This window comes from Franzmannia pantelleriensis (assembly GCF_900102875.1).
GTDB classification, from domain to species: Bacteria; Pseudomonadota; Gammaproteobacteria; order Pseudomonadales; family Halomonadaceae; genus Franzmannia; species Franzmannia pantelleriensis.
The window spans coordinates 210,459-325,801 of record NZ_FNGH01000001.1; the positions used below are offsets into that span (position 1 = coordinate 210,459).

The window sequence follows — 115,343 nt, forward strand, 5'->3', positions numbered from 1 at the left end:
GGTGAGCTGGATACCTGGAAGCTGATCGAGCGAGAATCATCGCCCTATACCATGACCTACTATTTGTCGGCCCTGGACCGACATCTGACCCCGGACGGCGAGATCACCATGGCGCCGGACAACCAGCAGATTCACGTCAGCCTGTTCTGGCGGACCTTCTGGATGAGTGGGTTGATCACCCTGATGACGCTGCTGCTCGGCTATCCAATCGCCTTCCTGCTGGCCAACCTGCCGCTGCGCCACTCCAACCTGTTGATGATACTGGTGCTGCTGCCGTTCTGGACCTCGCTGCTGGTGCGCACCACCACCTGGATCGCGATCCTGCAGTCCCAGGGGGTGCTCAACGATATGATGGTGTTCCTCGGCGTCATTGCCGATGAGGCGCGCTGGCAGATGATCCATAACAAGATCGGCACGGTCGTGGCGATGACGCACATCCTGCTGCCGTTCATGATCCTGCCACTCTATTCGGTGATGAAGACCATACCGCCTAGCTACATGCGTGCGGCGCGCTCGTTGGGTGGGCGACCCTTCCTGTGTTTCCGGCGGGTCTATTTCCCGCTGACGATACCCGGTATCGCGGCAGGCGGGATTCTGGTGTTCATTCTGTCGATCGGCTACTACATCACGCCGGCGCTGGTGGGTGGCCAATCCGGACGCTTCATCACCAACTATATCGCCTACCACATGCAGACCTCGCTGAACTGGGGGCTGGCGGCGGCGATCGCCTCGATCCTGCTGTTTGTGGTGGTGGTCTTCTATCTGGTCTTCAATCGCCTGGTCGGTGTCGACAAGGTCAAACTGGGGTAACTCATGGCGATTCCTTCCTACGCTACCCGCGGCGAGCGCATCTGGCACTACGTGTTTTTGGGCCTGTGTGCGCTGATCTTCCTGTTTCTGGTGGGACCGCTGCTGGTGATTATTCCGCTGTCGTTCAATGCGCAGCCCTACTTCACTTTTACCCAGGAGATGTTGACCTTCGATCCGCAGGGCTATTCGCTGCGCTGGTATCAGGACTTCTTTACCTCCAGCCGCTGGCTCAACGCGATCAAGAACAGCTTCATCATCGGTATCGCCTCGACGATCCTGGCCACGGTGCTCGGTACCATTGCGGCGCTGGGGCTGTCGAGCCGGCATATGCCGGCGCGCGGGGTGATCATGGCACTGCTGATCTCGCCGATGATCGTGCCGCTGATCATCTCGGCGGCGGCGATGTTCTTCTTCTTCTCGCGGATCAACTTGGCGCAGACGTACCTGGGCGTGATCCTGGCGCACACCGCGCTGGGCATCCCGTTCGTGGTGATCACCGTGACTGCGACGCTGTCGAGTTTCGATACCACCTTGATACGCGCCGCCCATAGCCTGGGTGCCAACCCCACCCGCACCTTCTTCAAGGTGGTGCTGCCGCTGGTCACCCCGGGCGTGGTGTCGGGGGCGCTGTTCGCCTTCATCACCTCGTTCGACGAGGTGGTGGTAGTGCTGTTCATTGCCGGGCCGGAGCAGCGCACCATGCCGATCCAGATGTGGTCGGGGATTCGCGAGCAGATCAGCCCCACCATTCTGGCGGTAGCCACGCTGCTGGTGCTGTTGTCGATGCTGCTGTTGACCACTCTGGAGCTCTTGCGTCGCCGCGGGGAGCGATTGCGCGGTTTGACGCCGGGCTGATTCATACTCACTTTCCGCCCTCTGCATAGTCGCCCGGCCAACGCCGGGCGATCTCGTTTTCAAATCGCTAAAGGTTGCCGATTCGGAGCCGATAGTAAGAAATAACCGCCAACGCCCAGCCTATTCCCGTGAACGCTGGTCAGCGAGGCTGGTAAAAAGGTAGCGATCGAAAAAGAGGAATCGAGACATGAGTGCGATGCGCGGAGCGGCCGCCTATGGCCGTGGTGCCAGTGCCTACGCCAAGGTCGGGGTCGAGAGCGGCGTAATGTCGGCTAGCCCACACCAATTGATCGTGATGTTGTTCGATGGCGCTCAGGCGTCGATTCGGGCGGCGCGAATTCATATGCAGAACGGTAATACGGCGGAGAAGGGCAAGTCGATCTCCAAGGCGCTGGATATTGTCAATAACGGCCTGATGGCCGCGTTGGACGCCGAGCGCGGGGGGGAGGTCGCACAGCGTCTGGCGTCGCTGTATGACTACATCGCGCGGCTGCTGCTGGCGGCCAACCTGCGTAACGACGAGCAGAGCCTCGATGAGGCGGCCAAGCTGCTCGAGGATATCGGTACTGCCTGGCGCGATATCGGCGGCCAGCCCGGCGCCCAAGCGAGCGGCCAGTGAGCAGCTCGGATCCCCGTGAATTGTCGGCGGCCGATAAGCAGACGCTGGTGCTCAAGCGCTATGAGGCGCTGCGGGTGCTGGCGGATGAGATGCTCGAGCTGGCGCGTGCTGAAACCTGGAACGAATTGATCCAGCAGCAGGCGCGCTATGTGGTCGAGGTCGAACGGCTATCGCGCATGGAGCAGGACCTGACGTTCGATGCCATGGGGCGTGAGCGCAAGGCAACGCTATTGGAAGCGATCCTGGAAAGTGAGCGGGAGATGCGCGAGCGGCTGGTGGCGCGCCGCGATGAACTCGGCGAGCTGATCGGCAGTAGCCAGCGTAAGCGCGACCTGAGTCGTGCCTACCGCACCGGCAGCGGCCATAACGTGGTGGATGCCGAGCATGCGTTTGCCGTAGACCCTTCGCGTAAGTCGCCGGGTACGCCGTGAGTGGCATCACGCCGCTGCTCGACACCCTGCTGCATCAGGTGCTGGGCAAGCGTGTCGATGTGCCGGTACAGCGTGACCTGAATGAGCCGGTACGCCCCACCGATCCAAGCCGTGCTACGCGCGCGGTGCACAGCGACTCGCGCCTCGACTCCCGTCAGCCCGGCCTCCAGGGGTTGGGAGGTGCCGCGGTGCGGGAAGGGGGGCGACCTCCAGGGGTGGCCTTGCCGGGCGGCGATGCGCCGTCTTCCACCCATACCCACTTCAGTCAGGCGGCGCGCACCATTGCCGATATCCTGGTCAAGTTTCCTGCACCGCCGTCGACGCTGCGACCCGCTGCGCCGCTGCTGGTCGCGACAACGGGCGCGGACGTCTCTGCCGGGCAGCTGGCAGGCCAGTTGCAGTCGTCGATCAATCACAGTGGGCTATTCTACGAGTCGCATTTGGGGCGCTGGTTCCGTGGTGAGCTGCCGCGCCAGACCCTCGAGGCTCAACCACAGATGCAGCTTAGCCAGGCGCCTCGGACATCCGCGGTGCCTACCATGGTTGCCGCTGATAGGGTTGCTACTGGTAGCGTGCTGCAATGGCCCTCCGCACCGGTATCGCCGCGCGGTCCACTGGTATTCAGTGGTCCCTTCTTGGCAGTCAGTGCGTCATCTTCACCGGGCACTGCGCAGGAGGTTCACCAGGGCCTCGCCAGATCGGCTGGTGCGACTGCCCCTGGCGGGTATATACCGTTATCTCCTTCGCCGTCACCTAGTCCTCATACGCCTGCGGGGTCATCATTGGCTGGCCCGGCTAACCAGATGCCTCCTTCTCAGGCTGCCGCGGCCTTTGCTGCCCAGGCAGCCGAGGGGGCCGAGATGTCTGCCACACGTGGCCCGGGAGCGCTGACGGAGTCTGCCAACGAGCTGCTACAGGGCTTGATTCGTCATCAGTTGGAAGTGCTGGTGACGCCGGTGCTGCGTTGGGAGGGCGATGTGTGGTCGGGGATCTTCATGGCGTTGATGATCCAACTACCCGACGATCGACCCCGTTCCTCGCAGGGGGGGGAGGAAGGATCTGAGCACGACGAGGATCCCGCCTGGCACTCCACGCTATCGCTGACGCTGCCTGCACTAGGGGAGATTCACGTTGATCTGCGGCTCAAGGGGGAGCGGGTGGCGCTGACGTTGGAGAGCGCGTCGCATGAGGTGGTCGAGCGGCTCGAGGCAGGCAAGGAAACGCTGCGTGATCGCCTGACGGCGCGTGGCTTCAGCCAGGTGGCCCTGCTGGCGCGGCTGCGCCTCGAGGAGGGTGATCGCCATGAGTGAGCGTACGACGCCGCCCGGGCGTCGCCAGGCGGTGGCACTGGCCTATCAGGAGAGTGATGGCGCGCCGCGGGTGCTGGCACGGGGCTATGGCGACCTGGCCGAGCAGATTATTGCCGAGGCGCAACGTCAGGGTGTATTCGTTCACGATGCGCCTGAGCTGGTCAGTCTGCTGATGCAGATCGATATCGACGAGCGCATCCCGCCGACCCTGTATGAAGTCATCGCCGAGCTGCTGATCTGGGCGCGTGAGCTATCGCTGGAGACGGAAAAGCGTCAGTAATGAGAGACAAAATGTAATATTTTGTCTCTGCATGCAGGCCAGGTTGTCGCACATCGGATACGTCAATATGTTGCACTTACGCTTAACTCTCTGTTTTGGCTTTATTATGTAGTGCTTGATTCAGATCAGGGTCTGCGACGTTTTCATCAGGTCGTTGATGGTGGGTGTTGAAAGGCGTCATATAAAAGTCTCACACTATGACCATCCTAGGCGGTGCCCATTGAATGGCATCTTGGCCAGGCGCCCAGAAGGGCGGACAAAAAATAAGGGCACAACAACGCATTTTGCATTGCCCAGAGCCTCAAGAGCTCGGCCTGATAACGAAATCACGCAGGGAACATCCAACATGACTACCGATACGATTCTGGACGAGATCCAGGACCTCAATCTGTCCTACCTATTGCTGGTGCAGCGTTTGCTGGGCGAAGATCGTGCCTCGGCAATGTTTCGCCTCAAGCTCACAGAAGAGATGGCCGAACTGTTGTCGACGCTCTCTGCCAAGCAGCTGAGCAAGCTGTCGCGCACCAATCAACTGCTGTGCCGTCTGTGTTACGACGATGCCGACCAGTTGCGCAAGCTGACCCACAATCAGCGTGAGCAGGGGCTCTCCCAGACCCATGCGGCACTGCTGATGGCGGCGACGTCGGTGAGTGATGCTGCGCTGCAGGAGGGCTAGGCATGGCGGACAAGAGCCTGGTAACTGAAATGCGACAGGTGCAGATGGCCATCGAGCTGATCGAGCTCGGGGCGCGTTTGCAGGTGCTGGAGACCGAGACCGATCTGAGTCGTGCACGCCTGATTCGTCTCTACAAGGAAGTGCGCGGTATGTCGCCGCCCAAGGGCATGCTGCCGTTCTCCACCGACTGGTTCATCACCTGGATGCCCAACGTCCACTCCTCGCTGTTCTATAACATCTATCTGCGCCTCAGGCAGGATCACGGCTGCGAGCGAATGACGGCCTTCGTCAAGGCGTTTCGACTGTATCTCGAGCAGGTTGAGCTGGACGATGCCGAGCCGGTGCTGGGGCTGACCCGCGCCTGGACGCTGATCCGCTTCTTCGAAAGCGAGATGCTTGAGCTCAATCCCTGTACCAGCTGTGGTGGGTACTTCGTCGCGCACGCCCACACCCCGAGCCACGATTTCGTGTGCGGTATCTGTCAGCCGCCGTCACGTGCCGGCAAGACGCGCAAGCGCCTGGCCGCTGCCAAGGCAGTGACGTCCTCCGAGCAGAGCAGCGCGATCGCCGCCTCGCCCTGAATTTCTGCTGCTTTTCACTCGCCCCGCGCCTATCCGGTGCGGGGCTTCGTGTATCTGAAAGACACTGCCGCAACACAAGTTTTTGTCGATTCGCCCTCAAGCCAGCGCGGTGAGTGCCGATAACAGTGTTGAAGCCACCCATGCCGTAGCAAAGGATACCGGTCGTGCTGATACCTATTGGATTCTTGATCGTTGCATTTTCCGTATTCGGCGGCTTTGCGCTCGCCGGCGGCCATCTCGGGCCTCTGTACCAGCCCACCGAGATCCTGATGATCTGTGGCGCCGCCGTTGGCGCCTTCGTTGCTGCCAATAATGGTAAGGCGATGATTGCCACCCTGCGCACGACCTCCAAGCTCAAGCGCACGGTGAAATACAACAAGGAAACCTACATGGAGTTGATGGCCTTGCAGTACAAGCTGCTGGCCAAGGCGCGTCGCGATGGCATGCTGGCCATCGAGCGCGATATCGACAATCCCCAGGAGAGCCCGCTGTTCTCAGAGTATCCGAGAATCCAGGCCGACCCGATGATCATGGGGTTTCTGACGGATTACCTGCGGTTGATGATCAGCGGCAACATGGATCCACACCAGATCGACGAGCTCATGGAGCATGAGATCGAGGCCTTCGAGCATGAGGCGCACATTCCTGCTGATGCCCTGGCCAAAGTCGGTGATGCGCTGCCGGCGTTCGGTATCGTGGCCGCGGTACTCGGGGTCATCAAGGCGTTGAGCTCCGCCGATGCTGGGCCCGATGAAATGGGCTATATGATCGCCCACGCGCTGGTGGGGACCTTCCTGGGGATCCTGCTCGCCTATGGCTTCGTCAATCCGGTGGCCAGCCGCATCGACCGCCAGGTCAACGAGGCGGTCAAGATGCTGCAGTGCATTCGCGTGACGCTGTTGGCCAGCCTGAACGGTTATGCACCGCAGCTGGCAGTCGAGTTCGGGCGCAAGGCGCTGCACACCGCCGAGCGTCCGACCTTCAATGAGCTCGAGGATCACGTTCGCGCCGCCAAGAGTACCGGTACGGGGGGCGCATGAGCGAGGATCGCCGCCCGATCATCATCAAGCGCAAGAAGGTCGTTCACGCGCATCACGGGGGTAGTTGGAAGATTGCCCTGGCCGACTTCATGACCGCGATGATGGCGCTGTTTCTGGTGCTGTGGATACTCGCCACGGCTAGCGAAGAGCAGCTGCAGGGGGTTGCCGAGTATTTCAGCACACCGCTGGCGGTGGCGATTGCCGGGGGCGACCGAACGTCGTCGAGCGACAGCGCCATCCCCGGTGGTGGCCCTGATCCGATACACGAAGAGGGCGAGCGGATGCGCATCGACATGCGCACTCAGAGCCGCAGCAGCGATGAGATACGGCGCTTCCGTAATCTTCAGCAGCGCATGGAAACATTGATCGAAGGCGATCCCCAGCTTCGCGAGCTGCGCCGCCAGATTCGCTTCGACATGACGCCTGAGGGGCTGCGCGTACAGCTTGTGGATACCGAGCAGCGTCCGATGTTCGAGCTTGGCAGCGATACGGTGGCGCCCTATATGCGCAACCTGCTGCGCGCCATTGCGCCACTGCTCAACGACATGGACAACCCGCTGAGTCTCAGTGGACATACCGACAGCATTCCCTATTCGGGAGGCTACCGGGGTTACAGCAACTGGGAGCTGTCCAGCGACCGCGCCAATGCCTCGCGGCGTGAGCTGGTAGCCGGCGGGCTCGATCCCGACAAGTTGCTGCGGGTGGCGGGCATGGGCGATCGCGTCCCGCTGTCCGATACGGCCCCCGATGACCCGGTCAATCGGCGTATCGCCATCGTGGTGCTCGATGAGCGCTCGGCACAGGCGATTCGCTCCCAGGGCCTTCCGGGCGGGGGCAGTGTGCCGTCGCCTTCCACCTCGAGGCTCGCGGAAGAGATCGATACCTCGCCGGTCGAGGCCTTCCGTCAGGGGCTCGACGATACGCTGAGCGACGACTAGCGGCTCAATCATTCAGGGAACGCGCATGGATATCACCGACTTTTACGACACGTTTTTCGAAGAGGCCGAAGAGCTTCTCGGCGATATGGAGCGGCACCTGCTGGAGCTGGATCTCGATGATCCCGACGCCGAGCAGCTCAATGCCATCTTCCGAGCTGCCCACTCGATCAAGGGCGGCGCCGGTACCTTCGGTTTCGATGTGCTGCAGCACACCACCCACCTGTTCGAGAACATCCTCGATTACACCCGTCGTGGCGAGCTCGCGCTGCGCCGCGACATCGTCGACACCTTTCTGGAAACCAAGGATATGCTTCACGACCAGCTTGATGCCTACCGCAACGGCGATCAGCCTGACGCCGAGGCCTATGCGCGGATTTGCCAGACCCTGCAGCAGATGGCCCGTGAGGAGATAGGCGTCGAGGTCGATGAGGGCGCCCCGGCGCCGGCTGCTCAGCCAGAACCCACCCCGGCGCCCGCCGCTGAGTCGACGCCAGAGCCTGTTGGGGAAAGCGGTGACCACCTCGAGGTGGCGCTGATCAAGGTCGACCACAAGAACCGCGAGCTGCTGGTCGAGGAGCTGGGCCAACTGGGCGAGGTGTTGTCACAGCGCAGCGACGGCGAACGCTACCTGGTGACGCTGGATACCAGTGCCAGCGCCGACGATATCGAGGCGGTGATGTGCTTCATCATCGATGCCGATCAGGTCGAGGTGCGTTCGTTGCCCGCGCAGCAGCAGGCGGCGCCAGAAACCTTGCCCGCCGCCGCTGAGTCGACTGAGCCGGCCGCGTCGCCCGCTGCCGACGAGCCGTCGGTACCGGCCGCTGCGGCGCCCAAGGATGCACCTGCCAAGGCGCCGAGTAGCAAGCCCAAGGCCAAGGCGGCCGCCGGTGAGTCGACGTCGATTCGCGTACCTGTCGACAAGGTCGACCAGATCATCAACCTGGTGGGTGAGCTGATCATCACCCAGTCGATGCTCGACCAGACCGCTAGTGAGCTCGACGGCGTGGCGCACGGGGCGATGGTCAATGGCATGAATTTGCTGCAGCGCAATGCGCGGGATCTTCAGGAAGCCGTGATGTCGATCCGTATGGTGCCCATGGACTATGTGTTCAGCCGTTTTCCAAGACTGGTACGTGATCTGACCGCCAAGCTCGACAAGGACGTGGAGTTGGTTACCGAGGGCAAGTCCACCGAACTCGACAAGAGTCTTACCGAGCGCATCATCGACCCGCTGACGCACCTGGTGCGCAATAGCCTAGACCACGGCATCGAGACCCCCGACAAGCGCGAGGCCGCCGGCAAGCCACGCACCGGCCGGTTGACCCTTTCGGCACAGCATCAGGGCGGCAACATCCTGATCGAGGTGATCGATGACGGTGCCGGCCTCAACCGTGAAAAGCTACTGACCAAGGCCCGTGACAACGGCCTCAGCGTGTCGGATAGCATGAGCGACGATGAGGTGTGGCAGCTGATCTTCGCGCCCGGCTTTTCCACCGCCCAGGAGGTCAGTGATGTCTCCGGGCGCGGTGTGGGCATGGACGTGGTAAAGCGCAATATCCAGGGCATGGGGGGGCACGTCGAGATTCTGTCGCGCCCCGGCGAGGGGACTACCACGCGTATCGTCTTGCCGCTGACGCTGGCGATACTCGACGGCATGTCGATCAAGGTCGGTAATGAGATATTCATCCTGCCGCTGGGGGCGGTGCTGGAGTCGCTGCAGCCCACCGAGGAGGAGCTGTATGCCATGGCCGGCGATGACGTCCTGCTCAAGGTGCGCGATGAGTACCTGCCGGTGATCGCCGTGCACGAAGTGTTCGACGTCGAGAATGCATGCACCAAGTACACCGATTCGATTGCGGTGATCGTGCAGGGAGAAGGACGCCGATATGCGCTGCTGGTGGATGACCTGATTGGTCAGCAGCAGGTGGTGGTCAAGAATCTCGAAACCAACTATCGCAAGGTCTCCGGCGTATCGGCCGCGACCATTCTCGGTGATGGCAGTGTCGCGCTGATCCTCGACATCGCCGACATGCACCGCCTGAGCCGAATCAAGAAAGAGGCACGTCACGCCTCGCGTCTTCCCTCGGGCGTCAACGCGCCCGTGCCTTTCAAGGAGGTAGAACCGTCATGACCAGCAAACTCAATGCCGCCAACGCCGCTGCGGTCGACGCGCATAGCCGTGAATTCCTGGTGTTCTCGCTGGGCGAGGAGGAGTACGCGGTGGATATCCTCAAGGTGCAGGAGATCCGCGGCTACGAAAACGTCACGCGTATCGCCAACGCGCCGGACTTCATCAAGGGGGTCACCAACCTGCGTGGTGTGATCGTGCCGATCGTCGACCTGCGGATCAAGTTCCACCTCGACAAGGTCGAGTATGGCGGCCAGACCGTGGTGATCGTGGTCAATGTCGGCGAGCGCATCGTGGGCATCGTGGTCGACGGGGTGTCCGATGTGATGAGCCTGACCCCGGAGCAGATCAAACCGGCCCCCGAGTTCGGCGTCACCCTGTCATCGGATTATCTGAGTGGCTTGGGCAGCCTAGAGGATCGCATGCTGGTGCTGGTCGATATCGAGAAACTGCTGACGAGCGAGGAGATGGCGCTGGTCGATCACGTCGCCGAATAAGGGGCGAGAATCGGCCATCGCCATGCCGTCATAACGATAATAATTGTCAGCCCTACGACCTTGGGGTACCGCACAGCCCTTCGTGATGCTGTAGCGGACAATTTCTTGGCGAAGCGGTGTTTTCGCCACCTTGAGAGAGACAACTTGTGAAGCTTCTGGACAACATGACGGTGCGGGTGAGCTGGGGACTGGTGCTGGCCGTGTTCGCGGTGTTGATCGGTGTGCTCAGCGCACTGGGACTGTATGCCGTGAACCATGGGCAAGGCGCGATGGCGACCTTCAATCAGGTCAACGTCGATCAGCAGTCGACACTCAATCGTGCCAACTCTCAGCTACTCTCGACACGCCTGGCGCTGGCCAATGTAGGCGATGCATTGGAATTCGCCTCCGGCCGTCGGGAGACCGACACGGCTCTCGAACGAGCACAAGGGATGGCGGTCGAGCTCGACCGTGTCGATGCCGTGTTCGAGGAGTTTCTGGCACTGCCAGCGCGTGAGCAACATGTGCCGTTGATCGAAAATGTCGCGTCCAGCTATCGGACTCTGATGGAGGACGCTCTGCGTCCCCAGCAAGCGGCATTAGCCGCCAATGATGTCTCGAGCTATCTCGATCTACAGGCGGACGCCAACCGTCTGACCGAGGGCTTCTATAGCGATTCGGTAGCGTTTTTCCATACCGCGGAAGCGGAGGGAGCGTCGCTCTACGAAGGTTTCTATCGGGTCGCCGACCTGGTCCAGTACGCGATCATCGCCGCGCTGCTTGTCTCGGCAGTGACCATCGGGATCGTGCTGTGGGGCGTGACCGTCAATGTGATTCGTCCGCTCAAGCGGGTGGTAGAGCACTTCGAGCAAATGGCCAAGGGCGACCTGTCGGCGGCCATCGAGCAACGTGGCAACAACGAGATAGGTCAGCTGTTCGCCTCGCTCAAACACATGCAGGAAGGGCTTTCGAGCACGGTCAGCAGCGTGCGCAGCAGCAGCCAGTCTATCTTCAGCGGCGCCCAGGAGATTGCGCAGGGCAATAGCGATCTTTCCGCGCGCACCGAACAGCAGGCTGCCTCCATCGAGGAGACCGCCTCGAGCATGGAGCAGCTCACTTCAACGGTGGGGCAGAACGCCGATAACGCCCGCCAGGCCAGCCAGTTGGCCACTACCGCATCGCAGACCGCCAGCCGCGGCGGCGAGGTGGTGGGCGATGTGGTCAGCACCATGCGTGAGATCAGTGAGAGCTCGCACAAGGTCACCGAGATCATCAAGGTGATCGACTCGATCGCCTTCCAGACCAATATTCTGGCGCTCAACGCCTCGGTAGAGGCGGCGCGTGCCGGTGAGCAGGGTCGCGGCTTCGCCGTGGTCGCCGGCGAGGTGCGCAACCTGGCCGGGCGCAGCGGCGAGGCGGCGAGTGAGATACGCACGCTGATCGAGGCCTCGGTGAGCAAGGTCGATGCCGGTACCACTCTGGTGGATCAGGCTGGCAAGACCATGGCTGAGATCGTCGATTCGGTGCAGAAGGTGACCGACATCATGGATGAGATCGCCTCGGCTTCCCAGGAGCAGAGTAACGGCATCGGCCAGGTTAACCAGGCCATCACCCAACTCGATCAGGTAACCCAGCAGAACGCCACGCTGGTGCAACAGGCGGCCAGCGCTGCCAGCGACCTCGAGCTCGAGTCGAGCCGGTTGCGTGAGGCCGTGTCGGCCTTCCGACTGGCTCAGGCGGCGGAACAGGCCAATGTCGCGCGCTTGGAGGGGGCGCGTGTGGCGCCCGAAGGACGTTCGCTACCGCCACGGGCTGCCAGTCGCCACGCAGAAGCCGAGTGGGAAACCTTTTAAGCAACGCCATCCAACATCGTCGTGGCAATTCCGGGGGAATAGAATGAAAAATAATCAGCCAATTACGCAGCGTGAGTATGTGCTCGACGATGAGCACTTCCTGATTTCGCGCACTGACCTCAAGGGCCGAATCACCTACGCCAACCCGGCCTTTATCGAGGTCAGCGGTTTCACTCATGAAGAGCTGATCGGTGCCCCGCACAACCTGGTGCGTCATCCGGACATGCCGCCCGAGGCCTTCGCCAACCTGTGGCAGACCCTGCAAAGCGGTGAAACCTGGCGCGGGCTGGTCAAGAACCGGCGCAAGGATGGCGATCACTACTGGGTCGATGCCAACGTCACGCCGATTGTCGAGAACGGCCAGGTGGCCGGCTATACCTCTGTGCGCATCAAGGCCGATCGAGAGGCCATCGACAGCGCCGAGGCGGCCTACCGGCAGATGCGTGAGGGCCAGGGCAAGCACTTGACCCTGGAGCGCGGCAAGCTGAGGCGGCGCGGTCTCGCAGGCGTCGCATCGCGGGTCAACTTGCGCACCTTGCGTGCGCGCATGACCAGCATGGTCGTGGCAGCGGTGGCGCTGCTGGTGGTCAGTGGCGGCCTGGGTCTATACGGGCTGCAGGCCTCCGGTGAACGCTTGCAGACATTGAATCGTGACGGCCTCGAGGATGTCGCGCGTCTGCAGCAGGTCGATCAGCTGCTGACCCAGGGGCGACAGGGCATGGATCGGCCGATCAGTAATGCCATGAGTGCCGACGTAGAGGCCGCACGCCGTGACACCGAGGCGGTGGTCGATCGTATCCGCGAGATCTGGGGGGAGTTTACCGCGCGTGAGATCAACCAGACCCCGGAGGTCGCCGAGTTCGGCGAACAGCTCGAGCACGTCATGCAGGACGGTCTGATCATGTCGGTGCACTACCTGGAAGAGCGCGACTACTATCAGGCCTACACCGCCCATAACGACATCAGCAGCGACATTGGCCAGGAACTGGCCAAGGACATCAATGCGCTGATCGCCGACAAGCAAGCCGACGCTCAGGCGCTGGCTGCCGATGCCGAGGCCGGTCAGCAGATGATGTTGATGGCCCAGGCTGGGGTGCTGCTGGCAGGCCTGCTGCTGCTGATCGGCATGGGCGTGATGACTATTCGTGCGGTGGTCAGGCCGCTGCGTGAAGCAATGAACTTCACGCTGCAGATCGCTGGCGGCAACCTCGCCGCCGAGGTGCCTGCGCGGCGCAATGATGAGGTGGGTCGCTTGATAGGCTCGCTCGATACCATGCGCAAGAGTCTCGGGAGCATCGTCGGTGACGTCAATCAGGGCGTAACGGTAGTGACGCCGGCGGCGCGCGATATTGCCAGCGGCAACGAGGATCTGTCGTCACGCACCGAGCAGCAAGCCGCGTCGCTCCAGCAGACCGCGTCGAGCATGGAAGAGATGACCGCCACGGTTCGCCAGAATGCCGACAATGCCCGTCAGGCCAGCGGCCTGGCGGTGGAGAACGCCAACAGCGTGCGCAGCACCGGCGAGGTGATGAACGATGTGGTCGAGACCATGCAGCGCATCACCGAGAGTTCGCGCAAGATGAGCGAGATCATCGGCGTGATCGACTCGATCGCCTTCCAGACCAATATTCTGGCCCTCAACGCCTCGGTGGAGGCGGCGCGTGCCGGTGAGCAGGGCCGCGGCTTCGCGGTGGTGGCCGGCGAAGTGCGCAGCCTGGCCGGGCGCAGCGCCGACGCCGCAAAGGAAATTCGTCAGCTAATCGACGGCTCCAATGCCGAGATCGACAGCGGTGCCAAGCTGGTCAAGCGCGCCGAGACGTCGATCGGCGAGGTGGTGTCTTCGGCCACCCGGGTCAACGACATCATGGGGGAGATCACTGCAGCGTCGGAAGAGCAGAGCGGTGGGATCACCCAGATCAACCAGGCCATCGCCCAGATGGACGAAGTGACTCAGCAGAACGCCGCGCGGGTGCAGGCCTCGGCACGCGCTGCCTCTGAGCTCGAGAGCCAGGCACTGATGCTGTCCAACGCAGTGGCCGCCTTCCGTCTGCGTGGCGCGGGCATGGAAGAGGTCAAACGCGCCGAAGCCGCGATCGCCTCGCTACAGCATCAGGAGCAGCGCGTCGAGGCGCGTGAGGAGCGCGTCCAGCGTCGTGTGGAACGCATCGATGATGGTCAAGCGGACCAGCGTCAGGCGGCCACCAAATCTTCGCAGCCAGTGACCGCCGATGAGTGGGAGGAGTTTTGAGCAGACTGCCGCCGGGACAGGAGGCCAGCGGATCCGGCTGGTCCTCTAGTAGTAGCCTGCTGGAGCGCGATCTCGAGTTGACCGATGGTGACTTCACGCGCATCCGGCAGCTGATCTACGAGCGTGCCGGCATCGTGCTGGCCGAGCACAAGCGCGAGATGGTCTATAGCCGCCTCGCCAAGCGTCTGCGCCACCACGGCCTGACCCGCTTCAGCGACTATCTGGCGCGGCTCGAACGTCAGCCGGCGGCCAAGGAGTGGGAGGCTTTCACCAATGCCTTGACCACTAACCTGACCGCCTTCTTTCGCGAGGCCCATCACTTTCCGCTGCTGGCCGAGCACGTGGCGCGGCAGAGCGGTCCGGTGCGGGTGTGGAGTGCGGCCGCGTCGACCGGCGAGGAGCCCTATTCGCTGGCCATGTGCCTGACCGAGGCCCTTGGGCCTCGGGCCAAGGAGGCGCGAGTGGTAGCGACCGACATCGACACCGACGCACTGGCCCACGCTCGCGCCGGCATCTACCCCATGGAGCAGGTACGCAAGCTCGATGAGGCGCGGGTCAAGCGCTTTTTCCTCAAGGGCGGCGGCGAGCGCATCGGGCTGGCCAAGGTGCGTCCCGAGCTGACCGAGATGGTCGAGTTCGAGTCGCTCAACCTGCTGGCACCGAACTGGGCGATTAAGGGACCTTTCGATGCGATCTTCTGCCGCAATGTGATGATCTATTTCGACAAGGCGACCCAGGCCAAGATTCTGGCGCGCTTTGCGCCGTTGCTGAAGCCCGACGGGCTGCTGTTCGCCGGTCACTCCGAGAACTTCTCCTATATCAGCGAGGCGTTTCGGCTGCGTGGCCAGACCGTTTATGTCCTCAGCCCAAAACGTTGAGCGTACCGCTAAAGTCTCCCCGGCTTGCGCCGATATCTCTTAGCATGACGCCTCGCCAGGCGAGACTGCGGCTTGTTGTTGAAAAGGAGGTCTGCCTTGAGTGCAGCCAAGATCAAGGTGCTGTGTGTTGATGACTCGGCGCTGATTCGTGATCTGCTGAGCGAGATCATCAACGGCCACGATGACATGGAGGTGGTCGCGGTAGCCCCTGATCCGATCGCCGCGCGAGACCTGATCAAGCAGCACAATCCCGATGTGCTGACCCTGGACGTCGAGATGCCGCGCATGGACGGTCTCGACTTTCTCGAGCGCCTGATGCGGCTGCGGCCAATGCCGGTACTGATGGTGTCGTCGCTGACCCAGGCTGGCTCGGAGGTCACGCTGCGTGCGCTGGAGCTGGGCGCGGTGGACTTCCTGGCCAAGCCGGCACTGGGCATCCGCAGTGGCATGCTCGACTACGCCGAGCTGATTGCCGACAAGATCCGCGCCGCGGCGCGCTCGCGGCCGCGTCAGGCTCGGCGCAGCGATGCTCCGGCGCCCAAGGCGCTCGAGGCACCACTGATCACCAGCGAAAAGCTGCTGATCATTGGCGCCTCGACCGGAGGCACCGAGGCGATCCGCCAGGTACTCGAGCCGCTGCCGGCCAACAGTCCGGCGATTCTGATTACCCAGCACATGCCCGGGGGCTTTACCCGGTCATTTGCCGAGCGCCTGGACAAGCTGTGCCGGATCACCGTCAAGGAGGCTCAGGATGGCGAACGGGTGCTGCCGGGACACGCCTATATCGCCCCGGGCGATCGGCATCTCGAGCTGGCTCGCAGCGGCGCCAACTATGTGGCACGCCTCAATGACGGGCCGCCGGTCAATCGTCATCGTCCGTCGGTGGACGTGCTGTTCGACTCAGCGGCCAAGCATGCCGGACGCAACGCAATCGGCGTGTTGCTGACCGGCATGGGCAAGGACGGCGCCAGGGGGCTCTTGACCATGCGTCAGGCGGGGGCGGTCACCCTGGCCCAGGACGAGGCGAGCTGCGTGGTATTTGGCATGCCGCGCGAGGCGATTGGACTGGGCGGTGCCAGCGAGGTGGTGAGTCTCGATGAGATCGCCCCGCGGCTGATGGCGCTGGTCGCGGCATCTGGCCGTGCCCAGCGTGTGTAAGTAGAGGATGCGTTAGCGCATGACAGCTACACCAGCCCACCGCGTAGCGCTCGGGTTGGAACTAAAAATACCATTAAGGATACGCCGGGATGATGGGATTATTGCGCAACCTCAAGATAAGTCTGCTGGTCAACGCGGTATTGGCTGTCTTCGTGGTGATGTTCGTCGTGACGGTCGGCTTGGCGATGATGTCCTCTCACAGCGCCAACCAGACGATTGAAATGCAGGCGCACGTCAGTGATCGACAGCTCAACGAGTTCAACCGTGCCGAAGCGTTGCTTAATCAGGGCCGGGTCAACCTGGAAGCCGGTCTCGGGCATATGATGGTCGGCCGCATGGGTGAGGCACGGGAAGCTGGCGACGTTGCAGAAGCGTTTCTGGCGCGTGCTCAGGTGCGGATTCAGAATTTTATCGACGCACCCAAGAGCCCTCAGGGCGAGGCGCTGGCAGAGCCGGTCATTGCGCATTTCGAGACGCTGATGACATTGGCCACGGAGCAGGCGGAAACCCTGGACCAGATGGACACCAGTGGCTTTGCCCGGGTGCGTGCCGAGATGGAAGAGCCGGGTGCCCAACTGGCTGAGTCTTCTGCTGCATTCGTCAGTCATGCGGGGAGCCGCGTTGCGGAACAGCGCGCTGCGCATGAGCGACAGTCGCAGCTGTTTTACTGGCTTGAGATCGGCATGGTGGTGCTGGTGGCACTGCTGATCATCGGTTTGTTCGTGGTGTTGCGGGCACTGTTGGTCAAGCCGCTGGGCAAGGCGGTGGATAGCCTGGAGCGGATTGCCGAGGCGGATCTCTCGGAGGAGATCGAGGTCAAGGGCCGCAATGAGATCGGCCAGCTGTTCGATGCCATGCGCCATATGCAGCAGAGCCTGATGACCATCGTCGGTGACGTGCGCCAGAGCAGCAATTCGATTCACGTGGGCACCCGCGAGATCGCCAGCGGCAACGCCGACCTCTCCTCGCGTACCGAACAGCAGGCCGCCTCCCTGGAGGAGACGGCCAGCAGCATGGAGGAACTGACCGCGACAGTGAAGCAGAATGCCGACAATGCCCGGCAGGCCAGCGGTCTGGCCCTGGATGCCTCAACTACCGCCGGTCGCGGCGGGGAGGTGGTCGACCAGGTAATCACCACCATGCACGGCATCTCCGGAAGCTCTAAAAAGATTGCCGACATCACCGGCGTGATCGACTCGATCGCCTTCCAGACCAATATTCTGGCGCTCAACGCGTCGGTGGAGGCAGCCCGGGCCGGAGAGCAGGGTCGCGGTTTTGCCGTGGTAGCCGGTGAAGTGCGCAACCTGGCGGGACGCAGTGCCGATGCCGCCAAGGAGATCAAGACGCTGATCGAGAGTTCGGTGTCCCAGGTGCAGGAGGGGTCTACGCTGGTCGAGCAGGCCGGTGAGACCATGCAGGAGGTGGTGGCCGCGGTTAGACGTGTCACCGACATCATGGATGAGATCTCTGCGGCCTCCCAGGAGCAGAGCGACGGTATCGAGCAGGTCAGCCAGGCCGTCAGCCAGATGGACGAGGTCACCCAGCAGAACGCCGCGCTGGTACAGCAGGCGGCAGCAGCGGCGGTCTCGCTCGAGGATCAGGCCAACCGGCTCGAACAGGCGGTTGCAGTGTTCCGCATGCAGGGCGGTGCCCAGCAGCAGACGTTGCCCGCGACTGAGCACTCCGTGGAGCGAGAGGCGCCTGCGCAATTGGCACGACCCACGGCGACAAGGTCGCAGTCGCCTGCTGCGCGCACGCGACGCGAAGCCGTGACCGAAGACGATTGGGAAGAATTTTGAGCACGTCGCTCGCGACGTAACGCCCCTAGCGGGCCGGCGCTGCCGGCCCTGATTGACCGCCATGACGCAATGAGGAAGACCGATGGCTGACAAGAACATGAGTATTCTGGTGGTGGATGACTTTCCGACCATGCGGCGGATCGTACGAAGCCTGCTCAAGGAGCTGGGGTTCACCAATGTGGAAGAGGCCGAAGACGGCCAGGACGGGCTGGCCAAGCTGCGCAGCGGCCAATTCGAGTTCGTGGTCTCCGACTGGAACATGCCTAACCTCGATGGCCTGGAGATGCTCAAGGAGATCCGCGCCGACGATGCCCTCAAGGACCTGCCGGTACTGATGGTGACCGCCGAGGCCAAGAAGGAGAACATCATCGCTGCTGCCCAGGCCGGTGCCAATGGCTATGTGGTCAAGCCGTTCACTGCCGCGACCCTCGAAGAGAAGCTCAACAAGATCTTCGAGAAGCTGGGGATGTGAGCAGGGTGGTTTCATTCATCGAGGGCCAATAGCCGGCCTCAAGGAGATGACGATTATGAGCGATGCACAGCGTGCGTCTGCCCAGGGGGCGGCCGGCGGCGACGATCTGGTTCAGCGTATCGGCCACCTGACCCGAATGCTGCGCGAAAGCATGCGCGAGCTGGGCCTGGACAAGGAGATCGAGCGCGCCGCCGAGGCGATCCCCGATGCCCGGGACCGCCTGAGCTATGTGGCGACGATGACCGAACAGGCCGCGGATCGCGCCCTGAATGCCATCGACCGTGCCCAGCCGATTCAGGATGCACTGGGCGAACAGGCCGAAGCGCTCGACAAGCAGTGGCAGGCATGGTTCGAGAATCCCATGGAGCTCGATGAGGCCAAGCTACTGGTCAAGGAAACCCGCAGCTATCTGGGCAAGGTGCCGGCCCAGACCCAGGCCACCAACGCCGAGCTGATGGAAATCATGATGGCGCAGGATTTCCAGGATCTCACCGGCCAGGTCATCAAGAAGATGATGGAGATGATCCGTGAGATCGAACATCAGCTGGTACAGGTGCTGCTCGATAGCGTACCCGCAGGCGAAGAGCGCGAGAAGCTGCAGCGCCGAGCCGATGGACAGTGGGAAGCGGATGCCAAGAAACGCGAGGAGACGCTGCTCAACGGCCCGCAGATCAAGCCGGAAGGGACCGACGTGGTCAGTTCCCAGGATCAGGTCGACGATCTTCTGGACGACCTCGGTTTTTAGACTGACACTAGATATTCCCCTTCAGATAGCGCCCACAGCGCGGTAGTCGTGAATAAAGCCACGATTCGCCGCGCTTTTTGGCGTATCACCCTTGCCTACCTTTCTCGACAATGGCCAGCGTCCACCCCTCAGCTTCGTGAAGACGCCCACGCGCCATGGCCGACCAGAGCAGCGATCAGGAAAAGACCGAAGAAGCCACGCCGCGACGCCTGCAGAAGGCTCGCGACGATGGCCAGGTCGCGCGTTCCCGTGAGTTGACCACCTTCATGCTGCTGCTGGGTGGGGTGATCGGCCTGTATACCATGGGGGCGATGCTCTATGACCAGCTGGGCCTGGCCATGGAGCAGGCGTTCCTGTTCGAGCGTCGACACGCCTTCGAGGTGATGCCGATGCTGACGCACATCTTCAACATCGGCCAGCACACCCTGTTGACCATGCTGCCGCTGTTCCTGCTGCTGATGCTGGTGGCACTGGTGGCCCCGGCGATGCTGGGGGGCTGGCTGATTTCCGCCAAGTCACTGCAGCCGAAGCTGTCGAAGCTCAATCCGCTAAAAGGGTTGAAGCGGATGTTTGGCGTCCAGGCGGTGATCGAGCTGCTCAAGGCGATCGCCAAGTCGGTCTTGGTGGGCGGTGTGGCATTGACCTTCCTGTATACCAACCGCGGTCGCTATCTGAGTCTTATGGATCAGCCGATTCAGCAGGCCCTGGCCAGTGCCATGCAGTTGGCGGCGTTGGCTTGTGGGTTGGCCATCTTGGCGTTGATGGTGGTGATCCTGATCGATGTGCCGTACCAGCTGTGGAGCCATGCCAAGAAGCTGCGCATGAGCAAGGATGAGGTCAAGCGCGAGCACAAGGAGTCGGAAGGCGACCCTCACCTCAAGGCGCGGATTCGCTCGCAGCAGCAGTCGATGGCGCGCAACCGCATGATGAGCAAGGTGCCCGAGGCCGACGTGATTGTCACAAACCCGACGCATTATGCCGTGGCACTGAGCTACGACGATGGACTGATGTCGGCGCCGCGGGTGGTGGCCAAGGGCGCCGATGCGGTGGCCGGCCGGATCCGCGAGCTTGGCCAGGAGCACGGTGTGCCGCTGCTGGAGGCGCCGCCGCTGGCGCGGGCGCTGTATCACCATGTCGACCTGGACCGTGAGATTCCGGCTGAGCTGTATACCGCCGTGGCGGAAGTCCTGGCTTGGGCCTTCCGCCTCAAGCGTGCCCATGACGGGGTGGAAGAGATGCCCGATACGCCCAGTGACCTGCCGGTCCCGGCCGAACTCGACGCCAAGGCACCCGGTGGTGCGGCGTCTGGAGAGAATGATGCTACCGAGGAGCCTCGATGAGAGCGCTGACTGATCTGCTGGGCCGTCGCGACTGGATGGGCGACGTGCGCATGAAACTGCTGGCCGGCCCGATCCTGATCCTCATGATCCTGTCGATGATGATCCTGCCGCTGCCGCCGTTCGCGCTGGATATGTTCTTCACCTTCAATATCGCGTTGGCGGTGATGGTGCTGCTGGTCAGCATGTTTACCCAGAAGCCGCTGGATTTCGCCGCTTTCCCGGCGATTCTGCTGTTCACGACGCTGCTGCGGCTGTCGCTGAACGTGGCCTCGACCCGGATCATCCTGATGGAGGGCCATGGCGGAGGCGATTCGGCGGGCAAGGTGATCGAGGCCTTCGGGCAGTTCCTGGTTGGCGGCAATTTCGCGGTTGGCCTGGTGGTGTTCCTGATCCTGGTGATCATCAATTTCATGGTCATTACCAAGGGTGCCGGGCGGATTGCCGAGGTCGGCGCACGCTTCATGCTCGACGCCATGCCCGGCAAGCAGATGGCGATCGATGCCGACCTCAATGCTGGCCTGATCGGCGAAGACGATGCGCGCAAACGACGCGCCGAAGTGGCTCAGGAGGCGGATTTCTACGGCTCCATGGACGGTGCCAGCAAGTTCGTACGTGGCGATGCCATGGCGGGTCTGGTGATCATGGTGGTCAATATCATCGGTGGCCTGCTGATCGGCATGTTGCAGCACGGCATGGGCTTCGGCGATGCCGCCCGCACCTATACCCTGATGACCATCGGCGATGGTCTGGTGGCGCAGATCCCGGCACTGGTGATCTCGACGGCGGCAGGGGTGACGGTATCGCGGGTCACGACCGATGAAGATGTCGGGCAGCAGATGATCAGCCAGCTGTTCGTCAATCCCCAGGTGCTGATTCTGGCGGCCTGTGTGATGGGCATGCTGGGCATGGTGCCGGGGATGCCCAACTTCGTGTTCCTGTTCTTCACCGCGCTGCTTGGCGGCCTGGCCTGGTGGCTGATGCGCCGTGAGGAGAGCGCCATGGCCGAACAGGAGATCAGCGCCGAACCGCCACCGCCGCCCGAGGCACCGGAAGCCAGCTGGGACGATGTACAGCTGGTCGATACGCTGGGGCTGGAGGTTGGCCATCGGCTGATTCCGCTGGTCGACCACCGCCAGCAGGGCGAACTGTTGGGCCGCATCAAGAGCGTGCGCAAGAAGTTTGCCCAGGATGTTGGCTTCCTGCCGGCGGTGGTGCACATCCGCGACAATCTGGAGCTCGGTCCCAACACCTACGTGATCTCGCTCAAGGGCGTGGAAGTGGGGCGTGGCGACGCCTACCCGGGCAAGTGGCTGGCCATTGACCCCGGCCAGGTGTCGGGACACGTCGAGGGCACGGCGACCACCGACCCGGCTTTCGGCCTGCCGGCGGTGTGGATCGATACGGCGCAGCGCGAACATGCTCAGGTATATGGCTATACCGTGGTCGATGCCGGCACCGTGGTGGCTACCCACCTCAACCACCTGCTGCATCGCCACGCCAGCGAAATGTTGGGTCGCGGCGAGGTGCAGCAGCTGCTGGACAAGCTCGGGGAAGACAACAAGGCGCTGGTCGAAGACGTGGTACCCAAGGCGATTACGCTCACCACCCTGCAGCGACTGCTGCAGAATCTGCTCGACGAAGAGGTGTCGATTCGCGATATGCGCACCATCCTCGACACCCTGGCCGAGCATGCCGGTCAGCAGAGCGATGCGGCTAGCCTCACCGAAGTGGTACGCGTGGCGCTGGGTCGCTCGATCACCCAGCAGTGGTTCCCCGGCAGCGAGGAACTGCACGTGATCGGTCTGGATGCCAATCTGGAGCAGGTGCTGATGCAGGCCATGAACAACGGCGGGGCCCTCGAGCCGGGGCTTGCCGACACCCTGATGAGCGAGGCCGAGCAGGCGTTGAGTCGGCAGGAAATGGCCGGTGAACCGCCGGTACTGGTCGTGCAGCACAGCTTGCGTGCAGTGCTGTCGCGCTTTCTGCGACGCCGCTTGCGCCACCTGGCAGTGCTGTCTCAAGCGGAAATTCCCGATGACCGCACCCTACGGGTGACCAGCACGGTGGGGGCGCGTGGATGAACCAGGCGATCGCCCCTGTCAGTGAATTCAAGCGAGTGAGGGACATGCAATGAGTGTTCAACGCTTTCTCGGCGCCAACAGCCGCGAGGCGATGCGCCAAGTGCGCGCTGCGCTGGGTGACGACGCCCTGATACTCTCCAATCGTAACGTCGAGGGTGGGGTCGAGATCCTGGCGCTAGCCGACGATGCTCATGGCAGGATGACCACCACCGAGCAGACGAGGTCGGCTCCCGCCGAGACGCCGTCCGGCGAGTCAGCGACGGGACTGCGCTCCGCCGCCGATGCGTCGCGACAGGCTAGGGCCTACGCCAGCCAGGCGGTGGCGCGGACGCCTCCGCCGCGTCAACCCGAGCCGCCCGCTCGTCCTGCCGAGCAGCCTGCAGCGCCCGCTCAGCCAGATTTTGCGGCCCTCAGCGAGCGCCTGCTCGGGGAAATGCAGGAAATGCGTGACATGCTGGGGCGCCAACAGCGCGAACGACACGGCGATCACGATCCCCTGGCGCGGCTGCATCAGCGCCTGTGGTCGGCCGGAGTTGGCCCACGCCTGTCAGCCGAACTGCTGGCCGAGCTGCCGGCCGAGCTTGACGCGGCTACCGATAGCGACGCCCAGGACGCCTGGCTGGCTCGCCAGCTGGCGGCACGCCTCAGCGTGCCCCGCGACGAGGCGGCGCTGTTCGATGAGGGGGGAGTCATTGCCCTGGTCGGGCCGACCGGGGTGGGCAAGACCACGACGACCGCCAAGCTGGCGGCCCGCTATGTGATGCGTCACGGCAGCGACGGCGTGGCCCTGGTGACCACCGACAGCTACCGGATCGGCGCCCATGAACAGCTGCGCATCTATGCCCGGCTGCTGGGTGTCGACGTGTACGCCCAGGACGCCGAGGCGGCCCTCGACGAGACCCTGGCACGGCTCGCCGACAAGCGGCTGGTGATCATCGACACCGTAGGCATGAGCCAGCGCGACCAGCGCTTGGTACGCCAGATCGAGCAGCTCTCCGCCAGCGGCCGACGCGTACGGCTGCTGCTGCTGCTCAATGCTGCCAGCCACGGCGACACCCTGGAAGACGTCATCCTCAGCTACCGTCAGGCGGCGCGGGCGGCCAATAACCGCCTCGATGACTGCATTCTGACCAAGCGCGATGAGTCGGCGCGTCTCGGGCCGCTGCTGGATAGCGTGATTCGTCACGGGCTGCGCCTGCACTATGTGTCGCATGGGCAGCAGGTGCCGGAGGATCTGAGCCTGGCCGATGCCACCTCACTGGTGAGCGAGGCGCTGCGGGTCGAGGACGATTCCCCGTTCACGCCTGAGTTCAGCGCCCTGCGTGAGCCGGTGCCGAGCGGCCAGAAGCGTCTCACGGCGCTGTCGCGGGGCTTGCTCGGCCAGGGGCGTGCCTTGCGTGCGGCGCTCGACACGCTGCGTGCCAACCAGCCCGGCTTCGCGCTGGTGGAAGGGGCCTGGCAGTTGGCTGGCCAGCCGCTGGCACGGCAACGTGCCGCCCTGGATGGCATGCACGGCGCCCAGCTGGCTGCGGCTCGCGAGACCGGCGACCGAGGTGGCTTGACGCTGCTGTGGGGGGGGCAGCGGGTCAATGGCTGCGATTGGCGGTTACCCTGCGGCGCGGTCAGCGGTGAGGGACGGCTGTTGGCCAGCGGCTGGCAGGTGCAGCGGCTGCCCTCCGGGGACGTCGAGCGCCTTGAGTGGAGCGCCCAGCAGCTGGGGCCCGAGGCTCATGTGCTGGCCGCGATGCCGTCGTCGCCAGCGCTGGCTTGGCTCAGCGCCTGGCAGCTGCCGTGGCTGGCGGCGGCCAAGCCCAACCAGCGCGTCGAGCTGGACGGCCAGCGGTTGCCGTTGGCCGAGCTGGCGACGCTGGCGACACATGACAGTGACATTGGCTGTCGTTACCAGGGGCGTCGGCTCACGCTGGCGCTGCATCGCCTGTCAGTTAGGCATGCCGCGGCTCGCGGCAATAACGACGCGCCGCCGCTTTCGTTGCTGACCGCCGTGCCGGTCGACCTTGATAGCGGCAGGCGCTTGACACGGCGCTACTGGCTGGCGCCTGAGGCGGGGGACGATGAATCCCGGCGGTTGATCGCCCGGCAGCTGCTGCTGGCCGAGTTGCCGGCGCTGACGCGTCGCGCCTGGCAGGGACTGGCCGATGCCGGCTTCGATGGCGGCGATGCCGAGCTGCGTCTGCAGCTCGCCCATGGCCTGGCTAATGTCGCGCTAAGCCTGGCGCATGACGATGACGAATGGGCCATGGACGTGCGTGCCCAACTGCTGGCGCTGTTGGGTAGCCAGCGCAGCCGCCAGGCGTCGACGCTGTTGGATGCGCTGATCCACCTGTTCACGGCGCGGGATGTCTTCCGCGAGGTGGCCGCCTGAGATGTCGAGCATGCCGTTCAAGGATCAGGCCGCGGGGCTGCGAGAGTGGGCCGACGAGCATGTCGTGGCAGCGTCTGGGACGGATGAACACCGTGGCGAAGCGCCACGGCCGCCCGAGGCGCGAGCCTCTGCAGCGGGTTCCTCCGAGGCCAGCCGCGCGTTGATGGTACTGGGGCTACCCGGTGACGACACCGCCCGGGTCTATCGTCTGCTTCAGGCCTGGTGCGACAGTGGCCAGGTCTGGGTCGGGGATCCTGGTGCCTGGCGGGTGGTGCCGCTCAGGGTGGAAAGCCCCCACCTGAGCACTCTGGCGGCTCAGCAGACACGCTGGGCGCTTTGGGTGGATAGTGACCCCGAGGCCTTTCGGCGCAGCTATCGTCTGCTCAGGCAGCTCGCCGAGCGCGGCGGCCCGAGTTGCCTGCTGGTGCTGCATCCACGCCTGGGCGTGTCGCGAGGCTTGCTCAATAACCTGCGCCAGGCCGCCGCCGAGTTTCTCGGTATTCGTCTGCTGATGGTGCGTCAGCAGGGCGCGGAGGGGCAGCGATGATGCCGCGGTACGTATTGATGACATGGCTATTGCTGCTCGCCACTGGCTCCCCAGCGCTGGCCGAGCCGCCTGGCGTATCCGGCAGCTGGATCGCTCAGGCGGAAAGTGTGCGCGTGGCGGTACCCGGCCGCGACCGTTACAGTCAGGCGCTCGGTGCAGCGGCCCCGGCCGGGGCGCAGGTTGCCAGTGTGAGTTGGCAGTACACGACGCCACCGGGCGCGCAGGTGACGGCGTGGCTATGCCATCCTCAGCGCTGCCAGCAGCTCGCTGGCCACCGCGGGCGCAGCGAGGCGCTGGCGGGACTGTCAGCGACCGAGCCGCTGCACTTTCGCTTTCGGCTAGGGCAGGGCGCTCGGCCGGTGCAGGTCAGCGGCCTGCAGGTGATCGTCGACCATCGCCAGGTAGCCGACCCAAAGGCGCAAAAAACCGTCGGCCAGTGAGGCTATTCGCAGCATGGCAGTCGTTGCCCGCGCGTGATAATGCCAGGGTGATGAGAATGCCTCCGAGGCAGGATCCGATTTCCAGGTGACTGAGGTCGCAACGACAGCGATGTATACGGCAAAGGGCAAGATCGACCAAGGCGCACTGCTGGAGCAGTATCTGCCGCTGGTGCGCCGTCAGGCACTGGCGCTGCAGGTCAAGCTGCCGGCCAGCGTCGAACTCGACGACCTGATTCAGGCCGGCATGGTCGGTCTGCTCGACTGCTTGAACCGTTTCGATGCGGGGCAGGGGGCGAGCTTTGCCACCTATGCCAGCCAGCGCATTCGCGGTGCGATGATCGATGAGCTGCGCAGCCGTGACTGGGTGCCGCGCAGCGTGCGACGCAACGCGCGGGCGCTGGACGAGGCGGTGCGGCGTGCCGAGCAGCGCCTGGGGCGTGCCGCCGACGAGCAGGAGATCGCCGATGAGCTGGGCATCGAGCTGGCCGACTACCATCAGCAGTTGGGAGACGCCAACGGCGGCCAGCTGCTGCCCTATGAGGAACTGGTAGCGGAGGGTGTCGAGCCGGGCAACGGTGAGGGTGCCCCGCCGTCGCCGTTTGCCGCCCTGGTCGACGGCGAGCAGCGCCAGCGCCTGGTGGATGCCATCGAGCAGTTACCCGAACGTGAGAAACTGCTGCTGGGGCTCTACTATCAGGAGGAGCTCAATCTCAAGGAGATCGGCGCGGTACTCGGGGTCAGCGAATCGCGGGTATGCCAGTTGCATAGCCAGGCGGTGACCCGGCTACGCGCGCGTCTCACCTAGACGCGACAGGCTTCTGTCGCTACCCATCCTCCTGCAGGCTGCTCATCAGCGCCTGTGTCTCTTGCACTGCCCCCAGGTAGGCGGCGCGCAGTTGGGCATTGGGGGGTATCGCCTGACGCGCCTGCTCGACGTCATCAAGGGCGACGAATGCCTGGTAGTCGCGCGCGATGGTCAGAATCGCGCCGAGTTGGCCACTGCCAGCGCTGATGGCGGTGCTGATCGTCGCGTTGAGCTCTACCTCGGCGAGCAGGTCGGCCATGTCGACCCCCAGCATGTTGTCCATCAGCGAGAACAAGCCGGTAGTGAAGGCGTCTTCCGGATCGAGCCGGGAGAAAGGCTCGGCCAGCCGCTTGCACATGGTCGCGCGGGTCAGTGCATGCTTGAGCGTGAGTCGCGAGACCGGGCCGTTCTGGGCCAGCATCACCGTGGCTACCAGTGTGCGCAGCTCATTGATGCCGAGTACGTGCAGGCTGCGGCGCAGGCTGCTGCCGCCGGTCTGGGCGTAGTAGCTGGAGTTGGCGCGCTTGATGACGATCAGATAGAGATGCGGATCTTGAGCGATCATGTCGGCCAGCCGATCGATATTGACCATCTCGCGGTACAGTTCCCGAATCAGCTTGATCTGGATGCTCGGGTTGCTGCGGCGGTTCGCTGTGGGGGGAGCGACATTGCTCGGCTGGGCGAAGAAGAACCCTTGCAGCAGCGCACAGCCGGCTTTACCGGCTGCCTCGACGTCGTCGCGGGTTTCGAGCCGCTGAGCCAGCAGTTGGCAGCCGGCGTCGCGAAAGATCTCGAGCTGGGCCGAGTCGATACCCTCGTCGACGCGCAGCTTGATGATGTCAGCCATGCGACTCAGTGTCTCGACGTCGCCTTGCAACACGGCACTGGCATCCAGGGCCAGGCGATAGCCGCGCTGCTTGATCAATGCCAGCGCGCCGGCCAGGTCGTCGAGCGGCGTGCCGTCGTCGAGCACTTCGATGACCACGTTATTGGCGGGAAACGGCAGCAGTTCCGGGCGTTCGAGCCACTCCCTGGATACCTTGAGAAACAGCAGCCGATCGCCAATCAGCTTATCTAGCCCGATCTCGTAGATGGCCATGCTGCTGGCCCGGGCGGTGGCCAGGAGCGGATCGCTGACGGCGGCTTGTGCGTCGCTTGCGCTGGCGCGATAGAGCAATTCATCGCCGACGTGCTGGAAGTCGGCGTCGCAGATCGGCTGCAGTGCAATGCTATAGCCGTCGTCTGCGCGGGCGTCGGCGCTTGCCTGAGAGGTATCGCTGGTTAATGGCACTGGAGTTCCCTGCGTTCTTTCCTGTCATGGCCCCGGGGCGGGCTGGTATGCCTTTTTCTCATCCGGGGGGATGAGATGGATAGTACTCGCCGCCGCTGAAGCTGACAATTTGGCTAGGTGTTCTGAAATATCACGGCCTGATTGCGACCGGCCTCCTTGGCCGCATAAAGTGCGTCGTCAGCACGCTCGAACAAGGCCTCACCATTGATGCCGGGTTCATACTGGCAGGCGCCCAGGCTCAGAGTGAGCGGTAGCTGAATGCCGTTATCGAGGGTCAACGGCTCACTGGCCACGGCATGGCGGATGCGCTCGGCAATCTCGCCCAGCTTGTTGCCACCACATACCACCAGTATGCAGAACTCCTCACCGCCATAGCGGGCCACCAGATCATCGTCACGCAGTTGATCGCGGATGCGCTGGGCAACCTTCTGCAGCGCTTCATCGCCAACCTGGTGTCCATGGCGGTCGTTGATTTGCTTGAAATGGTCGATGTCGCCGATCAACAGCGCGAACTCGCGGCCGTTGGCACCGGCATCGATGAATTCCTCCATTGCGCTGTCGAAGCCATAGCGGTTGTGCAGTCCAGTGAGGCTATCGCGGCCGATCAACGACTGTGCCTTGGCCAGCTTGTGTTCCACGGCGCGCAGCTTGCCGAGATAGTGCGAGCGATCACGCAGCATTGCCATCAGCGTCAGTCGGCCCTGGGCCTGGTGTTCGTCGAGCCGAATCAGGGTGACTTCGACGGGCACGGCATTGCGCAGTAGCAGCTCGCGTCGCAGTGCACCGCGGCGAGACAGCAGATCCTGACGGAGAAATTTCTGCAGCCGTTCGGCGTCACTGGCAGAGAAGATCTGCGGCAGCTGCTCGTGGGTCAGTCGATGATTATCGTCTTCCAGCAAGTCGCGCGCCGCGCGGTTGGCGTCGCTGATTGCCAGGTCTTCGGCATCACAGAACAGCACGGCGTCTGGCCAGGCTTCGACTAGCCCCCGTAGCCGGGCCAGGGCTTGTTCGGCGCTGATGCGTGAGCCCTGATCGCGCAGCAGGTAGACGCGCAGCCCCAACATGGCGGGCAGTTCAGTGATATCCAGATGCACGCCGGTGTGGATGGCGATCTGCGTGCCGGGCTGATCATCGATCAGCTGGTTGGCGAGGCCATTGCCGATAACATCATTGCCCAACAGTCGCTGCGCGACATGATTGGCATAGAGCACGGTATCGTTGAGGTCGCAGAGCGCAAGGCCATCGCTGAGATGATCGAGCAGAGGCTTGAGCATTTCGCAGGTCAGCGGCGTATCGGGCTGGGGCGGGTTGACGGTTGTCACAGACGAACCTCGCTGACGGCAAGGGCAGCCAACATGTAAGCGAAAGACGAGTATTGATCAATGCCGCGGGTTGTTCCCGCGGCCTGCAAGGCCACCCCGATGGGGTGGCCTTGCCAGCGATGAGGCGAGCCCATTCAGGCTTGCTGCGACCGTCCGCCGCGGCGCCGACGGCGCGGCGCACGGTTGTCGTCACTGCTGCGTCGAGGCTGTTCGCTGCGGTTGCCGCTGGCGCGCTGGCCTCCGCCGTTACCGCGGCCATTGCCACTGCCACCACGCTTCTGCTGGCCGCGGCGGCCGTTCTCGATCGGCTCGGGCTTGGCATTGGGGTCGGGTTCGAAGCCGGGCTCGATGTGCTTCTCGAGATCGCGCTTGATCAACCGCTCGATGCCCTTGAGCAGGCCGTGTTCATCGACGCAGACCAGTGATACCGCCTTGCCTTCGCTGCCGGCGCGGCCGGTACGGCCGATGCGGTGCACGTAGTCTTCGGCGACGTTGGGCAGCTCGAAGTTGACCACATGGGGCAGCTCGCTGATATCCAGGCCGCGAGCGGCGATATCGGTGGCGACCAGGACCTGCAGGTCACCCGACTTGAAGGAGGTCAGTGCCTTGGTGCGGGCCGACTGGCTCTTGTTGCCGTGAATCGCCATGGCCGGAATGTTCTGCTTGGAGAGCTGCTCGGCCAGGCGGTTGGCACCGTGCTTGGTACGCGTAAAGACCAGCACCTGATACCACTGTTGCGTGCTGATCAGGTGGGCCAGCAGCTCGCGCTTCTTGTCGCGGTCGACCTTGTAGACGGCCTGGTCGACCAGCTCGGCAGTCGTGTTGCGGCGAGCCACTTCGATCATCGCGGGGTTGTTAAGCAGGCCGCCGGCCAGGCGCTGGATCTCGTCGGAGAAAGTCGCCGAGAACAGCAGGTTCTGGCGCTGCTGGGGGAGCACACGCAGGATCTTCTTGATGTCGTGGATAAAGCCCATGTCGAGCATGCGATCGGCTTCGTCGAGCACCAGGGTTTCGACCTGGGAAAGATCGACATGCTTCTGCTGGTGCAGGTCGAGCAGCCGCCCGGGGGTCGCCACCAGGATGTCCAGGCCGCCGCGGATGGCGTCGACTTGGGGTTGCTGGCCGACACCGCCGAAGATCACGTGGGAGCGCAGCTTGAGGTAGCGGCCGTAACCGGTGACGTTCTCGCCGATCTGCGCGGCCAGCTCTCGGGTCGGGGTCAGTACCAAAGCGCGGATCTGGCGCGGCTTGGGACGCGGTCCGTCGGCGAGGCGCTGCAGCAGTGGCAGGGTGAAGCCAGCGGTCTTGCCGGTGCCGGTCTGGGCGCTGGCGAGCAGGTCGCCGCCTTGCAGGACCGCAGGGATCGCCTTGAGCTGAATCGGGGTGGGGGTGGTATAGCCCTGTTCGTCGACAGCGCGCAGCAGTTCGGCCCGTAAGCCGAGATCGGAAAAGCTCATGCAAACTCCGGATAGCACGACATGACCGCTCGCCTCTGTTGAGTGAAAGAGGCGTGAGTCCCGGATCACGACGTGAGAAAAAACGATGACAGGCGCGGCAAGAGGGGACCGTGAAGTGCCGCAGCGCAGTATGATGACAGACATCGCCCCCTCTTGCACTAAAGGATTGGTTTGCCACTACAGGTGGACGGTACCGCTCGGGCTGATCCGTCGACAGGCCTGCGAGGAGGCGCTGTAAACCCGTCCCTGGGCGCTACCTTGCGCCCTGCTACGCTCCCGCATCCTGCTCCGCTTGCAGGACCGGGGCTGGCCATCCATGGCCAGCCCGTTCGGAGGCATGCTCCTCACCCATGGCGCAAACCTCTTCTCCGGCCTGTCCCCGGCGCCCTTCGCTTAGGGGCAGTGCATCCTTTACTGACTAAGACCGGCTTGCAGGCGCGCCAGAGTGGCGTTGGTAATGCCGGGTATGGCGTCGAGTTGCTCGCGTGACAGGGCGCGCAGCGTTTCCACGCTGGTTACCCCGGCCAGCAGCAGGCGACGGGCGGTCACCGTGCCCACGCCGTCCACCTCGGTGAGCGGTGCGGCGTGGGCGTCGAGGAAGGCGTGCTGCTGATCCTCGCTCAAGCCGTCGCAGGCGCCCTGTCGATAGAGCATCAGCGCCAGGCTGGCCATGCCTTGGCGGATCCGCGTCAGCGGCGGCAGCTGAATCTCGGGGTGCGCCTCGGTCAGGGCTTCGAGGGCGACGAGATCTTCGAGTGCCTGGCCCAACAGGGCGCGCTTCTCGGTGGCATCCTGGCCGTCGATCACCTGGGTAAGGGCATGTTCGACACGCTCGGCGTGGGCCTTGAGGTCAAGGGCCAGAGCATGCTGCTGTTGGCGCTGATCGTCCATGTCATGAGTCCTTAGGCGGGGTGAACACCTCAACAGCCTAGCGCAATTCCTGCAGACGGTCGGCGAGTTGATCAGCCACTGCGTCCCAACTGAGGCCCAGCGCGCGTACCAACGCCGGGTATCCGTCGGCGTCGAGGGTGGTGGCGGCGGCAAATGGCTCCAGGGCGATGATCTCACCGCTGGCATCGCGCAGTTGCCACTCGCCGCGGGCGATGGCCTGGCCGTCGTAACGGCCCTGGAAGTGGGTGACATCGAGCCGCAGTTCATGGGCGCCGTCGCGGCGGCTGTCGTCGCCGACGACCTGGGTATCGGGGAGACGCTCGGCGAGTCGCTGGCGCAACCCTCGCTGTAGCTGGCGCGACAGATCCTCGGCCCACAGGTGCTGGCGGGCGCGATTGAGGGTGATGTCGTCGAGCTGCATGACGATGCCCTCGGCATCGAGGTAGTCGGTGACTCGTATCCTTGATACCACCAGCCGCTGGCTGGGAGCGTCGCTGCGGCTGACCTGGTTGGGCTGGACGCCCTCCGGGAGGCTGTAGCGCTGAGCGCTGACACCACCACCGCTGGCGCAGCCGGCCAGCAGGGTGAGGGCCAACAGCAGCACACCGACGCCAGGCCAACGTGGGCCGAACGAGGGCGAGCGATCGCATGAGCGAAAGTGCAGCACGTCGTAATCTCCGTGTCGGGCGGCACGGCCGGGGCCGTGCCGATGAGCGCCATGATGGTCTATCCGGCGCGATTTTTCACCTAGTCGCGGGGCGCTCGTGGCTCTGGATCATCGCCGCCGCGACGGTCGAAGATCAGCGCACTGGGTTGCTCGCTGATGGTGCGCGCCGCCGGCTGCAGGTCGCGCATCAAGCGCTCGAGCCGCTGCATGGCGCCGGTCAGCTCGCGGTAGGCGTCCGACTCGGGTGACAGCCCAGAGAGCGTCTCGCGTAGCTCGATCAAGCTGCGGTTGAGGTTGTCCGGCATCTCGCGGGTGGCCGGGTCGTCGACAATGGCCTGGAAGGTGCCGGTCAACTCGCGTACCTCTTCGAGCATTGCCTCAGACTGTGCCAGGTTGCGATCCAGGCCGCTGAGAATGGGCTCGATCTCGAGGTTATTCAGCTTGTCGAGCAGGTTGGTGACCTGGGCCTCGATCTGGGCGAATCCGCCTGAGGTGGTGGGGAAGACGCGGCGTTCTTCGAACACCTCGGCCACATACTCGCCTTCCAGATCGCGCTGGAAATTGAGGTCAACGAACATCGCCCCGGTGAGCAGGTTACCGGTCTTGAGCGAGGCGCGCAGTCCAATGCCGAACAGCCGCTCGAAGCGTTCTTCCCACTCGGTCAGGTCGAAGCTGCCGTTGTCATCATCATTGGCGAGGCGCTGCGGCTCGATGCGCACCAGCACCGGAATCGCGAACCCTTCGCGGCCCTCCGGCTGGGTGGCGCTGAAGTTCCACGGCACGCTGGCTACGGTGCCGATGCGTACCCCGCGGAATTCCACGGGGGCGCCGCGCGACAGGCCGCGTACGGTGCCGTCGATCAGCAGCACGTACTCCAGATAGCGGTTGAAGCTGCCCTGCTGGGCGCTGTCCTCGTCGGCATAGAGGTTGAAGGTAGTATCCGGTGCGACCATCGGGCCGAGTGGTACGTCTTCGGGCACGCCGAAGGTCACGCCGCCACCGAGCAGCGCCTCGAAGGATTCGACGTTGACGCGTACACCCTCCGAGTCGAGCCGCAGGTCGATACCGCTGGCCGACCAGAAGCGCGTGCTCTCGGTGACCAGCACATCGTAGGGGCTCTCGATGAACAGTCGCTGCCGCATCTGGCGGTTGGTGGCGTCGAACTCGGTCGTTTCCACACGGCCGACGGTATAGCCCTGATAGGTGACCGGATCGCCGACCCTCAGCGAGTTGCCCAATTGACTGACCAGATTGATGCGGATGCCTTCGGCATCCTGGGACGCTACTGGCGGCTGATCGAGCACCTCGAATTCGCGGCGCGGCGACTCGCTGCTGCCCGGTTGAAGCTGTATATAGGCGCCGGACAATACGGTGCCGAGGCCGCTTATGCCCTCGCGGCCGATTCGCGGCTTGACCACCCAGAATTGCGTGTCGTCGACCAGCATGCGCTCGGCGTCGGGGCTGATGCGCGCGATGATCTCGGTGCTGCGCAGATCGTCCGAGAGGCCGACGCGCTCGACTCGGCCGATCTCGACGTTGCGGGTCTTGATCAGGGTGCTGCCGGCCTCGATGCCCTCGGCGTTGTCCATCACCAGGGTGATCTGGGTGCCGCGCTGCAGGTAGTTGTCATACGCCAGCCACAGGCCGATCAGTACGGCCACGATGGGCACGATCCAGATCGGCGACAGGCGCGCCTGGCGGCGTCGCTTGGCCTTGTGGACAGGGGCAGCAGGGCGGTCTTCGGGCATCAGGCGGTTCCTCGAGCATCGGGCTCGGTGGTGGCATCAGCGTGCCCGGCCGGGTCGTCCCAGATGAGGCGCGGATCGAAGGTCATGGCGGCGAGCATGGTGAGTACCACCACGGCACCGAAGGCCAGGGCAGCAGGGCCGGGCGTGATCGACATCAAGGCACCGGCGCGGATCAGGGCCACCAGCATGGCAACCACGAACACGTCAATCATCGACCAGCGGCCGATGAATTCCGTGATGCGGTACAGCACGGTGCGGGTGGCGTTGCTCAGTTCATCACTGCGATTGATCATCAGGCACAGCCAGGCCAGGGCCAGTATCTTGCCGACCGGCACGATCACGCTGGCCACGAAGATCACCGTGGCGACCGGCCAGTCGCCCATCTGCCACAGCTCTACCACGCCGCCGATGATCGTCGACTGCGATGTGTTGCCCATGGTGGTGGTGGTCATGATCGGGTAGACGTTGGCAGGGATGTACATCACCACCGAGGCAGCCAGCAGCGCCCAGGTGCGCTGCAGGCTGTGCGGGAGCCGGGCGTGAAGGCGCTCACCGCAGCGCCGGCACTGGCCATGACCGTCGGCGGTCAGGCGATTGATCAGACCGCAAGTCGGACAGCCGGTAACCTTCTGTGGTGCAGCGGTCTCACCGGTTCGTACGCCGCGTGGTGCCAGCGGTTCACCGGCCAACGAGAACCACATCCAGTCGGCGTCCACCGACTGGGTCGTGTAGAGCAGCAGGATGGCGAAGGCGCAGAACGCCCAGAACGCCATGCCGAATTCAATCTGCGCCATGCCGGCAACCTTGATCAGGCTGACCAGGGCACCAATGATGAAGACATCGGCCATCATCCACGGATGCAGGTGCGATAGGGAACGGGCGATGCCGCGGCTGAAGGGTAGCGGCTGGCGGCGTAACAGGCCGTATTGCAGCCAGACCATGCCGCACAGATAGACCGCCGGCAGCACGATGATGGTCAGCGCCACGGCAATGGCCACGACGGGTTGGTGAAAGCCGAGCATGGTCGAGGCTGTCTCGGAGAGCTCGATACGGTTGCCGATGCCGCCCACCTGAAAGCTGATGAACGGAAAACTCACCGCCATCATTAGCGCGACCAGCGCACTGCAGGCCAGCGCCATGCTGCGCTGGGCCGGGCGATAGTGGCGTTTGCTGAGGGTGTGACCGCAGCGTGGACAGTCGGCGCGCTCGCGGGCACGCAACGGCGGTAGCGCCACCACCAGATCGCACTCGTGGCAGGCACGCAGCCGCCGCCGCGAGCGGGGCGGTGAGCGAGTTTCCTGAGCGGTGTCGAGGGTGGTGTCGGTCATGGGCAGCGGTACCAGCCAGGCGTATCGAGCGTGGATCGAGTATTGCACGGTGAGTCACTAAATAAGTGCTATCTCGTTCTCCCACCATGGCATTATGCCGTCTGTTACACCACAGTTAAACATTCAATATTGAATGTTCCGTGCAATACCGCGCGAGTCGAGTGCAAGGAGCGGGATATGGCGATATGGCTGCCGGTCGTGGCGATAGTGGTTGGACTGGTGATTCTGGTGTGGAGCGCCGAACGCTTCGTCGACGGCGCCGTGGCGACCTCGCGCCACCTGGGGCTGTCACCGTTGCTGATCGGCATGCTAGTGATTGGCTTTGGCACTTCGGCCCCGGAGCTGATGGTCTCGGCGCTGGCGTCGCTGGAAGGCAGCCCGGGGCTGGCGCTGGGCAATGCCTATGGCTCCAATATCACCAATATTGGCCTGATCCTCGGGCTGGTGGCGTTGATCTCGCCGCTGGCGGTTCATTCACAAGTGCTGCGGCAAGAGCTGCCGCTGTTGGGCGGGGTGACGCTGCTGGCGGCCTGGCAGCTGCGTGACGGCGTGATCAGCGGCGGTGAGTCGATCGTTCTGCTGGTGGTGCTGGCCCTATTCATCGGTTTCAGTATCTGGCGCAGCCGCCAGCGAGGTGGCAACGAGGATGCCCTGGCCAGCGATACCGCCGAGAGTCTCGAGCAGCAGTCGATGTCGCTACTGCGTGGGGTGCTTTGGACCCTGCTGGGACTGACGCTGCTGATCGTCAGTTCGCGCATCCTGGTCTGGGGGGCGGTGGAGATAGCGGCGGCCTACGGCGTCAGTGACTTGATCATTGGTCTGACGGTGGTGGCGGTGGGCACCTCGCTGCCCGAACTGGCGTCATCGATCAGTGCGCTGCGGCGCCGCGAGCACGACCTGGTGCTGGGCAACGTGGTGGGCTCCAACCTGTTCAATACACTGGCCGTGGTAGGCCTCGCCGGGGTGATCACGCCGATCGAGGCGGGCCCTGAGGTACTGGCGCGGGACTGGCTGGTCATGGCGCTGATGACCGGTCTACTGGCGCTCTTCGCGCTGGGCTGGCGTGGACGGCCGGGACGCCTCAACCGCTACGAGGGAGCGACGCTGCTGGCGCTGTTCGTGGCCTATACCGGCTATCTGGTGAGTAGCGTCATGGCCGTGTGATCGTCATCGGGCTGTCGCCAAATTGCCATAGAACAGTTGCTTGGCTGTCATCTTGGCCGCCTAGGGTGGTGCCTCGTAGATCCCATGACGACGAGGCACTCCCATGACATTTCCCCATGCAATGTATCGCACTCTCCTTGGCACTGGCGCCGCTGGTCTGGTGCTGTGCTCCAGCCTGGCCAGCGCCGATCTGGCACCGCGCTTCAGCGATGCCGACGGTGACATGGTCGCCGATGCGCCCAGCGATGAGTCGCAGTGGGTGGATCCGGATACGCTGGTATTTGCCTATACACCGGTAGAAGATCCGGCGGTGTATGCCGAAGTCTGGGCGGGCTTTCTTGAGCATATGGAGGAGGTCACCGGCAAGCGGGTGCAGTTCTTCCCGGTGCAGTCCAACTCCGCCCAGCTTGAAGCGATGCGCGCCGGTCGTCTGCACGTAGCGGGCTTCAACACCGGCGGCGTACCGGTAGCCGTCAACTGCTCGGGCTTTGTGCCTTTCACCATGATGGCGTCCGACGATGGCTCCTTCGGCTACGAGATGGAGATCATTACCTACCCGGGCAGCGGCATCGAGCGTGTCGAAGACCTCGAGGGTCGCAACCTGGCCTTTACCTCGCCGACCTCCAATTCAGGCTTCCGTGCACCGTCGGCGCTGCTGCGCTCGGAGTATGGCCTCGAAGCCGATGAAGACTTCGAAGCGGCTTTCTCCGGCAGCCACGACAACTCCATTCTAGGCGTGGTCAATGCCGACTACGACGCAGCGGCCATCGCCAACTCGGTGAGCAACCGAATGATCGCCCGCGGCGTGGTCGAGGAGGGTGACTATGACGTCATCTACACCTCCGAGACGTTCCCTACCACCGCCTATGGCCATGTCTACAACCTGCACCCCGAGCTGGTTGAGCGGGTCGCTGAGGCGTTCGAGACCTTCGACTGGGAGGGCAGTGCGCTGGAGGAGGAGTTCGCCAACTCCGGTGAGTCGCAGTTCATTCCGATTACGTACCAAGAGCACTGGGCGGTGATTCGTACCATTGCCGACGCCAACGGTGTGACCTACGACTGCGACTGATCGCTGCCAACGACGTGACGGCCGTGCCGCCGGGGGATGCACATCTCCCGGCGGCACGTCGCGACGGGAGATACTCAGATGCTTACCTTACGCGCGGTGACCAAGCGCTATCCCACCGGCGATCTGGCCTTGAACGACATCCACCTGTCGCTGCCCCGCGGCCAGGTGATGGCGCTGATCGGCCCCTCGGGGGCCGGCAAGAGCACCCTGATTCGCTGCGTCAATCGGCTGGTCGAGCCCAGCGGTGGCAGCATTCACCTCGAGGATACCGAACTCACCGGGCTCTCGAGCGGGCGCCTGCGCCAGGCACGTCGGGCCATGGCGATGATCTTCCAGGAGTACGCGCTGGTGGATCGCCTCACGGTGATGGAGAACGTGCTGTCCGGGCGGCTCGGCTACGTCGGTTTCTGGCGCAGCTTTCTGCGCCGTTACCCGAAGACCGATGTGATCGAGGCGTTTCGGTTGCTCGAGCGGGTCGGCCTGGGGCATGCACTGGATAAGCGCGCCGATGCGCTGTCAGGCGGCCAGCGCCAGCGGGTGGGTATCGCCCGCGCCTTGCTGCAGGACCCGCGCCTGTTGCTGGTCGATGAGCCTACCGCAAGCCTCGACCCCAAGACCTCGCGCCAGATCATGCGCTTGATCCGCGAGCTGTGTGCGGAGCGTGACCTGGCAGCGATCATCAACATCCACGATGTCAACCTGGCGCGGCAGTTTGCCGACCGCATCGTCGGGCTGCGTGGCGGCGAGATCGTCTTCGACGGCAAGCCTGGCGAACTCAACGCGGAGATCCTCACTACCATCTACGGCGAAGAGGATTGGGGCAACGAAGAGGGCGAAGAAGAAGACGCTGACAGTGCCGTGCAGGTAACGCCGGCACCGGCGCTGGCCATGGGAGGCGGGCGATGAACGCTGCGCGTGAACGGCTGGCCGAGCAGGGCGAATGGCGGCGGCTGCCGCTGATCGGCGATGCGCGGCTGCGCTGGCTGATGGTGATTGGTGCGGTGCTGTACCTGGTGCTGGCACTCAGCACGATCAGCGTCAACTGGGACCGAGTCGCCGAGGGCATGAGCCGCGGGCTCAATTTCCTCGCCGCCTTCACCCAGCCGGATTTCATCAGCCGACGCGGCGATATCGTCAACGGCCTGCTGGAAAGCCTGACCATGACCCTGACATCGACGGTGATCGGCGTGGCGCTGGCGATCCCGGTAGGGCTTGGCGCGGCGCGTAATATCTCGCCGCTGCCGGTGTATCTGCTGTGTCGCGGCATCATCACCGTGTCGCGCACGTTCCAGGAGGTCATCATTGCCATCCTGTTCGTGGTGATGTTCGGGTTCGGCCCGCTGGCGGGGATGATTACCCTGGCGTTTGCCACCATCGGCTTCATGGCCAAGCTGCTCGCCGAAGACATCGAAGACCTCGACTGGCGTCAGGTCGAGGCGGTGCGAGCGACTGGGGCCAGTTGGTTGCAGACCATGAACCACGCGGTACAGCCTCAGGTGATGCCGCGCCTGATCGGCCTCTCCATGTACCGGCTCGACATCAACTTCCGCGAGTCGGCGGTGATTGGCATCGTCGGTGCCGGTGGCATCGGCGCGACCCTGAATACCTCGATAAGCCGCTACGAGTACGACACCTCGGCGGCGATCCTGCTGATCATCATCGGCATCGTGCTACTGAGCGAGTACAGCTCAAGCCACGTTCGCCGCTGGACTCAATAACCGAGGATACCCAATGCCTGTTTCGACCAATGAGCAGGGCGAACCGATCTGGCGCCTGCGCACTAGCCGCGCTCAGTGGCTGGGCTATCTCGCCTGGCTGGCAGGGATCTCGTTGTTCCTGCTGTGCTGGAAGCTGATTTCCGACAATACCATGTGGGTGTTCGTCGAGGACGCCGGCCGCCAGGGTAGCGACCTGATCAGCCGCATGCTGCCGCCGCAGTGGAGCTACGCCCACCGGCTGTGGCAGCCGATGTGGGATACCCTCAACATCGCCACCCTGGGCACGCTTCTGGGCATCGCCATGGCCTTTCCAGTGGCCTTTCTGGCAGCGCGCAATACCAGCCCGCATCCGCTGGTGCGTAGTGCCGCACTGGTCGTCATCGTCTCCTCGCGCTCGATCAACTCGCTGATCTGGGCGATGCTGCTGGTCACCATCCTCGGGCCAGGCGTGCTCGCCGGGATCATCGCCATTGCACTACGCTCCATCGGCTTCGTCGGCAAGCTGTTGTATGAAGCCATCGAAGAGATCCACCCCACCCCAGTGGAGGCGATCAATGCCACCGGCGCCAGTCGCATGCAGGTGATGAGCTACGCCGTGCTGCCCCAGGTGATGCCGGCTTTCGCTGGGATCAGCGTGTATCGCTGGGACATCAATATCCGTGAGTCGACGGTGCTGGGGCTGGTTGGGGCAGGTGGCATCGGCCTGCAGCTCAATGCGGCAATCAACAGCCTGGCATGGAACCAGGTCAGCGTAATCTTCCTGATGATCTTCGTTACGGTACTGGCCTCGGAGTGGGTATCGGCTAGGGTGCGACGCGCCATCATCTAGGCTGCGGCAACGCGACACACCGTTAGCAGGGAATCATTCTTTAGTTGTACTGCTCCTATACGTAACATGACGGTTCCGGTGAAACGATATGCCGGCGATGGGTGTTAGCAGCATACTTAGCGACTAGGCTAAGGTCTGCAACGCCCCGTCAGTCGCATTGGAATGCGCAACGGCCTGCCTGGCCCGAGTGACAAGACAGGGTGGCGTAACGTCCCCCATTCGCATCGATTGCGGCGATCCGAGTCAGTGTCTTCGTAGGGAGTTTGATGATGGAGCTTGATCCGCTCGTCCTGTCACGTATCCAGTTTGCCTTTGTTGTCTCGTTTCACGCTATCTTTCCGGTCTTCACTATCGGCCTGGCGTCGTATATCGCACTGCTGCACGGCCTGTTCTACAAGACCGAAAACCCCGCCTGGGAGCGCCTGGCGGTGTTCTGGACCAAGGTCTTTGCGGTGGTGTTCGGCATGGGGGTGGTGTCGGGTATCGTGATGTCGTTCCAGTTCGGGACCAACTGGAGCAACTTTTCCCAGGCCGCCGCCAATTTCCTCGGACCGGTGCTCAGCTACGAGGTGGTAACCGCCTTCTTCCTCGAGGCTGCCTTCCTCGGTGTGCTGCTGTTCGGTCGTGGCAAGGTGCCCCAGGGGGTCCATCTGTTTGCCGCGATCATGGTCGCCATCGGCACCTTTATCTCGACCTTCTGGATCCTCTCCGCCAACAGCTGGATGCATACGCCTGCGGGAGTCGAGTTTACCGACAACTCCTTCTATGTCGTGTCGTGGATGGAGGCGATCTTCAATCCGTCGTTCCCGTACCGCTTCGGGCACATGGCGCTGGCGTCGTTCATCACCGGGGGCTTCGTGGTCGCCGGGGTGAGTGCCTGGTATCTGCTGCAAGGTCGCGACGTGGACGCCAACAAGCGCGCGCTGTCGATGTGCCTGTGGCTGCTACTGATCCTGACGCCGGCCCAGGCGCTGATGGGCGATTTCCATGGCCTCAATACCCTGGAATACCAGCCCACCAAGGTGGCGGCGATGGAGGGTAACTGGGAAACCCGTGAAGGAGTCCCGCTGCTGCTGTTCGCGCTGCCCGACCAGGAGGCCCAGGAAAACCGTTTCGAGGTCGGTATTCCCAAGCTGGCAAGCCTTATCCTGACCCATGATCTGGACGGTGAAGTACCAGGCCTCAACGAGGTGGCGGTGGAGGAGCAGCCGCCGGTTAGCATCGTCTTCTGGGCCTTCCGCGTCATGGTCGGCCTCGGCTTCCTGATGATCGCGGTGTCGCTGGCCGGGTTGGTGCTGCGTCGCGGCGGCCGGGTCTATGAGCATCGCGGCTTCCTGCAGCTGCTCAGGGTCATGAGCGTGACCCCGTTCATTGCGGTGCTGGCTGGCTGGATCGTCACCGAGGCCGGGCGAGCGCCCTGGCTGGTCTACGGCATCATGACCCACGCCGAGGGCCTGACGCCCTCGCTGACTGGCGGCATGGCATTGTTCACGCTGCTTGGCTATATCGCGGTCTACGGCGTGGTGTTCTATGCCGGTGTCTACTACCTGACCCGGGTGGTGCGTAACGGCATGGTGCCCAAGGAGGAAGAGCGGCTGATCGATGAAGTCGAACGACCTATGCGGCCTTGGTCAGCCACGCATATTCCCTTCGATGACGACCCGGCACCGGCAGAGAGGAGCTGAGCAATGGACATGTTCGACCTGTCACTTATCTGGGCGCTGATCATTGGCTTCGGCATCATGATGTACGTGCTCATGGACGGCTTCGATCTGGGCCTGGGGATTCTGTTTCCCTTTGCCCCGGACGAGGATGCCCGGGACGTGATGATGAACTCGGTGGCGCCGGTGTGGGATGGCAACGAAACCTGGCTGGTGCTGGGCGGCGCCGGCCTGCTGGGGGCCTTCCCGCTGGTCTATTCGGTGTTCCTGCCGGCACTCTATATTGGCGTGTTCCTGATGCTGGCCGGGCTGGTGTTTCGCGGCGTGGCCTTCGAACTGCGTTTCAAGTCGCGCAAGAATCGCCACTGGTGGAACCGCGCCTTCTGCTGGGGCTCGTCGGTGGCCGCCTTCGCCCAGGGGGCGGTGGTCGGCACCTATATCCAGGGGTTCGAAACCGAGAACTTCGCCTATGTGGGCGGTGCTTTCGACTGGCTGACGCCGTTCACCGTACTCACCGGCATCGGCATGATGATCGGCTACGCGCTGTTGGGCACCACCTGGCTGATCCTCAAGTCGGAGGGCTACATCCAGGAGTGGGCCTATCGGCTGACCCCCAAGCTGTTGGTCGGGGTGGTGATGATCTTCTTCGCCATCAGCCTGTGGACGCCCTTCGTCAACCCGGTCGTCTGGCAGCGTTGGTTCGGCAACATCGAGATCATCTGGATACTGCCGGGGCTCGCTACGGCGTGCATGGCGCTGCTGGTGATGTCGATCAGGCAGCGCCGCGAACTGCTGCCGTTCCTGTCGACGCTGGGCATCTTCCTGTTCACCTATTTGGGGCTGGTGGTCAGCAAGTGGCCGGTGATCGTGCCGCCAAACTACACCATCTGGGACGCCGCCTCGGCGCCGGAGTCGCAGCTGTTCCTGCTGATCGGCGTGCTGTTCGTGATCCCGATCATCCTGACCTATACCGCCTGGACCTACTGGGTGTTCCGCGGCAAGGTCAAGGTGGGTGAGGGCTATCACTGAGGCGGCGTCGATGCAGCAAGGCGACGCGCCGCTGACACCGCGCCAGTGGCTGCAGCGATTGGCGAAACCGCAGCGTCGACTCACCAGCCTCGCCGTCGCCGCCGGGCTGGTGGTTGGGCTAGCGACCATCGGCCAGATGGTGCTGTTGGCGTGGTGGATCAGTGGCGTGCTGGTAGACGGAGCAAGCGTGGCGGAGTTGGCCTGGGTGGCGGGGGCGCTGATCGGCGTGCTGCTATTGCGTGCAGTCGCCCAGTGGTTGCAGGAGGTGGCCGGTCAGGAGGCCAGCCTGCGCATTCGGCAGGCGGCGCGTCACGAGTTGCTGGCGCATATCGAGGCGCTCGGGCCCATGCGTCTGTCCGGTCGTCACAGTGCCGCGCTAGGTAGCCAACTGGTCGAGCAGGTCGAGGCCCTGGATGGCTACTTCGCCCGCTTTCTCCCCCAGCTGCGGCTGGCAGTGGCGATACCGGCGCTTATCGCCGTGCTGGTGATGTGGCTCGACTGGCTGGCGGCGATCTTCCTGCTATTGGCGGCGCCGATGATCCCGCTATTCATGGCGCTGGTGGGAATCGGCGCCGAGCGCCTCAATCGCCGCCAGTTTGCCGCCGTCAGCCGACTTTCCGGCCACTTTCTCGACCGCGTACGCGGTATCGCCACGCTGCAGCTGTTCAACCGCGCCGAGCAGGCCACCGAAGACGTGCATGCCGCCGCCGATGAATACCGGCGCTTGAGCATGCGCACCCTGCGGCTGGCGTTTCTCTCCTCGGCGGTACTCGAGTTCTTCGCGGCGGTTGCCATCGCGGTGCTGGCGATCTACATCGGCTTTGGTCTGCTGGGCTATATCGACTACGACCCCTCGCCCCAACTGACGCTATTCAGTGGCCTGCTGATCCTGCTGCTGGCGCCGGAGTTCTTTCAGCCGCTGCGCACGCTGTCGCAGCACTATCACGACCGGGCAGCGGCGCTGGGAGCGGCGGATGCGCTGGTGGCGCTGCTCAATACGCCACTGCCGAAGGCGGACGCTGGGCGTCAAGTCGCTGGCCGCGATGCAGGCGTCTCTCTGAACCATGTCAGTGTCAGCTTTCCCGGACGTGGTCGAGTGCTGGGGCCGCTGGATCTCGCGGTTGAGCCAGGCGAGTGCGTCGTGCTGGTGGGGCCGTCCGGTGCGGGTAAGTCGACGCTGCTGCAGCTGATCGCCGGGTTCGTCGACAGTGATACGGGGCGAGTGGCAGTGCCGGCCGGCGAGGTCGCCTGGATGGATCAGCGCCCACTGCTGATCCACGGCAGCCTGGCTGACAATCTGCGCCTCGTCGCCCCCGAAGCCAGCAATACAGCCATTCAGGGCGCCCTCGAGGGGGCCGGGCTTGGCGAGCTGATCGCTGCGCTCCCGGCGGGAATCGATACCTCACTGGGCGAGCGCGGTGCCGGGCTCTCCGGCGGTCAGGCGCAGCGACTGGCGCTGGCCCGGGTGTTTCTGTCGCCGGCCTCGCTGGTGCTGCTCGACGAGCCCACGGCTAGCGTCGACGATGAGACCGAGGCCGTGGTCATTTCGGCCCTGCAGGCACTGAGCGAGGAGGGGCGTACGCTGATCCTGGCCACTCACCATCCGGCGCTGATGGCGATGGCTGACCGCAAGGTACGCCTGGTGAACGGTACCCACGTAGACGAGGTGGGCCCATGAGTCACTTGGCGACGCTCTACCGTGAACTGCGCCCCTGGCTGAGGCTGCTGGGTCGCCGCCGCGGACGCCTGGCACTGGGCGCGCTGCTGATGGCGATTACCGCCTTCGCCGGCATCGGCCTGCTGGCACTGTCGGGGTGGTTTATCACCGCCACCGCCTTAACCGGCATGCTACTGGCCGCCGGGATTGCGGCGAGTCTCGATGTCTATGTGCCCGGCGGTGGGATTCGCTTCTTTGCCGTGACCCGCACCGTGGCGCGCTACCTCGAGCGGCTCTATAACCACGATACGGTGCTGCGCCTTCTCGCCGACTTGCGTGGCGGCATGTTTCGGGTGCTGGTGCGTCTCGACGGCCAGGCGCTGGCACAGCGTCGCGCCAGCGAGTGGTTGAACCGTCTGACCGCTGATATCGATACCCTCGACAGCCTGTATCTGCGATTGCTGGCGCCGCCGCTGGTGGCGCTGCTGGCGATCCTGGGCCTGACGCTGCTGATTGGGGTGTTTCTGCCACTGGCCGGCCTGGTGGCGGGGGGCATGCTGCTGCTGCTGTGGGCGCTGTTGACGCTGGGACAGGCACGCCTGGGTATGCTTGCCAGTCAACGTCGGGTCATCGAGCTGGACCGCCTGCGCAGCCGAAGTATCGAGCATGTTCAGGGCCTGGCGGAGCTAAGCGCCTATGGCAGCCTGGCGACGCATCGGGATGCGGTAGCGCAGTATGAGCAGCGGCTGTATGCCGATCAGCGTCGTCTGGGGCGCCTTGCTGCCCTGGGCAATGCGCTGGTGGGGCTGGGTATTGGCATAACGCTGCTGGCGGTGCTGTGGCTGGCCAGCCTGGCTTATGCCAGCGGCACCTTGAACGGGCCGCTGATGGTGATGATGCCATTGGCGGTGCTGGCGCTGGCCGAGACCCTGGCGCTGCTGCCCAATGCCTTTACCCAATTGGGTGCAACCCGTGCCGCGGCGCGCCGGCTCAACGCGCTGGGCGCGGCGCAGGGGGCAATACGTGAGGCGGAGCGGCCTGCGACGTTGGCGCCGTCAACACCCACGCTGGCGTTCGATGCCGTGTCGCTACATTACCCGGGGGCGCTGACGCCGGCGCTGGACAGGGTGTCGCTGAGCCTGGCCGCCGGCCAGCGGATGGCGCTGCTGGGAGCCTCGGGTGCCGGGAAGTCGAGCCTGGCCCAGCTGGCGACGCGTCTGGTAGACCCCCAGGCGGGACAGGTGACGCTCGACGCTAATACGCTGCCGACGCTGTCGGTTCGGACAGTGCGGAACTGCGTCGGCCTGCTCTCTCAGCAGAGCGAGCTGTTCGACGATAGCCTGGCCGCTAACCTGCGGCTGGGTGCCCCGGCTGCAGGCGATGGTCAGCTATGGAAGGTGCTGGCCATGGTCGAGCTCGATGCTTGGGCGCAGCAGGCGCAAGGTCTGGCGACGCGGGTTGGTGAAGGCGGGCGACAACTCTCCGGTGGCCAGGCGCGACGTCTATGCCTGGCACGGCTGCTGCTGGCCGAACCGCGTATCGTGATGCTCGATGAGCCCTTCGCGGGCCTTGATGCGGCCCTGGCCGAACGCATCGCCACGCGCCTCAACGACTGGCTGGCCGGGCGCAGCCTGCTGCTGCTATGCCATCAACGAGAGGGGCAGCCACTGGCGGCGCTGGGCGTGGGCGACTGGACGCAATTGGCGGAAGGGCGGGTGGTCGCCGCCGGCAGCGCGTAGCGTTAGCCAGCGTCCTCGCTTGGGTTTTGCGCAAACGGTCAAAGTGTCGCAGGATGGCGTAAATCCGCTCGGTTGCCTGATCAGGAACTCATCATGCAAGATTTCATCACTCGCCTACCCAAAGCCGAACTGCACCTGCACATCGAAGGCTCGCTGGAACCTGAACTGATGTTCTCTCTCGCCGAGCGCAACGGGATAGCTTTGCCCTATGCCAGCGTCGAGGAGGTGCGTGCGGCTTATCAGTTCGACGATCTTCAGTCATTTCTCGACCTCTACTACCAGGGCATGGGCGTGCTGCGCACGAGCGAGGACTTCTTCGACCTGGCGATGGATTATTTTCGCCGCGCCAGCGCCGAAGGCGTGCTCCACGTCGAGCTGCACTTCGACCCCCAGCCCCATCTGGCACGGGGTATCGAGCTCGAGGCGGTGATCGAAGGGCTCGCCAGGGCCTGCCGGCTGGCGCAGCGTGAGTTGGATCTGAGCACGGCCTTGATCATGGCCTTCGTGCGTGACCGTCCCGCCGAAGACGCCATGCAGGTGCTGGAGCGCGCTGCGCCCTACTGGGAGATGCTCGATGCCATCGGCCTGGACAGTGCCGAGCATGGCCATCCGCCGGAGAAGTTCGTCGAGGTGTTCGAGCGCGCGCGTGCGCTGGGTATCGCCCGGGTGGCGCATGCCGGGGAGGAGGGGCCGCCAGCGTATATCGAGCAGGCGCTGGATCTACTCGATGTATGTCGTATCGATCACGGCGTGCGCTGTCTGGAAGATTCGGCACTCGTCGAGCGACTTCGTGAGGAAAAGATGCCGCTCACGGTCTGCCCGCTCTCCAATGTCAAGCTCAAGGTCGTCGAGCGCATCGAGGATCATCCGCTGCCGCAGCTACTCGACGCGGGCCTGCTGTTGACCATCAACTCGGATGATCCGGCCTATTTTGGCGGCGGCATGCGCGCCAACTTCCTGGCTTGCCAGCGGGCTTTCGGCTGGACGGAAACCACTCTTCTGAGGTTGGCACGGAATGCCATCGAGGTGGCATTCATGGACGAGGCGCGGCGCCACGAGCTGCTGGCGCGCCTGGATTCAATGGCCTAGTGCCAGGACCGCTACTCCAGATTGCGCATCCACTGCTTGACCAGGCGCCGGTTGCGGCGACTCGCCAGGCGTTGGGTGTCGATCTGGGCTGGCGTGATCGAGCAGGCGTCGCCGTCATCGTTCAGTAGAAAGCGGCGTCGCGCGCCCACTGGCCGATCCTCTGAGCCATAGATGGCGATCACCCGCAGCTCGATGGCCTTGAAGCTGAGCTCAGCGCTAGGACGATGGCCGTCAAGCTTGATCCCATGTGCCTCGGCAACCCGTTCTATCAGCGCCTTGAAGGTACCAATATGCAGGTAACCGCCGGATGAGAGTGGCCCCTGATGGCTGCGATACTCGGTCTGTCCGTCGTCGTTGGACTGCTGGTAGTCACTGACGTCAAGCAGTAGGGGCTCCTGTGAGGTCTCGATGCGCACCACGATGTGCTGGATGAAGATGGCCTCGGCGCTCATGTTGCTGACTAGGCACAACGACTCGATATTCTTGCCTTGGCCGCGGTTGATGATGACCCGTGCACGGCGCTGGCGTATGTAACCGTTGTAGAGCAGCTGCGCGTAGAACAGCCAGACCAGAAGGGTAAGTACCGCGGCGATGGCATTGATCGCCTGGGCATTGTCGCTGATCCATTGCATGACTGAACGTCCTGTTCATGATGGTTATCGCCTCCAGAGGCTATGGGCTCGGGCACGAGCGTTCAACACCACGCTCGTGTACAAGCTCAAGACTATTGAGCGTCGAGCTGGTATGTCTGCCAGTCGGTGCGTGTGGCATGGCGGTCATAGACGGCGCGAGCGCGGTAGTTCTGTTCACGAGTGATCCAGCGCACGAACGGCCAGCCGTGGCCACGGGCTTCTTCGCGCAAGGCGTCAAGCATCGCATCGACCGTGCCGCTGCCGCGGTGCTCGGGGTCGACATACAGGTCGTCGAGAAATCCGATGTGCGCCCCGCGCAGCGGTGACGGCATGGCACGGTAGTGCATCAGGCCGATTGCCTGGCCGTTCTCAGCCTTGGCCAGCCGGCAGTAGAAGTCCATGTCCGCTTGATGGATCCATCCCCACACCGTTTCCAGCGTCTCTTCGTCCATCGGCATGCCGTAGTAGTCTGCATAGCCGCGGTAGAGGCGCGTCCAGTCTGGACGGTCGGCGGCCTGCGGGGCTGACAATATTAGGGGCATTGCGTGAACCTCGTTAGTAGGACTGTTTGCATGAAATAGCATACTGGAAGGGCGACCAACTTTCGCGATTTACGGCCACGTAAATCAGAATAAGTTAAATTAACAAAAATTATATAAAGAGTGTCGAAAATAACCGATTCAAAGAACATTACCCATGCAGCAAAGGCTTAACACTATGTGCCTTGGCTCAAGAGGGTCACTAGATGTCATCGCTAATCGACAGGTGATGAGAAAGCTCATTAATCAACTAATGAGTTGTTATGGATATGGCGAGCGAATTCATGGTGAAAATAAGTTCATAAATTTACAAACACCAATAGCAATCCAGATGAGATCGTTCATGGATCATGACTTAAGCCTTCCATTACTACGCATGCCGTTGTGGATGATAGTACTTCATCTAGCCGCAACGACAAAAATGAGCAGATGAATTGTGACACAATGTGTAAGCTTTCGTGGAGTGAGGTGTTTTTTTGTAACATGTGTGATTTTGTTGTCTGTAGAAACAGACGCCAAAAGACAAAAAAGAATAAATACACGGCCCGGAGAAAGCCAAGTTGAAACTCCCGGGCGGTAGCGTGGGGAAACGATGGATACTCAAACGACCATAACATTTCTCCGGAAATGGTCTCTGCTAATAGGCTTGGTTGCTAGCTTGGCTGGCTGTGCCATAGCGCCTGGCGGTCATATTAGCTATGACGCCGATCCTCCCGATATTGATCACTTAGTAGACATCGAGGCAATTACCCCAGAGCTAGTAAATCGCTATCGCAGTGACCTCAGCGGGGATGTGGCAAGCCTTGCAACTCCTCAGTTCATGGCTGATATAGAAAACTACGATTATTTGGTCGGCCGTGGGGATGTACTGAGTGTTATCATCTATGACCATCCTGAGTTAACAATACCTGCTGGCGCTGAAAGAAGCGCTGAAGAGGCAGGTAATGTCGTCCAGCGGGATGGCACCATCTTCTATCCTTACATTGGTCGTGTCTCGGTTGAGGGGCGCACGGTGGAAGAAATTCGCCGCATCCTAACCAATCGACTCTCCCGTTTCATTACTGACCCACAGATACAAGTGAGCGTGGCGGGTTACCGCTCGCAAAAAGTATATGTGAGCGGTGCAGTAGGCACTCCTGGCACCATACCCATCACTAATGAACCACTGACACTATTGGATGCCATCAGTGCGGTTGGGGGGGCTAGTGAGTCTGCCAATTGGCACCAGCTGACCCTCAACCGTGATGGACAACGCGAGCAGCTTTCACTCTATGCGTTGCTGCATCAAGGCGATCAAACACAGAACAGACTATTACGCCATGGTGATGTGTTACACGTGCCTACCCTGGAAACCCAGAACGTTGCAGTGATGGGGCAAGTGAGATCGCCCGGTAACCTTACACTAAGTAATGAGCGCATCACCCTAACAGATGCGTTAGCTAGAGCCGGTGGCGTGATAGAAACGTCTGCTAAACCATCAGGTATCTTCGTAATAAGAACGCAACCAGTCAATAGCGAAAAAATTGCCACTGTCTATCAGCTCGATATCAGCAACGCGACAGCATTGACAATGGGCACACACTTCCCGTTAGAACCAAAAGATGTTGTTTATGTTACCGCGGCGCCACTTTCAAGGTGGAACACTGTGATCAGCTTGCTTCTCCCATCGGCTGTCTTACCTGGCACGATAGTTGACACAAGTTCAGATATAGGTGACTTGTGATATGTTGTATTTAAGAGCCATGAGGCACGCTTGATATGACTAAAATGTCCTCGATTCCAATATCGCCGCCTAGCAATAATGATATAAATTTACGGCGCTTTTTCGGTAATTTGTTACAATACAAGTGGTGGATTATTGGGATAACGTTAATCTTCATGACTTGGGGGTGGATCTACGGGCAACTGTCGGTTCCCATCTATCAGGGGGATGCATTAATCCAGATAGAGCGGCGAGGAACGGTAAATCCACTTGCAGATGCTATGGGCGGTGAAGCTGAAGATAGTGCCCTGGCGGAAGTGCGGATACTCAGGTCCCGGATGGTATTAGGGCAAGTCGTCGATCAAACGGATATTGACACCTTGGTACAGCCCAGGCGTTTGCCGATAGTGGGTGAGTACGTACAGCGTAACGGCATAGCCCGCCCGGAGCTCGATAATATGTCGCCAGTAGGTTGGCTGCTGGAAAGACTGCCATTTAATCTGCTTGACGCTATAGGCTTCGATCAATCGGTGTGGGGTGGGGAGAGTATTCAAGTATCGGAGCTGGCTGTCGATGACGAGTACCGCAACGTAAGCTTCACGCTTCGTGTGAGTGACACGAACGCATATCAGCTGTACAGAGGAGATGAGCCATTAGGTGATGGCGTGGTGGGGCAAGATGAAAGGTTTCTGGATGGTGCCGTGACACTGCGAGTGGCTGAAATAAATGCACCACAATTAAGCGAATTTAACCTAACAAAACTTTCTCGCACTGCTGCAATTGGCTATCTAGCTTCCCGGCTCGATGTTATACCTGACGCGGCACGCGGTAGCGGTGGTACCGGCATCATCACTCTGTTACTGAGGGGAGAGAATCGTGCTGAGATCAATGAGTCACTCAATGCTATTGCTCGCACATTCCTGTTGCAGAATATTCAGCGCCGATCAGAAGAAGCTGACAAGCGGTTGGCTTTTCTAGAAGAACAAGCGCCGGTGATACGTGAAAATTTGAATGCCGCAGAGAACCGATTGAATGATTATCGGGTTGAAGAGGGTAGTGTTGATCTAACGTCTGAATCTGCATCGTTAGTAACGCGGTTTATTGAGCTGGAAGAACGAATCAATGAACTTGAGGTGTCAGAAGAAGAAATGTCTCAGCGCTATACACGCAATCATCCTGCTTATCAGTCGCTGATTCGCCAGCGCTCAAGGTTGCTTGAAGAACGTGAACGCCTGAATGCCAGGATCGATGAAATGCCAGGTTCTCAGCAGGAAATCATTCGGATGACGCGGGATGTTGAAGTTGCTCAGAGCATCTATGTCAGCATGCTTAACCGAGCACAAGAACTACAAGTATCTCGGGCAGGTATCGTCGGTAACATACGTATTATCGATCAGGCACATGTCGGAGGCTGGCCAATATCACCAAACAAAAATCTAATGCTACTGTTGTACAGTTTTTTGGGACTAATGCTAGGCACTACATTTGCTGTGGTACTGGGCTTGATGAAGCGAGGGGTTGAAACACCGCAACAACTGGAAGAGCTTGGGCTGCCAGTGTATGCCACCATTCCGCAGTCCGAGAGCCAACAGAAGTTAGTTCGTAAAGTCAGAAACCGCCGCGATAAATATAGCAAGAGCGTGATATATGGTGCTTTGGCAAGTTCTGATCCTACTGACGGAGCAATAGAGGCACTGCGCGGGCTAAGAACAAGCCTTCATTTCGCGATGCTAGAGTCCAAGAATCACTGTGTGATGATTACAGGTCCTACGGCTGAGTTGGGAAAAAGCTTTACTTGTATCAACCTCGCGGCAGCTTGTGCACAAGGTGGACAAAGAGTACTGCTTATTGATGGAGATATGCGCAAAGGACATCTCCATGATGCCTTTGGTGGTAGCGCAGAGCATGGCTTTTCTGAACTGCTGGCAGGAAAAATTGAGTGGCATGAAGCGATACGATCTACTGAAATAGAGGGGCTACAATATATATCCCGAGGGAAGAAGCCCCCTAATCCTGCAGAACTTTTGATGCAGAAAAGGTTCTCGATTTTCGTTGATGGGTTTAGCCCTGAATATGACTTGGTTATTATCGATACTCCGCCTATCTTAGCGGTAACAGATGCTGCTATTGTGGGAAAATTGGCTGGCACGAGCTTACTACTGGCTCGCTTTCAAGTGACGACAAGTAAAGAGATCGAGGCAGCACTGCGTCGATTGGAGGCGGCGGGTGTGAATCCACGTGGTTGTATTCTTAATGGTATCGAGAGTCGTTTGGCTCGGCAGTATGGGTATCAATATTACAGCTATAGTTACAGTTAAAGGATAGCTCTAAGCATAATAACTATACATTCTGCGCAGGGGGACTAGTGTGAATACGCTTTCCAATGCTATGGAGCATCAACGCAGGCGTTCACATGTTTATGAGCGCTTGATATTGAGCCGCCGAGTGCAATTCGCTACAAGCTTGTGTTTGGTCGTACTGACACCGGCTGTTTTGCTATGGGGCTGGAGTTTCTGGTCGATCAGCGAGCCAAGCCAGGGACGCAGCATGGCGATAGTGAGCCTTGCCTATGCCGTGCCCGTCATATTGGCATTACAGCTGGCACGTTATCCGGGAATGAAGCCGCTGATATTAATCATGCCGGGGTTGGCGTTGAGTTTCGGTATAACTCTGAGCGTAGCCGTCGTGCTTGAGTTTACGGTCGATCTGTATTATCTCTATGTTGCATTTATTGTCGCTTTATCATGGTCGTTATTACACTATCTATTGATCGCACACTACCACACTATGAAACTGGCCGTAGTGCCATACGGTAGAGTGGAAAGCCTGTATAGCAATATCGGGGTGGAGTGGTACCAATTGACGTCGCCCAGCCTGGTGGGTCAGCGTGTAGATGGCGTGGTAGTCGACCTAAAAGAGCAACTTCCCGCCGAGTGGCGCCGTTTTCTGTCTGACTGTACCATCAATGGCATTCCTGTCTATCATGCTTCCGCCGCCCAGGAGATGCTTAGTGGACGCGTGTCCCTTGATCAGATCTTCGATAATCAGTACGGCAGCCTGAGGCCTCGGGACGACTACGATGTCATCAAGCGTGTCTTGGATATTGCCGGGTCGCTGATACTGATTCCTCTCTCGCTGCCTATAATGCTGCTGGTGGCCGTGCTGATTCGACTTGATAGCCCAGGGCCTGCACTTTTCACCCAGCAACGCATGGGCTTTCACTGTCGTCCCTTTACCCTCTACAAGTTTCGTACTATGTATAGCGATCTGCAGGGCTGTGACTTCACTAGTGAAGGCCATGATCCTCGTATCACCCGTATCGGTCATATTCTTCGTAAATATCGCATCGACGAGCTTCCTCAGCTTTTTAATGTATTGAAAGGCGATATGAGCCTGATCGGCCCGCGGCCAGAATCGATGAATCTTACCGACTGGTACGAAAAAGATGTCCCTTTCTTTTTCTATCGGCATATGGTCAAGCCCGGCATCACAGGCTGGGCGCAGGTAGAACAGGGATATGCAGCCGAAGTTGATGGGATGGTGAGAAAAATCGAATATGATTTCTATTACATCAAAAATATCTCGCTGTGGCTGGATATCTTGATCGTGATCAAGACTATCAAGATCGTGCTGACCGGGTTCGGCTCAAGATGATGATTGATTAGTTAGAATCTAATCTAATGCTGTTCTATTTTATTATCCGAGTGTTTTTATGCTGAAAAATATTTTGGAACTGTATCGGCTATTGACTGGTGAACAGCGCCGGAGACTGTTGAGATTGCAAGGCCTAGTGGTGCTGATGGCGTGCCTGGAAATCATCGGCGTGATGTCGATCGGACCTTTTATGGCGATGGTGGGGGACATGGGGCGCTTAGAGGGCGAGGGGATAATAGCGACGCTCTATGGAGCGAGCGGCCTGGCTACGCCTGAAGCCTTTCTGTTTTGGACCGGTGTAGCCGTTTTATCGTGCCTCTTTTTAGCTGCAATGGTATCCATTTATACCGTTTGGCGCCTAAGCCTGTTCGGCTCTTATATAGGAGCCGAGTTGTCCAATCGCTTGTATCGTTATTATATGCATCAGTGTTGGTTGTATCATTCTTCAGGCAGCAGTAATCACCTGACCAACAAGATAGCCCATGAGTGTCAAAGAGTAACAGGGGGTATCATCAATCCTATTCTTCAACTGAATGCAAGAGTGGTAATGGCACTGCTAATGGTAATGGCGATATTTCTCTATAACCCTTGGGTGGCAAGCATCGGTATTGCCATCTTCACGCTTTCCTATCTTTTGCTCTACCGCACGGTTCGTCAGCGCTTGAAAAGTAACGGTACAACAATATCTCAAGCTGAAGCCATGCGCTATAAGCTGATGGCCGAAGGCTTCGGCGGTATCAAGGATGTGCTCTTGTTGGGGCGTCAATCAATATTCGTTGAACACTTTACTGAGCAGAGTCGACGATTCGCCTGGGCACAAGGCACCAATCAGGTGATGACGCGTGTACCTCGCTACCTCATGGAGCTGGTCGCCTTCGGTAGCGTCATCTTTCTGGTCCTCTACCTGCTGAAGAGCCACCAGAATAACCTGGGTTCGATATTGCCGGTGCTATCCGTATATGCCCTAGCGGGTTTCAAGCTGCTGCCGGCTTGTCAGGAGATCTACTCCAGCATTTCCAATATCCGCAGCAACCTGGCCGCCTTCGAGAGCATCCGTGATGATTTGACCGCAAGTTCCGAGGATCCGCAATCGTACAGCAGGATGCCGCACATCGATCTGCGGCGATTGACGCCCCGAGAGTCGGTGGTCCTGCAAGACATTGTCTTTCATTACCCAGGCAAGACTGAACCCGCCTTGAAGGGACTGACCATGACGATCCCCGCGCGTCAGACGATTGGCTTAGTGGGGACCTCCGGTTCGGGTAAGTCCACAGCTATCGATTTGCTGTTGGGGCTAGTGGATCCCGATAAGGGCGAGTTACTGATCGACGGGCAACCTCTGAAGTCGGATCAGAAACGTCAGTGGCAAAATACCTTGGGGCTGGTGCCTCAGTTCATATTCTTATCCGATGCCACCATTCGCGACAACATCGCCTATGGCTTGCCGCCTGAGCGTGTCGATGACCATAAGGTTCGGTGTGCTGCCAGCATGGCGCATCTGGATGAACTCCTGGAACAGCTCCCCGCCGGGCTCGATACCCGCGTGGGCGAAAGAGGGGTGCAGTTATCCGGTGGTCAGCGACAGCGCATTGGTATCGCGAGGGCGCTCTATCATGATGCGGATATTCTCGTGCTGGATGAGGCGACCAGTGCCCTGGATGGTATTACTGAGAAACTGATCATGGATGCCATCAATGACTTCTCCGGGGAAAAGACCATGGTGATCATAGCCCATCGTCTGGCCACCGTGCGGCAGTGTGACTGCATCTATTTGATGGAGCAGGGTCGGGTGGTCGACCAAGGTAGCTATGAAGAACTGACGAGCCGCAATCAGATGTTCCAGCGAATGGTCCAGCATGCCTGAGAATAAATAATAATTAATTCTTAAAAAATCAAACGTAGGTGATCAGATGGCTGCCAATGAAGTGGTTTTGGTGACCGGTGCGGGCGGATATATAGGGTCCGTTCTTGTTCCTAAGCTCCTGGGAAAAGGTTACAAGGTAAAAGCGATAGATCGCTTCTTTTTTGGAAGTGGAAAACTTTTCCCTCATGTTGGGTTAGAGATCATTAGAGAAGATACTCGCTATCTAAAGCCTGATCATTTCAAGGATGTTGATTATGTCGTTGATTTGGTGGCCATTTCCAATGACCCGAGTGGTGCATTGTTTGAAGATGCAACCTGGCAAATTAACCATGCAAGTCGAGTCAAAACAGCAGAACTGGCCAAGGAGGCAGGCGCAAAACGATACATACTACCTTCCAGTTGTAGTATTTATGGCTTTCAGAATGAAGTGGTTGATGAAACGTCCCCAACAAACCCGCTGACTGTGTATGCGAAAGCCAATGAAAAAGCAGAGCACGATGTCCTCAAGCTGGCTTGTAAAAATTACATTGTCACTGTGATGCGTCAGGCTACTATCTTTGGCTACTCTCCACGCATGCGATTTGACTTGGCTATTAATGGAATGACCTATGGTGCTTATAATAATAAAAAGTTGCCATTGATGAGAGACGGAAGTCAGTATCGACCGATGCTTCATGTACAAGATACCACCGATATCATGTGCCTGCTATTATCTGCGAGTCCGAATCAGGTAAATGGAGAGGTGTTTAATGCTGGCAGTGAAGAAAATACCTATAATCTGGGCGTACTTGGCCAAAAGATAGCGAAAACAGTCAGTAAGTATCTTGGTGAAGAGGTGCCCATTGAATGGTATGGTGATCCTGACAATCGTAGTTATCGAGCATCCTTTGATAAGATTGAGAAAACACTGGGCTGGCGAGCTAAGTGGAGTGCTGAAGAGGGCTGCCAAGAAATCTTGGAGAAGCTAGGTTCAGGAGAGCTGGAGAAAACTACCGAAACCATTACTCTTGACTGGTATCAAGAGATGGTGAAGTGGCATAAAATAATTAAAAACACTGAAATGTATGGTGGTATCCTTGATATTTAAAACTACTGGGGATGGATAACTTGTCGATGATTCAAGTAACAAAGCCATTTATCCCAGATCTTGACCTGCTCAATAAATATCTGGGGTATGCTCACCAGGGAGCCTGGTTAACCAACAACGGTCCACTAGTAAGGGAGCTTACTGATCGGCTTCAAGACTATTTAGGCGTAAAAAACCTCATTCTGACCGCAAATGGAACCTTAGCGTTGCAGGTGGCTTATAAGGCTCTAGGACTGACAGGAAATGTACTTACCAGCCCATTTACCTTTGTTGCGACAGCCAGCGCCATGAAGTGGCAGGGAATAACACCCCAATTCTGTGATATTGAACCAGACACTCTCGGACTCAGCCCTGCAGCGGTAAGAGAGTTTGCCACACAGCGTACTACGGCTTTAGTTCCTGTTCATGTGTACGGTAACCCGTGTGACGTAGAAATATTTGACAATATTTCTAAAGAAAAAGAAATTCCCATCGTTTATGATGCTTCTCATGCATTTTCTATTAACTTTAAAGGTCAGAGTGTTTTGAATTGGGGGGACGCCTCTACGCTTAGCTTCCATGCCACTAAACTATTTCATACAGTGGAAGGCGGGGGTATTGTCTTTAAAGATAGTGAAGTTTTTGAACGTGCAAAACGTATGCTGAACTTTGGGCTTGGTGATCCAATGGGCGATATTAGCGTTCCTGGAATTAATGCCAAGATGAGTGAGGTTCATGCGGCCTATGGCTTGTCGGTTCTTGAGTCAATTGATTATATTTTGGAAAAAAGATCAGAAGTTTTATTTACGTACCATAAGCACCTTCGTGAAGTTGTAGAGATGCCAAAATGGCGTGTTGGAGCTACTCAGAATGCTGCTTATGCGCCTATAATCATGGAAACAGAAAAGCAGTGCATTAACGTTTTATCTTCGTTGCAAAATGTTGATGTAATAGCTCGCCGATATTTCTATCCCTGCCTTAATAAGCTCACCGAGTACAAGGACAATGAATACGACCGATGTGCGACTGCTACTAATGTCGCTGAACGGATAATCTGCCTGCCTCTTTATCCTGATTTATCTCGACCAGATATTTTCAAGATTATAGGGGCTGTGAAAAGGGGATGCCAACAATGAAAGGTATCATTCTCGCCGGCGGCTCTGGTACGCGTCTTTATCCTATTACGCGCGGTATGTCGAAGCAGCTACTACCAGTCTACGACAAGCCGATGATCTACTATCCGTTGTCTGTTCTCATGCTGGCTGGCATTCAGGATATCCTTGTGATCACCACGCCTGATGAACAGCATTGTTTCGAGCGATTGCTCGGAGATGGTAGTCAGTTTGGGATAAGTATCACCTATGAGGTTCAGCCTAATCCTGACGGCTTGGCTCAGGCCTTCATCATCGGCGAGCGGTTTATTGGTCGAGAATCCGTTTGTCTAGTGCTTGGCGACAATATCTTCTATGGCCAGGGATTTACTCCGCTGCTGCAAAAGGTCGCGGCCCGAGAAGGGGGAGCTACGGTCTTCGGCTATTTAGTCAAGGATCCTGAGCGTTTTGGCGTGGTCGAATTCGATGAACAGCGTCGTGTGCTGTCCATTGAGGAAAAACCTAAACAGCCTAAGTCACGTTTTGCCGTCACTGGGCTCTATTTCTATGATAATGATGTTATTGATATCGCCAAATCGGTGATCCCATCACAGCGAGGCGAACTGGAGATCACAAGCGTCAACCAGGCCTATCTTGATAGTGGAAAGTTGAATGTGGAGCTACTGGGCCGTGGCTTCGCCTGGCTAGATACGGGTACTTTTGCCAGCTTGCTTGAGGCATCGCAGTTCGTTGAGACCATCGAGAAACGTCAGGGTTTCAAGATTGCTTGCCCCGAGGAAATCGCCTTCGCAAACGGCTGGTTGAGCGTGACCGAACTTTCCAAAGCGGGGAATGACCTGTCCAAGAACGGCTATGGAAAATATCTTCTTGAACTGGCGGCTAGCCAATGATTGCCGAATATTAACATGGCTGATGAGCTGGTCACTAGATGAAGCAATACCGGCGAGAAATCATCATGCGCGATGACTTGAGAGAGCTGATTCGACGAGAGGGTCATCGAACCGGGGAGGAGTTGATCCAGGGTGTCAGCATGGATGCCTATTTGGACAAGGTGCTGTCCTTAGGTGAGGCGTTAGTATACCTACAAGGCGATCGGCTAGGGGGGGCTCTACTGGGGTATTGCAATGCACCAGATAGCGGCTTGGCCTATGTGAGCCTGCTGATCGTTGCGGAAGATACCCGGGGACAGGGAATCGGCGGCACGTTGCTAGAAGCCTTCATTTGGCGATCAGTATATCGAGGTTTTTCTCGAGTGCAACTAGAAGTCCAGGCCAGTAACCATACCGCCGTATCACTCTACAACAAGCATGGATTTTTTCGCATCGGTGAAAACGAATCCAGGGTTCTGATGCAACGAAACCTCCCTGGGCGTCACCTGCGATCGTAAGTCATCGAATCAATAAGAGGGGGAGCGTCATGTTGGGTTCAGTCAGTATCGAGCAATTCGAGCGAACCATGTCGGAAAAGGGTTGGTTTGTCTTTGATAGAGCACTGGATGATAAGTTCATTTCGCGTTTGCGCAGTGACTGTCTCAAGTGGATCGATATCTGCAGCGAATACCAGATCCGCAACGGTATCAATGAATGCGGTGACGGTACGGCTCATCACTGTCTGGGGGCGGCTGACAGCATCGATCGCTTCATCGACATGCACCTCTTCCATGACTATATCGCCAGCTACTTCGGAAATCAGCCCTACATCTGCAACTCGCTGACCCCCATAGGCGGCTTTCCTGGTGCCGATATTTATGTACATAAACTGCATCGCGACGTCCGGACTTTGATACCGGGCTATCCGCTAAAACTCAACATGCTGGTCATGTGTGATGATTTCACCGCCGAGAATGGCACCATGATGCTTAGCGGTTCTCACAATCGTCAAGAACAACCCAGTGATGATGAGTTCGAACGACACTATGAGCGGCTGGTCGCCCCAGCCGGATCCGTGGTGCTTTTCCATTCGACGCTGTGGCATAAGGGAGCTCATATCAAGGGGCCTGATAATCGGGTGGCCCTGACGGTCGGTTACGGGCGTGCTTATGTCAAGCCACACATGGATTACGCGAGGATGCTGGGGGAGGAGTATGGAAAGAGCCTTTCACCTCTGACGCGTCAAGTGCTCGGATACAATTCGAGGGTCCCCACCAATCTGGACGAATGGTACCGGCCCGTCGAACATCGGCTGTACCATGCCAACCAAGGCTGATGGCGATGACACTGACTTACGAGTTTCTTTGCGATGTTGCCCGGACCAAGGGTGGTGCCTTCTACATTTTTGACGAGAACCGCTTCACGGCCAACTACCTGGCATTTCGAGATGGGCTGCGTCGACACTACCCTAATGCAGAGGTGGCCTACGCCTTCAAGGCTAACTATATGCCCGCCATTGGCGAAGTGCTGGCACGGCTTGATGGGATGGGAGAGGTGGTCTCCGGTTTCGAGTACGAAATTGCCAGTGGCTACCTATTGCCCGAGCGCCTGATCTTCAATGGTCCCGTGAAGCGTCACGAAGACATAGTTCACGCTTTGCGCTCGGGTAGTCAGGTGAACCTGGACTCACTCGGCGAAGTGAGGCAGTTGGTAAATCTTCCATGGGGCGTTGATCCCATCGATATAGGCCTTAGAATCAGTGCTATCAAGTCGGATGGCCAGCAGAGTCGGTTTGGGCTGGTAGTGGAAGAAGGAGAGCTGGAACATGCGCTGGCACTGATCGACTCTTTGGGCAAGGTTAACGTTGCCTCACTGCATTGCCACCTGGCGACACGTGACAAGGCGCCCCAGGATTTTGTAGCGCGACTGGAGTATCTGTGGGCCATTACCAAGCGGCTCAACGGACGCCATCGACTGCGTTCGATCAACATCGGGGGTGGTTTTTTCGGCGAGATTCCCGAGACCCTACAACAACAATTTGCCTGCCCGATACCCTCTATTGGCACCTATACCGAGACCATCGGCAAGGCCTTTTCGGCTATGCATCCGGAGCGAAAAATCACTCTGATCATCGAACCGGGTGTCTCGGTGGTTGCCAATACCATGTGCCTGGCGGTGAGGGTGGTGGATGTTCGTGAGCGAAACGGTGGCCGCCAGGCTCTGCTCGATACCAGCATCAATAGCATCAATCCAACCCACTCTCCATTGAAGGCACCGCTGAGCGTGGTTTCGGCGCGGGGTGATGCCGGCTCACGTAGCCAGGTGCATACCTTGGTGGGTAATACCTGCATGGAGCATGATGTGATCGACTCACGGCTCCATGCGGATTTACAGGCCGGTGATTTCATACTATTCGAGAACCGCGGCGCCTATTCGATCAATTACACACCGGACTTCATACATCCAGCACCTGCTATCGTTGACAGGCATGGCAAGGTACTGAAGATAGCCGATAGCGTCACGACATCCCTGAGTGCGTATACGGACAGACCTGCACATGGAGGACGTTAGATGAATATCTTGCTGACCAGTGTGGGGCGGCGCTGTTATCTGGTGGAGTACTTCAAGGATGCCCTAGGAGGTAATGGACGCGTTGTTTGTGTCAATAGTGATCCATTGACATCAGGCATGGCGGCGGCGGACACCCAGTACACCGTACCCCGGGTCGACAGCGAGGATTACATACCCTGTCTACTGGAGATCTGCAAGAAGGAAGAAATCAGGTTGATGCTGTCGCTCTTCGATATTGATCTACCTGTACTGGCAAAGCATCGTGGTCAGTTTGAGTCGTTAGGTGTGGCTGTAGCAGTCAGCGATCCTTGGGTCGTCGAAACTGCCAATGACAAGTGGCTGACCTACGGCCTGTTACTCGAGCATGGCCTCGGGACACCGATGACCTGCCTGGGGATCGAAGCGGCCTGGCAGGCCCTCCGTAATGGAGAACTGGTCTTTCCACTTATCGTTAAGCCACGCTGGGGTATGGGGTCGATCGGTATTCATGTAGCCGAGGACCCAGCCGAGCTGGAGTTTTTCTACCAATATACCCGAAAGAACATTATCAGAAGCTATCTGAATATCCTGGCGAGTAATGATATTGATAACGCTATTATCATACAGCAGATGGTCGAGGGGCAGGAGTACGGTGTCGATGTTTTGAATGACTTCTCCGGCAACTTTCTGGCATCGGTGGTGAAAAGAAAACTGGCGATGCGTTCCGGTGAGACTGATATAGCGATCACAGAGAATAATGACGAGGTTAGAAAAATTGCCGAGTCAATTGGTTCGATACTCAGGCATCGAGGAAATCTGGATATCGATGTCATGGTGGAAGCCACGACTCAAATCCCTTACGTGATTGAATTTAATGTACGCTTTGGTGGCGGCTATCCCTTTTCGCACTTAGCAGGCGTGAATTTTCCTAGCGTCCTTTTAAGACTGGCCAACAGACTTATAATAAGAAAAGAAAGTCTCGAATATAAAGTAGGAGTATGTGGCTTGAAAGCGTTAAGCCCTAGGTGTATATAGTTTTTTAGTAGAGATCGCTGATAAGTTGTGTATTTTATATTTGTGTTTTCAAAGTTAATCCGCGTTGCTTAAAGCATTGATAGATGTTTATTGTGCAGTATTTTCTTGATTGAGCTCTTGTGAGGGCGTCATGAATAGAGACGAAGCACCACTAGTCAGCATATTATGTGCGACGTATAATCATGTTGAATTTATTAAAGATGCTCTTGAAGGCTTCTTGATTCAAGATGTGGATTTTGTATATGAAATTATCATTAATGATGATGCATCTAATGACGGCACTGATGACGTGCTAAAAGAGTATGAATCTCAATATCCGGACTTGATAAGGGTGGTTTATCAAAGTACAAACTTGTATTCTCAAGGTGTTGAACCATATTCTTCAGTCCTACAGCCTATGGCTAAAGGTAAGTATATAGCATTATGTGATGGCGATGATTTCTGGGTGGATAGACTAAAGCTACGCAAGCAAGTTGAGTTCTTGGAAAAAAATGAAGACTATGTTATCTGTGGTCACGATGCCTATTCATTTGATAAGAGTGGCGTGATAAAAAACTCCATACTCCCTTTCTATAATAAGAAGGATGCTTCCTCTTTGAAGCTTAAGAAAACATATATGATCCCGACGCTTTCTGCATGTTATAGAAATGTCAGAGAACCTATACCTTTCGAAATATCTAAAGTTGTTTCTGGAGATACTTTTTTATTTTCTTGGCTTGGCAATTTTGGTAAATACAAGTACTTTACAAGCGATGAGATAAAACCTGGTGCTTATCGCCAGCATGGTGGCGGGGTTTGGAGTGGGATAGACCAAGATCAAAAAATAGCTAATACTATCACCACATTTTACTGGATGGCACAATACTATAAAAGAGTTGGCGATCTTAGTATGTTTAGTCACTATAACTCTTCTATAGTTTCTTTATTGGCTTCTCGTGACGGTGCTCTTAGAAAGGGTTTTTTGTATAAATCAATCTGGTATTTGGCTTTTATTTACGCAAAGAAAATTTGCAATAAGAACTTGCTATTAAAAAAGGCTGTTAAAAAATTAATTAAGCTGGCTTAATCAGAAGGTATGATAGAGTATTTAGGAGCGCGGGATTTTTTAATATAAAAGCGAAGAAGGATTAAGTTTGGTATTTTACAGGTTGATTTAATGCGGTATGAATTCTGGCAGTGCATTATACGATGAACATATTTAGAGCTACCATCTTAATGCTAAAGATTGTTGAGTGAGCTATTTGAACGAAAAAATTTATATGCATGATGCTGCACTCAGTAATCTATAGTGGTTTATTTTATTTGTAAATATAAAATAAATTTCTCCGGTGTTTCTTGCCACGATGGTGGATCGCTTATGTCGCAATATCAATTAAAAAAGAAAGTGCTTTTAGTTATGGAGTGCTGGGGAGAAGGAGGGACAGAGACTTATGTGAATGGCTTGTTAAATTCGCTGAGTAGTGATGATAAAATCAATATTAGCGTGCTTTTTTTGCGGCAGTATATTAATGTAGATGAGCATCTCCCCGGGGCGAAAAGGATATACTACTCAAGCCACAGTAACTTTCTCATATCCATTCTTAAAGCAAGGCCGGATGTCATAAATTTACATTTATATTCTAGCTTGCTCTACGCTGTTTTCATGGCTAAGATCAGTGGTGTAAAGTGTGTTACCACATTACATATGCCACCTTGTGCATGGGGTTTGCGACACCGTGGCTATTGGCGTCTTGCATGTTTAATGTCTAATTGTATTGTAGGAGTTTCTGGTGCTGTAATTGATAACCTTTCAAGTAATAGAAAGAGAGCAATAATTATACCCGGAGGAGTGGAGTCAGAGTTTTTTCGTGTAGTTCGAAATAATACTAAATATGGAGATTTTAAAATTGCTGCTGTCGGACGGCTTGCGCCCGAAAAAAATTGGTTGATACTTATTAGGGGAATTAGCCTTCTAAGTAAAGAAGTTAGGTCCCGGGTTGTTATAAACTTTTACGGTGATGGTCCACTGCAAGATGTTATCAACGAGTATGCTTTGAAAAGGGAGGTTAACGTTCGTTTCCATGGCTATGTTAGCAAAAAAACACTTAGATATGAGCTTTCTTATACTCATCTTTCAATTCTGCCGTCAAAGTTTGAAGGATTGGGGCTCTCTGCTTTGGAGTGTATGGCGGTTGGAGTGCCAACTATAACCTCAGATTTTGTTGCTTCAAGAGAATATATATTACCAGGAGTCACTGGCCATACTTTCCCGGCAGAAGATGTGGAAAGTCTTAAGGTATTGATTAATTGGCATATTATGAATCCAGAGTTATCGGAAATAATCGGCAGGGAAGGAAAGAAGTTTGTACGTGAAAGATATTATGAAAACTTTGTTTATAGAAAATATATTGATGTATTCAAGGAGTTCTATAATTAGCCATATTTTCCAGATAGCCAAGTATTTAGTTGAAAAGCTGTTTTTTACTTATTTCTTAAAAATATTGTCCAGTACTGGTGATCCCTTGTCAAAATATTGTTTCGTTGATCGTGAAAATGCCCATTCAATCTGGTCTCTGATTGACAATATTGCATCTGCTTTGATTAGCCAAAGTAATCAGGTTTTTTATTTTCGTTTCTGCGATCAATCACAACGTGTGGGTCGTACTGTTCCTCATGGTGTCAAGGTTATAGATATCTTTGTACCGGTGAAACGCTCACGATTCAGCCTTATCACTCAGCATCGTGTATTTACCAGAGCGCTTTCTCGTTTTTTGACTCAAGAGTGCGTAGATGTACTTCACACTCACTTTGCCATTCCTAGCATAGTATCTCGGTGGATGGGTGAGAAAGCTGGAGTTCCTGTTATACTAAGCACCCAACATGAACTCTATGGTTCGATGAACCCCTATCTTCGTTTAGGGTTGAGAATCACACAGCATTATTGTGATGCGGTAGTGTATGTTTCAGAACAAGTCGAAAAATCATATCACCCTATTTCTGGATTAGCGCGGCGAGAACTGGTGATAAAAAATGGCATTAATTTACTGGATGTTCAGTTGCAAAATAGTAGCCTCTCAGATTTTGGGAATTCGCCTCATATAATTTGTGCCGGTCGCTTCGTACCGGTTAAGGGGCAACTAACACTGCTTGAGGCTTTACCCAAGGTACTGGAGAGTTTTCCCGCCGCACGTCTCTGCTTGGCTGGTGATGGACCAGATAAATCTGCGCTTCATGCACGATGCCAAGCCTTGGGCATTATCGATTCCGTTGAATTTCCTGGCTGGCTCCCAAAAGATGAAATGCTAGATAGAGCAGAAGGCTCTTCGTTGATGGTCGTGCCCAGTGATGGAAGCCAAGAAGGTTTTGGTCTAGTAGTAGCAGAGGCTATGGCGTTGGGTGTGCCCCTAGTTTGTACAGATATTCCTGTGTTCCGCGAGGTGGCAGGGGATACCGTTTGCTATTTTCCTGTAGCTGATGCAGACATACTGGCCGACGTTATTGTTAAAGTGCTTTCTCATCCGGAATCGACTAATAGACGTGTAAATAAAGCATTGCAGCGCGTGGAGAAGTACTTTGATCAACGCGATATGGTGGATCAGTATCTGTCTCTATATAAAGATTTATTACGAGAGAAAAATTGACGCTATGTTGAGAAAATATTTGGTTTGGCTGAACTCGCGCCGCTATCAGCTTAGTGGCTTTTTGATAAAAAACTGGGTGTTTTTTCGATTTTTTTTTACACCAAAAAACCGTAACAAAGAGAGTGGTGTTGTTATAAGTCTTACCAGCTACCCTGAAAGAATTTCAGTTGTTCACTATGTGATAAAAAGCCTTATTGTTGGCAGTGATATACCCGAAAAGATTGTCTTGTGGCTAGGGCAAGATGAAATGAAAGGTGTCTCAATACCAAAAAGCCTTTCTGTCTTAGATAAATGTACAGCTATTTTTGAAATAAGGTATGTGCCACGAGGGTTGAAATCTTATGATAAATTAGTGCACGCGCTTGATGCCTTCCCTGATTATATTATTGTCACTGTCGATGATGATACTCTATATCCGCGATATTTTTTGAAAGATTTCCTGGCTAAACATCGAGAGAATCAGCGATCTGTTGTATGCTATCGTGGCGTAAATTTAGAAAAAAATAGTAGTCGTGGATTTAAGCCTTATAATGAAATGCTGAGCGCATCAAGATCTTTTGAAAGTAAAGGCGAGTCATGGAGCTTGATGCCTACGGGCTGCTCTGGCGTTTTATATCCCCCTGGCTCATTGTCAGAGTTGGCAAGTTCTTATGAGTTGATCAGAAAATATGCGCTTCATGCGGATGATATCTGGTTTAAAGCCTGCGCACTTTCCGCAGACACGCCGGCAATTTTGGTCCGAAATAAATGTATCAGATTTCCCTCTATAGGAAATAATAAAGAAGCTCTTTATTTTGAAAACGTTGTGAATGGTGGTAATGATAAGGCGTTAAAGTTAGTGTTTGATAATTTTAATTTGTGGGGCAGGTTGGATTGATCAACTTTGGAGGTCTTATGGTTTTAGTAAGGGTGACAGTTATTCTTACCGTGTATAATGAAGAACGAATGGTAACACGTGCCGTCGGATCCCTGTTTAATCAAACCTTAGACGATATCGAGCTTCTGGTTATCGACGATGGGTCGGATGACGCTACACCAACAGTGTTGGCCGGGATTGCCCAACATGATGACCGTGTGCGTGTGATACGTGTTGAGCGAATTGGTCGGGCCAGAGCGCTGGCACTCGCATGCAAGGAAGCGCGGGGTGAGTTTATCGCAAACCTTGATGCCGATGACATCGCTTATCCAGAGCGTCTTGCAAGGCAGGTAGCCTTCCTCGATTCACACCCGTATCATGCTTGGGTGGGGTGCGCGGAGGAGCGGCGGGATACACAGCGCAATGAACATATTGTTCGTACCTACCCCATTGCCGATGCCGACATACGCCGTCAGTCTTCGAAATGTATTCCCTACAGTCACAGTGGTATCACTTTCCGTCGTTCCTTGATCGATGAGGGGATCAATTATGACGGTGCTCAGCCGTACCTGATTGATTTTGAGTTTTTTCTCAGGGTGGCACGTCAATACAAAGTGGCCAACCTTCCTGACGTATTGGTGTGTCGGTATGTCAGAAACGAGAGCTTCTTCCAGAGCCGTTTTAAGACCACGAAACAGAATCGTAGGCTTGCCTGGCTTGGGCTGCGTGCCGTCATGTGGTTTAACCTACCCTGGCGTTACACCGTCTTTCCTATTGCAAGACTTTTTTACCCCTATCTTCCCAATCTATTCAAGAGATCCGTGCGCCGCTACCAGGGGCTGGCGGAAGTCGACGGAGCTAGCGGATGATTTCCTATGTGTTGCTCTCTGTAGCAGTGGTCACTCTTGCCGGTCTGTTCTATTGGGTTGTTCTTGATCCCGTACGTGGACTCTATCTTGCCTTTTTGGCCTCCGGTATTCTCAATACCATTCCGCTGGGCCCCTTACGAGAGAAGGTGGGGTTGACCGAATTTGTCATGGCATTGACTTGGGCGGCAATGCTGGTTAATAGGAAGTGGTTGGTCCAGAGGGTACCATTTCTTGATAAGCAAAAGCTGGCGGTTGGTTTGCTTTGCTTATTTATAGTCGCATACCTGGCCTCTTTTTTCATTAACAATGCGACATTTTATGATCTCCTGACAGAAAGTTTTGTGGAAAGCTTCAACATCATCTATGTAGCCATGATGATGGTAACGGTCGTACTGCTGGTACAGAAACCAGAGCAATGGAAAGGCTGTTTGACGGGCTGGCTGGTCGGGGCCGCTGTGGTGGCACTAGTCGGATTGTGGGCCATGACCGGGTCGGCACCAGTCTGGACCTATGATGAATTCAGCGGTCGTGTATCTTCTACGCTGAGATTCGAGAACCAGGTGCCTTCCTACTTGGTCCCGATCATGTTGATTGCTATGGTGTGGAGTTCTCTAGCAACCACTTCCAAGTGGCTTCGATTACTGCTTCTTTTGTTGATAACCGCCATGGTCATTACTTTGATCGGCACGGGTAGCCGCACGGCACTGATCCTGGTGGTACTGTCGATTTTGTGTATGATTGGTCTGCTGCTGGTAAAGCATTCCAATACCAGTCTTTTATCTGGGTATTTAAGCTTGGCGATCATCGGTTGCGGCGTTTCATTATTCTTATATGTTGCCGCGGCGCTGTCAATGTACGATGGACAATACTCTCTTGGCACAACGCCTTCCTGGCAACGTCCTGTTATTGTCTTATTTGAGAGTTCACAATCCGGGGTGTTGGATACAACACGTAGCCGTCAGGCTGAAATAGTTATTGCTAGCGCGCACGAGAATTTTTTCATCGGTAATGGCCCAAAGCTCTATGGAGCAAAATACCGTATGGAAGAAGTTCATAATACTTATGCCGGTGTGTTCTTTGAATCCGGTGCGTTTGGAGTGCTTGCTCTGTTCGCTTTTATTATCGCCGTTATATATAATGGATTTAGTGGCTCGAGGAGCAATGCCTTGAATATTTTGACTTGGGCATCGGTTGTTGCCTTCATGTTACTTCTCCTATATGGCATGACGATGTACGGGTTGCGTCAGCGTACACTCTGGTTGATGTGTGGTTTGCTGGTCAGTGTTCCCAATATAGTTCGCTATATGGATCGTAGTGTCTATGAATATCCTATGCGTTGAGAGTTACCCCCAGGCCATCTATGGCCAGCAGAAAACGTTGCTCTCCTTGTTAACGTTGGCGGAGAGTGAGGGGCATAGTGTCAGTGTGGTGTGTACCGATGCTGGCCCTTTCTGCAATGAAGTAGAAAATCTGGGGGTGCCTGTGGCAATCTGCAATTATCCATCGCGTTTGGCTCAGTATGGTGGTGCGATATATCGCTATGGCCTCCTCGATAAGTTGGCACTTTACGGCCAGCTCTGCGGTTATGTAGTGTCACTGCGGCGTTTTATCCTTGAGCATCAGTTTGACGTGGTGTTCTGTAATGACATGCGGGGACTGTTGACCATGGGCGTTGCGGCCAGGCTGTGCGGGGTTCCGGTGGTGATCTGGGATAAGCTCGACAAGCCGCACGGCATGCTCGATTGGTTTCAACTTCCCGTAGCAAGCTTGAACGTCATTATTTCTGACGCTGTCACGAAAAAGTATCCTGTCTGGCAGCGTAGATTTTTTTCTAGCCGTATTCATAGCATCTCTGATGGTGTCATCCTTAATCACTTTTTAGGTGTTTCAGAGGATAGGGAGTCGCTTTGCCTCGAAACACAGCATGTCGCACTGGCAATGATTGGCTCAATCAGTGAACGCAAGGCACAGGATCGACTGTTGCGTGTTGTCCCGGAACTGGTAAGTCAGTGCCCTGAGGCCAGAATCGTGCTGGTCGGCCAGCCGGATAGTCACTCACAAGACTATTACCGTGACTTACCAAATCTGGCGCATCCGGCCGTGACCCATGCCGGTTTTCGCAGTGATATGCCAGCAGTGATGAACAGTATCGATGTGCTGGTGATTCTCTCTCGCCAGGAGGGGATGGGGCTAGTGATTGTTGAGGCCATGGCGGCTGGCAAGCCGGTGATCGGCACCCGGGCGGGAGGAATACCCGAGGTGGTCGTCGATGGCGAGACCGGCATCCTGGTTGAGGGGGACGATGATGCCGCTCTGCTTGACGCCATCACCACGCTTTGTGGGGACGCCGAATTGCGGGAGCGCATGGGGCGAGCCGGAAGGGCCCGGGCGGAGGCGCATTTCGACCGGCGTAAGCAGCATCGGCGTGTCATCGAGTTAATGGAATCCTTGTTGGAGAAGACGTCATGACTGTTTCCACGTGCCGTATTGCCCACCTACAGCTGCTGCCGCTCCTCACCGGAGTACAGCGCGTAAGCCTCGACGAGCTCGAACGCCTCCCAAGTTCTTTCATCCGGTCGCTGATCTGCCAGGGAGAGGGAGCTCTAACTGCCGAAGCTCGTGCTTGCGGTATAGAGGTTTTGACCGCGCCGCATCTGCAGCGAAGTATTCGCCCGTTGGCCGATGGACGAGCCCTATGGCAACTGTGGCGTTACTTCCACGCACGTAATGTTGATGTCGTGCATACCCATTCGAGTAAAACCGGCGTACTGGGGCGCCTCGCAGCATGTCTGGCGGGCGTGCCTTGCATTGTGCATACCGTTCATGGTTTTGCCTTTCCCGCTGCACGCTCTGGCCTGCAGCGCCGGCTGTTCCAGACAATGGAATGGCTGGGGGGACGCTGTGCCCATCGAGTAATTTGTCTCCATGAAGGGGATGCTCGTATCTGTCTGGAACAACTGAAATTGCCTGCTCACAAGGTGGTGGTACTGCCGAATGGGGTCGACCTAGATAAGTATCGGCCCCCAGCGACGGATGACAGGCTATCACTGCGCTGCCAACTGGGGCTGCCGCGGGACCGTGTATTGGTGACGATGGTGGGCCGGCTTTGGGAACAAAAGGATCCTGGCTGTCTGGTCGATGCCTATTGCGCGCTCTGGGAGGATGGGGACCCTGGGGCCGACCTAGTCCTAGTCGGGGATGGTGAATTACAGCCGCTGTTGGAGGAGCGAGTAGCTCGGGCGGGGCTCGCTGAGCATGTGCATTTCTTGGGGTGGCGGAGCGATACCCCTGAGTTGCTGCGCGCCAGCGATATGTTCGTGCTGCCCTCGCGCTGGGAGGGTATGCCGTTGGCAATACTCGAGGCCATGGCCACGGGCTTGGCGGTAGTAGTATCGGATATTCCCGGCAATCGGCATCTGGTCTCGCATGCCGATCATGGTGTGCTATTCCCCGCCGGTGATCATGTGGCGCTTGGCAAGGCCCTGCAATGTTTGCTGGCACAGCAGGACAGACGACACGCATTGGGTAGGGCAGCGCGCCTTCATGTCGAGACGAATCACGATATCCGAATGCGCGTGCGTCACATTGAAGCCCTCTATCACCAGGTGTTGCAACCTCAAGCTCTGGTTCTGTCTGATTGACATACTGCGAGCTGATGGCAGGACTGTTTATCCAGATGTTTAAACTATCGTTAAGATTTCTTTAGAATTCATAATAAATGCTTCGATTTGAAGAAAATTCCTGATCCTTTTGTTGCACATCGATAACTATTTTGACACCCCAATGTTGTCCGAAATAACTTGCTCTAAAAGCTTACAAATCATATTTTTATCGTTCTTTTTATTGTGCAATGCATTGCTCATCGCCTTTTGCTTATAAATAAAAGTGCCGTAGTAAATTGTGCACATTCATATGAATGGGGGGAGGGGAAGTGTTTGATTCATTTGTCGTATTCAGGGGGGAAAGTCTAGCGGCTGTTCCCGCAATAACGCGGTCGGTCATTAAGCTGATCAGGCCACACCAGTACGTCAAGAACGGCTTTGTTCTGCTTGGCTCACTCTTCGCCCACCAGTGGAATCTCCTAACTCTCAGTCAGGTAGCGTTGACCTTTTTGGCTTTTTGCTTTATGGCCAGTGCTGTCTATGTCCTCAATGACATCATGGATATTGACGCGGATCGTGCTCATCCCGTGAAGTGTCGTCGGCCGTTGCCAAGTGGTGCGCTATCCTTGGCTTTTGTGCGTCGACTGCTGATCGGACTGGTGTCAGGTGCCGCGTTATTGTCATTATTGGTAAGCTGGTGGGTAACCTTTTTCATTTTAACTTATTTTATTATTAACATATTTTATTCCTGGCGGCTCAAGCATGTGGTTATCTTAGATGTATTCATTATCTCATCGGGCTTTATGCTGAGGATAATGGCCGGTACGATAGGTTTGGGCATTCCGCCCTCTTCTTGGCTTCTATTATGTGGCCTGATGGTGACACTTTTCCTTGGCTTCGCCAAGCGACGTGCCGAGTTGTTGATGATGGAGAGTACTGAAAATGGCAATGGTGCACTGACGCGTCGTGTGCTCGATGACTACAGTCCCGCTATGCTGGAACAGTTCATTTCCGTAACGGCTGCCTGCACGATACTTTCCTATGGTCTCTATACTGTGTCGCCACAGACCGTAGCACTGCATGGCAGCGATGATCTGATCTATACTGTTCCCTTCGTGGTGTATGGCATATTCCGTTATCTATTTCTTCTACATCGCCGTGCCAAGGGCAATGACACGGCAAATGACATGCTGACCGATGCTCATCTGCTGGTTACTGCCATCGGTTGGGTTGTTGCGACCTTGTTGGTACTGGCATGACTGAAGCTTTGAATCATCTGCAGGGCTGGAGATTCCGTGCGTTGATACTCTCAATCACCGCGGCAATGACGGCGTATCTGGTTTTCTCATTGTGGGCTGGTCGGGAGGATGTGATAACTGCCTTTGTACGTATCGGCGTGCTGGGGACAGGAATCACCTTGGCCATGTCATTGGTCAATTATGGGCTGCGCTTCATACGCTGGCAGTTCTATCTTGACCAGTTGGGCTATCGTGTAGCTTGGGTTCCCAGCCTGAGGATCTATCTGAGCGGTTTTGCGTTGACCACCACGCCGGGCAAGGCGGGGGAGGTCTTCCGAGGGATACTGCTCAAGCAGCACGGAGTGCCTTTCCCGGCAAGCTTCGCAGCCTTTATCAGCGAGCGTCTCTCGGACCTTGTGGCCATTGTGCTGCTGACTCTGATAGGGCTGGTTCAGTATCCGCCGGCGCGTGGTCTGGTACTGGCTGGTGTGGTGGGAATTGTGTTGGTTCTAGTGTGTCTCTCCAGTCAAATCTTGCTGGCCCGTTTTTATGACTTGGTCCGTGTTCGACAGGGCAAGCTGATGAGGCTGCTGGCCCATACTATCCGGATGCTTGGCGATGCCCGCCGTTGTCATCGCCCTGGCTTGCTGATGGTGGCGACAGTGATCAGTGTGCTGGCCTGGGGGGCCGAAGCCCTGGCTTTCTACTGGGTGTTGAGCTGGCTGGGTGTCGAAATTACTCTGTCCTTCGCGATCTTTATCTACGCGCTGTCGATGCTGGCTGGCGCGCTCAGCTTTTTGCCCGGTGGGTTGGGTGGTGCAGAAGCAGTGATGGTGTCAATGCTGGTCTTCAATGGAATGTCAATGCCAGTAGCGATTGCCGCCACTGTGTTTATTCGTCTTGCCACGCTTTGGTTCGCTGTAGCTATTGGTCTGGTGGCTCTGATCTGCTGCCGCAATAGCCAATTAGCTACCTCGTGATGATGCCGCGCTCCTGGAATCGCTTGCCGCGAGTAGATCCTGATCGGGTCGAGTTGCTGACCAATCGCTCGCAGCCGCTGGATTCAAATCTGCCACGCCCCTTGCTGGCTTATGGCAATGGTCGTAGTTATGGTGATGTGTGCCTAACCGAACGTGGCACCTTGATGCTGACTCGCGGTCTGGATCGTTTTATCGACTTCGATCCCAATAGAGGCGTGCTGCGCTGTGAGGCGGGGGTGACCCTGGCGGAGATCCTCGCTCTGGTCGTGCCCCGGGGCTGGTTTCTGCCCAGTACGCCGGGAACGCGCCTGGCCACGGTTGGCGGTGCCGTGGCCAACGACGTACATGGCAAGAATCACCATGCCTTGGGAAGCTTTGGTCATCACGTACGCGCCCTAGAACTTTGGCGCAGCGATGGCCGTGTTATCGAGTGCTATCCCGAGGAAGGCAACGGCTGGTTTCGGGCAACTATCGGTGGATTGGGCCTGACAGGGCTGATCCGTTGGGTCGAGCTTCAACTGATTCCTATACAGAACACCTGGATGTGGGTCGAGTCGCAGCGCTTCGCCAACCTTGACGAGTTCTGGACGCTCAGCCGCAGGGCCGAGGCCCTCTGGCCCTATACAGTGGCCTGGATCGACTGTCTGGCCAAGGGTAAGGCCCAAGGGCGGGGTATCTTGCTGGCCGGGCAGCACGCGGCAGCGCAAGCGGAGCTGCCGGTGTTCAAGGAAGGTAGCAAGCGGATGCTCTTCGACCCGCCGTTCTCGCTGGTCAATGGCTTGAGTCTGCGCGTTTTCAATGCCCTCTACTATCGCCAGTCAGTCAAGCCCCAGGGAGGGCTGTCTCACTATGTGCCATATTTCTACCCGCTCGACGCCATTCAGGACTGGAACCGCATCTATGGGCGGAGTGGTTTCTACCAGTACCAGTGTGTTGTCCCCCCTCGTGAGGCCGAGGCCGCTATTCCTGCGTTACTTGATACCATCACCAGGCATGGGGAGGGGTCGTTCCTCGCCGTTCTCAAGACCTTCGGACCCATGCCTTCGCTGGGGATGTTGTCGTTTCCACGTCCCGGTACCACCCTGGCCTTAGACTTCCCTAATAGGGGCGACAAGACTCGGCGCCTGCTAGATAAACTGGATGCCATCGTGCGAGAAGCCGGTGGTACGCTTTATCCCGGCAAGGACGCCCGCATGCCGGCTAGCCTGTTTCAGTCCGGCTACCCTGAGTGGGAAGCCTTTAAAGACTATGTCGATCCCGATTTTTCTTCCCGATTCTGGCAGCGTGTAACGTCATGAACTCTCTCAAGCGAGTGATTCTTTTCGGTGCGACCTCCGCCATTGCCGAGCAGACCGCCCGTCAATTGGTAGCTCAAGGTGCCTCTCTCTACTGTGTGGGGCGTAACCCAGACAAGCTCACAGCCCTGATTGACGATCTGAAGGTACGAGCCGGGAGTCAGCAATGTATCGATGGCTGTGTAGCAGACCTGGTTGACCATAGTCGACATGAGCATCTGATCAATGATGCGACCCATGTGCTGGGGGAGGTGGATGGAGTGCTGATTGCCCATGGCACCCTGCCCGTTCAACAGGCTTGCGAAGCAGACGTAGCCATGACCCGCAAGGAGATTGAGACCAATGCACTGAGCGTGATTAGCCTGCTAACTCTGCTCGCCAATCTCTTTGAGCAGCAGCAGCGTGGTGTGATCGCCGTTATCAGCTCAGTAGCCGGCGACCGGGGGCGGCAGAGTAACTATGTATATGGCGCCGCCAAGGGTATGCTCACATTGTTCCTCCAAGGGCTGCGCAACAGGCTGGCTAAGGCCAATGTGGACGTGGTGACCATCAAGCCAGGCTTCGTTGATACACCGATGACTGCTGATTTCAACAAGGCTGGACCGCTTTGGGCAAAGCCTGATCAAGTCGCCAAGGGCATTATCAAGGCCATGCAGAGGGGTAAGGACGAGGTCTATATTTTGTGGTTCTGGCGCTGGATTATGCTATTTATCAGGCACATCCCGGAATCTTTCTTTAAGCGGATGACGCTATGAGCCAGGACCTCACTCCTGACAGCCGCTCCGTGGCGTTCTTCGACTTCGACGGTACCCTGACTACGGGGGACACTCTGATGCCGTTTCTACAATTTGTTGTTGGTAAGCCGATTTACTACGCCAAGCTGTTCCTTCTCAGCCCGGTATTCGTCGTCTACTTCGCGAAGCTATTACGCAACGATGTGGCCAAACAAATTGTTCTAAAGAAGTATCTGTCAGGTTACCATGTCGATGACCTTTTCAAGTTGGGAGAGCGTTTTAGTGAAGAGGTGATTCCCACTATGCTGCGCCCGGAAGGCATGGAGCGATTGAGTTGGCATCAGGAACAAGGACATGATTGTGTTCTGGTGAGTGCTTCTCTGGATGTTTATTTAAAATACTGGGCGAAAGAAAATGGGTTTCAATCGGCTTTAACAACCTGTTTATCTTCTAAGGAAGGAGTGGTTTCTGGAAACCTTCTGGGGAATAATTGTTACGGCGATGAAAAAGTAGTAAGAGTTTCCGAGTGGATAAGATGTAGATCTACAAGAATAACCTATTATTATGGAGATGCGCAGGCAGATATCCCGATGGCTAAAAAATCTGACTATGGGTTTATCTGGAATGGAAAGGTGTTTTTGAGGGTTGATAAATGAAAGTATCAACTGTGAATGATAATAAAAATGAGCATGCATTATATTTATTGTGTGCTGGGGGGCTTGCTGTTTTTTTTATTTCTACCATAACTTATATTGCTCTGAGGACAGGTTTTGTCTCTTATGACTCGTGGTATTACTTGCGCTTGGCCGAATCGGTTTTAACGAATGGGGCTTGCCATGTAAGAGGGGAGTACTTTGCAGTTTTTCCTTGCGGGTACTCTGCTATGATAGCAGGGTTGTCTTGGTTGACTGGGATGGATGTTTTTCATTCTAGCAAAGTGTTGAATTTTTTGTTGTTATGTGGATCGGGAGTGCTGATTTTTCTCGCCACGGGTAGTGCTTTGTTTGGTTTTTTGTTTGTTGTTAACCCGGTGGTTCTCTCTATTGGTCACTACACGTGGTCTGAAAATGCCTTTATACTTTCTTTTTCAATGATTTTTTACTCACTGACAAAAATGTATTATGGTAATTACTCATTGAAAATCTTTTCTATGTTGATGCTTGGTCTTTTGATTGGCGTGAGTACGAGGTATTTTTTTGGCCCCTATGCTTTTTTAATTTTTATGGCGTCGTTGATGGTATATGGTAAAAAGGTTTCGATTAGGGCTTTTCCAGTGTTTGCTGTTTCCGGAATACTGTTTTTATTATACTACTACTATAATAATAGTATGACAGGGTACGGAAGTGGAAGGCCGAGAGTGACTCCTCCGGAGTCGGTGATATATCTAACAGTAAATTTCTTTGAGTATCTTGCAAAAGATTTTCTTGTTTACTTTATTTCCGTCTCCCCTTTATTGGTGATGTTGGTAGTTTTTATGTACAAGAAAAAAAAACCGATAAGTGACTTTGATTGTACGCCATACTTATTTTTAAGTTTGCTTGGTTTAGGCTATATTTCTATAGCATTCGTTCTTCGTATTTATGTCCACTATGATCTTTACGGAACCCGAACAGTGGGGTATGGGATTTCATTTTTGCTTAGCTCATTGTTGTCGATGGCATGTATGAGATATTATGTTAAAGTTTACTCATTGGTGGTTATGGCTTTTGTTGGTGTGTTGTCAACTGTATTGTCTCATAAGGACTATTACTTGACTTTTCTAGATGAAAACAGGGGGGCTGATTGGGGACAGACTTATCAAGAGGCGATATCTAATTATAGTTCAGGGCTAAGCATATCCGGAGCTGTTGTTTCATTTGACGTTCCAAGAGTTAAACGATATGTTGCAGAGAATATAGATATTTTCTACGGAGAGAACGTAGTGGTACTTTCCCCTAAGGCAGCTCCTTACAATGAAAAAGAAAGCTATTATGACTTTAAGGAAAGGGTTATAGATTCTGGTATGGAGTGCTTCTATGATTTTTCCAGGGTTAATAGTCAAGGCGATTTTAAAAAAATTGTGGATGCAAAGTATGCGTTAGATATTGGAGAAGGGGCGTTAAATAATATAGTTCTTGACTTTAGGTATTCAGATAGCGTTAGGCTCCATTTCAAAGAAGTTTTTGATCCTGGTAGAGTCATTCCATGTGATTTTGCTAGCTCACGTTGATGACATATATACTTTGACCTTCTAGTGGCTTTTGGTTTTTTTGATAATGTGGCGATATGACTAATACCAATGGCTATGCCTCTGTAAGGTATAAGTGAATCCCCCATATCCTTTATAATAAAGTGTTAAGCGATGAGTCATGAACACCATTGCTATTTATGAAATGCTTGGGCCGCTAATGCCATTAATTCTCCATGAGCATAAGGGGCAGGGCAGAAAACCGCCCGGCACCTAATAAGAACGGGGCTTGCATTAATATTGCTTAACATCTGTTATTGTTTTAAATCGGCGTTGATGTTGTTCAAGGTAGAGCGTTATTATGCGATACGCCAGCTGGAGCAAAGGTATGTTCTAGATCTGCATGCACCGATGAGACTCTTAGAAGCTTAAAGGTCGCGCATGCCTTTATAGATCACTGCTAACGGATAAGATTCGTAGGCAGAATCTAAGCTCTGTACGAAAACTATCTGCGCTCGCCCATACGGTGTTAAAAATCGGCTCAAAGTACTCATTTACACCCCGTAAACTCCGTCTTCTCGCCGATTTTTGCCTTGTCTGGCCATCGTTTGCCGACTTTTCGTACAAAACCTAAGGTTACGTCGCATCAACTTTTTCTGTAAATTATAATAAGGAGTCGTTATGCGCATTTTAGTCACTGGGGGAGCGGGATATATCGGCTCGCATACGGTGTTAGTCCTGCTGGAGTCGGGCTATGAGGTGGTGGTGCTGGATAACCTCAGCAATGGCAACCGTGAATCGCTGCTGCGAGTGGAGAGGTTAAGTGGCAAGCGCATCCCCTTGGTTATGGGAGATATCGGCGACCGTGACTGCTTGGATGCCCTCTTCGGTGAGCATGTCATCGACTCGGTACTGCATTTCGCAGGGCTTAAGGCGGTTGGAGAGAGCATGGCAGATCCGCTGACCTACTATATCAATAACCTTGCGGGCACCCTGACGCTCTGCCAGGCGATGACCCGTGCCGGTGTTCATCAACTGGTGTTCAGCTCCTCCGCAACGATTTATGGCGATGGACATCCCATGCCGCTGCATGAGGGGCTGCCGAGTGGTTGTCCGGCGAGCCCCTATGGGCGTTCCAAGCTTATGGTAGAAGAGGTGTTGAGAGATTTAGCCGGATCAGATGCTCGGTGGCGGATTGCCCTGCTGCGCTACTTCAATCCGGTGGGGGCTCACCCCAGCGGTGAGATCGGCGATGATCCTCAAGGCGTGCCCTGTAACCTGGTGCCTTTCGTTGCCCAGGTAGCAGTTGGTCGTCGCGACAAGCTGGTAATTTATGGAAATGACTATCCGACCTCCGATGGCACAGGCGTTCGTGACTACATTCATGTCATGGATCTGGCGGAAGGTCACCTGCGTGCTATGGCAGCTCTTAGCGAGCGTCCTGGGGTGAGTATCTGGAACCTGGGGACTGGGCGAGGTTATAGTGTTCTAGAGGTGATAGAAGCCTTCGAACGAGCCTCTAATCGGTGTATTCCTTACTGCATCGAAGATCGACGCCCTGGTGATATTTCTGCATATTGGGCGGACCCGGCCAAGGCGCAATTGGAGTTAGGCTGGAGCGCACTTATTGGGCTGGATGAGATGATGACTGATACTTGGTTATGGCAGATGCGTAATCCATATGGGTACTCTTTATTATAAGTCCCATGTGCCTTTTTTATAATTTCAATTAAATAGGTTTCGCTTGTGAGAAGAATTGAGTTTCTTGGTCCTTCTGGCGTGGGAAAAACCACGCTATTTAATAGGCTTCTATTTCTTAGAGAAAATAATAGATCATGGCTGTCACCGCATGAGGCTCGTGATTATGCGGCAGGAAAAATTTATGAAGGTTATGGTGGTCGATTTTTTTTGCTAAAAAGTACTTGAGAAAATTTTTAAGAGGAAGGGCAAAAAGGTATTTTTATAATAAGTCATTAAATGATTATATGTCGAGTTTGTCTGAGTTTCACTTCAATAGCTATGAAGGTTATCTATTAACCATGCTCCGGCACTTGGAGAGGAACGAGTCATTGTCAGTAGTGAAGCGATATAAAATGATAAAGTTCTACTTTGATTTGCTTGCTAGGGACGTTTTGGTTCCTGAGTTGGTTTTAAAGGATGTTGATAGCCTGTTGGTTTTATATCATGATGGGATTGTGCATAATAATCCTGGGCTCAACTTAAAAGCGACGGAGCATGATGATGAGGAGTATGTGAGCATTGAGAAAAAAAAGCCTGAAGCGATTGTTTATTTTAAATCCTCTCTTTCTGCTAACTTGGCGAGGAGGAAGAAGCGCGTACAGGATGGCAAAGCGACTTTTTTGGAGATGGGATTAAGTGAAGGACAGCTTAAAGAAATATGCCGAGAATCACTAGATATCGCGGAAGGTCAATTATTTTTGATGCGGAAAATGTCAGTTCCTGTTCTTGTGATTGATGCAGAAGATGACTTGGATTACAGTTATATCAAGTGCCATAAATTTATAAGTGAGATTTCTTGATGCTACGCTTGCGCCCTTGCCGCTTGCTTTTATTTTGTCCTTAAGGTCACCCTCGATTTTATCGATTTATGGTTTTAGATCTACAAGAAAGCTAGCTCTAGATAGCCCTATGGCGGGTGGTTTTCATGCTCTGGTGCTGAAAAAGTTTCAGGCGGTGACACGCAGTATAGATTATACAGTCGCCGATAGCTGTCTGCAAATTCGACGTATTTATTCTAAGTTTAGCTAAAGTGAGGTGGGCTAGAGGGGTATGAAGCTATGATATTAACTCTGAACTTGTTTTCGGCTATTGATGAGATATGAACATCGGGAAGCGGTTATGCAAAATCAGTTGGTTTAAATTGATCGAAGCGCTAATAATGCTGGTGTTTTCATGTCTGTTAATTCGTTGCTTTCCGTTCCGTTGGTGGTCAGGCTGGTTGGGTACGCGTTCGCAAGGCGAGGTGACTGCCATTGACCCAGTGCGGGATCATCGTGTCGGAGACGTGGCTCGAACTCTCAATGCTATCAATCGTCGCTGTGGCGGCCGCTTCACCTGCCTGATGCTTGCCATGGCCGCCCACTGGATGCTTGGTCGCAGGGGGATTTCCAGCAGCTTAGTGCTAGGGACTCGCACAGAGATCGCGGATGACCAGAGTCTGGTCATGCACGCCCATGCCTGGCTACGTGTTGGGCCCCGGGTGGTGCTGGGGGCGCATGATGGTAGCTATGTGGCGGTATCGAGTTTCGTGCGTGGTCACCCGTCAACGGCAGAGAGAACGAAGCTACCTTGAGCGCGATTCTGGGGCGAATCAATTTTTCGGGCCGTACGGTCGTCCCGGAAGACTTTCATCGGGCCTTGTCGATACTGGACGACTATGGCCCTGAGGGTAGCCGCGCCCGCTTGGATGGGCCGGTAGCCCTGGGGTTTCAGCGACTCGATATCTCGCCCGAATCCGCTTTCGAAGACCAGCCTCTGGTCCAGGGGGGCTTGTGCATCGTCGCTGACGTCATTCTCGACAATCGCGATGAACTCTGTGAGCGGTTGGCCATTGACAGGTCGATGAGAGCGGGGCTGCCGGATAGTTACCTCATCCTTTCGGCCTATCGTCGCTGGGGGCGCGATTGCGTGGATGCACTGGTGGGCGATTTTGCTTTCGCTATCTGGGACGATGAACGCCAACGATTGTTCTGTGCACGGGATCATATCGGCGCCCGCCCGCTTTATTATTGTCATTACGGCGGGGCCTTTTCGCTGGCCACTGATCGTCGCGCTTTGCTGGCCTTTTCCGACGTGCCGAGGCAGATCGACGAGACGCGAGTTGCAAGCTACCTTCTCTGGCCCTCGGAGTTTCATGAAGCGAGTTTCTTCAGTCGGATGCTCCCTTTGCCGGCCGGCTACTGGCTGGAGGCCGGCGCGACGGGACTGAACATCCAGCGCTACTGGCACCCGGAGCAGGTGGCGGATGTTCGCTATGCACGGCGAGACGATTATGCCGAGCACTGTCGTGAGTTGCTCGAGCAGGTCGTGGCGTCGCGCCTGCGCACTGGTTTTCCAATCGGCTCGCACGTTAGTGGCGGGCTTGACTCAAGCGGAGTAGCGCTGCTCGCTGGACGTCAACTGAATGGGGGCAGCCAGGCACTGGCGCGATGTTACACCTGGGCACCGGCGGTCAGTAACGCCTACCCACTATCATCCCATGAGCGCGACGAGCGGACCATCATTGACACCCTCTGCCGGCGTGAGGGTGTCGAATGCCATTACGGAACGGCGTCCGGTAGAGACCTGCAGGCCTTTCTGCAGCGGGACATGGCCGTAGAGGGCGATACGGATCTTTTCGAGGAGTTACCGGTGATGGCCGATGCCGGTGAACGTAGCATCAGAATTATGCTATCGGGATGGGGCGGCGACGAATCAGCCACTTTCACTACCCGGGGGTATCCGTCGAGTCTCTTGCGACGTGGGGCCTGGTGGCAGTTGTTGATGATGGCTCGCAGTCATGGCGGCGGGCTGCGCAATTGGCGGTACGTCCTGCATTATCTATGGCAGCAGGCGATGCTGCCGAATTTGCCAGATAGCATTTATGACCGATACTCACCCTTTCGGCCATCTCAGGAGCTTGAGCGTTATATTGCCCCGGCATTCGTGGCAAGCGTATCCAATCCGCAGACGCGACGAATGAGAGCTTGGCGTGAATATCCAGGGCCTCAGCGTATGCAGGCCGAGTTACTGCTGAATGGCCACCTGGCGGCGCGGATGGCTAGCTGGTCGCATTGGGCAGCACCGCATGGCGTGATATATCGCTATCCGCTCACTGATAAGAGGCTCTTGGATTTTACCCTGGGCCTGCCAGTGGAGCTGCTCTGGCAGAGAGGGCGGGTGCGTGGTCTCTACCGGCAGTCGCTTAGCGACTTGCTGCCTTCAGGCTTGGCCAAAGTTGATCATGCGAACGAGAAAAAACGGCTTAGAGTCGCCCATGAGGGCTGGAGACTATTGGCCAAGAGTCTCCCTTCAGGAGGGGATAAGGGGCTCTGTCCATGGCTTGATATGGCGACATTACGCCGGCATCTTAACGCCATTCCCAAGACTATGTCTCAGAAGGAGCTGCTTAAGCTGGTTTGCTTGGGACGTGCATATCGAGTATGGCAAATATGGTGTCGATATGGTGGCTAACGTAGTGTTGATGTCATGAGAATAATGGTCAGTCAGGGCCACTCAATTATATTGATATTTTGCGTTTTGTAACTCACATTGAAAGGAATCGAAAGTGGTGGGCATCGATGTGGTTTAGTCGACATTCGCGGGAGGTTACCGCAGGGTTGTTTTGAGGGTGTGCTAATGAAAGAGCCGGCTGTAGACAATGTATTGCGACGGGAGTGGATTTCGCCGCAGCTGAGTCGGATGAAAATCGAGGAGACGCTCTCCTCGCCTTCTCCGGCCCAAGGAGAGAGCAATGCGCATTCGAATGGAATCCATAATGGCAATGTGCCAGGCGGGAGCTACTCCTGAAGTAATTGACTGAAGTGTTTCATGCCCTTCCTGGGACGCCCCGGGAAGGGCGTTTTTATAAATGTCATGGCTGAGTATGGCAATGGGGTGTGAAATGAAACTAGAGGATAGTGTAAAGCGGAGCGGCGAGCCATTAGTCTCACGGGTCGATGAAGACCTGATCCTGTTCAGTGCTGAAAAGGGAATGTATTACGGAACCCGTGCAGTGGGTAACCGCATTTGGGAGTTGGCCGCCGAACCCCGCCAGGTTAGCGATATCTGCGAACACTTGATGGAAGAGTTTGACGTGGATCGGGAGACCTGTCAAAAAGAGGTTGTGGCGTTCCTTGAGTCATTGGAAAATGAGGGCTTGATTGATGTTGGTGTTGCGTGTCATGCATCCACCTCTCGGTAGTGATGCGCCTGCTGGCTAAACAATTTGCTGTATATCCCGCCTCTTGCGATCAGCTCTTCATGAGTACCCGCCTCGCATATCTCTCCTTTCTCCAGCACGTAGATGTAGTCCGCCATACGCACCGTCGATAGCCGATGGCTGATTATCAGTGCTGCACGATGGTCAATCCGCTCACGAAAGTTCTCAAAGAGTTCGAACTCTGCACCAGGATCAAGCGCACTGGTGGGTTCATCGAGGATGATGAACTCGGAGCGACGTAGCAGGGCGCGTGATAGCGCGATTTTCTGCCATTGGCCGATACTGAGTTCCTGGCCATCGTCAAACATTCTGGTCAAGGGCGTTGCGTAGCCCTTGCTGAGTTCGTTTATAAATGGCGCGGCACCGGCATGGGTGGCTGCACTTTCAATGTTTACGCTACCTGTCGACACACTCATATCGCCATAACGTATGTTGTCGCTGACCGTAGCGGCATAGTGGGCGTAGTCTTGGAAGGTCACGCTGAACAGACCGCGATACGCTTCCAGGGCGTAACCGCGTATATCCCGCCCGTCCAGCGTGATATGCCCACGGGTAGGGTCATAGAGACGGCATAGAAGTTTTATCAGTGACGTCTTGCCTGAACCGTTAGCGCCCACCAGGGCAACGACCTGGCCGGGACGAATACTCAGGTCGATATTGTTGAGCACTGTAGTGTCGGTTCCCGGGTATCGAAAGCTCACGCCTTCAAAGCGAATGCCTTCGGAGAGTTGGGGTGGGGCTTCAGCGGGATGCTCAGGGTCGGTGATTCCAGGACGGATATCCAGAAAATCCAGCAGCAGACCCACGTAAAGGTGATCTTCATAGAGCTTACCGAGCTGCTGTACGAGCTCTTGCCCCATGGACTGGGCGCGCTGGAAGATCAACAGGAACAGCACCAGGTCGCCGACGCTGTTGCGTCCTGCCGCCGTTAGCCAGGCGAGGAAAGCCAGCGCAGCGAAGAAGGCGATATTGGCAAGGCAAGCCACCGCCAGCTCGGTGCGGGTGCGGCGCAGGGTGATGCGCATGCGCTCTCGGCGTATCACCCTGCGGAGTCCAGCATACTGTTCGCGAAGATGCTCACCGAGTCGATTGAGGCGAAGTTCCTTGGCATGCAAGTCGGAGGTCATTAGCCAGTCCAGATAGCCGGCACGCCGCTCCAGCTGGGTCCGTCGTCGCTGCCAGTCATAGAGGTGGCGTGTGAAGTACAGCCGCACCAGCAAGCCCGGTACGATGGCCAGCACTAGAATGGGCAACAGGCGCCAGTCGATGGTCACAATCAGCCCCACGACAGCGAGCAGCATCAGGAGGTTCTTGACCAGCATTAGCAGGTTGCCGATGACCTGGGCGGGGCGCTGATTGCCTGACTCACGAGCGCGCTGGAGTGTGTCGAAATAGCGTGGGCTCTCGTAGAAGGCCAGGTCGGCGCTAATGGCGCGGGCATGAATCTCACCATCGATATGGTCGGCCACCTGCAGTCCTTGTGCTTCGCGGGCTAAGCCGGACATGGAGCGGCTCGTCAGGTAGGCCAGGGTGCAGGCTCCGGTGAGGGCTACACACCAGAGGATTGACGGAAAGTCGGCGCTTCCAGCCTCGGGCCCCAGCTGGACGGTGACCAGATCTACCAGCTGTTTGAGCAGGTAGAGCACGGTGAGCCCGAAGCCGACCTCCATTAGCATCAGTAGCGAACTGAGCAGCGTCCAGCGACGACTACTCTCCCAGAGTAGTGGCAGCATCCGCTTGAAGGTGTGGAGGGGGGCGAGAAACCTGTAAGTCGGCATCAGGATCACCGGCTCTGTGTCAGGTGCTTGACCACGCCGCGGAGTGGGCGACTCAGCCAGTAGAGCCACTGCCAGTTACGAGGCAGCGGCCGAGACTGGTAGTCGGAGTAACTGGGACGCCACGGCCTTAATAGGCGCCGGGCGCGCGAACTTAGCAGCTCAAGACGTCGTCCCTGCCAGGCGAACGCAAAATCGGCCGTAGCATTCCGCTCACGAAGGGTGACTTCTGTAGCGTAGCCGCCTTGTAGGCTGGTCAGGCAGCTGTTGAGCAAGTCGTGGCCGTGGTTGCTTAGCCTCGAGTCCTGCCAGGGTGATGGGCCGCTGCAAGCCTGAGAGAATGATAGGCAGGCCTCCAGGGTGGCAGTCAGGCCACGTCGCTCAGCGCAAGCTCGCACCGCTTGCAGATCGAATGCCGGATCATGCTGCATGGCGTCCAGGTCAGCAAGCCAATGCAGGTGTGACCAGTGATGGCGGCTATGGTGCAGGCAGCAGTAGACGAACAATTCTGGGGTGGGCATCACAGACAGCGGCGTATCGTTGAGGAAAACCCGTTCTGCCATGGCAATCAGTGCTTCACTGTCGTAAATGTTGCCTGCCTGGTCCAGCTGTTGATGAAACTCGATCGCGACCCCTTGGGGAGATATCAGGGTAATGACAGCCTGCGCCCGGCACACGAAAGCCAGGCTTCTCTCATCATTGTTCAAGCCTGTTGGCAGGTAGGACGTAAAGCCTTTATTCAATGCGCACGACAGTAGCCGGGGCATATCTCTTGGCGCAACCAGCACGTCGATATCGCGACAGAAGCGCTGGGCCGGATCGGCGTAGTACCTTAACCCCAGCGATGGACCTTTGAAGAAGAGGTGAGGAATACCCGCAGGGATAAGCAGATCACGAGCAATATCTCTCTGAACCGCCGCGATTCGCAGCCCATGCTGAATAAGCAGGAGATTCCGGCCACGCAGGGCAGCAAGATGCTCGGCAGGCAGTGATGCAGGCGCGAGTTGCTGGAGATGGCCATACACCAGCGGCAGTATGAATTGCGCGTTTGCTCTGTCGATCAGTCGGTCCCATGACGCGACTTGACGGCAGAGTACCAGGGCGGCTCGTTGCTGCTCGAAGGTTAACCCGACCCGTGCCAGCAGCATCAGAAGCTGCCATTCGGCATCCGGGCGGACAGGCTTAGTGGGCATCCTCAGCCTCTTGCTGAATCCGTCTGGTCAGCGGCTCGAGGTGATGCGCCATTTCCGTCAATGAGCGTGGCCGACGAAAGCGGTAGACTCGTAGGCGAGCTGCCAGCGCACTGACATCCTGAAGCAGGCGTGCTGGCGTGTCGCCAAGATGACCCAGTTCAGGACGGTAGAGCGTCGCTATAACGGCTTGGAACGCGTCCAGACCTGTGATGCGCTCGATACTTGCGGTTTCGTTATGGGGGACATCTTCCAGCACTACCAGTGCGTGAAGCGATTGTTTCGATGCCTGGAAGCCCTGGTGGTGTGAGAGCTGATATTTATCGAGTCGCGTTCTATCCGGCTCCAGGCCATGTGTGGAGAGACCAAGAGCCTTGAGAGCGTCCTTCCAGAGCTTTAGGCGGGGCGGGCCAGGGTAGAGAACTGGATCATTCTCCTCGGGACGTATAACAGCGACGTCGTCGCTGACCAGGGGCCAGCCGTGGTGATAGTGAAGCCAGGCGGCGAGGGTCGATTTGCCCGCACCAGAGCGACCGGTAAAGCCCCATACCCCCGCAGTGGTCTTCACAGCGCTCAGGTGGAGGGGAAGCCAGCTACGCTGATACAACGCAGCACCCAGGCCGCCACCTAGCAGAAATAGCCGGATATCCCGTGACTCTGCCTCTTGTTGGCTATCCTCCGCATGCAGGCTCTCCACGATGATGCGCTGGCCATGCTCGATACGTAGCCGCACGATGTCATTGAAGTAGAGCTGTGTAATGGCGTTACTGGCTGAGACCCAAGGTTCTTTGCCCTCGTGATCGCATAGCGGAGTGATATGGCCGTTTTCGATTTCGAGGTCAGGCGCCGCGGTGGCTGATGCCTGGAGGAGTTCGGGCAGCACCAGTGAGGACGCCACCGTCAATCCATAAACGCTGTAGTAGTGTCGGGGTAACGAGTCGGATGAGTGGCCGTGCCGCTTGGCTGCAACCTCGGTGGGGTCAACACAGGTCTGAGCCTTGGCGTCGAGCATCGGCAGTCGTCCCTACGAGTGAGTAGAGTGCTACAGGGCTGGAGAGCGCTTCAGATACTCCTTGAAGCGCTCTCCTGTAGCTTAATACTGCCACTTTGTTACATCAAGTAATCGCTTGTGCCTGTGTCAAGGCAGTGCTGGCACCTCGAAGTCCGGCATCTCGCCTGTCAGGGTATGCAGGAAGGCGGTGATATCGTCGATCTTGTCCTCCTCGAACTCGCGGCCGAGCATTTCGGTCCCCATGATCGCCACGGCTTCCTCGAGGGTTTCAGTGGCACCGTTGTTCATATATGGATAGGTAACGCCGACGTTACGCAGTGTCGGGGTGCGGAAGCGGAACTTGTCACTTTCCACGCCGGTGACCTCATAGCGGCCGACATCGGTGGAGCCTGGCACCTGGATACGGTGGAAATTACTGTCGGTGAAGGCCGGGCCACTGTGACAGGCGGCGCAACCGTTATCGACGAAGGCCACCATGCCGCGCTTTTCCTGCTCATTGAGCGCATCCAGATCGCCTCGCAGGTAGCGGTCGAAGGGCGAGTTCGGGGTGTTCAGCGTGCGCTGGAAGCTGGCTAGCGCATGCGCCAGATTGTCGGCAGTGATGGGATCCTCGTCATCGGGATAGGCGGCGGCGAACTTCTCCTGATACAACGAGAATTCGGTCAGCCGTTCGATGGCGTGCTCGAGCTGCATGGCCATCTCGATATCGGCCTCGATGGGCCCCAGCGCCTGGCCTTCGAGGTCCGGTTCGCGACCGTCCCAGAACTGCGACTCGAGAAACCCCGAGTTGAGTACGGTGGGGGTGTTGCGCTCGCCGATCTGGCCGTCGTGGCCGGTGGCGCGCGGGATACGGTCGCTCCAGCCCAGCGCCGGATTGTGACAGGTGGCGCAGCTGATCACGCCGCTGGCGGAAATACGCGGCTCGAAGAACAGCATGTTGCCGAGGTCGACCTTCTCCTCGGTCAGCGAATTATCGGCGGGAATTGGCGGAAAATGCGGCAGTGGCTCGAAGCGCTCACGATAGTCGGCAAAGCCGTCATCGGCGCTGGTGCTGAGCGATATTCCCAGCAGGGCGCTTGCGCCAATGGCAGCGACCCAGGATGTCTTGTGTTGCATGTTGGTTTCCCCTCTTGAAGCCCTTATAGGGTTTTTCCCCACCGCGTTGATGTCAGAGCGGTGATGGAAAGTGGTGCCATATCAGGCTAATGCACGAATCGAGGAGGGGACTTGAGCTGGATCAAGCCGATATAACAAGCGAGTAGGAAAAAAAGGGCGACCATCGGAGATAGCCGCCCAATCAGCGCAACGCGTACGTTCCTGAAACACAGAGTCCTGTGCGCGGTATCAGGGTGTAGAGGCGACGTCGCGCTGGTGCACACATTCACCGTTGGCCCAGGTGGCGTAGACGGTGCGGTCGTCGCCGAGCATCATCAGCGCGAACAGCTGCTCGGCGAGGTTACGGGTTCTGGCGCTGCGACGCGCCAGCAGTGGGGTGGCGGCGGGGTCGAGGACCACGATGTCGGCTTCCTTGCCCTCGCGCAGGCTGCCAATATGGCTATCGAGATGCAGGGCCCGGGCGTTACCCAGGGTCAGGCGATAAAAGCCCTGCCAGGCGGTCAGCGGCTGGCCGAGCAGTTGCCCGACCTGGTAGGCCGCCTTGAGGGTGGCCAGGCCCGACAGGTCCGTTCCACCACCGACGTCGCTGGCCAGCGTGGTGTTGAGGCCGGCATCGCGGCATGCCAATCGGTCGAACAGCCCGCTGCCCAGAAACAGGTTGGACGTCGGGCAGAAGGCGATGTTGGCGCCGGCGGCGGCCAGTCGGTTGCGCATTGGCTGGTCGAGATGAATGCCGTGGGCGAAGGTGCTGCGCGGCCCCACCAGGCCATAGCGCTCGTAGACCCCGAGATAGTCGCGACAGTCCGGGAACAGTTCGGCGACCCAGTCGATCTCGCCCTTATTCTCGGACAGATGCGTCTGCAGGTGCAGATCCGGCGCGTTGCGCAGGATGCCGCCCACGGTATCCAGCTGTGCCGGGCTGGAGGTCGGCGCGAAGCGCGGTGTCAGGGTGTAACCGAGGCGGTCCTTGCCGTGCCAGTCGGCGATCAGCCGCTCGCTGTCGCGTACGCCGCTCTCGACGCTGTCGGTCAGGGCCTCGGGGGCATGGCGGTCCATCAGCACCTTGCCGGCCAGCATGCGTAGCCCGCGACGCTGGGCGGCGGCGAAGAAGGTGTCCACCGACACCGGGTGCGAGGTGCAGAACACCTGGGCAGTGGTGGTGCCGACCCTGAGCTGCTCGTCGAGAAAGGCCTCGGCGACGTTCTCGGCGTGGGCCCGCTCGGCGAAGCGGCACTCCTCAGGAAAGGTGTACTCGTTGAGCCAGTCGAGCAGCTGACGACCGTAGGAGGCCATGATATCGAGCTGCACGTAGTGCACGTGGCTGTCGATAAAGCCCGGCATCATCAGCTTGCCGGCATAGTCGACCACCTCGATGCCGACGGGCAGGCGCGGCGCCAGCTCGGCATACTCGCCGATCGCCTTGATGCGGCCATCGACCAGCCAGATGGCGCCGTCTTCGAGGTGCAGCAAGCTGCCGGGCTCCGGCGTGTCACCTTCACCAGGATCGTTGAGAAAGCTCACCACGGGGCCGCGCAGCACGCGTCCCGCTGAAAGGTCAGCGTTGATCATATCGTTCTCCGTCTGGACGGGCGGCTTGGCGCCCGCCGTCATTCGTCTGTCGGTGCTGTAAACGCCTTGCGCAGGGTGTCCGGGGCGACGCCGCGGCGATCACTCTGTGACGCTGTGGGCTTCAAGGTCAGTAGTTCGGTGACCATCGACAGGGCGATCTCGTAAGGCAGCTTGCCCTTGGCCCCGGCCACCCCGATCGGGCAGCGCACCTCGGCGTCGAGGCGCGCCTGGGCGTGCCCGGCATCGCGCAGGCGGCGCTGGAAACTGACCCACTTGCTGTGCGAGCCGATCAGGCCGATGGAGGCGCAGTCGCCTCGGGTGAGCAGCGCATCGACCAGCGCGCAGTCCTCGCCGTGATCATGGGTCATCACCAGCGCATGGCAGCCTGGCGGCAACGTCGCCACCGCGGCGGCGGGATCCGGCGCGTGATGCTTGGCGAGGCGCGGTCGCTGCTGCGCCGGGAAGACATCGTCGCGGCTGTCGAACCAGTGAACCCGCCACGGCAGGGGGGCCATCAGCCCCACCAGCGCCTGGCCGACGTGGCCGGCGCCAAACAGCGCGACCTGCATCTCGGCACCGGCGAACAGCTCGATCAGCACGTGCACGTAGCCACCGCAGCACTGGCCGCTGCGCCCGCCCAGCGGAAAGGCTTCGAGCCGGGTGCCGGATTCGCCGCGGGCCAGCGCCTCTTGGGCGCAGGCGATGACCTGGAACTCGAAGGTGCCGCCGCCCAGGGTGTCGTGCACGGCATCTTCGGTAATCAGCATCTTGGCGCCCGGCTCGCGCGGCGTGGAGCCGGCCGCGCCGACCACGCTGGCCAGGGCGTGGGGCTGGGCCTCGCGCTGCAGCGCGTGCAGCGCGGCATGCCAGGGCAGGGCGCTGCCCTGCTGCTGCAGCGACGCCTCAGGCCGGCGCATGGTGGGCCTCTTGGGATGCCAACGTGCGCTGACGCAGTGCCTCGGCGGCCATCAGCACCCGCTCCGGGGTCGCCGGGGTGTCGAGGCGGGGCGCCTCGCGATAATCGACGAGACTCGAGAGCGCATCGCGCAGCGCCGACCACACCGCCATGCCGAGCATGAACGGTGGCTCGCCGACCGCCTTGGAGCGGTAGATGCTGGCCTGGGAATTGGGGTGACCCTGCATCAGTTCGACGTTGAACACCGGCGGCAGATCGCCGAACGCGGGGATCTTGTAGGTGGCGGGACCGTCGCTGACCAGGCGGCCGGCGTCGTTCCACTTGAGCTCCTCGCTGGTCAACCAGCCCATGCCTTGAATGAAGCCGCCCTCGACCTGGCCGATGTCGATGGCCGGGTTCAGCGAGTCGCCGACGTCATGCAGGATATCGACCCGATCCACCAGGTACTCACCGCTCAAGGTGTCGACGCTGACCTCGGCTACTGCGGCACCGAAGGCGTAGTAGTAGAACGGCCGGCCTTTGGCGGTCTCGCGGTCGTAGTGAATCAGCGGCGTGGAATAGAAGCCCTTCTCCGACAGTGAGATGCGTGACAGATAGGCGGCCTGGACCAGCTCACCCCAGGGGATGCGGCGCTCGGCTTCGCCGCTGCCGGCGATCAGCGCGCCTGCTTCCAGGCGCATGCCCTCGCGGTCGAGGCCGCCGCGGTCGGCACCGAAGTGCTCGGCGGCGAAGTCGAAGAGCCGCGCCTTGAGCGTAAGACAGGCGTCGCGGGCGGCCTGGCCGTTGAGATCGGCGCCGCTGGAGGCCGCGGTGGGCGAGGTGTTGGGCACCTTGTCGGTGCGCGTGGCGCTAATACGCACCTGTTCGAGGTCGAGGCCCAGCTCGCGGGCCACTACCTGACACACCTTGGTGTGCAGGCCCTGGCCCATCTCGGTGCCACCGTGGTTGATCATCACGCTGCCGTCGGTATAGACGTGAAGCAGGGCGCCGGCCTGGTTGAGATGCTTGGCGGTGAAGGAGATGCCGAACTTCACCGGCGTCAGTGCCAGGCCCTTCTTGATGATCGGGTTGCGGGCATTGTGGGCGACGACGGCTTCGCGGCGTGCCCAGTAGTCGCTGCTCTGCTCGAGCTGGGCGATCAAGTCATGGAGCAAGCCGAGCTGCTCCACCGGCTGGCCGTAGTGGGTGACGTCGCGCCCGGCGCGATAGAGGTTGCGCTTGCGAATGGTCAGCGGGTCTTGGCCGAGGCGGCGGGCGATATCGTCCATCGCCGCCTCGATGATCATCATGCCCTGGGGGCCGCCGAAACCGCGGAAGGCGGTATTCGAGGCGGTGTGGGTCTTGGCGCGGTGGCCGGTGACCCGCGCGCTGCCCAGCGAGTAGGCGTTGTCGGCATGGAACATGGCGCGGTCGACGATGGCTTCGGAGAGGTCCGGCGAGTAGCCGCAGTCGCCGATGACGGTAATGTCGCCTCCCTGCAGCACGCCCTGGGCATCGAAGCCGAGCTGGTAGCGGTTGTGGAAGGGGTGGCGCTTGCCGGTGGCGCGCATGTCCTCGGCGCGCGGCAGACGAACACGGGTGGTACGCCCGGTGCGCCGCGCGATGATCGCGGCAATGCAGGCCCACGGCGAGGCCTGGGTCTCCTTGCCGCCGAAGCCGCCGCCCATACGGCGCATCTCCACGGTGACCGCGTGGAAGGGAATGTCGAGCACCTCGGCGACCAGCTTCTGGGTTTCGCTGGGGTGCTGGTTGGAGGTGTGCACGATGACCCCTTCATCCTCGGTGGGCTGCACCAGACAGGCTTGCCCTTCGAGGTAGAAGTGCTCCTGGCCGCCGACGAACTGCTCGCTCTCGATCACGTGGGCGGCACCGCTCAGCGCTGCCTGCCAGTCACCGCTCTGCTGTACGTGGGTAGGCCGCACGAACTCCTCGCGCTCGGCGGCGGCCACCGGGTCGAGGCTGGCCGGCCGTTCGTCGATCTCGACCGAGGCCAGCGTCACGGCGCGGCGCGCCGCCTGGTGGCTCTCGGCGGCCACCGCGAACAGGCACTGGCCGACGTAGCTGATCTCGTCGTCGGCGAAGATTGGGTCGCCGGGAAACACCGGGCCGATGTCAGTATGGCCGGGAACGTCGACGATGGTGATCACATCGACCACGCCGGGGGCGGACTTGACCTTCTCCAGATCGAGGCGGGTCAGGCGGCCGTGGGCCACCGGCGAGAGACCCAATGCCACGTGCAGGGCATCGGCCGGGGCCTGGAGGTCATCGATATAGGCGGCGCGGCCGGTGACGTGCTTGACGGCACTCTCGTGGGCGCGGGTCGTTCCGGGCGCTCCCTGGCGAGCGATATCGCTGGTCTCGCGGGCCAGCGGGCCATCGCCTTTGTTGCGACCCTGCTGGTCGGCGCGCGCCTTGGCTGAAGCGGGTGAGAGTTCAGTGAGCGTACGCATGCAGGGTCACCTCTTGTTGGGGGGTGGCGTGGCGGTCGGCGTCGATCATCAGTCGCAGCCGTTCGAGCAGGTTACTCGCTGCCACTTGGCGATACTCGGCGCTGCCGCGCACGTCGCTCATCGGCTGAAAGTCCTGAGCAAGGGCGGCACGCGCGTCGGCAAAGGTGGTGTCATCCGGGGCCTGGCCTTCGAGAATGGCCTCGGCGGCGGCGGCGCGCTTGGGAATCGCCGCCATACCACCGAAGGCCAGGCGTACGTCGCGCATCACCCCGTCGTCGAGGCGCCAGGCAAAGGCGCCCAGCACCGCCGAAATATCGTCTTCTCGCCGCTTGGACAGCTTCCAGACCTTGAGATTCTGCGCCTCGTCCGGACGCGGCATGAAAATCGCGCGGATGAATTCGTTGGCGCCAAGCGCGGTCTGCTTATAGTCGAGGAAGAAGTCGCTTAGCGGCAGTTCGCGCTCACCGTCGGGGCCATCGAGACTCACTCGGGCGTCGAGGGCCAGAAGCACCGGCGGTGAGTCGCCGATCGGTGAGGCGTTGGCAACGTTGCCGCCGAGGGTGCCGCGGTTGCGGATCTGCTTGGAGGCAAAACGGTGCAGCAGGTGAGCAAAGGCGGGGAAGTGCGTCTCGAACAGCGGCTCGAGGCGCGAGTAAGTCACCGCGGCACCGATCCACCAGCCTTGTGGGGTCTCCTCGATGGCATTGAGTTCGGCGACCTGGCGTACGTCGATCAGGTCATCCAGGGCCTTGAGCTGCTGGGTGGTCTCGAGCCACAAATCCGTGGCACCGGCCACCAGGCGGGCCTCGGGGCGTTCGGCCTTGAGCTTTCGCAGCGCGGCGAGATCGCGCGGGGCGACGTAGTGGCCACCACGGGTCGCGCTGGCCTTGGCCGAGCGCAGCTGAGCGACGTTGCTGGCCAGGTCGGGATCGTCGGCCCATAGCGGGTGCGTATCGGGATAGTCGTTCATGCTCAACGCGGCGTCGCGGATCGGGCGATAGCCGGTGCAGCGGCACAGGTTACCGCCCAGCACCTCCTCGAGTCGCTGCTGACTCAGTGGCGTCGGCGTGCGGCGCTGCTCCTCGTGCAGGGTAAACAGCGACATCACGATGCCCGGTGTGCAGAAGCCGCACTGACTACCGTGGCATTCGACCATGGCGGCCTGGGCCGGATGCAGCGCATCGCCGCGGGCTAAGCCCTCGACGGTGACCAGGTGGCAGCCGTCGAGCTGGTGGGCGGGGGTGATGCAGCCGTTGGCGGCCGCATAGCGCAGCGCGCCGTCGTCGCCGGGCTCGCCGATGGCCACGGTGCAGGCACCGCAGTCACCCGAGGCGCAGCCTTCCTTGGTGCCGGTCTGGCCCAGGCGTGTGCGCAGGAGTTCGAGAATGCTGGTGTCGGCGGGCACGTCGTTGCAGCGCTGACGCTTGCCGTTGAGATAGAAGTCGATCATCGCAGGATCCGCTGGTTGTTGTACTCTCCAAGCCGCGCCGGCTTGGCAAGGTGACACAAGGAGATGTTGCCGCGTTCTGACCAAGTGGTCAACTTGAGATAAGCGTGGCTCATCCTCGGCAAGAGCGCAAGGCGCTGGCGCAGAAAATTATCGTGCAATCGGGCTCAGTGCAGATGGCCACACCGCTCGGGACTGATCCGTCGACAGGTCTACGAGGGGGCGCTGTAAACCATCCCTGGGCGCTACCTATGCCCTGCTGCGCTCTAGCATCCTGCTCCGCTTGCAGGACCGGGGCTGGCCATCCATGGCCAGCCCGTTCGGAGGAATCCTCCTCACCCATGGCATAGAACCCCCTCTTCGACCTGTCCCCGGCGTCCCTCGCTATGCCTGGGACTGATCCATCGACAGGCCTACGAGGGGGCGCTGTAAACCGTCCCGCGCCATCCCCGGCATTGCAGGGCGCAGGCGCCTGCGGCAAGCTTGTGGGCTCCATTCGCAAGAGCTTGAGCCATGACAGCGACCTCTGTGGCCGAATCGACAGCCACCCGCCTGCGCAACGAGAAAGCCATCCTCGAGGCGGCCGAGCAGGTGTTCGCCCAGCACGGCTATCGCGGTGCCAGCGTCCAGGCCATTGCCGAAGCGGCCGGGCTGCCCAAATCCAACGTGCTCTATTACGTGGGCAGCAAGCAGAAGCTCTACGTGACGCTTCTCGAGCGCATGATGGCACGCTGGAATGCCATGCTCGACGACATCAGCGTCGATGACGATCCCGCTGAGGTACTCGAGGCCTTCATTCGCAGCAAGATGCAGCTGACCCGTGATCATCCTCGCGGTTCGCGGCTGTTTGCCGCGGAGATTCTCGGCGGCGCGCCTTTTCTGCAGGAGTATCTGCGCGGCGAGCTGCGCGACTGGGTCGAGGCGCGGGCGAGAGTCTTCGAGCAGTGGGCCGAGCGCGGCCTGATGGACCGCATCGATCCGGTTTGGCTGATCTTCCTGATCTGGTCATCGACCCAGCACTACGCCGACTTCGAGGCCCAGGTGCTGGGCATCACCGACCGCAGCACTCTGAGCGACGAGGACTACCAGCGCATCACGGAATTCCTGTGCACGGTGATTCTCAAAGGCTGCGGCGTTGCCACGCACCGCTAAGGCTGACTTTGTATACAAATTGATGATGTAATGGTGGGCAGTCGTGTCGCACCATGTCAGGGTGACACCTACATCCAACGCGCGAGCCTACGAGTCGAGGACATCACATCATGAGTAGCCGCTGGCAGGACGAGGTACTCGCCGACGTCGCATCCGGCGTCCGCATCAACGACCAGCATATCGTCGAGCGGATCCGCCAGGCGGTGCTGATGCAGCGCCTGCCGCCCAACACCCGGCTGCCGGAAGTGGCGCTGGGTGAGATCTTCGGGGTCAGCCGCTCGGTGGTGCGCAAGGCGCTGACGCGGCTGGCCTCCGATCACGTGATCACTCAGCAGCCTAACCAGGTGGCGCGGGTCAGCGCACCCAGCGTTGACGAGACGCGTGAGATCTTCGCCGCGCGGCGGCTGGTGGAGGGCGAGGTAGTGGCGCTGCTGGCGGCCGACGCCGCTCCGGCCTGGCGTACGCGATTGAGCGAGCTATGCGACGCGGAGGCCGAGGCCCATGCGCGCGGCGACGAACCGCAGCGTATCGAGCACTCGCTGGCGCTGCACCATACCCTGGCCGAGCACTCCCCCAATCGCATCCTGGGGGCCATGCTTAGCGACCTGATCCTGCGCACCTCGATCGTGATCGCCCTCTACAAGCATGCCGGGCTCGCGTCCTGCTATCTGGAGGGCGACCATCCGCGCCTACGTGACGCATTGGCGGCGGGAGACTGTGAGGCGGCGCGTGCGGCGATCCACCATCACCTCGATAGTCTCGAGGCGCTGCTCGACCTGCGTACCAAGTCGTCGCAGATCGATCTGGCGGCGATCTTTGGCCAGTCCGCCTGATTCCGTGCCAGTGTTACCGATAGATGAGCACTTGGCGGCCATTGCCGGTGCCCTGGATGCGTCGGCGACGGCGCTATTGGTCGCCGAGCCTGGCGCCGGCAAGACCACCCGTGTCCCCCTCGCGCTGCTCGAGGCCGATTGGTGCCGCGAGGGCACGCTACTGCTGCTCGAGCCGCGGCGGGTGGCGGCCAGGCTGGCGGCGCAGCACATGGCCGATCAGCTCGGCGAAGCGCTGGGGGAAACGGTCGGCTATCGCATGCGCGGCGAGAGCCGGGTGGGGCCGCGCACGCGGCTCGAAGTGATCACTCAGGGGGTGCTGACCCGGCTGTTGCAGGATGATCCGCTACTCGAAGGTGTAGCCGGCATCCTGTTCGATGAATTCCATGAACGCAGCCTCGAGGCAGACCTTGGGCTGGCGCTGACCCTCGACGTACAGCAGGGGCTGCGTGAAGACCTTCGCCTACTGGTGATGTCGGCAACCCTAGACGTCGCGGCGCTGCAGGTGCTGCTGGGCCGGGAGGCGCCGGTCATCGAATGCGCCGGGCGCAGCTATCCGGTGACGACGCACTATCGCCCGCTGCGAACAGTGAGACATCGCCAGGATACCGCCCGCCAGCAGGCCAGCGTAGTGCATGAAGCGCTCGCTGCGGCAGACGGGGACGTACTGGTGATCCTGCCCGGGGTGGCGGAAATTCGCCGCCTGGCCGGCGTGCTGGCCGAACGAGAGCCCTCTCTAGCGGTATTGGAACTCCATGGCAGACTGCCGCTGGAGGCGCAGCGTCGTGCACTGCAGGCGGATCCCGAGGGGCGTCGTCGGGTGGTGCTGGCGACCGCCATCGCCGAGTCGAGCGTCACCGTTGACGGCGTACGCATCGTCATCGACGCCGGGCGTGAGCGAGTGCCGATGTTCCAGCCGCGCAGCGGCATGACGCGTCTGGCGACGCGACACGTCAACCGTGCCAGCGCCGACCAGCGGCGTGGACGCGCGGGTCGCCAGGCGCCGGGGATCTGCTATCGGCTATGGGCCGAGGAGCTGCCACTGGTGCCTCACGGCGAGCCGGAAATACGCCAGGCCGATCTGGCCCCGCTGGCTTTCGAGCTGGCGCGCTGGGGCATCAGCGACGTTGACAGCCTGCGCTGGGTAACGCCACCGCCGGCTGCGGCCCTGGCGGCGGCGCGGGAGCTGCTGCAGCGCCTCGGCGTGCTCGACACGCAGCTTTATTTGACCGACCTGGGGCGTCGCTGTGTCCGCTGGCCGACGCATCCGCGCCTGGCGGCGATGCTCGAGCACGCCGCCGAGCGGCGTTGCATGGCATTGGCCTGTGCCCTGGTGGCGCTGCTGGAGAGCCGCGACGGCGAGCGCGAGGAGGACCTGGTGCGGGCGCTCGAACAGCGCCTGGCACGTCCCGCGGACTACCGGGCGTGGCAGCGCGATGCCAAGCGGCTGTGTCGCAGCGCCGGTGTGCCGCTGGCGGTAGCGTCGTTCGAGGAAGTGGGAGAGCTGCTGGCAGTGGCGTTTCCCGAGCGTATCGCCCAGCAGTTGGCGGTGGGGCGCTTCCGCTTGTCGGGAGGCGGTCAGGCGACGCTGCCCGAGGGGCATCCGCTGGCCCACAGCGAGCTGCTTGTGGCCGCTGAGCTCGACGGTGACGCCACCGCAGCGCGCATCTACCGGGCGGCGCCGGTCAGTTTGACGCGTCTCGAGGCGTGCTTTCCGTCGCTTGCCGAGTGGCAGGAGAGGGTCGAGTGGTCGGAGCAGGAGGGGCGGCTGCTCGGCGAGCAAGTGCGCGCCCTGGATGCGCTCGTGGTGGCCAGACGGCCAATGACCTCGCTGCCACCCGAGGCGGTTCGCGGCGCGCTCCTCGCATCGCTGAAGCGCAACGCAACGCTGCCCTTCGACGACGTGGCCGACCAGTTGCGAGGGCGGGTGGCGCTGTTGCGGCGCGAATTCGGCGAGCCCTGGCCCGACTGGTCCCAGGCGGCGCTGCTGGCGCGCCTCGATGACTGGTTGGGGCCATACCTCGACGGCGTCACGCGGCTCGAAGCGATCGCTCGACTGCCGCTGGGGCGCTATCTTCAGGACTCTCTCGACTGGCCGCGGCGCGAGCGGCTCGCCGAGCTGGCGCCGGAGCGCATGACCCTGCCCAGCGGCAACGCGGTGCGGCTCGACTATCGGCCCTGTCTGGACGGCGAGGACCCGCTGCTGGCTGCCAAGCTGCAGGAGCTGTTTGGGTGGCAGGCCACGCCGCGTTTGGCAGATGGCCGGGTGACGCCGCTGGTGCACCTGCTGTCGCCGGCCCGCCGCCCGCTCCAGGTGACACGTGATCTCGCCAGTTTCTGGGCCAACGGGTATGCGGAGGTGCGCAAGGACATGCGCGGGCGCTATCCCAAGCACCCCTGGCCGGAGGATCCTCTCAGCGCCGCAGCGACGGCGCGAACCAAGCGTCGCAGCGATGCTGCGTCGAATAGTGGTGGAACTCGGCATAGACTTTGATGATCAGAGCGTTAACCGAAAGTCTTGCACCGACACACGCGAGACGGCATCCTTGGTTCACGCAAGATCTACAATTTCAGGGAGCATCGATCAATGGCTTATCAAGAGTCACATGTGACACAGCGTCAGGCGAGCGCGGTCAGTACCAACAAGGTGCTACGCAACACGTACGCCTTGCTGGCCATGACCCTCCTGTTCTCCGCCGTGACTGCCGGGGCCGCCATGGCCATGGGCATCGAGCGGATGAACATCTTCGTGTTCTTCATCGGTGCCTACGGCCTGATGTTCCTGGTGCACAAGACGGCCAACTCGGCGGCCGGCCTGCTGGCGACGTTCGCCTTCACCGGGTTCATGGGGTTCACCCTGGGGCCGATCCTAAGTGCCTACCTGGCCATGCCCAACGGTGCCGCGCTGATCATGAACGCCCTGGCGATGACCGGTGCCACCTTCATCGGCCTGTCCGCCGTGGCACTGATCACCAAGAAGGATTTCAGCTTCCTCGGCAACTTCCTGCTGGCCGGCGCCATCGTGTTGATCCTGGCCATGGTCGCAGCGCTGATCTTCAACATCCCGACACTCTCGCTGGCAGTATCGGCCGGCTTCGTGCTGTTCGCTTCAGCGGCGATCCTGTTCCAGACCAGTGAGATCGTGCATCGCGCTGGCGAGACCAACTACATCCTCGCCACCATCACCCTGTACGTCTCGATCTACAACCTGTTCGTCAGCCTGCTGTCGATCCTGGGTATCATGAACAGCGACTGACCGTTGTCGCTCGTGAGTGCAGGCCCCGCCTCATTGGTGGGGCCTGCGTGTTTCAGGGCGAGGTATCTGCCATTGCCGTGGTGAAAGGAGAGAGCTGCATGCGCTACGCCTTGTTGGTTCAGGGTGGGCCCTATAGCCATCAGGCAGCGCATTCGGCGCTGCGCTTTGCCGAGGCCGCGATTGCGCGCGGGCACCACCTCGAGACGGTGTTTTTCTACCATGATGGGGTATACAACGCCGCGCGTCTCGCCGCGCCGCCCCAGGACGAGCCGCACCTGGTGGATGGTTTCCGGTCGCTGCACGAGGCTCACGGCACCCAGCTCAAGGTATGCATCGCCGCAGGCCTGCGGCGCGGTCTGCTCGACGAGCGCGAGGCGGCCCGCCATGGCAAGCAGGGGCATAGCCTGGAAGCGCCGTTCGAGCTGACCGGGCTCGGTCAGTTGATCGATGCCGGGCTCAGCCACGACCGACTCATCACCTTTTCCCCATGAGGTTTCCATGCAGCATGACAGCGTAGAGACCGCCGGTGAGCTACTGATAATACTTCGCCATGCTCCCCACGGCAGCAGCTGGCTGCGCGAAGGGCTCGATGCGGCCCTGGTGGCAGCGGCTTTCGGCCGCCAGGTGACGCTGCTGTTCTGCGGCGAGGGGGTCACGGCGCTGGTGGCTGAACAGACCGCCGGGCCGCTGGGGCAGAAGGGCACCCAGCCGACGCTGGAGATGCTGGCGATGTATGATATCGATACGCTGCTGGTCGATCAGCAAGCGCTCGACGAGCGTGGGCTTACCGCGGCGGATCTACTGCTGCCGGTGAGACCGTTGGCGCCACCCCAACTGGCGGCGGCGCTGGCCGCCCACCCGCTGGTGCTGAATTTCTGAAGGCCCGGAGACTGTCATGATTCTGCATACCTTGAACCGATCACCCACCGAAAGCCGCGTCTATCGTCAGGCGCTGGCGGCAATGGGGCCTGATGATCGCCTGTTGCTGATCGAAGACGGTGTTCAGGGTGCGCTGCCCTCGCTAGTACGCCATTTCGGTGAACTCGAGGGGCGCTTGTTTGCCCTGCGCGAGGATCTCGAGGCGCGTGGCCTTGCCGGACGCTGTGCGGCCGAGGTGCTGGTGGTGGATGCCGATGGCTTCGTTGCCCTGACCGAGGAAGCGGACAAGACGGTGAGCTGGTTCTGATGGCGTCCTCGGAAATATACCGTTATCTTGATGTGCTCGGAAAACCGGTGGCACTTGATCCCGAAGGCTTTCTCATCCATCTCGACGATTGGTCTCCAGCCGTTGCCGAGGCGCTTGCCGCGGAGGAATCACGGACGCTCACCGACGAACACTGGGAAGTGATCGAGGTGCTGCGTGACTTCTATGACCGCTTCGAGGCCTCGCCGGCGATGCGACCGCTGGTCAAGGCGGTAGGCCAGGCGCTGGGCCCGGAGAAGGGCAAGTCGCTGCACCTGATGCGGTTGTTCCCGGACAGCCCGGCGAAGGTCGGCGCGCGGCTGGCCGGGCTACCCAAACCCGCCAACTGCCTGTAGGCCGGCTGATGAATTTCCTCGCCCACGCCTGGCTGGCGCGCCACGGCAGTGATGATTTTCTCTACGGCAACCTGATTGCCGACGGCGTCAAGGGCCGCGACCTTAGCGACTGGGCTGAGGCTACGGCGCAGGGGATTCGCCATCACCGTCGCGTTGACGCCTGGGTCGATCGGCATCCCCGCGTACTGGCGGCGCTTCAGCGAGCACCACGCGCGCAGCGACGCTATGCGCCGATTGCCCTGGACCTGGTATGGGATCACTTCCTGGCGCGTGACAAGGCGCCGCTTACGGAGCAGCAGCTGTTGGTGGAGCGCTGCTACCGACTGCTCGCGGCGCGCTCGGCGCCGGCGCGGCTTGAGAGCATGGTGCCGTCCTTGGTCGCACACGACTGGCTGCGTGGCTACGCCGATTTCGATTTCACCTGCCGTGCGGTGGCCGGCATCGGCCAGCGCCTGACAGGCCCTAACCGGCTGGCCGAACTGGTGCCCTGGCTGTACGACGACTACTCGGCGCTGGAGCACGATTTCCGGCAGCTGTGGCCAGCGGTGCATGAGGAGCTGGCTAGCGACGGCGCCTCACACCAGCCATAGGCAGTCGATCTCATCTCCCTGGCGTACCTCGCTATGCGGCGGAATCACCGCCAGCGCATCGGCTTGAATACAGGAAGACAAAACCCCCGAATTCTGGTCGCGAAAGGCGCGGGCCGTGATGCCCTTGGTGGTGAAGGTCAGCGCGACGCGCATATAGTGCTGGCGGGCCTGGGTGCGGGTGGCGAAATCCGCGTACGCGCGCAGTTGGGGCAACTCAGCAAGCGCCGGACAGCCGAGCAGCGCACCGACCAGCGGGCGCAGGAATAGCCAGGCGCCGACAAATCCCGATACCGGATTGCCGGGCAGGCCGACGAAGCGCGCGCTGCTGCCATCGGGTCGTGGCAGACGTCCGATAGCCAGTGGCTTGCCTGGCCGTATGGCAAGCCGCCACAGATCCAGCTCGCCTAGCTCGGTCAGCGCGGTCTTTACGTGGTCCTCCTCGCCGACGCTGACGCCGCCGGTGGACACTACCATGTCTGCCTGGGCGGCGGCGTCGGCCAAACAGCGCCGCGTCGTCTCGAGGTCATCGGCCACACGGCTAACCAGCACCACCTCGGCACCGAACTGCTCGATCAGCTGGCGCAGCATCGGCCGATTGGAGTTATAGATCTGCCCTGGGGCTAGCGGCTGGCCGGGGTCGATCACTTCGTCACCGGTGGAGAGCAGCGCCACCCGCGGCCGGCGCGTCACGCTCACCTCGGTAATCCCTTGGCCTGCCAGGTGGCCGAGCGCTGCGGCATTCAGCGTTTGGCCGGCCTCGAGCAGCACCGCGCCGGCGCTGACATCGCGGCCTCGCCGACGCAGGTTGTCGCCAGCGGGAATCCCTGCCGGGAACAATGCCAGCTCGTCATCGCGCTCGACGCGTTCCTGCATCACCACACAGTCGGCACCGGGCGGGATCTCACCCCCGGTGAAGATCCGTGCGCAGCTGCCTGGCGCCAGCGGCTTGGCCGGCTGGCCGGCGGTGATGCGCTGGGAGATTGGCAACCACTGCCCGGCGTCGCGACTGTTCAGCGCATAGCCGTCCATGGCGCTGTTGTCGAAGGGGGGCACGTCGAGGCGTGCGGTGACGCTGTCGGCCAGCACGCGTCCGCCGGCGACGTCCAGCGGTAGGGGTTCCGCCGCCAGCCGTGTGACGCCATCAAGCAGGGCGGCCAGCGCGGCTTTCACGGGCTGCAGGTCGTCAGCCATGGGTGCCACGCTCCGGTATCACCAGGTTGGCGAAGTTGCACGGCTTGTGGCGGCTATCCAGTTGCTCGAGCAGAATGCCGTCCCAGGCCGTACGGCAGGCGCCGGTTGAGCCGGGCAGGCAGAACACCACGGTGGCATTGGCAAGTCCGCCCAGGCAGCGACTCTGGATGGTCGAGCTGCCGACGTCGTCAAACGAGAGTTGGCGGAACAGTTCGCCGAAACCTTCGATGGGCTTGTCGAACAGTACCCTCACCGCCTCGGGTGTCGAATCGCGTCCGGTGAAGCCTGTCCCGCCGGTTGTCAGTATCACCTGCACGCTGGGGTCAGCGATCCAAGCGGCGACCTGAGCACGGATGCGGTAGACGTCGTCGACCACGATGCGCTTGTCGGCCAGGTGGTGCCCGGCCTCGGTGAGGCGCTCGACCAGCAATTGACCGCTGCGGTCGGTGGTCTCAGTGCGGGTGTCGGAGACCGTCAGTACCGCAACGTTGAGCGGCACCTGGGTGTTGCGATCATCGCTCATGGGTCAGCCCTTGTGCGAATGGCGCGCCTCGAGGGCGGCGAGTTGCTCGGGACTGGCCGGCGTCTGGTGCTTGTCCTTCCACTCCTGATAGGGCATGCCGTAGACGTACTCGCGAGCGTCGTCGAGATCGAGCGCCACGTCGCGTTCGTCGGCGGCGTTGACCAGCCACTTGGAGAAGCAGTTGCGGCAGAAGCCGGCGAGCACCATGAGGTCGATGTTCTGCACTTCCTTGTGCTCGTCGAGGTGCTTGAGCAGGCGCCGGAAGGCGGCGGCTTCGAGTTCGGTGCGGGTGGCGTCGTCGAGATGTTGCATGGTGTTCCTCATGTCGGAAATAGGTGTCGGCGTTTGACGCCAAGCATAACAAAAGACACCGCCCGTGGGCGGTGTCCAATGGGGCGTCAATTATCGGTATTAGCCAGGTTGGCTGGGAGCAGGGCGCTCGTCTTCACCAGCAGCGGGTGTGTCGAGTTGCTCAGCATCGACGGCCTGGTCCTTGACCTCTTCGTACCACAGGTTGTGGTGCTCCTTGGCCCAGACTTCATCGACGTACCCGGTCTTCATGCCCTCCAGGGAGCCTTCGGTGCCGATGGTGCCGATATAGATATGGCCAAGTGCCACGGCGGTCAGGCCGAGGGCCGCCACCGCATGGATGACGTTGGCCCACATCATGGTGTCGCGGGACTGGTCGAAGTTAGGGAAGTTGAGCACCAGGCCGCTGATGATCACCGCCACGCCAGCGGTGGCCAGCAGCCAGTACCAGACCTTCTCACCGGCGTTGGCGAAACCGGCATCGGGGTGACCCTTGCCGACCAGTCCACCGCCTTTCTTGAACCAGGCCAGGTCGTGCTTCTTCGGCAGGTTATGCTTGAAGAATTTGGCCAGGATGATCAGCAGCAGGATCCCGAACAGCGGTCCCAGATAGTTGTGCGATACCTTCGAGGCCGAGATCATCGCCCCCCACACCGCATCACCGAACAGCGAGCGGAACACGTACTTGCCGTAGAGGATATTGAGCCCCGACAGCGCCAGGATGATGAACAGCGACGCAACGCTCCAGTGCAGGGTGCGCTCCAGCGCCGACCAGCGGAACAGCTTGCGGCCGGTGGGGCGTTCGTCGAGGTTCTTGCGGCCGAAGATCACATAGAACAGCGCGATCATCACGATCATGGCGCCGATCGCGATCAGGCCGAAGGGCGTGACCCAGTGGTTGCGTATCTCCCGCCAAGTCTGGCCGGCGGCATTGATCAGATTGTAGTTGGAATCATGGCGCGAGTCGCGATAGTTGGCATCGACCTCGCCACTTCTCACTTGTCGCCAGGTGTCGGCATCAGCGGCGCCCACCGAGGTGGAGATCTCGCGGCCGGGGTCGGCCGACTGCGCCACGGCCTGACTGCCGACGCCAAGCGTCAGCAGCGTCATCAACAGCACGATACAGACATGTCTGAACAGGGACATGGGCGGCCTCCTTACCCTTGGCGGGTGGCATCGTAGGCCAGGTTGTCCATGCGCGCTGCGGCGGTGTCGGGGCCCTGGCGATTGACCTCTGACCAGGCGCCGTCTTCATGACCGCGCTGCACCACACGCTGGCGGAAGATATCGGCGACGGTCTGGGCGTCACCTGCCAGCAGTGCCTTGGTGGAGCACATTTCGGCGCACAGCGGCAGCTTGCCCTCGGCGATACGGTTGGCCCCGTACTTTTCGTACTCCTCTTCCTTGGAGTCGGCGGGACCGCCGGCACAGAAGGTGCACTTGTCCATCTTGCCGCGTTCGCCGAAAGCGTTCTGCTTGGGGAACTGCGGGGCACCGAACGGGCAGGCGTAGAGGCAGTAGCCGCAGCCGATGCACAGATCCTTGTCGTGCAGCACGATGCCGTCGTCGGTCTTGTAGAAACAGTCGGTGGGGCAGACCGCCATGCACGGGGCGTCGTCACAGTGCATGCAGGCCACTGAAATCGATACCTCGGTGGGTTCGCCGTCGTTGAGGGTCACCACGCGGCGGCGCTGGATGCCCCACTCCACGTCGTTGGCGTTCTTGCAGGCGGTGACGCAGCCGTTGCAGTCGATGCAGCGTTCGGCGTCACACATGAATTTCATCTGGGCCATGGTGTTTCTCCTATTCCGGCGCGGCATACCTGCCGCGCCGTCAAGCGGTCAGGGTCGCGGTCAGGCGCGTTCGATCCGGCAGATGGTGCACTTGGTTTCCTGCATGAGTGTCACCGGGTCGTAGCCGTAGGTGGTGGCGGTGTTGGCCGCCTCGCCGAGGATGTAGGGATCCGAGCCTTCGGGGTAGCGGTCGCGCAGGCTCTCGCCCTGGAACATGCCACCGAAGTGGAACGGCATGAAGGCGACGCCGCGGTCGACCCGCCGGGTGACCATCGCCTTGACCTTGACGCGGCCCCCTTCGGCACCCTCGACCCAGACCTCGTCACCGTCGCTGATGCCGATATCGTTGGCGTTGGTCGGATTGATCTCGACGAACATTTCCTGCTGCAGCTCGGCGAGCCACGACATCGAACGGGTCTCTTCGCCACCTCCTTCGTACTCGACCAGCCGGCCGGACGTCAGGATGATCGGGTACTCGCTGGAGTTGTCGCGATCCTGAATGGTCTTGTAGAGCGTCGGCAGGCGCATGATCGAGTCGAAGTCGTCCCAGGTCGGGAAGCGTTCGACCAGATCGCGGCGCGTGGTGTAGAGCGGTTCGCGGTGCTTGGGCACTTCGTCCGGGAAGGTCCAGACGATGGCACGAGCCTTGGCGTTGCCGTAGGGGGCGCAGCCGTGCTCGATGGCCACGCGCTGGATACCGCCGGAGAAGTCGGTCTTCCAATTCTCGCCGTCGGCGGCCTGTTTCTCTTCATCGGTGAGGTCGTCCCACCAGCCAAGATCCTTGAGCATCTGAGCGGTGAACTCGGGGTAGCCGTCGGTGAGGTCGGAGTCCACCGGCGCCGAGCCGTCGGCGAGCAGATTGACGCCGTTGCGCTCGATGCCGAAGCGCGCACGGAACCCCATCCCGCCTTCCTTCACTGGCACGCTGGTGTCGTAAAGATTGGGTGAGCCGGGGTGGCGGAACTCCGGGGTGCCCCAGCACGGCCAGGGCAGGCCATAGTAGTCGCCGTCCGCCGGACCGCCCTCGGCGCGCAGGTTGCTGAAGCTGAAGGTGTGCCAGTTCTGCTGGTGCTCCTTGAGGCGCTCGGGGCTCTGGCCGGTGTAACCAACGGTCCACATGCCGCGGTTGATCTCGCGCAGGATATCCTCGATCAGCGGCTCGTCGCCGTTCATCTCGATATTCTTGACGAACTCATCGCCGAAGCCGAGCTTACGTGCGAAGCGATACATGATCTCGTGGTCGGGCTTGGCTTCGAACAGCGGCTCGATGACCTTGTCGCGCCACTGTAGCGAACGGTTGGTGGCGGTAACGCTGCCGGTGGTCTCGAACTGGGTGGCGGCGGGAAGCAGGTAGACGCCGTCCGAGCGGTCGTGCATGACGGCGGCGACGGTGGGGTAAGGGTCGACAATGACCATCATGTCGAGTTTCTGCATCGCCTGCTGCATTTCCGGCCCGCGGGTCTGGGAGTTGACCGCATGGCCCCAGTAGAACATCGCCTTGAGCGCGGTGCGCTGGGAGATGTTGTCGTCTTCCTCTAGCACGCCATCGACCCAGCGCGACACGGTAATGCCGGCGGTGTTCATGGGCCTGCCATCGGCGTATTCGACGTCCTCGAAGCGGCTTTGCAGCCACTCATAGTCGACGTCCCAGACCTTGGCCCAGTGCTGCCAGGCACCTTCGGCGAGACCGTAGTAGCCGGGTAACGAGTCGGAGCCGAGGCCCAGGTCAGTGGCGCCCTGAACGTTGTCGTGCCCGCGCAGGATGTTGGCACCGCCACCGGATTTGCCGATGTTGCCCAGCGCCAGCTCCAGGATGCAGTAGGCGCGGGTGTTGTTGTTGCCGGTGGTGTGCTGGGTACCGCCCATGCACCACACCACGCACCCGGGCCGGTTGTCGGCGAGGCGCTTGGCAGTGTCATACATGGCACTCTCGGGAACCCCGGTAACGTCTTCGACCACGTCTGGGGTGAACTGAGCGACTTCAGCACGCACGTCTTCCATGCCGTAGACGCGTTGGGCGATATACTCGCGATCTTCCCAGCCGTTCTCGAAGATGTGCCACAGCAGGCCCCAGATGAAGGCCACGTCTGAGCCGGGGCGCAGTCGCACGTACTTGTTGGCCTTGGCCGCAGTGCGGGTGAAGCGAGGATCGGCGACGATGATGTCGCAGTTGTTCCTCTCCTTGGCCATGAGGATGTGCTGCATGGCCACCGGGTGCGCTTCGGAGGGGTTGGAGCCGATGAACAGGATCGAACGACTGTTCTGCATGTCGTTGAGCGAATTGGTCATCGCGCCGTAGCCCCAGGTGTTGGCTACCCCGGCAACGGTGGTGGAGTGACAGATGCGTGCCTGGTGGTCGGTGTTATTGGTACCCCACATCGAGGCCAGCTTGCGCATGAAGTAGGCCTGTTCATTGTTGAACTTGGCCGACCCTAGCCAGTAGACGCTGTCCGGGCCATACGCCTCGCGCAGTTCCAGCAGCTTGTCGCCGATCTCATCGATGGCATCATCCCAGCTCATGCGCTGCCACTCGCCGCCGACCAGCTTCATCGGGTACTTGAGACGCCGGGTAGAGTGGCCGTGCTGACGCAGCGAGGCGCCCTTGGCGCAGTGAGCACCGCGACTGATCGGATGGTCAAAGGCCGGCTCCTGCTTGGTCCAGACGCCTTCCTGAACCTCGGCGTAGGTGCCACAGCCCACCGAACAGTGCGTGCAGATGGTGCGTTTGGTCTCGACCGGTGCATCGGAGACCGGCGTCTTGCCGCTGGCTTCGGCTGGGCGCAGCATGCCGTTGCCCAGGAACCCGGCTGCGGCCAGGCCGCCGGTGGTGGCACCGCTACGCTTCAGGAACTGGCGGCGGGAGATGCCTAGCCCCGGCTTGGCGGGAGTGGTGGCTTTTTTTGTCAAGCGCATCGAATCATTCCTCTTAACCGTGAACCGCGAAGGCGTCAGTCACGCAGCGTGGCGTAGAAGGCGCGGATATGGTCGGTTTCCCGGTAGCGCAGCGGCGCATCCTGGGTCTCGCTTGCGGGTTTGTCGGCTTGTACCAGCGTGACGTTGCCGATCACTGCGGCGGTACCGGCAGCGGCGCCGCCGATACCCATCACACGCAGGAAACGACGCCGCTGAGGGTTATGTTGGTCAGGCATGCTGTGTTTCTCCTCGTTGCTTCTTGTCTGTTAACAGCGTAGCGGTTGTAGGGCTTGCCTCCATGCCTCAGTTGGGCGCTGGATCAACGATCCGCACCGCGCTGAGAGCGGCGTCGTAGCGCTCTGCTTCCATCGCCAGGTAGGCCAGACCGAGTCGGCCGACACTGGCATAAAACGGGGTGTCCACAGCGGCCAGGTCGCGCATGCAGCGCTCGCCCCAGCTCGCCAGATGATGGGTGAAGAAGTTGGCCTGCTCGGCCGGCGCTCGCTCGATCAGCCAGGCCATTGCATCGCACAGTGCCGCCAGGTGATCTTCGGGCTCCTTGACCTCCGGGTCGCGTTCGAGTCCCAGCTGGCGAAGGTCTCGGCGTACGGCCACCACCGGCTCGTCCATCAGGGTGCCGTGCAGGTACCAGGAGGCGTAGGGCACGACCTCGCCTTGAATGACCCCGATCAAGTGGCGAAAGTGTGCGCGGGCCAGTGCTTCACTGTCTGCTGCGTGTGCAGCATGGGCGAGGTCCTGCCAGGACTGGCTGAGCGGCGCACCATCATCCTCGGCCTCGAGCCCGGCGAGAAAATCCAGCAGGGGCTGGTCCGGTGGTGCGGCAATCAGCCTACCCAGCAGGCGATAGATGTCGGCGCGCAGTGCATCGCTTTCATCCAGCGCGGCGGGCAAGTCGGTAGCGTGGCTCATGGCGTCATACCTTAAGCTGGGCGTGGGGATCGCGGGCCAGTTCATGCCACACGTCCTTGACGCGGCAGTCTTCGCACATCTCGAGGCGCGCCATGGCCTCGCCGGCGAAATAGGGGTGATCCGCCAGCTTGGCCTTGATGTTGGCGATGGTGCTGGCGGTAGCGAAGGGCTTGCCGCAGCTGATGCACTCGAACGCGGCTTCCTGCTTACAGATCATCCGCTCGCTGCGCGCGGGGCTGGCTGCGAAGCCAGGCACCAGCGAGATGGCATCCTCGGGACAGGCGCTATCACAAAGCCCGCACTGCACGCAGTCGGCTTCGCGGAAGCTGAGTTGCGGCTGATCCTCGCCACCGGCCAGGGCAGTGGTGGGGCAGACCGCGACACAGCTCATGCACAGGGTGCAGGCAGCGGCGTCGACGTCCAGGCCGCCAAAGGGAGCGTTGGCGGGCAGGGCATGTCGCTCGCCACTTGGCTGCCCCTGCTGAGCCAGCCAATCGAGATTGGCATTGAGTCGTTCGCGCTTGCTGCCGGCAGGCATCGGCCCGGTCGTCAGGGCGGGAAAATGCGGCAGAGGCTCATTTACCGCAGCGTCGCTGGCGTCGAGCAGTCCGATTCGCTGCGGATCGAGCCCCAGGCCTTCGAGAATGACATGCGCCTGGCGCAGTTGGTCATCGATCTGCGCCGCCATGCGAGCCGGCATATCGGCGGGACGTAACACGCGCACTTCGCAAGCGCCCTGAGCCAGTGCCGCCAGCCAGTCGTCGAGTCCTGCGGCGCCGAGCTCCTCGAGCGGTACATCAAGCATGTTGCCGGCAGGTGATGTGGCTTGGTGTTCGAGGGTGGCGCGGTCGGCGAAGCGCACTATCGGCAGTTGGCCGCCGGCCTCACGGTAGACCGCCAGCAGCCGAGCCACGAACTCCTGCTGAGCCTGGGGCTGCGGCAGCCGATACTGGATGGCGCCGGTGGGGCAAGCCGCGGTGCAGCTGCCGGCGCCGTGGCAGCGGAAAGGGTCGATCTCGATCCAGGCCTCGATACGCTGCTGCTGGCTGGTGATGGCATCGGCCGGGCACACGTCCAGGCAGCGGGTACAGCCCTGCTGACCGCGGCCGGCATGGGCACACAGGTCATGGTCGATCTGGAAGTACTTGGGCTTGTCGAATTCACCCACCATGTCAGGCAGAGCGGCCAGCGTCTCGGCGAAGGCGGGCGTGCCCGACTGCACGGCATGGTAGCCAGGCGGCGGTAATTCCAGTGTCAGGCAGGGCGTTTCCCCCACGTCGAGCACCAGATCGAAGTGGGGCCGCGTAAGGCTTGCCTTGGCGAGATCGATCGACTCATCGGCACGTTGCAGCATCACGCTGAAACAGCCGAGATAGCCGCTGATCGACAGGGAGTGCTTGCGGAGATCGGCCCGTTGGCAGATGACCCCATCGGGTAGGTCGTTCAGGGAGGCGGAGGCCTTGCCGGCGGCATCGACCATCAGGGTAATGCTACGCAAGCCGTCAGCATGCAGATGCTGGATCAGAGTGTCGCAGGCGACACGGCAGGCATCGGCATCGCCGATGACCAGCAGGTGCCCTTGGCTCTGGTAGCTGACGTTGGCCGGCGTCAGGTTGGTCGGCCAGGAAACGCGCGCCAATGCAGCAGACTGCGCCTGCTCATTGTGCTGCGCGTCGAGCTGAGTCAGCGCGATGCGTTGTGTCATGGTCTCTCATCGTCAGGTCGATCGTGAAGCGGCGTCATGGCACCGCTTTCGTGGCATTGCTTATAAAGCCTAGCCTTATCATTAGCGCGCTCATTATGCGAGCGTGCAGGTTCTATGCAAGTAGTTTCGACGTCTGGGTACAGCGGCGCCAATGCCTCATTAGTCTATGCGCAGTTGACGAAGCACGCTGCGTTTCAACGCTCCCGCTCGGGAAGTGCTTCATCAGGGGGGCCATCCTGCTCCGCGTTAGCGGGAGTGTCGGCTTCGCCGTCATCGGAAGGTGCTGTGTCGCCGGTGACGTCCGGTGCATTGCTGCTGCTGGAGAGATCCGTCGCTGCGTCTTCGGCAGGCTCGTCCAGCTTTTCGACCAGCTTCTTGCCCCATTGGCGTACCGTTTCGCTGGTCTCGGCGGTCATCTTGCGCATCTGGGAGTAGTCCAGATCGTAGTCGTCGAGGCCGTCACGGACATTATAGTTACCGGTGGCCCACAGGCGGCGCAGGGCTCGGTTCTTGAGGGCGCTACTCACCCCCGGTACCAGGTAGGCCTTGAAATCACTGCCAGGCCCCAGGGTCTCGGGGGCCGGAAGGGTGTGGTCGAGGCTGCCCTCTGCGGGAGGGGCCGCAGGTGTATCGCCAACCTCATCGGAGACCCTCTGCCGAGGGGGCTGGGCAGCGGGCTCGGAGGAGGAGGCCGACTCGGCCGTTTCCACCGCTGGCTCGGGCGTTTCTGTACCTACGCTTTCATCGCCGGCATCCTGCTCGACGGCGAGGCCGCGCTTGCGCCGCGACCAGCGTTCGAAGCGGTTCATACCTGGTCCTCCTGGGCGCGCCCGGCGCCCTTGCGCTTCTTCTTGCGCCCCTCCGGCGGCGCTTCGCCGTGGCGGGCCAGGTAGGCTTCCAGCCACACCTGGATGGCTAATGGCATCGGCGCCTCGAGCACCTGCTGCTCACCGTCCATCCAACCAGCGGCGACATCCTGGCTGGCGGTGATGGCGGTGGGATCTGGATGTTCGCCGCTGAACCCGCAGCGCACGAACAGCCTCGGCTCGGCGGAGCCAAGGTTGAAGCGGTAGGCGGCACGCTCGGTCATATAGAGCTGCAGGTCGAGCACATGAGGGCCTTGGTCCCCCGGCGCGAGGGCGGCAATCCGCCACTGCATGCGGGTGAATCCCTTGACGGTCTTGTTCTCGCCGGCAAGCGCCAGGCTCAACTGGCGTAAACTGGAAGTCGACATGATGGCTCCGCGTAACGCTGTCGATGGGATGACTGAAGACAGTAAGCGCCAGCAGTGCCATCATGGTCAAGCCACTGAACTGCTTGGAGAAGCCTTCGACATGACTGCCATCAGCCTGAGCCGGGCGCGTCTACCGACGACCCTCGAGATCGACGTTGTCGACGAGTTCGGCGCATCGCGTCGCCAGGCGATCGCCGCCGAGCGTGCGTTGACGGTTTACCTCAACAGGCATGAAATCGTCACCCTGATGACGCTGGGCGCCGAACCCGAGGCGTTGGTGGTGGGGTATCTGCGCAATCAGGGGCTGCTCGATTCGCAAGCGGACCTGCTGGCGGTTTATGTGGACTGGGAGGTCGAAGCGGCGGCGGTGGTCACCCAGCGGCTGCCTGAGGATCTCGAAGAGCGCCTGGGACAGCGTACGGTGACCACCGGCTGCGGACAGGGGACGGTGTTCGGTCGTTTGCTGGACGCCACGGGGTTGGCACCACTCCCCGGCACGGTGCTTTCCCAGTCGGTGCTCGGCCGCCTGCTGCATAACCTCGGCGCCTACAACGAGACCTACAAGAGCGCCGGTGCGGTCCACGGCTGTGCGCTGTGTCGTCAGGACCAGGTGCTGGATTTCGTCGAGGATGTGGGGCGCCACAATGCGGTGGATACCCTGGCCGGCCGCCAGTGGCTCGAAGCCACCCAGGCCGGCGAGGCGGATATCTTCTATACCACGGGGCGGCTGACGTCCGAGATGGTGCTCAAGGTGGCTCAGATGGGGATCAGCGTGCTGGTGTCACGCTCGGGCGTAACGCAAAAGGGCGTCGAACTGGCCGAGCGCTTTGGGGTGCTCCTGGTGGCGCGCGCCAAGGGCCGGCACTTTCAGGCCATCAATGCCGAGGGGCGGCTGGTATTCGACGACATACCGACGCGCCGCCCCGGGGATCGCCGCGTCTCGTGATGTGCGTGTTCAGGCGTTTTCCGCGCGGGTGCATACCGACAGCACTACGGCATCCTCGTCGCTGACCGAGACCAGCGCATGCCCCATGTCACTGTCGAAATAAATGCTGTCGCCGCGGGTCAAGCGTAGCGGCTCGTAGAATTCGGTATACAGCAAGATGTCGCCGTCGAGCACGATCAGGAACTCCTCGCCGTCGTGCCGCACCCACTCGCTGAACTCATCGAAGCCCCGCGCGCGAACGATGGTCTTGAACGGGATCATGCGCTTCTGCGCTAGCTGCCACGAGAGCAGTTCATGCTCGTAGGTCGGTGTGGGATGTTGCTGACCCTCGCCGACCCGGGTCAGGTCACGGCGTCCCAGGGTTCGGCTCTGGGGCTTGGGAGGGCTGAGCAGCTGGGGCAGGTCGATGCCCAGGCCGCCGATCAGTTTCTGTACGGCACTGAAGGTCGGCGAAATCTGATCGTTCTCGATCTTGGAAAGCGTCGAGCGCGCAAGCCCAGTGCGCTGGCTGACGTCTTCCAGCGTCCAGTGATTGGCCAGGCGGATTTCCTTGAGTCGCTCGCCCAGGCGCAGCGGTTCGACGAACGGCTTGCGCCCTGAGGCGATGCGCAGGGCGGCGTCTTGATCGGTGGTGGCGCTCATTGGGGCAGTTCACTATTGGAAATTTAATTTCCTGAAGTTTACCACAGACGAGCCTTGACCGGTTGGCCAGCGGCGCCGCTGGCCTGCCTCATCGCGTCGTGCTCACTGCAGGCGGACGTCAGTTCGCCCAGGGCTGACCGAGCAGTGCCTTGACGTGGGCCTCGGCGCAGCGGCCCAGGGCATCGGGGTCATAGCCGCCTTCGAGCACCGAAACCAGACGATTATCGGCATAAAGCGCGGCGATCTCCATCGCCAGCCGGGTGACCCAGTGATAGTCGGCCTCGTCCAGGTTGAGTTCGGCCATGGGATCTTCGCGGTGGGCGTCGAAGCCAGCCGAAAGTAGTACCAGATCAGGCTTGAAGGCATGCAGCGCCGGCAGCCAGTCGTCCTCGATCGCCTTGCGGAAGGCGATACTGTCGCAGCCCGCCTCGAGCGGCG

At 59.4% G+C, this 115,343-nt stretch carries 105 protein-coding genes (2 of these 105 cut by a window edge); 75 read left to right on the forward strand and 30 right to left on the reverse strand.

The window, feature by feature from the left end:
• From BLT16_RS00785 to BLT16_RS00905, 25 genes are all read left to right on the forward strand, one after another.
• A protein-coding gene (locus tag BLT16_RS00785) for an ABC transporter permease (RefSeq protein ID WP_089656588.1) crosses the window boundary here: on the forward strand, positions 1-810 show its 3' portion. 441 nt of this gene lie to the left of the window's left edge; only the last 810 of its 1,251 coding nucleotides appear in the window; the start codon falls outside the window, past its left edge; its stop codon occupies positions 808-810.
• 3 nt (positions 811-813) lie between these two features.
• A complete protein-coding gene (locus tag BLT16_RS00790) occupies positions 814-1,665 on the forward strand; it encodes an ABC transporter permease (RefSeq protein WP_089656591.1) in 852 nt (283 codons plus the stop codon).
• 187 nt (positions 1,666-1,852) lie between these two features.
• Positions 1,853-2,284 (forward strand): flagellar export chaperone FliS, encoded by a 432-nt coding sequence (gene fliS / locus BLT16_RS00795; RefSeq protein WP_089656593.1) that lies wholly within the window; start codon positions 1,853-1,855, stop codon positions 2,282-2,284.
• Complete coding sequence (gene fliT, locus BLT16_RS00800; RefSeq protein WP_245701382.1) at positions 2,281-2,715, forward strand: flagellar protein FliT; 435 nt, start codon at positions 2,281-2,283, stop codon at positions 2,713-2,715. The genes fliS and fliT overlap by 4 nt, the downstream gene beginning before the upstream one ends.
• Positions 2,712-4,025, forward strand: a complete 1,314-nt coding sequence (fliK, locus tag BLT16_RS00805; RefSeq protein WP_089656595.1) for a flagellar hook-length control protein FliK — start codon at positions 2,712-2,714, stop codon at positions 4,023-4,025. The genes fliT and fliK overlap by 4 nt, the downstream gene beginning before the upstream one ends.
• Positions 4,018-4,305, forward strand: a complete 288-nt coding sequence (locus BLT16_RS00810; protein WP_089656597.1) for an EscU/YscU/HrcU family type III secretion system export apparatus switch protein — start codon at positions 4,018-4,020, stop codon at positions 4,303-4,305. Before fliK ends, BLT16_RS00810 begins: the two co-directional genes overlap by 8 nt.
• Positions 4,306-4,651: 346 nt before the next feature.
• Positions 4,652-4,981: a flagellar transcriptional regulator FlhD gene (flhD, locus tag BLT16_RS00815; protein ID WP_089656598.1), complete on the forward strand. Its 330-nt coding sequence runs from the start codon at positions 4,652-4,654 to the stop codon at positions 4,979-4,981.
• 2 nt (positions 4,982-4,983) lie between these two features.
• Positions 4,984-5,562 carry a flagellar transcriptional regulator FlhC gene (gene flhC, locus BLT16_RS00820; protein WP_089656600.1) on the forward strand — a complete coding sequence of 193 codons (579 nt, stop codon included), beginning with the start codon at positions 4,984-4,986 and terminating at the stop codon, positions 5,560-5,562.
• A 164-nt stretch (positions 5,563-5,726) separates the two neighbouring features.
• Positions 5,727-6,602, forward strand: coding sequence for a flagellar motor stator protein MotA (gene motA, locus BLT16_RS00825; RefSeq protein WP_089656602.1), 876 nt, complete (start codon positions 5,727-5,729; stop codon positions 6,600-6,602).
• Positions 6,599-7,540 carry a flagellar motor protein MotB gene (gene motB, locus BLT16_RS00830; protein WP_089656604.1) on the forward strand — a complete coding sequence of 314 codons (942 nt, stop codon included), beginning with the start codon at positions 6,599-6,601 and terminating at the stop codon, positions 7,538-7,540. Before motA ends, motB begins: the two co-directional genes overlap by 4 nt.
• 25 nt (positions 7,541-7,565) lie before the next feature.
• Complete coding sequence (cheA, locus tag BLT16_RS00835; protein WP_089656606.1) at positions 7,566-9,671, forward strand: chemotaxis protein CheA; 2,106 nt, start codon at positions 7,566-7,568, stop codon at positions 9,669-9,671.
• The gene (gene cheW, locus BLT16_RS00840) at positions 9,668-10,165 is read left to right on the forward strand and encodes a chemotaxis protein CheW (protein ID WP_089656608.1); all 498 of its coding nucleotides are present in this window, start codon (positions 9,668-9,670) and stop codon (positions 10,163-10,165) included. The genes cheA and cheW overlap by 4 nt, the downstream gene beginning before the upstream one ends.
• Positions 10,166-10,311: 146 nt before the next feature.
• Positions 10,312-11,997: a methyl-accepting chemotaxis protein gene (locus BLT16_RS21095; protein WP_281243286.1), complete on the forward strand. Its 1,686-nt coding sequence runs from the start codon at positions 10,312-10,314 to the stop codon at positions 11,995-11,997.
• A gap of 43 nt (positions 11,998-12,040) precedes the next feature.
• Complete coding sequence (locus BLT16_RS00850) at positions 12,041-14,245, forward strand: methyl-accepting chemotaxis protein (RefSeq protein ID WP_089656610.1); 2,205 nt, start codon at positions 12,041-12,043, stop codon at positions 14,243-14,245.
• Between the two features lie 5 nt (positions 14,246-14,250).
• On the forward strand, positions 14,251-15,123 hold the full coding sequence (locus BLT16_RS00855) for a CheR family methyltransferase (protein WP_245701401.1): 873 nt from the start codon (positions 14,251-14,253) through the stop codon (positions 15,121-15,123).
• Positions 15,124-15,219: 96 nt separating this feature from the next.
• A complete protein-coding gene (locus BLT16_RS00860) occupies positions 15,220-16,281 on the forward strand; it encodes a protein-glutamate methylesterase/protein-glutamine glutaminase (RefSeq protein WP_089656612.1) in 1,062 nt (353 codons plus the stop codon).
• A gap of 89 nt (positions 16,282-16,370) precedes the next feature.
• Positions 16,371-18,080 carry a methyl-accepting chemotaxis protein gene (locus BLT16_RS00865; RefSeq protein ID WP_089656614.1) on the forward strand — a complete coding sequence of 570 codons (1,710 nt, stop codon included), beginning with the start codon at positions 16,371-16,373 and terminating at the stop codon, positions 18,078-18,080.
• 82 nt (positions 18,081-18,162) lie between these two features.
• Positions 18,163-18,552 carry a chemotaxis response regulator CheY gene (gene cheY / locus BLT16_RS00870; RefSeq protein ID WP_089656616.1) on the forward strand — a complete coding sequence of 130 codons (390 nt, stop codon included), beginning with the start codon at positions 18,163-18,165 and terminating at the stop codon, positions 18,550-18,552.
• 55 nt (positions 18,553-18,607) lie between these two features.
• Entirely contained in the window at positions 18,608-19,297 is a 690-nt protein-coding gene (gene cheZ, locus BLT16_RS00875; protein WP_089656618.1) for a protein phosphatase CheZ, read from the forward strand.
• Positions 19,298-19,452: 155 nt separating this feature from the next.
• Positions 19,453-20,637, forward strand: coding sequence for a flagellar biosynthesis protein FlhB (flhB, locus tag BLT16_RS00880; protein ID WP_089656620.1), 1,185 nt, complete (start codon positions 19,453-19,455; stop codon positions 20,635-20,637).
• On the forward strand, positions 20,634-22,718 hold the full coding sequence (gene flhA / locus BLT16_RS00885) for a flagellar biosynthesis protein FlhA (protein WP_089656622.1): 2,085 nt from the start codon (positions 20,634-20,636) through the stop codon (positions 22,716-22,718). The genes flhB and flhA overlap by 4 nt, the downstream gene beginning before the upstream one ends.
• Positions 22,719-22,767: 49 nt before the next feature.
• Positions 22,768-25,101 (forward strand): flagellar biosynthesis GTPase FlhF, encoded by a 2,334-nt coding sequence (gene flhF / locus BLT16_RS00890; RefSeq protein ID WP_089656624.1) that lies wholly within the window; start codon positions 22,768-22,770, stop codon positions 25,099-25,101.
• 10 nt (positions 25,102-25,111) lie between these two features.
• Positions 25,112-25,648, forward strand: a complete 537-nt coding sequence (locus BLT16_RS00895; protein ID WP_143025019.1) for a hypothetical protein — start codon at positions 25,112-25,114, stop codon at positions 25,646-25,648.
• Positions 25,649-25,665: 17 nt separating this feature from the next.
• Positions 25,666-26,088 (forward strand): flagellar protein FlhE, encoded by a 423-nt coding sequence (locus BLT16_RS00900; protein ID WP_089656862.1) that lies wholly within the window; start codon positions 25,666-25,668, stop codon positions 26,086-26,088.
• 109 nt (positions 26,089-26,197) lie between these two features.
• The gene (locus BLT16_RS00905) at positions 26,198-26,893 is read left to right on the forward strand and encodes an RNA polymerase sigma factor FliA (RefSeq protein ID WP_089656628.1); all 696 of its coding nucleotides are present in this window, start codon (positions 26,198-26,200) and stop codon (positions 26,891-26,893) included.
• A gap of 19 nt (positions 26,894-26,912) precedes the next feature.
• Here the strand turns inward: BLT16_RS00905 and BLT16_RS00910 are convergent, their stop codons facing one another.
• The 7 genes from BLT16_RS00910 to BLT16_RS00940 all read right to left on the reverse strand — a co-directional run bounded on the left by BLT16_RS00910 (position 26,913) and on the right by BLT16_RS00940 (position 35,597).
• The gene (locus BLT16_RS00910; RefSeq protein ID WP_089656630.1) at positions 26,913-28,184 is read right to left on the reverse strand and encodes an EAL and HDOD domain-containing protein; all 1,272 of its coding nucleotides are present in this window, start codon (positions 28,182-28,184) and stop codon (positions 26,913-26,915) included.
• Between the two features lie 113 nt (positions 28,185-28,297).
• Positions 28,298-29,506 carry a sensor domain-containing diguanylate cyclase gene (locus tag BLT16_RS00915; RefSeq protein ID WP_089656632.1) on the reverse strand — a complete coding sequence of 403 codons (1,209 nt, stop codon included), beginning with the start codon at positions 29,504-29,506 and terminating at the stop codon, positions 28,298-28,300.
• 134 nt (positions 29,507-29,640) lie between these two features.
• Positions 29,641-30,963: a DEAD/DEAH box helicase gene (locus BLT16_RS00920; RefSeq protein WP_089656633.1), complete on the reverse strand. Its 1,323-nt coding sequence runs from the start codon at positions 30,961-30,963 to the stop codon at positions 29,641-29,643.
• A gap of 411 nt (positions 30,964-31,374) precedes the next feature.
• The gene (locus BLT16_RS00925; RefSeq protein ID WP_089656634.1) at positions 31,375-31,854 is read right to left on the reverse strand and encodes a helix-hairpin-helix domain-containing protein; all 480 of its coding nucleotides are present in this window, start codon (positions 31,852-31,854) and stop codon (positions 31,375-31,377) included.
• Positions 31,855-31,891: 37 nt separating this feature from the next.
• A complete protein-coding gene (locus BLT16_RS00930; RefSeq protein WP_245701383.1) occupies positions 31,892-32,521 on the reverse strand; it encodes a PqiC family protein in 630 nt (209 codons plus the stop codon).
• An 80-nt stretch (positions 32,522-32,601) separates the two neighbouring features.
• Positions 32,602-34,269 (reverse strand): intermembrane transport protein PqiB, encoded by a 1,668-nt coding sequence (gene pqiB, locus BLT16_RS00935; RefSeq protein ID WP_089656635.1) that lies wholly within the window; start codon positions 34,267-34,269, stop codon positions 32,602-32,604.
• Positions 34,269-35,597, reverse strand: coding sequence for a paraquat-inducible protein A (locus tag BLT16_RS00940; protein WP_089656636.1), 1,329 nt, complete (start codon positions 35,595-35,597; stop codon positions 34,269-34,271). The genes pqiB and BLT16_RS00940 overlap by 1 nt, the downstream gene beginning before the upstream one ends.
• A gap of 177 nt (positions 35,598-35,774) precedes the next feature.
• Here BLT16_RS00940 and BLT16_RS00945 point away from each other — a divergent pair, with 177 nt between their 5' ends.
• The 10 genes from BLT16_RS00945 to BLT16_RS00990 all read left to right on the forward strand — a co-directional run bounded on the left by BLT16_RS00945 (position 35,775) and on the right by BLT16_RS00990 (position 47,552).
• Entirely contained in the window at positions 35,775-36,761 is a 987-nt protein-coding gene (locus tag BLT16_RS00945; RefSeq protein WP_479691038.1) for a calcium/sodium antiporter, read from the forward strand.
• A 121-nt stretch (positions 36,762-36,882) separates the two neighbouring features.
• Positions 36,883-37,830 carry a phosphate/phosphite/phosphonate ABC transporter substrate-binding protein gene (phnD, locus tag BLT16_RS00950; RefSeq protein ID WP_245701402.1) on the forward strand — a complete coding sequence of 316 codons (948 nt, stop codon included), beginning with the start codon at positions 36,883-36,885 and terminating at the stop codon, positions 37,828-37,830.
• 78 nt (positions 37,831-37,908) lie between these two features.
• Entirely contained in the window at positions 37,909-38,736 is an 828-nt protein-coding gene (phnC, locus tag BLT16_RS00955; protein ID WP_089656638.1) for a phosphonate ABC transporter ATP-binding protein, read from the forward strand.
• Complete coding sequence (gene phnE / locus BLT16_RS00960) at positions 38,733-39,548, forward strand: phosphonate ABC transporter, permease protein PhnE (RefSeq protein WP_089656639.1); 816 nt, start codon at positions 38,733-38,735, stop codon at positions 39,546-39,548. Before phnC ends, phnE (BLT16_RS00960) begins: the two co-directional genes overlap by 4 nt.
• Before the next feature lie 13 nt (positions 39,549-39,561).
• A complete protein-coding gene (phnE, locus tag BLT16_RS00965) occupies positions 39,562-40,377 on the forward strand; it encodes a phosphonate ABC transporter, permease protein PhnE (protein WP_089656640.1) in 816 nt (271 codons plus the stop codon).
• A 269-nt stretch (positions 40,378-40,646) separates the two neighbouring features.
• Positions 40,647-42,062: a cytochrome ubiquinol oxidase subunit I gene (locus tag BLT16_RS00970; RefSeq protein WP_089656641.1), complete on the forward strand. Its 1,416-nt coding sequence runs from the start codon at positions 40,647-40,649 to the stop codon at positions 42,060-42,062.
• A gap of 3 nt (positions 42,063-42,065) precedes the next feature.
• Positions 42,066-43,067, forward strand: coding sequence for a cytochrome d ubiquinol oxidase subunit II (gene cydB, locus BLT16_RS00975; RefSeq protein WP_089656642.1), 1,002 nt, complete (start codon positions 42,066-42,068; stop codon positions 43,065-43,067).
• A 10-nt stretch (positions 43,068-43,077) separates the two neighbouring features.
• A complete protein-coding gene (gene cydD / locus BLT16_RS00980; RefSeq protein ID WP_089656643.1) occupies positions 43,078-44,745 on the forward strand; it encodes a thiol reductant ABC exporter subunit CydD in 1,668 nt (555 codons plus the stop codon).
• Positions 44,742-46,463: a thiol reductant ABC exporter subunit CydC gene (gene cydC, locus BLT16_RS00985; RefSeq protein WP_089656644.1), complete on the forward strand. Its 1,722-nt coding sequence runs from the start codon at positions 44,742-44,744 to the stop codon at positions 46,461-46,463. Before cydD ends, cydC begins: the two co-directional genes overlap by 4 nt.
• A gap of 93 nt (positions 46,464-46,556) precedes the next feature.
• On the forward strand, positions 46,557-47,552 hold the full coding sequence (locus BLT16_RS00990; protein ID WP_089656645.1) for an adenosine deaminase: 996 nt from the start codon (positions 46,557-46,559) through the stop codon (positions 47,550-47,552).
• 11 nt (positions 47,553-47,563) lie between these two features.
• Here BLT16_RS00990 and BLT16_RS00995 read toward each other — a convergent pair whose 3' ends face one another.
• Entirely contained in the window at positions 47,564-48,184 is a 621-nt protein-coding gene (locus BLT16_RS00995) for a hypothetical protein (protein WP_089656646.1), read from the reverse strand.
• A 92-nt stretch (positions 48,185-48,276) separates the two neighbouring features.
• On the reverse strand, positions 48,277-48,726 hold the full coding sequence (locus tag BLT16_RS01000; RefSeq protein WP_089656647.1) for a GNAT family N-acetyltransferase: 450 nt from the start codon (positions 48,724-48,726) through the stop codon (positions 48,277-48,279).
• 589 nt (positions 48,727-49,315) lie between these two features.
• On the opposite strand from BLT16_RS01000, the gene BLT16_RS01005 reads away from it, so the two are divergent.
• The 30 genes from BLT16_RS01005 to BLT16_RS01140 all read left to right on the forward strand — a co-directional run bounded on the left by BLT16_RS01005 (position 49,316) and on the right by BLT16_RS01140 (position 83,859).
• Positions 49,316-50,446, forward strand: a complete 1,131-nt coding sequence (locus BLT16_RS01005; protein WP_089656648.1) for a polysaccharide export protein — start codon at positions 49,316-49,318, stop codon at positions 50,444-50,446.
• A gap of 35 nt (positions 50,447-50,481) precedes the next feature.
• A complete protein-coding gene (locus tag BLT16_RS01010) occupies positions 50,482-52,743 on the forward strand; it encodes a polysaccharide biosynthesis tyrosine autokinase (RefSeq protein WP_245701384.1) in 2,262 nt (753 codons plus the stop codon).
• A gap of 49 nt (positions 52,744-52,792) precedes the next feature.
• Positions 52,793-54,079, forward strand: a complete 1,287-nt coding sequence (locus tag BLT16_RS01015; protein ID WP_245701385.1) for a sugar transferase — start codon at positions 52,793-52,795, stop codon at positions 54,077-54,079.
• A 58-nt stretch (positions 54,080-54,137) separates the two neighbouring features.
• On the forward strand, positions 54,138-55,943 hold the full coding sequence (locus BLT16_RS01020; RefSeq protein WP_089656650.1) for an ABC transporter ATP-binding protein: 1,806 nt from the start codon (positions 54,138-54,140) through the stop codon (positions 55,941-55,943).
• Positions 55,944-55,989: 46 nt separating this feature from the next.
• A complete protein-coding gene (locus BLT16_RS01025; RefSeq protein ID WP_089656651.1) occupies positions 55,990-57,030 on the forward strand; it encodes an NAD-dependent epimerase/dehydratase family protein in 1,041 nt (346 codons plus the stop codon).
• 26 nt (positions 57,031-57,056) lie between these two features.
• Positions 57,057-58,145 carry a DegT/DnrJ/EryC1/StrS family aminotransferase gene (locus tag BLT16_RS01030; protein ID WP_089656652.1) on the forward strand — a complete coding sequence of 363 codons (1,089 nt, stop codon included), beginning with the start codon at positions 57,057-57,059 and terminating at the stop codon, positions 58,143-58,145.
• Positions 58,142-59,011, forward strand: a complete 870-nt coding sequence (gene rfbA / locus BLT16_RS01035; protein ID WP_089656653.1) for a glucose-1-phosphate thymidylyltransferase RfbA — start codon at positions 58,142-58,144, stop codon at positions 59,009-59,011. The genes BLT16_RS01030 and rfbA overlap by 4 nt, the downstream gene beginning before the upstream one ends.
• 65 nt (positions 59,012-59,076) lie before the next feature.
• Positions 59,077-59,508 carry a GNAT family N-acetyltransferase gene (locus BLT16_RS01040; RefSeq protein ID WP_176817126.1) on the forward strand — a complete coding sequence of 144 codons (432 nt, stop codon included), beginning with the start codon at positions 59,077-59,079 and terminating at the stop codon, positions 59,506-59,508.
• Positions 59,509-59,537: 29 nt separating this feature from the next.
• Entirely contained in the window at positions 59,538-60,326 is a 789-nt protein-coding gene (locus BLT16_RS01045; protein ID WP_089656655.1) for a phytanoyl-CoA dioxygenase family protein, read from the forward strand.
• Entirely contained in the window at positions 60,326-61,561 is a 1,236-nt protein-coding gene (locus tag BLT16_RS01050) for a type III PLP-dependent enzyme domain-containing protein (protein WP_176817127.1), read from the forward strand. The genes BLT16_RS01045 and BLT16_RS01050 overlap by 1 nt, the downstream gene beginning before the upstream one ends.
• Positions 61,562-62,575, forward strand: a complete 1,014-nt coding sequence (locus BLT16_RS01055; RefSeq protein ID WP_089656657.1) for an ATP-grasp domain-containing protein — start codon at positions 61,562-61,564, stop codon at positions 62,573-62,575.
• A gap of 130 nt (positions 62,576-62,705) precedes the next feature.
• Positions 62,706-63,641: a glycosyltransferase family 2 protein gene (locus tag BLT16_RS01060; RefSeq protein ID WP_089656658.1), complete on the forward strand. Its 936-nt coding sequence runs from the start codon at positions 62,706-62,708 to the stop codon at positions 63,639-63,641.
• A 291-nt stretch (positions 63,642-63,932) separates the two neighbouring features.
• Entirely contained in the window at positions 63,933-64,991 is a 1,059-nt protein-coding gene (locus BLT16_RS01065; RefSeq protein WP_089656659.1) for a glycosyltransferase family 4 protein, read from the forward strand.
• Complete coding sequence (locus BLT16_RS01070; protein WP_143025020.1) at positions 64,924-66,195, forward strand: glycosyltransferase family 4 protein; 1,272 nt, start codon at positions 64,924-64,926, stop codon at positions 66,193-66,195. The genes BLT16_RS01065 and BLT16_RS01070 overlap by 68 nt, the downstream gene beginning before the upstream one ends.
• A 4-nt stretch (positions 66,196-66,199) precedes the next feature.
• Positions 66,200-67,072, forward strand: a complete 873-nt coding sequence (locus BLT16_RS20485; protein ID WP_143025021.1) for a hypothetical protein — start codon at positions 66,200-66,202, stop codon at positions 67,070-67,072.
• A gap of 17 nt (positions 67,073-67,089) precedes the next feature.
• A complete protein-coding gene (locus BLT16_RS01075; RefSeq protein ID WP_089656661.1) occupies positions 67,090-67,920 on the forward strand; it encodes a glycosyltransferase family 2 protein in 831 nt (276 codons plus the stop codon).
• A complete protein-coding gene (locus tag BLT16_RS01080) occupies positions 67,917-69,260 on the forward strand; it encodes an O-antigen ligase family protein (protein ID WP_089656662.1) in 1,344 nt (447 codons plus the stop codon). The genes BLT16_RS01075 and BLT16_RS01080 overlap by 4 nt, the downstream gene beginning before the upstream one ends.
• A complete protein-coding gene (locus BLT16_RS01085) occupies positions 69,241-70,389 on the forward strand; it encodes a glycosyltransferase family 4 protein (protein WP_089656663.1) in 1,149 nt (382 codons plus the stop codon). Before BLT16_RS01080 ends, BLT16_RS01085 begins: the two co-directional genes overlap by 20 nt.
• Positions 70,386-71,561: a glycosyltransferase family 4 protein gene (locus BLT16_RS01090; protein WP_089656664.1), complete on the forward strand. Its 1,176-nt coding sequence runs from the start codon at positions 70,386-70,388 to the stop codon at positions 71,559-71,561. Before BLT16_RS01085 ends, BLT16_RS01090 begins: the two co-directional genes overlap by 4 nt.
• Positions 71,562-71,851: 290 nt before the next feature.
• Positions 71,852-72,781 carry a decaprenyl-phosphate phosphoribosyltransferase gene (locus BLT16_RS01095; RefSeq protein WP_245701386.1) on the forward strand — a complete coding sequence of 310 codons (930 nt, stop codon included), beginning with the start codon at positions 71,852-71,854 and terminating at the stop codon, positions 72,779-72,781.
• Positions 72,778-73,740 carry a lysylphosphatidylglycerol synthase transmembrane domain-containing protein gene (locus tag BLT16_RS01100; protein WP_089656665.1) on the forward strand — a complete coding sequence of 321 codons (963 nt, stop codon included), beginning with the start codon at positions 72,778-72,780 and terminating at the stop codon, positions 73,738-73,740. Before BLT16_RS01095 ends, BLT16_RS01100 begins: the two co-directional genes overlap by 4 nt.
• The gene (locus BLT16_RS01105; protein ID WP_218124384.1) at positions 73,740-75,038 is read left to right on the forward strand and encodes an FAD-binding oxidoreductase; all 1,299 of its coding nucleotides are present in this window, start codon (positions 73,740-73,742) and stop codon (positions 75,036-75,038) included. The genes BLT16_RS01100 and BLT16_RS01105 overlap by 1 nt, the downstream gene beginning before the upstream one ends.
• Positions 75,035-75,790, forward strand: coding sequence for an SDR family oxidoreductase (locus BLT16_RS01110; protein ID WP_089656667.1), 756 nt, complete (start codon positions 75,035-75,037; stop codon positions 75,788-75,790). The genes BLT16_RS01105 and BLT16_RS01110 overlap by 4 nt, the downstream gene beginning before the upstream one ends.
• Positions 75,787-76,425 carry an HAD-IB family hydrolase gene (locus tag BLT16_RS01115; protein WP_089656668.1) on the forward strand — a complete coding sequence of 213 codons (639 nt, stop codon included), beginning with the start codon at positions 75,787-75,789 and terminating at the stop codon, positions 76,423-76,425. The genes BLT16_RS01110 and BLT16_RS01115 overlap by 4 nt, the downstream gene beginning before the upstream one ends.
• Positions 76,422-77,978: a hypothetical protein gene (locus BLT16_RS20490; RefSeq protein ID WP_143025023.1), complete on the forward strand. Its 1,557-nt coding sequence runs from the start codon at positions 76,422-76,424 to the stop codon at positions 77,976-77,978. Before BLT16_RS01115 ends, BLT16_RS20490 begins: the two co-directional genes overlap by 4 nt.
• Before the next feature lie 639 nt (positions 77,979-78,617).
• Entirely contained in the window at positions 78,618-79,637 is a 1,020-nt protein-coding gene (gene galE, locus BLT16_RS01120; protein ID WP_089656669.1) for a UDP-glucose 4-epimerase GalE, read from the forward strand.
• A gap of 368 nt (positions 79,638-80,005) precedes the next feature.
• A complete protein-coding gene (locus BLT16_RS01125; protein WP_176817129.1) occupies positions 80,006-80,476 on the forward strand; it encodes a hypothetical protein in 471 nt (156 codons plus the stop codon).
• A gap of 299 nt (positions 80,477-80,775) precedes the next feature.
• On the forward strand, positions 80,776-81,249 hold the full coding sequence (locus tag BLT16_RS21200) for a lasso peptide biosynthesis B2 protein (RefSeq protein ID WP_089656671.1): 474 nt from the start codon (positions 80,776-80,778) through the stop codon (positions 81,247-81,249).
• Positions 81,246-83,129, forward strand: a complete 1,884-nt coding sequence (locus tag BLT16_RS01135) for an asparagine synthase-related protein (RefSeq protein WP_089656672.1) — start codon at positions 81,246-81,248, stop codon at positions 83,127-83,129. The genes BLT16_RS21200 and BLT16_RS01135 overlap by 4 nt, the downstream gene beginning before the upstream one ends.
• A gap of 430 nt (positions 83,130-83,559) precedes the next feature.
• Complete coding sequence (locus BLT16_RS01140) at positions 83,560-83,859, forward strand: PqqD family peptide modification chaperone (RefSeq protein ID WP_176817130.1); 300 nt, start codon at positions 83,560-83,562, stop codon at positions 83,857-83,859.
• Here BLT16_RS01140 and BLT16_RS01145 read toward each other — a convergent pair.
• The 8 genes from BLT16_RS01145 to xdhA form a co-directional block, all read right to left on the reverse strand.
• Complete coding sequence (locus tag BLT16_RS01145) at positions 83,838-85,655, reverse strand: ABC transporter ATP-binding protein (RefSeq protein WP_143025025.1); 1,818 nt, start codon at positions 85,653-85,655, stop codon at positions 83,838-83,840. The genes BLT16_RS01140 and BLT16_RS01145 overlap by 22 nt on opposite strands.
• A gap of 5 nt (positions 85,656-85,660) precedes the next feature.
• Positions 85,661-86,845 (reverse strand): nucleotidyltransferase family protein, encoded by a 1,185-nt coding sequence (locus BLT16_RS01150; RefSeq protein WP_089656675.1) that lies wholly within the window; start codon positions 86,843-86,845, stop codon positions 85,661-85,663.
• On the reverse strand, positions 86,835-87,854 hold the full coding sequence (locus tag BLT16_RS01155; RefSeq protein WP_089656676.1) for a phosphoenolpyruvate carboxykinase (ATP): 1,020 nt from the start codon (positions 87,852-87,854) through the stop codon (positions 86,835-86,837). Before BLT16_RS01155 ends, BLT16_RS01150 begins: the two co-directional genes overlap by 11 nt.
• A 126-nt stretch (positions 87,855-87,980) precedes the next feature.
• Positions 87,981-88,970 carry a cytochrome-c peroxidase gene (locus BLT16_RS01160; protein WP_089656677.1) on the reverse strand — a complete coding sequence of 330 codons (990 nt, stop codon included), beginning with the start codon at positions 88,968-88,970 and terminating at the stop codon, positions 87,981-87,983.
• Positions 88,971-89,198: 228 nt separating this feature from the next.
• A complete protein-coding gene (guaD, locus tag BLT16_RS01165; RefSeq protein WP_089656678.1) occupies positions 89,199-90,539 on the reverse strand; it encodes a guanine deaminase in 1,341 nt (446 codons plus the stop codon).
• Between the two features lie 38 nt (positions 90,540-90,577).
• The gene (gene xdhC, locus BLT16_RS01170; protein ID WP_089656679.1) at positions 90,578-91,456 is read right to left on the reverse strand and encodes a xanthine dehydrogenase accessory protein XdhC; all 879 of its coding nucleotides are present in this window, start codon (positions 91,454-91,456) and stop codon (positions 90,578-90,580) included.
• Positions 91,443-93,905: a xanthine dehydrogenase molybdopterin binding subunit gene (gene xdhB, locus BLT16_RS01175; RefSeq protein WP_089656680.1), complete on the reverse strand. Its 2,463-nt coding sequence runs from the start codon at positions 93,903-93,905 to the stop codon at positions 91,443-91,445. The genes xdhC and xdhB overlap by 14 nt, the downstream gene beginning before the upstream one ends.
• Positions 93,889-95,355 (reverse strand): xanthine dehydrogenase small subunit, encoded by a 1,467-nt coding sequence (gene xdhA, locus BLT16_RS01180; protein WP_089656681.1) that lies wholly within the window; start codon positions 95,353-95,355, stop codon positions 93,889-93,891. Before xdhA ends, xdhB begins: the two co-directional genes overlap by 17 nt.
• A gap of 510 nt (positions 95,356-95,865) precedes the next feature.
• Between xdhA and BLT16_RS01185 the strand changes: the two genes are divergently transcribed.
• The 9 genes from BLT16_RS01185 (at position 95,866) to BLT16_RS01225 (ending at position 102,719) form a co-directional block, all read left to right on the forward strand.
• Entirely contained in the window at positions 95,866-96,504 is a 639-nt protein-coding gene (locus BLT16_RS01185) for a TetR/AcrR family transcriptional regulator (RefSeq protein ID WP_089656682.1), read from the forward strand.
• Positions 96,505-96,614: 110 nt separating this feature from the next.
• Complete coding sequence (locus BLT16_RS01190) at positions 96,615-97,337, forward strand: GntR family transcriptional regulator (protein WP_089656683.1); 723 nt, start codon at positions 96,615-96,617, stop codon at positions 97,335-97,337.
• Between the two features lie 10 nt (positions 97,338-97,347).
• On the forward strand, positions 97,348-99,828 hold the full coding sequence (gene hrpB / locus BLT16_RS01195) for an ATP-dependent helicase HrpB (protein ID WP_089656684.1): 2,481 nt from the start codon (positions 97,348-97,350) through the stop codon (positions 99,826-99,828).
• Between the two features lie 93 nt (positions 99,829-99,921).
• A complete protein-coding gene (locus BLT16_RS01200) occupies positions 99,922-100,590 on the forward strand; it encodes a Bax inhibitor-1/YccA family protein (RefSeq protein ID WP_076747887.1) in 669 nt (222 codons plus the stop codon).
• A gap of 98 nt (positions 100,591-100,688) precedes the next feature.
• On the forward strand, positions 100,689-101,081 hold the full coding sequence (tusD, locus tag BLT16_RS01205) for a sulfurtransferase complex subunit TusD (RefSeq protein WP_089656685.1): 393 nt from the start codon (positions 100,689-100,691) through the stop codon (positions 101,079-101,081).
• 7 nt (positions 101,082-101,088) lie between these two features.
• Positions 101,089-101,469: a sulfurtransferase complex subunit TusC gene (tusC, locus tag BLT16_RS01210; RefSeq protein ID WP_089656686.1), complete on the forward strand. Its 381-nt coding sequence runs from the start codon at positions 101,089-101,091 to the stop codon at positions 101,467-101,469.
• 16 nt (positions 101,470-101,485) lie between these two features.
• Positions 101,486-101,776: a sulfurtransferase complex subunit TusB gene (gene tusB / locus BLT16_RS01215; RefSeq protein ID WP_089656687.1), complete on the forward strand. Its 291-nt coding sequence runs from the start codon at positions 101,486-101,488 to the stop codon at positions 101,774-101,776.
• Entirely contained in the window at positions 101,776-102,129 is a 354-nt protein-coding gene (locus BLT16_RS01220; RefSeq protein ID WP_089656688.1) for a TusE/DsrC/DsvC family sulfur relay protein, read from the forward strand. Before tusB ends, BLT16_RS01220 begins: the two co-directional genes overlap by 1 nt.
• A gap of 8 nt (positions 102,130-102,137) precedes the next feature.
• The gene (locus BLT16_RS01225; protein WP_089656689.1) at positions 102,138-102,719 is read left to right on the forward strand and encodes an acyl carrier protein phosphodiesterase; all 582 of its coding nucleotides are present in this window, start codon (positions 102,138-102,140) and stop codon (positions 102,717-102,719) included.
• Here BLT16_RS01225 and BLT16_RS01230 read toward each other — a convergent pair.
• The 11 genes from BLT16_RS01230 to BLT16_RS01280 form a co-directional block, all read right to left on the reverse strand.
• Positions 102,705-103,910, reverse strand: coding sequence for a molybdopterin molybdotransferase MoeA (locus BLT16_RS01230; protein WP_089656690.1), 1,206 nt, complete (start codon positions 103,908-103,910; stop codon positions 102,705-102,707). The genes BLT16_RS01225 and BLT16_RS01230 overlap by 15 nt on opposite strands.
• Positions 103,903-104,433: a molybdenum cofactor biosynthesis protein B gene (moaB, locus tag BLT16_RS01235; protein ID WP_089656691.1), complete on the reverse strand. Its 531-nt coding sequence runs from the start codon at positions 104,431-104,433 to the stop codon at positions 103,903-103,905. The genes BLT16_RS01230 and moaB overlap by 8 nt, the downstream gene beginning before the upstream one ends.
• Positions 104,434-104,436: 3 nt before the next feature.
• Positions 104,437-104,745, reverse strand: a complete 309-nt coding sequence (locus BLT16_RS01240) for a DUF1244 domain-containing protein (RefSeq protein WP_089656692.1) — start codon at positions 104,743-104,745, stop codon at positions 104,437-104,439.
• 99 nt (positions 104,746-104,844) lie between these two features.
• Entirely contained in the window at positions 104,845-105,888 is a 1,044-nt protein-coding gene (locus BLT16_RS01245; protein WP_089656693.1) for a formate dehydrogenase subunit gamma, read from the reverse strand.
• Positions 105,889-105,899: 11 nt separating this feature from the next.
• A complete protein-coding gene (gene fdh3B / locus BLT16_RS01250; RefSeq protein WP_089656694.1) occupies positions 105,900-106,535 on the reverse strand; it encodes a formate dehydrogenase FDH3 subunit beta in 636 nt (211 codons plus the stop codon).
• Between the two features lie 60 nt (positions 106,536-106,595).
• Positions 106,596-109,448 carry a molybdopterin-dependent oxidoreductase gene (locus BLT16_RS01255; RefSeq protein WP_089656695.1) on the reverse strand — a complete coding sequence of 951 codons (2,853 nt, stop codon included), beginning with the start codon at positions 109,446-109,448 and terminating at the stop codon, positions 106,596-106,598.
• 35 nt (positions 109,449-109,483) lie between these two features.
• The gene (locus BLT16_RS01260) at positions 109,484-109,684 is read right to left on the reverse strand and encodes a twin-arginine translocation pathway signal (RefSeq protein WP_089656696.1); all 201 of its coding nucleotides are present in this window, start codon (positions 109,682-109,684) and stop codon (positions 109,484-109,486) included.
• A gap of 67 nt (positions 109,685-109,751) precedes the next feature.
• Positions 109,752-110,378, reverse strand: a complete 627-nt coding sequence (locus BLT16_RS01265; protein WP_089656697.1) for a TorD/DmsD family molecular chaperone — start codon at positions 110,376-110,378, stop codon at positions 109,752-109,754.
• A 4-nt stretch (positions 110,379-110,382) separates the two neighbouring features.
• On the reverse strand, positions 110,383-112,083 hold the full coding sequence (locus BLT16_RS01270; protein WP_089656698.1) for a 4Fe-4S dicluster domain-containing protein: 1,701 nt from the start codon (positions 112,081-112,083) through the stop codon (positions 110,383-110,385).
• A 194-nt stretch (positions 112,084-112,277) separates the two neighbouring features.
• Positions 112,278-112,892 (reverse strand): DUF3306 domain-containing protein, encoded by a 615-nt coding sequence (locus tag BLT16_RS01275; protein WP_089656699.1) that lies wholly within the window; start codon positions 112,890-112,892, stop codon positions 112,278-112,280.
• Positions 112,889-113,317 carry a DUF3305 domain-containing protein gene (locus tag BLT16_RS01280; protein ID WP_089656700.1) on the reverse strand — a complete coding sequence of 143 codons (429 nt, stop codon included), beginning with the start codon at positions 113,315-113,317 and terminating at the stop codon, positions 112,889-112,891. The genes BLT16_RS01275 and BLT16_RS01280 overlap by 4 nt, the downstream gene beginning before the upstream one ends.
• A gap of 100 nt (positions 113,318-113,417) precedes the next feature.
• On the opposite strand from BLT16_RS01280, the gene BLT16_RS01285 reads away from it, so the two are divergent.
• Positions 113,418-114,263, forward strand: a complete 846-nt coding sequence (locus tag BLT16_RS01285) for a formate dehydrogenase accessory sulfurtransferase FdhD (RefSeq protein ID WP_089656867.1) — start codon at positions 113,418-113,420, stop codon at positions 114,261-114,263.
• A 9-nt stretch (positions 114,264-114,272) separates the two neighbouring features.
• Here BLT16_RS01285 and BLT16_RS01290 read toward each other — a convergent pair whose 3' ends face one another.
• Both BLT16_RS01290 and BLT16_RS01295 read right to left on the reverse strand, forming a co-directional pair.
• On the reverse strand, positions 114,273-114,905 hold the full coding sequence (locus BLT16_RS01290) for a helix-turn-helix domain-containing protein (RefSeq protein WP_089656701.1): 633 nt from the start codon (positions 114,903-114,905) through the stop codon (positions 114,273-114,275).
• Between the two features lie 118 nt (positions 114,906-115,023).
• Positions 115,024-115,343: the final stretch of a histone deacetylase family protein gene (locus BLT16_RS01295; protein WP_089656702.1), read on the reverse strand. 619 nt of this gene lie beyond the right edge of the window; only the last 320 of its 939 coding nucleotides appear in the window; its start codon lies off the right edge, out of view — the gene reads right to left on this strand; it ends in the stop codon at positions 115,024-115,026.

Bases quoted from the DNA above. Each gene is read 5' to 3' on its own strand.
- BLT16_RS00790 (WP_089656591.1), top strand. From the start codon at position 814: ATGGCGATTCCTTCCTACGCTACCCGCGGCGAGCGCATCTGGCACTAC.
- fliS (WP_089656593.1), top strand. From the start codon at position 1,853: ATGAGTGCGATGCGCGGAGCGGCCGCCTATGGCCGTGGTGCCAGTGCC.
- BLT16_RS00810 (WP_089656597.1), top strand. From the start codon at position 4,018: ATGAGTGAGCGTACGACGCCGCCCGGGCGTCGCCAGGCGGTGGCACTG.
- flhD (WP_089656598.1), top strand. From the start codon at position 4,652: ATGACTACCGATACGATTCTGGACGAGATCCAGGACCTCAATCTGTCC.
- flhC (WP_089656600.1), top strand. From the start codon at position 4,984: ATGGCGGACAAGAGCCTGGTAACTGAAATGCGACAGGTGCAGATGGCC.
- motB (WP_089656604.1), top strand. From the start codon at position 6,599: ATGAGCGAGGATCGCCGCCCGATCATCATCAAGCGCAAGAAGGTCGTT.
- cheA (WP_089656606.1), top strand. From the start codon at position 7,566: ATGGATATCACCGACTTTTACGACACGTTTTTCGAAGAGGCCGAAGAG.
- cheW (WP_089656608.1), top strand. From the start codon at position 9,668: ATGACCAGCAAACTCAATGCCGCCAACGCCGCTGCGGTCGACGCGCAT.
- BLT16_RS00850 (WP_089656610.1), top strand. From the start codon at position 12,041: ATGAAAAATAATCAGCCAATTACGCAGCGTGAGTATGTGCTCGACGAT.
- BLT16_RS00865 (WP_089656614.1), top strand. From the start codon at position 16,371: ATGATGGGATTATTGCGCAACCTCAAGATAAGTCTGCTGGTCAACGCG.
- cheY (WP_089656616.1), top strand. From the start codon at position 18,163: ATGGCTGACAAGAACATGAGTATTCTGGTGGTGGATGACTTTCCGACC.
- cheZ (WP_089656618.1), top strand. From the start codon at position 18,608: ATGAGCGATGCACAGCGTGCGTCTGCCCAGGGGGCGGCCGGCGGCGAC.
- flhB (WP_089656620.1), top strand. From the start codon at position 19,453: ATGGCCGACCAGAGCAGCGATCAGGAAAAGACCGAAGAAGCCACGCCG.
- flhA (WP_089656622.1), top strand. From the start codon at position 20,634: ATGAGAGCGCTGACTGATCTGCTGGGCCGTCGCGACTGGATGGGCGAC.
- flhF (WP_089656624.1), top strand. From the start codon at position 22,768: ATGAGTGTTCAACGCTTTCTCGGCGCCAACAGCCGCGAGGCGATGCGC.
- BLT16_RS00895 (WP_143025019.1), top strand. From the start codon at position 25,112: ATGCCGTTCAAGGATCAGGCCGCGGGGCTGCGAGAGTGGGCCGACGAG.
- BLT16_RS00900 (WP_089656862.1), top strand. From the start codon at position 25,666: ATGACATGGCTATTGCTGCTCGCCACTGGCTCCCCAGCGCTGGCCGAG.
- BLT16_RS00905 (WP_089656628.1), top strand. From the start codon at position 26,198: ATGTATACGGCAAAGGGCAAGATCGACCAAGGCGCACTGCTGGAGCAG.
- BLT16_RS00920 (WP_089656633.1), bottom strand. From the start codon at position 30,963: ATGAGCTTTTCCGATCTCGGCTTACGGGCCGAACTGCTGCGCGCTGTC.
- BLT16_RS00925 (WP_089656634.1), bottom strand. From the start codon at position 31,854: ATGGACGATCAGCGCCAACAGCAGCATGCTCTGGCCCTTGACCTCAAG.
- pqiB (WP_089656635.1), bottom strand. From the start codon at position 34,269: ATGCCCGAAGACCGCCCTGCTGCCCCTGTCCACAAGGCCAAGCGACGC.
- BLT16_RS00940 (WP_089656636.1), bottom strand. From the start codon at position 35,597: ATGACCGACACCACCCTCGACACCGCTCAGGAAACTCGCTCACCGCCC.
- BLT16_RS00945 (WP_479691038.1), top strand. From the start codon at position 35,775: ATGGCGATATGGCTGCCGGTCGTGGCGATAGTGGTTGGACTGGTGATT.
- phnD (WP_245701402.1), top strand. From the start codon at position 36,883: ATGTATCGCACTCTCCTTGGCACTGGCGCCGCTGGTCTGGTGCTGTGC.
- phnC (WP_089656638.1), top strand. From the start codon at position 37,909: ATGCTTACCTTACGCGCGGTGACCAAGCGCTATCCCACCGGCGATCTG.
- phnE (WP_089656639.1), top strand. From the start codon at position 38,733: ATGAACGCTGCGCGTGAACGGCTGGCCGAGCAGGGCGAATGGCGGCGG.
- phnE (WP_089656640.1), top strand. From the start codon at position 39,562: ATGCCTGTTTCGACCAATGAGCAGGGCGAACCGATCTGGCGCCTGCGC.
- BLT16_RS00970 (WP_089656641.1), top strand. From the start codon at position 40,647: ATGGAGCTTGATCCGCTCGTCCTGTCACGTATCCAGTTTGCCTTTGTT.
- cydB (WP_089656642.1), top strand. From the start codon at position 42,066: ATGGACATGTTCGACCTGTCACTTATCTGGGCGCTGATCATTGGCTTC.
- cydD (WP_089656643.1), top strand. From the start codon at position 43,078: ATGCAGCAAGGCGACGCGCCGCTGACACCGCGCCAGTGGCTGCAGCGA.
- cydC (WP_089656644.1), top strand. From the start codon at position 44,742: ATGAGTCACTTGGCGACGCTCTACCGTGAACTGCGCCCCTGGCTGAGG.
- BLT16_RS00990 (WP_089656645.1), top strand. From the start codon at position 46,557: ATGCAAGATTTCATCACTCGCCTACCCAAAGCCGAACTGCACCTGCAC.
- BLT16_RS00995 (WP_089656646.1), bottom strand. From the start codon at position 48,184: ATGCAATGGATCAGCGACAATGCCCAGGCGATCAATGCCATCGCCGCG.
- BLT16_RS01000 (WP_089656647.1), bottom strand. From the start codon at position 48,726: ATGCCCCTAATATTGTCAGCCCCGCAGGCCGCCGACCGTCCAGACTGG.
- BLT16_RS01005 (WP_089656648.1), top strand. From the start codon at position 49,316: ATGGATACTCAAACGACCATAACATTTCTCCGGAAATGGTCTCTGCTA.
- BLT16_RS01010 (WP_245701384.1), top strand. From the start codon at position 50,482: ATGACTAAAATGTCCTCGATTCCAATATCGCCGCCTAGCAATAATGAT.
- BLT16_RS01020 (WP_089656650.1), top strand. From the start codon at position 54,138: ATGCTGAAAAATATTTTGGAACTGTATCGGCTATTGACTGGTGAACAG.
- BLT16_RS01025 (WP_089656651.1), top strand. From the start codon at position 55,990: ATGGCTGCCAATGAAGTGGTTTTGGTGACCGGTGCGGGCGGATATATA.
- BLT16_RS01030 (WP_089656652.1), top strand. From the start codon at position 57,057: ATGATTCAAGTAACAAAGCCATTTATCCCAGATCTTGACCTGCTCAAT.
- rfbA (WP_089656653.1), top strand. From the start codon at position 58,142: ATGAAAGGTATCATTCTCGCCGGCGGCTCTGGTACGCGTCTTTATCCT.
- BLT16_RS01040 (WP_176817126.1), top strand. From the start codon at position 59,077: ATGCGCGATGACTTGAGAGAGCTGATTCGACGAGAGGGTCATCGAACC.
- BLT16_RS01045 (WP_089656655.1), top strand. From the start codon at position 59,538: ATGTTGGGTTCAGTCAGTATCGAGCAATTCGAGCGAACCATGTCGGAA.
- BLT16_RS01050 (WP_176817127.1), top strand. From the start codon at position 60,326: ATGGCGATGACACTGACTTACGAGTTTCTTTGCGATGTTGCCCGGACC.
- BLT16_RS01055 (WP_089656657.1), top strand. From the start codon at position 61,562: ATGAATATCTTGCTGACCAGTGTGGGGCGGCGCTGTTATCTGGTGGAG.
- BLT16_RS01060 (WP_089656658.1), top strand. From the start codon at position 62,706: ATGAATAGAGACGAAGCACCACTAGTCAGCATATTATGTGCGACGTAT.
- BLT16_RS01065 (WP_089656659.1), top strand. From the start codon at position 63,933: ATGTCGCAATATCAATTAAAAAAGAAAGTGCTTTTAGTTATGGAGTGC.
- BLT16_RS20485 (WP_143025021.1), top strand. From the start codon at position 66,200: ATGTTGAGAAAATATTTGGTTTGGCTGAACTCGCGCCGCTATCAGCTT.
- BLT16_RS01075 (WP_089656661.1), top strand. From the start codon at position 67,090: ATGGTTTTAGTAAGGGTGACAGTTATTCTTACCGTGTATAATGAAGAA.
- BLT16_RS01080 (WP_089656662.1), top strand. From the start codon at position 67,917: ATGATTTCCTATGTGTTGCTCTCTGTAGCAGTGGTCACTCTTGCCGGT.
- BLT16_RS01085 (WP_089656663.1), top strand. From the start codon at position 69,241: ATGAATATCCTATGCGTTGAGAGTTACCCCCAGGCCATCTATGGCCAG.
- BLT16_RS01090 (WP_089656664.1), top strand. From the start codon at position 70,386: ATGACTGTTTCCACGTGCCGTATTGCCCACCTACAGCTGCTGCCGCTC.
- BLT16_RS01100 (WP_089656665.1), top strand. From the start codon at position 72,778: ATGACTGAAGCTTTGAATCATCTGCAGGGCTGGAGATTCCGTGCGTTG.
- BLT16_RS01105 (WP_218124384.1), top strand. From the start codon at position 73,740: ATGATGCCGCGCTCCTGGAATCGCTTGCCGCGAGTAGATCCTGATCGG.
- BLT16_RS01110 (WP_089656667.1), top strand. From the start codon at position 75,035: ATGAACTCTCTCAAGCGAGTGATTCTTTTCGGTGCGACCTCCGCCATT.
- BLT16_RS01115 (WP_089656668.1), top strand. From the start codon at position 75,787: ATGAGCCAGGACCTCACTCCTGACAGCCGCTCCGTGGCGTTCTTCGAC.
- BLT16_RS20490 (WP_143025023.1), top strand. From the start codon at position 76,422: ATGAAAGTATCAACTGTGAATGATAATAAAAATGAGCATGCATTATAT.
- galE (WP_089656669.1), top strand. From the start codon at position 78,618: ATGCGCATTTTAGTCACTGGGGGAGCGGGATATATCGGCTCGCATACG.
- BLT16_RS21200 (WP_089656671.1), top strand. From the start codon at position 80,776: ATGAACATCGGGAAGCGGTTATGCAAAATCAGTTGGTTTAAATTGATC.
- BLT16_RS01140 (WP_176817130.1), top strand. From the start codon at position 83,560: ATGAAACTAGAGGATAGTGTAAAGCGGAGCGGCGAGCCATTAGTCTCA.
- BLT16_RS01145 (WP_143025025.1), bottom strand. From the start codon at position 85,655: ATGCCGACTTACAGGTTTCTCGCCCCCCTCCACACCTTCAAGCGGATG.
- BLT16_RS01150 (WP_089656675.1), bottom strand. From the start codon at position 86,845: ATGCCCACTAAGCCTGTCCGCCCGGATGCCGAATGGCAGCTTCTGATG.
- BLT16_RS01155 (WP_089656676.1), bottom strand. From the start codon at position 87,854: ATGCTCGACGCCAAGGCTCAGACCTGTGTTGACCCCACCGAGGTTGCA.
- BLT16_RS01160 (WP_089656677.1), bottom strand. From the start codon at position 88,970: ATGCAACACAAGACATCCTGGGTCGCTGCCATTGGCGCAAGCGCCCTG.
- guaD (WP_089656678.1), bottom strand. From the start codon at position 90,539: ATGATCAACGCTGACCTTTCAGCGGGACGCGTGCTGCGCGGCCCCGTG.
- xdhC (WP_089656679.1), bottom strand. From the start codon at position 91,456: ATGCGCCGGCCTGAGGCGTCGCTGCAGCAGCAGGGCAGCGCCCTGCCC.
- xdhB (WP_089656680.1), bottom strand. From the start codon at position 93,905: ATGCGTACGCTCACTGAACTCTCACCCGCTTCAGCCAAGGCGCGCGCC.
- xdhA (WP_089656681.1), bottom strand. From the start codon at position 95,355: ATGATCGACTTCTATCTCAACGGCAAGCGTCAGCGCTGCAACGACGTG.
- BLT16_RS01185 (WP_089656682.1), top strand. From the start codon at position 95,866: ATGACAGCGACCTCTGTGGCCGAATCGACAGCCACCCGCCTGCGCAAC.
- BLT16_RS01190 (WP_089656683.1), top strand. From the start codon at position 96,615: ATGAGTAGCCGCTGGCAGGACGAGGTACTCGCCGACGTCGCATCCGGC.
- BLT16_RS01200 (WP_076747887.1), top strand. From the start codon at position 99,922: ATGGCTTATCAAGAGTCACATGTGACACAGCGTCAGGCGAGCGCGGTC.
- tusD (WP_089656685.1), top strand. From the start codon at position 100,689: ATGCGCTACGCCTTGTTGGTTCAGGGTGGGCCCTATAGCCATCAGGCA.
- tusC (WP_089656686.1), top strand. From the start codon at position 101,089: ATGCAGCATGACAGCGTAGAGACCGCCGGTGAGCTACTGATAATACTT.
- tusB (WP_089656687.1), top strand. From the start codon at position 101,486: ATGATTCTGCATACCTTGAACCGATCACCCACCGAAAGCCGCGTCTAT.
- BLT16_RS01220 (WP_089656688.1), top strand. From the start codon at position 101,776: ATGGCGTCCTCGGAAATATACCGTTATCTTGATGTGCTCGGAAAACCG.
- BLT16_RS01225 (WP_089656689.1), top strand. From the start codon at position 102,138: ATGAATTTCCTCGCCCACGCCTGGCTGGCGCGCCACGGCAGTGATGAT.
- BLT16_RS01230 (WP_089656690.1), bottom strand. From the start codon at position 103,910: ATGGCTGACGACCTGCAGCCCGTGAAAGCCGCGCTGGCCGCCCTGCTT.
- moaB (WP_089656691.1), bottom strand. From the start codon at position 104,433: ATGAGCGATGATCGCAACACCCAGGTGCCGCTCAACGTTGCGGTACTG.
- BLT16_RS01240 (WP_089656692.1), bottom strand. From the start codon at position 104,745: ATGCAACATCTCGACGACGCCACCCGCACCGAACTCGAAGCCGCCGCC.
- BLT16_RS01245 (WP_089656693.1), bottom strand. From the start codon at position 105,888: ATGTCCCTGTTCAGACATGTCTGTATCGTGCTGTTGATGACGCTGCTG.
- fdh3B (WP_089656694.1), bottom strand. From the start codon at position 106,535: ATGGCCCAGATGAAATTCATGTGTGACGCCGAACGCTGCATCGACTGC.
- BLT16_RS01255 (WP_089656695.1), bottom strand. From the start codon at position 109,448: ATGCGCTTGACAAAAAAAGCCACCACTCCCGCCAAGCCGGGGCTAGGC.
- BLT16_RS01260 (WP_089656696.1), bottom strand. From the start codon at position 109,684: ATGCCTGACCAACATAACCCTCAGCGGCGTCGTTTCCTGCGTGTGATG.
- BLT16_RS01265 (WP_089656697.1), bottom strand. From the start codon at position 110,378: ATGAGCCACGCTACCGACTTGCCCGCCGCGCTGGATGAAAGCGATGCA.
- BLT16_RS01270 (WP_089656698.1), bottom strand. From the start codon at position 112,083: ATGACACAACGCATCGCGCTGACTCAGCTCGACGCGCAGCACAATGAG.
- BLT16_RS01275 (WP_089656699.1), bottom strand. From the start codon at position 112,892: ATGAACCGCTTCGAACGCTGGTCGCGGCGCAAGCGCGGCCTCGCCGTC.
- BLT16_RS01280 (WP_089656700.1), bottom strand. From the start codon at position 113,317: ATGTCGACTTCCAGTTTACGCCAGTTGAGCCTGGCGCTTGCCGGCGAG.
- BLT16_RS01285 (WP_089656867.1), top strand. From the start codon at position 113,418: ATGACTGCCATCAGCCTGAGCCGGGCGCGTCTACCGACGACCCTCGAG.
- BLT16_RS01290 (WP_089656701.1), bottom strand. From the start codon at position 114,905: ATGAGCGCCACCACCGATCAAGACGCCGCCCTGCGCATCGCCTCAGGG.